94 protein-coding genes (1 of these 94 only partly in view) are annotated in these 91699 nt (G+C 71.3%); 64 read left to right on the top strand and 30 right to left on the bottom strand.

Going from position 1 to position 91699, the window contains the following annotated elements; all coding sequences use genetic code 11:
- The 3 genes from dmpG to AB0D74_RS36295 all read left to right on the top strand — a co-directional run.
- Positions 1–805, top strand: the 3' portion of a protein-coding gene (gene dmpG / locus AB0D74_RS36285; protein WP_362596409.1) for a 4-hydroxy-2-oxovalerate aldolase. 206 nt of this gene lie to the left of the window's left edge; the window shows 805 of its 1011 coding nt (coding positions 207–1011); its start codon lies beyond the left edge, outside the window; its stop codon occupies positions 803–805.
- A 257-nt stretch (positions 806–1062) separates the two neighbouring features.
- Positions 1063–1821 (top strand): IclR family transcriptional regulator, encoded by a 759-nt coding sequence (locus AB0D74_RS36290; protein WP_362596593.1) that lies wholly within the window; start codon positions 1063–1065, stop codon positions 1819–1821.
- Between the two features lie 50 nt (positions 1822–1871).
- Positions 1872–2189 carry a hypothetical protein gene (locus tag AB0D74_RS36295; RefSeq protein ID WP_362596411.1) on the top strand — a complete coding sequence of 106 codons (318 nt, stop codon included), beginning with the start codon at positions 1872–1874 and terminating at the stop codon, positions 2187–2189.
- Between the two features lie 43 nt (positions 2190–2232).
- Here the strand turns inward: AB0D74_RS36295 and AB0D74_RS36300 are convergent, their stop codons facing one another.
- The 3 genes from AB0D74_RS36300 to AB0D74_RS36310 form a co-directional block, all read right to left on the bottom strand.
- Positions 2233–2436, bottom strand: a complete 204-nt coding sequence (locus AB0D74_RS36300; protein ID WP_362596413.1) for a cold-shock protein — start codon at positions 2434–2436, stop codon at positions 2233–2235.
- Positions 2437–2598: 162 nt separating this feature from the next.
- On the bottom strand, positions 2599–3369 hold the full coding sequence (locus tag AB0D74_RS36305; protein WP_362596415.1) for a 3-oxoacyl-ACP reductase family protein: 771 nt from the start codon (positions 3367–3369) through the stop codon (positions 2599–2601).
- 3 nt (positions 3370–3372) lie between these two features.
- A complete protein-coding gene (locus AB0D74_RS36310; RefSeq protein ID WP_362596417.1) occupies positions 3373–4902 on the bottom strand; it encodes a long-chain fatty acid--CoA ligase in 1530 nt (509 codons plus the stop codon).
- Positions 4903–5129: 227 nt separating this feature from the next.
- Between AB0D74_RS36310 and AB0D74_RS36315 the strand changes: the two genes are divergently transcribed.
- From AB0D74_RS36315 to AB0D74_RS36325, 3 genes are all read left to right on the top strand, one after another.
- Complete coding sequence (locus AB0D74_RS36315) at positions 5130–5921, top strand: enoyl-CoA hydratase-related protein (protein WP_362596419.1); 792 nt, start codon at positions 5130–5132, stop codon at positions 5919–5921.
- 107 nt (positions 5922–6028) lie between these two features.
- Complete coding sequence (locus AB0D74_RS36320; RefSeq protein WP_362596421.1) at positions 6029–7084, top strand: 2,3-butanediol dehydrogenase; 1056 nt, start codon at positions 6029–6031, stop codon at positions 7082–7084.
- A complete protein-coding gene (locus AB0D74_RS36325; protein ID WP_362596423.1) occupies positions 7081–8244 on the top strand; it encodes an acyl-CoA dehydrogenase family protein in 1164 nt (387 codons plus the stop codon). Before AB0D74_RS36320 ends, AB0D74_RS36325 begins: the two co-directional genes overlap by 4 nt.
- Positions 8245–8290: 46 nt before the next feature.
- Here AB0D74_RS36325 and AB0D74_RS36330 read toward each other — a convergent pair whose 3' ends face one another.
- On the bottom strand, positions 8291–8998 hold the full coding sequence (locus AB0D74_RS36330; RefSeq protein WP_362596425.1) for a TetR/AcrR family transcriptional regulator: 708 nt from the start codon (positions 8996–8998) through the stop codon (positions 8291–8293).
- Positions 8999–9188: 190 nt separating this feature from the next.
- Between AB0D74_RS36330 and AB0D74_RS36335 the strand changes: the two genes are divergently transcribed.
- On the top strand, positions 9189–11174 hold the full coding sequence (locus AB0D74_RS36335) for a pyruvate dehydrogenase complex E1 component subunit beta (protein WP_362596427.1): 1986 nt from the start codon (positions 9189–9191) through the stop codon (positions 11172–11174).
- Between the two features lie 157 nt (positions 11175–11331).
- Here the strand turns inward: AB0D74_RS36335 and AB0D74_RS36340 are convergent, their stop codons facing one another.
- Entirely contained in the window at positions 11332–12378 is a 1047-nt protein-coding gene (locus tag AB0D74_RS36340) for a cyclase family protein (RefSeq protein ID WP_362596429.1), read from the bottom strand.
- 166 nt (positions 12379–12544) lie between these two features.
- Between AB0D74_RS36340 and AB0D74_RS36345 the strand changes: the two genes are divergently transcribed.
- Positions 12545–12943, top strand: coding sequence for a nuclear transport factor 2 family protein (locus tag AB0D74_RS36345; RefSeq protein ID WP_362596431.1), 399 nt, complete (start codon positions 12545–12547; stop codon positions 12941–12943).
- A gap of 64 nt (positions 12944–13007) precedes the next feature.
- Positions 13008–13400, top strand: coding sequence for a nuclear transport factor 2 family protein (locus tag AB0D74_RS36350; RefSeq protein ID WP_362596433.1), 393 nt, complete (start codon positions 13008–13010; stop codon positions 13398–13400).
- A gap of 71 nt (positions 13401–13471) precedes the next feature.
- On the opposite strand, the gene AB0D74_RS36355 is transcribed toward AB0D74_RS36350, so the two are convergent.
- The gene (locus AB0D74_RS36355; protein WP_362596435.1) at positions 13472–15127 is read right to left on the bottom strand and encodes an NAD(P)/FAD-dependent oxidoreductase; all 1656 of its coding nucleotides are present in this window, start codon (positions 15125–15127) and stop codon (positions 13472–13474) included.
- Between the two features lie 276 nt (positions 15128–15403).
- Between AB0D74_RS36355 and AB0D74_RS36360 the strand changes: the two genes are divergently transcribed.
- From AB0D74_RS36360 to AB0D74_RS36420, 13 genes are all read left to right on the top strand, one after another.
- Entirely contained in the window at positions 15404–15820 is a 417-nt protein-coding gene (locus AB0D74_RS36360; RefSeq protein ID WP_362596437.1) for a carboxymuconolactone decarboxylase family protein, read from the top strand.
- Between the two features lie 64 nt (positions 15821–15884).
- Positions 15885–16625 carry an SDR family NAD(P)-dependent oxidoreductase gene (locus AB0D74_RS36365; RefSeq protein ID WP_362596439.1) on the top strand — a complete coding sequence of 247 codons (741 nt, stop codon included), beginning with the start codon at positions 15885–15887 and terminating at the stop codon, positions 16623–16625.
- A 249-nt stretch (positions 16626–16874) separates the two neighbouring features.
- Positions 16875–18065: an FAD-dependent oxidoreductase gene (locus tag AB0D74_RS36370; protein WP_362596441.1), complete on the top strand. Its 1191-nt coding sequence runs from the start codon at positions 16875–16877 to the stop codon at positions 18063–18065.
- 18 nt (positions 18066–18083) lie between these two features.
- Positions 18084–18278, top strand: coding sequence for a ferredoxin (locus tag AB0D74_RS36375; protein WP_266423071.1), 195 nt, complete (start codon positions 18084–18086; stop codon positions 18276–18278).
- A 50-nt stretch (positions 18279–18328) separates the two neighbouring features.
- Positions 18329–19567 carry a cytochrome P450 gene (locus AB0D74_RS36380; protein WP_362596444.1) on the top strand — a complete coding sequence of 413 codons (1239 nt, stop codon included), beginning with the start codon at positions 18329–18331 and terminating at the stop codon, positions 19565–19567.
- Positions 19568–19671: 104 nt separating this feature from the next.
- Positions 19672–20616, top strand: coding sequence for an SDR family NAD(P)-dependent oxidoreductase (locus AB0D74_RS36385; protein ID WP_362596446.1), 945 nt, complete (start codon positions 19672–19674; stop codon positions 20614–20616).
- Between the two features lie 366 nt (positions 20617–20982).
- On the top strand, positions 20983–22446 hold the full coding sequence (locus tag AB0D74_RS36390) for an MFS transporter (RefSeq protein WP_362596448.1): 1464 nt from the start codon (positions 20983–20985) through the stop codon (positions 22444–22446).
- A gap of 173 nt (positions 22447–22619) precedes the next feature.
- A complete protein-coding gene (locus tag AB0D74_RS36395; RefSeq protein ID WP_362596450.1) occupies positions 22620–23027 on the top strand; it encodes a hypothetical protein in 408 nt (135 codons plus the stop codon).
- A gap of 87 nt (positions 23028–23114) precedes the next feature.
- Positions 23115–23939, top strand: coding sequence for an SDR family oxidoreductase (locus AB0D74_RS36400; RefSeq protein ID WP_362596452.1), 825 nt, complete (start codon positions 23115–23117; stop codon positions 23937–23939).
- 210 nt (positions 23940–24149) lie between these two features.
- On the top strand, positions 24150–25730 hold the full coding sequence (locus AB0D74_RS36405; RefSeq protein ID WP_362596454.1) for a methylmalonyl-CoA mutase family protein: 1581 nt from the start codon (positions 24150–24152) through the stop codon (positions 25728–25730).
- Positions 25730–26122: a cobalamin B12-binding domain-containing protein gene (locus AB0D74_RS36410; protein WP_355727732.1), complete on the top strand. Its 393-nt coding sequence runs from the start codon at positions 25730–25732 to the stop codon at positions 26120–26122. The genes AB0D74_RS36405 and AB0D74_RS36410 overlap by 1 nt, the downstream gene beginning before the upstream one ends.
- 74 nt (positions 26123–26196) lie before the next feature.
- The gene (locus tag AB0D74_RS36415; protein ID WP_362596457.1) at positions 26197–27153 is read left to right on the top strand and encodes a TIGR03564 family F420-dependent LLM class oxidoreductase; all 957 of its coding nucleotides are present in this window, start codon (positions 26197–26199) and stop codon (positions 27151–27153) included.
- Positions 27150–28205, top strand: a complete 1056-nt coding sequence (locus tag AB0D74_RS36420; RefSeq protein ID WP_362596459.1) for a CoA transferase — start codon at positions 27150–27152, stop codon at positions 28203–28205. Before AB0D74_RS36415 ends, AB0D74_RS36420 begins: the two co-directional genes overlap by 4 nt.
- Here the strand turns inward: AB0D74_RS36420 and AB0D74_RS36425 are convergent.
- Positions 28182–29183: a ferredoxin--NADP reductase gene (locus AB0D74_RS36425; RefSeq protein ID WP_362596461.1), complete on the bottom strand. Its 1002-nt coding sequence runs from the start codon at positions 29181–29183 to the stop codon at positions 28182–28184. The two genes, AB0D74_RS36420 and AB0D74_RS36425, sit on opposite strands and share 24 nt — an antisense overlap.
- A gap of 97 nt (positions 29184–29280) precedes the next feature.
- Between AB0D74_RS36425 and AB0D74_RS36430 the strand changes: the two genes are divergently transcribed.
- Genes AB0D74_RS36430 through AB0D74_RS36445 form a run of 4 tightly spaced genes read left to right on the top strand, consistent with a single transcriptional unit; the run spans position 29281 to position 33552 of the window.
- Positions 29281–30789 carry an AMP-binding protein gene (locus AB0D74_RS36430; protein WP_362596463.1) on the top strand — a complete coding sequence of 503 codons (1509 nt, stop codon included), beginning with the start codon at positions 29281–29283 and terminating at the stop codon, positions 30787–30789.
- A complete protein-coding gene (locus AB0D74_RS36435; RefSeq protein WP_362596465.1) occupies positions 30767–31690 on the top strand; it encodes an acyl-CoA dehydrogenase family protein in 924 nt (307 codons plus the stop codon). Before AB0D74_RS36430 ends, AB0D74_RS36435 begins: the two co-directional genes overlap by 23 nt.
- Positions 31677–32765, top strand: a complete 1089-nt coding sequence (locus tag AB0D74_RS36440) for an acyl-CoA dehydrogenase family protein (RefSeq protein ID WP_362596467.1) — start codon at positions 31677–31679, stop codon at positions 32763–32765. The genes AB0D74_RS36435 and AB0D74_RS36440 overlap by 14 nt, the downstream gene beginning before the upstream one ends.
- A gap of 1 nt (position 32766) precedes the next feature.
- Positions 32767–33552: an enoyl-CoA hydratase/isomerase family protein gene (locus AB0D74_RS36445; RefSeq protein WP_362596469.1), complete on the top strand. Its 786-nt coding sequence runs from the start codon at positions 32767–32769 to the stop codon at positions 33550–33552.
- 22 nt (positions 33553–33574) lie between these two features.
- Here AB0D74_RS36445 and AB0D74_RS36450 read toward each other — a convergent pair whose 3' ends face one another.
- Positions 33575–34342: an SDR family NAD(P)-dependent oxidoreductase gene (locus AB0D74_RS36450; RefSeq protein ID WP_362596471.1), complete on the bottom strand. Its 768-nt coding sequence runs from the start codon at positions 34340–34342 to the stop codon at positions 33575–33577.
- A 100-nt stretch (positions 34343–34442) separates the two neighbouring features.
- On the opposite strand from AB0D74_RS36450, the gene AB0D74_RS36455 reads away from it, so the two are divergent.
- Positions 34443–35597: a thiolase family protein gene (locus tag AB0D74_RS36455; RefSeq protein ID WP_362596473.1), complete on the top strand. Its 1155-nt coding sequence runs from the start codon at positions 34443–34445 to the stop codon at positions 35595–35597.
- Between the two features lie 33 nt (positions 35598–35630).
- Here AB0D74_RS36455 and AB0D74_RS36460 read toward each other — a convergent pair whose 3' ends face one another.
- From AB0D74_RS36460 to AB0D74_RS36470, 3 genes are all read right to left on the bottom strand, one after another.
- Entirely contained in the window at positions 35631–36662 is a 1032-nt protein-coding gene (locus AB0D74_RS36460) for a dihydrodipicolinate reductase (RefSeq protein ID WP_362596475.1), read from the bottom strand.
- Positions 36659–37489, bottom strand: coding sequence for an acyl-CoA thioesterase domain-containing protein (locus AB0D74_RS36465; RefSeq protein ID WP_362596477.1), 831 nt, complete (start codon positions 37487–37489; stop codon positions 36659–36661). Before AB0D74_RS36465 ends, AB0D74_RS36460 begins: the two co-directional genes overlap by 4 nt.
- Positions 37490–37555: 66 nt before the next feature.
- Entirely contained in the window at positions 37556–38227 is a 672-nt protein-coding gene (locus tag AB0D74_RS36470; protein WP_362596479.1) for a TetR/AcrR family transcriptional regulator, read from the bottom strand.
- 165 nt (positions 38228–38392) lie between these two features.
- On the opposite strand from AB0D74_RS36470, the gene AB0D74_RS36475 reads away from it, so the two are divergent.
- Genes AB0D74_RS36475 through AB0D74_RS36485 form a run of 3 tightly spaced genes read left to right on the top strand, consistent with a single transcriptional unit; the run spans position 38393 to position 41359 of the window.
- Positions 38393–39394, top strand: coding sequence for an acyl-CoA dehydrogenase family protein (locus AB0D74_RS36475; RefSeq protein ID WP_362596481.1), 1002 nt, complete (start codon positions 38393–38395; stop codon positions 39392–39394).
- A complete protein-coding gene (locus AB0D74_RS36480) occupies positions 39391–40566 on the top strand; it encodes an acyl-CoA dehydrogenase family protein (RefSeq protein ID WP_362596483.1) in 1176 nt (391 codons plus the stop codon). Before AB0D74_RS36475 ends, AB0D74_RS36480 begins: the two co-directional genes overlap by 4 nt.
- Before the next feature lie 10 nt (positions 40567–40576).
- On the top strand, positions 40577–41359 hold the full coding sequence (locus tag AB0D74_RS36485; RefSeq protein ID WP_362596485.1) for an enoyl-CoA hydratase: 783 nt from the start codon (positions 40577–40579) through the stop codon (positions 41357–41359).
- A gap of 14 nt (positions 41360–41373) precedes the next feature.
- On the opposite strand, the gene AB0D74_RS36490 is transcribed toward AB0D74_RS36485, so the two are convergent.
- Both AB0D74_RS36490 and AB0D74_RS36495 read right to left on the bottom strand, forming a co-directional pair.
- Positions 41374–42987, bottom strand: coding sequence for a GMC family oxidoreductase N-terminal domain-containing protein (locus AB0D74_RS36490; protein WP_362596487.1), 1614 nt, complete (start codon positions 42985–42987; stop codon positions 41374–41376).
- A 24-nt stretch (positions 42988–43011) separates the two neighbouring features.
- Positions 43012–44448 (bottom strand): aldehyde dehydrogenase, encoded by a 1437-nt coding sequence (locus AB0D74_RS36495; RefSeq protein ID WP_362596489.1) that lies wholly within the window; start codon positions 44446–44448, stop codon positions 43012–43014.
- Positions 44449–44540: 92 nt separating this feature from the next.
- On the opposite strand from AB0D74_RS36495, the gene AB0D74_RS36500 reads away from it, so the two are divergent.
- Positions 44541–45158 carry a TetR/AcrR family transcriptional regulator gene (locus AB0D74_RS36500; protein WP_362596491.1) on the top strand — a complete coding sequence of 206 codons (618 nt, stop codon included), beginning with the start codon at positions 44541–44543 and terminating at the stop codon, positions 45156–45158.
- Between the two features lie 42 nt (positions 45159–45200).
- On the opposite strand, the gene AB0D74_RS36505 is transcribed toward AB0D74_RS36500, so the two are convergent.
- Genes AB0D74_RS36505 through AB0D74_RS36515 form a run of 3 tightly spaced genes read right to left on the bottom strand, consistent with a single transcriptional unit; the run spans position 45201 to position 47563 of the window.
- Positions 45201–46187, bottom strand: coding sequence for a nitronate monooxygenase (locus AB0D74_RS36505; RefSeq protein WP_362596493.1), 987 nt, complete (start codon positions 46185–46187; stop codon positions 45201–45203).
- Positions 46188–46222: 35 nt separating this feature from the next.
- A complete protein-coding gene (locus AB0D74_RS36510) occupies positions 46223–46690 on the bottom strand; it encodes a VOC family protein (protein WP_362596495.1) in 468 nt (155 codons plus the stop codon).
- A gap of 27 nt (positions 46691–46717) precedes the next feature.
- Complete coding sequence (locus AB0D74_RS36515) at positions 46718–47563, bottom strand: helix-turn-helix transcriptional regulator (protein ID WP_362596497.1); 846 nt, start codon at positions 47561–47563, stop codon at positions 46718–46720.
- A 211-nt stretch (positions 47564–47774) separates the two neighbouring features.
- Here AB0D74_RS36515 and AB0D74_RS36520 point away from each other — a divergent pair, with 211 nt between their 5' ends.
- The 6 genes from AB0D74_RS36520 (at position 47775) to AB0D74_RS36545 (ending at position 52839) form a co-directional block, all read left to right on the top strand.
- Positions 47775–48119, top strand: coding sequence for an acetate--CoA ligase family protein (locus AB0D74_RS36520; protein WP_362596499.1), 345 nt, complete (start codon positions 47775–47777; stop codon positions 48117–48119).
- Positions 48120–48363: 244 nt separating this feature from the next.
- Positions 48364–48549, top strand: coding sequence for a hypothetical protein (locus AB0D74_RS36525; RefSeq protein ID WP_362596501.1), 186 nt, complete (start codon positions 48364–48366; stop codon positions 48547–48549).
- Complete coding sequence (locus tag AB0D74_RS36530) at positions 48546–49424, top strand: hypothetical protein (RefSeq protein WP_362596503.1); 879 nt, start codon at positions 48546–48548, stop codon at positions 49422–49424. Before AB0D74_RS36525 ends, AB0D74_RS36530 begins: the two co-directional genes overlap by 4 nt.
- An 85-nt stretch (positions 49425–49509) precedes the next feature.
- Positions 49510–50094, top strand: a complete 585-nt coding sequence (locus AB0D74_RS36535) for a sigma-70 family RNA polymerase sigma factor (RefSeq protein WP_362596505.1) — start codon at positions 49510–49512, stop codon at positions 50092–50094.
- Positions 50091–50843 (top strand): anti-sigma factor, encoded by a 753-nt coding sequence (locus AB0D74_RS36540; RefSeq protein ID WP_362596507.1) that lies wholly within the window; start codon positions 50091–50093, stop codon positions 50841–50843. The genes AB0D74_RS36535 and AB0D74_RS36540 overlap by 4 nt, the downstream gene beginning before the upstream one ends.
- A gap of 1342 nt (positions 50844–52185) precedes the next feature.
- Complete coding sequence (locus tag AB0D74_RS36545) at positions 52186–52839, top strand: fasciclin domain-containing protein (protein WP_362596509.1); 654 nt, start codon at positions 52186–52188, stop codon at positions 52837–52839.
- A 234-nt stretch (positions 52840–53073) separates the two neighbouring features.
- Here AB0D74_RS36545 and AB0D74_RS36550 read toward each other — a convergent pair whose 3' ends face one another.
- The 3 genes from AB0D74_RS36550 to AB0D74_RS36560 all read right to left on the bottom strand — a co-directional run bounded on the left by AB0D74_RS36550 (position 53074) and on the right by AB0D74_RS36560 (position 56987).
- Positions 53074–54369 carry a cyclopropane-fatty-acyl-phospholipid synthase family protein gene (locus AB0D74_RS36550; RefSeq protein WP_362596511.1) on the bottom strand — a complete coding sequence of 432 codons (1296 nt, stop codon included), beginning with the start codon at positions 54367–54369 and terminating at the stop codon, positions 53074–53076.
- A 409-nt stretch (positions 54370–54778) separates the two neighbouring features.
- On the bottom strand, positions 54779–56392 hold the full coding sequence (locus AB0D74_RS36555; RefSeq protein WP_362596513.1) for a cytochrome c biogenesis protein CcdA: 1614 nt from the start codon (positions 56390–56392) through the stop codon (positions 54779–54781).
- A gap of 286 nt (positions 56393–56678) precedes the next feature.
- Positions 56679–56987, bottom strand: coding sequence for an STAS domain-containing protein (locus AB0D74_RS36560; RefSeq protein WP_362596515.1), 309 nt, complete (start codon positions 56985–56987; stop codon positions 56679–56681).
- A gap of 123 nt (positions 56988–57110) precedes the next feature.
- Between AB0D74_RS36560 and AB0D74_RS36565 the strand changes: the two genes are divergently transcribed.
- A complete protein-coding gene (locus tag AB0D74_RS36565) occupies positions 57111–57488 on the top strand; it encodes a hypothetical protein (RefSeq protein ID WP_362596517.1) in 378 nt (125 codons plus the stop codon).
- A gap of 356 nt (positions 57489–57844) precedes the next feature.
- Here AB0D74_RS36565 and AB0D74_RS36570 read toward each other — a convergent pair whose 3' ends face one another.
- Complete coding sequence (locus AB0D74_RS36570; RefSeq protein ID WP_362596519.1) at positions 57845–58732, bottom strand: helix-turn-helix domain-containing protein; 888 nt, start codon at positions 58730–58732, stop codon at positions 57845–57847.
- Between the two features lie 77 nt (positions 58733–58809).
- Between AB0D74_RS36570 and AB0D74_RS36575 the strand changes: the two genes are divergently transcribed.
- The 4 genes from AB0D74_RS36575 to AB0D74_RS36590 all read left to right on the top strand — a co-directional run bounded on the left by AB0D74_RS36575 (position 58810) and on the right by AB0D74_RS36590 (position 62801).
- A complete protein-coding gene (locus AB0D74_RS36575; protein ID WP_362596521.1) occupies positions 58810–59670 on the top strand; it encodes an alpha/beta hydrolase in 861 nt (286 codons plus the stop codon).
- A gap of 14 nt (positions 59671–59684) precedes the next feature.
- Positions 59685–60950 (top strand): FAD-dependent monooxygenase, encoded by a 1266-nt coding sequence (locus tag AB0D74_RS36580; RefSeq protein ID WP_362596523.1) that lies wholly within the window; start codon positions 59685–59687, stop codon positions 60948–60950.
- Positions 60951–61407: 457 nt separating this feature from the next.
- Positions 61408–61974, top strand: a complete 567-nt coding sequence (locus tag AB0D74_RS36585; protein WP_362596525.1) for an HAD family hydrolase — start codon at positions 61408–61410, stop codon at positions 61972–61974.
- 119 nt (positions 61975–62093) lie between these two features.
- Complete coding sequence (locus tag AB0D74_RS36590; RefSeq protein WP_362596527.1) at positions 62094–62801, top strand: SDR family oxidoreductase; 708 nt, start codon at positions 62094–62096, stop codon at positions 62799–62801.
- A gap of 96 nt (positions 62802–62897) precedes the next feature.
- On the opposite strand, the gene AB0D74_RS36595 is transcribed toward AB0D74_RS36590, so the two are convergent.
- From AB0D74_RS36595 to AB0D74_RS36610, 4 genes are read right to left on the bottom strand one after another with little or no spacing between them, the layout of a single operon-like run.
- Entirely contained in the window at positions 62898–63665 is a 768-nt protein-coding gene (locus AB0D74_RS36595; RefSeq protein WP_362596529.1) for an acyl-CoA dehydrogenase family protein, read from the bottom strand.
- 2 nt (positions 63666–63667) lie between these two features.
- Positions 63668–64777 (bottom strand): acyl-CoA dehydrogenase family protein, encoded by a 1110-nt coding sequence (locus tag AB0D74_RS36600; RefSeq protein ID WP_362596531.1) that lies wholly within the window; start codon positions 64775–64777, stop codon positions 63668–63670.
- Positions 64774–65199, bottom strand: a complete 426-nt coding sequence (locus AB0D74_RS36605) for a nuclear transport factor 2 family protein (protein ID WP_362596533.1) — start codon at positions 65197–65199, stop codon at positions 64774–64776. Before AB0D74_RS36605 ends, AB0D74_RS36600 begins: the two co-directional genes overlap by 4 nt.
- On the bottom strand, positions 65189–65761 hold the full coding sequence (locus AB0D74_RS36610; RefSeq protein WP_362596535.1) for a carboxymuconolactone decarboxylase family protein: 573 nt from the start codon (positions 65759–65761) through the stop codon (positions 65189–65191). Before AB0D74_RS36610 ends, AB0D74_RS36605 begins: the two co-directional genes overlap by 11 nt.
- 276 nt (positions 65762–66037) lie before the next feature.
- On the opposite strand from AB0D74_RS36610, the gene AB0D74_RS36615 reads away from it, so the two are divergent.
- From AB0D74_RS36615 to AB0D74_RS36675, 13 genes are read left to right on the top strand one after another with little or no spacing between them, the layout of a single operon-like run.
- Positions 66038–67492 (top strand): aldehyde dehydrogenase family protein, encoded by a 1455-nt coding sequence (locus AB0D74_RS36615; RefSeq protein ID WP_362596537.1) that lies wholly within the window; start codon positions 66038–66040, stop codon positions 67490–67492.
- Between the two features lie 46 nt (positions 67493–67538).
- Entirely contained in the window at positions 67539–68927 is a 1389-nt protein-coding gene (locus tag AB0D74_RS36620; protein WP_362596539.1) for an ABC transporter substrate-binding protein, read from the top strand.
- Positions 68928–68939: 12 nt separating this feature from the next.
- Positions 68940–71051, top strand: coding sequence for an ABC transporter permease (locus AB0D74_RS36625; protein ID WP_362596541.1), 2112 nt, complete (start codon positions 68940–68942; stop codon positions 71049–71051).
- Positions 71032–71742 (top strand): ABC transporter ATP-binding protein, encoded by a 711-nt coding sequence (locus AB0D74_RS36630; RefSeq protein ID WP_362596543.1) that lies wholly within the window; start codon positions 71032–71034, stop codon positions 71740–71742. Before AB0D74_RS36625 ends, AB0D74_RS36630 begins: the two co-directional genes overlap by 20 nt.
- A complete protein-coding gene (locus tag AB0D74_RS36635; RefSeq protein ID WP_362596545.1) occupies positions 71739–72446 on the top strand; it encodes an ABC transporter ATP-binding protein in 708 nt (235 codons plus the stop codon). Before AB0D74_RS36630 ends, AB0D74_RS36635 begins: the two co-directional genes overlap by 4 nt.
- Positions 72443–72838 (top strand): hypothetical protein, encoded by a 396-nt coding sequence (locus AB0D74_RS36640; protein WP_362596547.1) that lies wholly within the window; start codon positions 72443–72445, stop codon positions 72836–72838. Before AB0D74_RS36635 ends, AB0D74_RS36640 begins: the two co-directional genes overlap by 4 nt.
- Positions 72804–73121, top strand: a complete 318-nt coding sequence (locus AB0D74_RS36645) for a hypothetical protein (RefSeq protein WP_362596549.1) — start codon at positions 72804–72806, stop codon at positions 73119–73121. Before AB0D74_RS36640 ends, AB0D74_RS36645 begins: the two co-directional genes overlap by 35 nt.
- Before the next feature lie 37 nt (positions 73122–73158).
- Positions 73159–74457 carry an amidohydrolase family protein gene (locus AB0D74_RS36650; RefSeq protein ID WP_362596551.1) on the top strand — a complete coding sequence of 433 codons (1299 nt, stop codon included), beginning with the start codon at positions 73159–73161 and terminating at the stop codon, positions 74455–74457.
- A gap of 17 nt (positions 74458–74474) precedes the next feature.
- The gene (locus AB0D74_RS36655; RefSeq protein WP_362596553.1) at positions 74475–75224 is read left to right on the top strand and encodes an SDR family NAD(P)-dependent oxidoreductase; all 750 of its coding nucleotides are present in this window, start codon (positions 74475–74477) and stop codon (positions 75222–75224) included.
- Positions 75224–76414 (top strand): CaiB/BaiF CoA-transferase family protein, encoded by a 1191-nt coding sequence (locus AB0D74_RS36660; RefSeq protein ID WP_362596555.1) that lies wholly within the window; start codon positions 75224–75226, stop codon positions 76412–76414. The genes AB0D74_RS36655 and AB0D74_RS36660 overlap by 1 nt, the downstream gene beginning before the upstream one ends.
- Positions 76411–77235, top strand: a complete 825-nt coding sequence (locus AB0D74_RS36665) for an enoyl-CoA hydratase (RefSeq protein ID WP_362596557.1) — start codon at positions 76411–76413, stop codon at positions 77233–77235. Before AB0D74_RS36660 ends, AB0D74_RS36665 begins: the two co-directional genes overlap by 4 nt.
- Positions 77220–78353, top strand: coding sequence for a thiolase family protein (locus AB0D74_RS36670; protein WP_362596559.1), 1134 nt, complete (start codon positions 77220–77222; stop codon positions 78351–78353). Before AB0D74_RS36665 ends, AB0D74_RS36670 begins: the two co-directional genes overlap by 16 nt.
- Before the next feature lie 13 nt (positions 78354–78366).
- On the top strand, positions 78367–79515 hold the full coding sequence (locus AB0D74_RS36675) for an acyl-CoA dehydrogenase family protein (protein ID WP_362596561.1): 1149 nt from the start codon (positions 78367–78369) through the stop codon (positions 79513–79515).
- A 79-nt stretch (positions 79516–79594) separates the two neighbouring features.
- Here the strand turns inward: AB0D74_RS36675 and AB0D74_RS36680 are convergent, their stop codons facing one another.
- On the bottom strand, positions 79595–80623 hold the full coding sequence (locus AB0D74_RS36680; protein WP_362596563.1) for a phosphotransferase family protein: 1029 nt from the start codon (positions 80621–80623) through the stop codon (positions 79595–79597).
- Entirely contained in the window at positions 80620–81921 is a 1302-nt protein-coding gene (locus AB0D74_RS36685) for an acyl-CoA dehydrogenase family protein (protein ID WP_362596565.1), read from the bottom strand. The genes AB0D74_RS36680 and AB0D74_RS36685 overlap by 4 nt, the downstream gene beginning before the upstream one ends.
- A gap of 169 nt (positions 81922–82090) precedes the next feature.
- Here AB0D74_RS36685 and AB0D74_RS36690 point away from each other — a divergent pair, with 169 nt between their 5' ends.
- From AB0D74_RS36690 to AB0D74_RS36700, 3 genes are read left to right on the top strand one after another with little or no spacing between them, the layout of a single operon-like run.
- The gene (locus AB0D74_RS36690) at positions 82091–82711 is read left to right on the top strand and encodes a TetR/AcrR family transcriptional regulator (RefSeq protein WP_362596567.1); all 621 of its coding nucleotides are present in this window, start codon (positions 82091–82093) and stop codon (positions 82709–82711) included.
- On the top strand, positions 82708–83166 hold the full coding sequence (locus AB0D74_RS36695; RefSeq protein ID WP_362596569.1) for a VOC family protein: 459 nt from the start codon (positions 82708–82710) through the stop codon (positions 83164–83166). Before AB0D74_RS36690 ends, AB0D74_RS36695 begins: the two co-directional genes overlap by 4 nt.
- On the top strand, positions 83163–84014 hold the full coding sequence (locus tag AB0D74_RS36700) for an SDR family oxidoreductase (protein ID WP_362596571.1): 852 nt from the start codon (positions 83163–83165) through the stop codon (positions 84012–84014). Before AB0D74_RS36695 ends, AB0D74_RS36700 begins: the two co-directional genes overlap by 4 nt.
- Before the next feature lie 60 nt (positions 84015–84074).
- On the opposite strand, the gene AB0D74_RS36705 is transcribed toward AB0D74_RS36700, so the two are convergent.
- Positions 84075–84695, bottom strand: a complete 621-nt coding sequence (locus AB0D74_RS36705; RefSeq protein WP_362596573.1) for a TetR family transcriptional regulator — start codon at positions 84693–84695, stop codon at positions 84075–84077.
- A gap of 143 nt (positions 84696–84838) precedes the next feature.
- Between AB0D74_RS36705 and AB0D74_RS36710 the strand changes: the two genes are divergently transcribed.
- On the top strand, positions 84839–85300 hold the full coding sequence (locus AB0D74_RS36710; RefSeq protein ID WP_362596575.1) for a cupin domain-containing protein: 462 nt from the start codon (positions 84839–84841) through the stop codon (positions 85298–85300).
- Complete coding sequence (locus AB0D74_RS36715) at positions 85297–85641, top strand: hypothetical protein (protein WP_362596577.1); 345 nt, start codon at positions 85297–85299, stop codon at positions 85639–85641. The genes AB0D74_RS36710 and AB0D74_RS36715 overlap by 4 nt, the downstream gene beginning before the upstream one ends.
- A 14-nt stretch (positions 85642–85655) precedes the next feature.
- On the opposite strand, the gene AB0D74_RS36720 is transcribed toward AB0D74_RS36715, so the two are convergent.
- From AB0D74_RS36720 to AB0D74_RS36730, 3 genes are read right to left on the bottom strand one after another with little or no spacing between them, the layout of a single operon-like run.
- Positions 85656–85970 (bottom strand): DUF1330 domain-containing protein, encoded by a 315-nt coding sequence (locus tag AB0D74_RS36720; protein ID WP_362596579.1) that lies wholly within the window; start codon positions 85968–85970, stop codon positions 85656–85658.
- A 14-nt stretch (positions 85971–85984) separates the two neighbouring features.
- Positions 85985–86173: a ferredoxin gene (locus AB0D74_RS36725; RefSeq protein ID WP_362596581.1), complete on the bottom strand. Its 189-nt coding sequence runs from the start codon at positions 86171–86173 to the stop codon at positions 85985–85987.
- Positions 86170–87447 (bottom strand): cytochrome P450, encoded by a 1278-nt coding sequence (locus tag AB0D74_RS36730; protein ID WP_362596583.1) that lies wholly within the window; start codon positions 87445–87447, stop codon positions 86170–86172. Before AB0D74_RS36730 ends, AB0D74_RS36725 begins: the two co-directional genes overlap by 4 nt.
- 71 nt (positions 87448–87518) lie before the next feature.
- On the opposite strand from AB0D74_RS36730, the gene AB0D74_RS36735 reads away from it, so the two are divergent.
- The 4 genes from AB0D74_RS36735 to AB0D74_RS36750 all read left to right on the top strand — a co-directional run bounded on the left by AB0D74_RS36735 (position 87519) and on the right by AB0D74_RS36750 (position 91554).
- The gene (locus AB0D74_RS36735) at positions 87519–88469 is read left to right on the top strand and encodes an NAD(P)-dependent oxidoreductase (RefSeq protein ID WP_362596585.1); all 951 of its coding nucleotides are present in this window, start codon (positions 87519–87521) and stop codon (positions 88467–88469) included.
- 154 nt (positions 88470–88623) lie between these two features.
- The gene (locus tag AB0D74_RS36740; RefSeq protein ID WP_362596587.1) at positions 88624–89910 is read left to right on the top strand and encodes an aromatic ring-hydroxylating dioxygenase subunit alpha; all 1287 of its coding nucleotides are present in this window, start codon (positions 88624–88626) and stop codon (positions 89908–89910) included.
- A gap of 17 nt (positions 89911–89927) precedes the next feature.
- Positions 89928–90257, top strand: coding sequence for a hypothetical protein (locus AB0D74_RS36745; RefSeq protein WP_362596589.1), 330 nt, complete (start codon positions 89928–89930; stop codon positions 90255–90257).
- 37 nt (positions 90258–90294) lie between these two features.
- Positions 90295–91554, top strand: coding sequence for an amidohydrolase family protein (locus tag AB0D74_RS36750; protein ID WP_362596591.1), 1260 nt, complete (start codon positions 90295–90297; stop codon positions 91552–91554).
- Positions 91555–91699 lie beyond the last annotated feature (145 nt).

Here is a 91699-nt window from a genome sequence, read left to right on the forward strand (position 1 = left end):
CGAGGCGGCGGCCGACGCCGTCGAGAACGCCGTCCTGACCTCCCTCCTGCTGCCCGGCATCGGCACCGTCGCCGAACTCAAGCGCGCCTACGCCCTGGGAGTCCGCTCGGTGCGCATCGCCACCCACTGCACGGAGGCGGACGTCGCGGCCCAGCACATCGCCACCGCACGGGAGTTGGGCATGGACGTCGCGGGCTTCCTGATGATGGCCCACATGGCGCCCCCGCACGTCCTCGCCGAGCAGGCCCGGCTGATGGAGTCCTACGGCGCGCACTGCGTCTACGTCACCGACTCCGGCGGCCGGCTCACCATGGACGGCGTCCGCGACCGGATCCGCGCCTACCGGGACGTGCTCGACCCGCAGACGCAGATCGGCATCCACGCCCACGAGAACCTCTCCCTCTCGGTCGCCAACTCCGTGGTGGCGGTGGAGGAGGGCGTCACCCGGGTCGACGCGTCCCTGGCCGGACAGGGTGCCGGCGCCGGCAACTGCCCGATCGAGCCGTTCGTCGCCGTCGCCAACCTGTACGGCTGGAAGCACGGCTGCGACCTGCACGCCCTCCAGGACGCCGCCGAGGACCTGGTACGACCGCTGCAGGACCGTCCGGTGCGCGTCGACCGGGAGACCCTCACCCTCGGCTACGCCGGTGCCTACTCCAGCTTCCTGCGGCACGCCGAGGCCGCCGCCGAACGGTACGGCCTCGACGCCCGCACCATCCTGGAGGAGGTCGGCAGGCGCGGGCTGGTCGGCGGCCAGGAGGACATGATCGTGGACATCGCGCTGGACCTCACCCGGCACGGCTGACGTCCGACGGCACACGACCGCTCTCCGGGAACGCCTTCCCGGAGAGCGGTACGTTTTTCCCCGGGCAGTAAAATAGACCAATCGCTCCAATGAATCGGTGCACGACTCTTTCTCCGTGGCCGAGGGCATTGATAACTTGACGTCGGCGCCGAACTAGAATTGATTTCAGTTTGAGCAGAGAGGCACCGACGATGACGTCTGCCCTTCGCCTGAGCTCGCGTTCCGCCGAGGCCGACGGTCCCGCGCTGCCTCCGTCGATGATGGAGCGGGTCACGCTGATCATGGACCTCTTCGAACGTCCCCAGACCCATCTGACGCTCGAAGCGGTCTCCCGCCGGACCCAGCTGCCCCGGTCGACCACGCACCGGATCCTCGACCAGCTGGTCCGGCTGGACTGGCTGCGTCACACGGTGGCCGGCTACACCCTCGGGACGCGCGCGCTCGGCCTGGGAGGCCGCGAGATCGGCCACAGCGCGCTGCGTGCCGCCGCCGCGCCGCACCTGCTGGACCTGGCGGTCAGGACCAGGATGGTCGTCCACCTGGCCGTGCTCGACGGACCGGAGATCTACTACCTGGACAAGGTGGGGGGCCGGGCGGCGGTGGACATCCCCTCGAAGGTCGGCGGCCGGGCGGTCGCGCACTGCACCGGACTCGGCAAGGCCATGCTCGCCTGGCTGACCCCGGAGGAGATCGACGCGCGCTGCGCGCCGGTCATGGAGCGCCGCACCGCGCACAGCATCGGCCGCCTCGACCAGCTGCACCGCGAACTCGGCCTGGTACGGCGCCGCAACGGACTGGCGATCGACCGGGGCGAGTGCTTCCCCGACCTCGGGTGCGTCGGCCTCGCGCTGCGCGGCCCCGAGGGTCCGGTCGGGGCGATATCGGTGGTCGGGGACGGCCGCTCCCCGCTGGAACTCGTGGCCCCGCTGGTGGTCGACGCGGTCCGGGCGGTGTCCGACGAACTCTTCGAGACGGCACACGGGGCGGAAGCCGGGGTTGACCTCAAGTCCGGTTGAGTTTCTACGCTGGGCCGTGCCGATGCCGACCCGCCGGAGAGGAAACGACCATGAGGACGCTGGTACTCGGAAGGACGCCCGCCAGGGTGACGGCGGTGCTCGCCACACTGCACGCGGACGGCTTCGACGCGGAGGGGGTGAGCACCGACGAGGAGGCCCTGAAGCTCCTGGCGACCGAGGAGTTCGGCGTGCTGATCATCGGCGGCGGTGTGGGACCCGGCTCCCGCGCGGCGATCAAGGAGTTCGCTGCGGAACACCGGGTACGACACGTGATCGACGGCGCGCTCTCCGAGCCGTTCGACGTCTACGTGCGCCGGGAGTTCGAGCCGCGGATCCGCAGGGCCGCCGCCGGGACGGACGTCCTCTGACCACCGGGATCACCGGCGCCCGGCGGACCTGCGGAGTCACGGACTAGAGCGACCTGACCTGCTGTGCCTGCGGGCCCTTGGTGCCCTGCCCGATCTCGAACTCGACGCGCTGCCCCTCGTCCAGGCTCCGGTAGCCGTTGCCCTGGACCTCCGAGTAGTGCACGAACACGTCAGGGCCGCCGCCGTCCTGCTCGATGAACCCGAACCCCTTTTCCGCGTTGAACCACTTGACGCTGCCCTGAGCCATGCCTGTTTCCCTTGTCTCATCGCCACGACCCGAATCGTCGCGGACCGCGACGATTCATCCCCTCGTGCCGGGACGGGAAACCTCTGTGGGCCAGAACCACCCGGATGGCGGGAACCCCCGACGGCCGGAGCGTGTGTGCCGGCCGTCGGCCGGGCGGCCGGTTCACCAGGCCGTCCAGCCCCCGTCCACGGTGAGGGTGGTGCCGGTGACGAAGCGGGCGGCGTCCGAGGCGAGGAACACCGCGGCGCCGCCCAGTTCCGTGGCCTCGCCGACCCGGCCCAGCGGGGTCCCGCGGACGATCCGCTCGCCCCAGCGGCTGTCCAGCAGCCCGGAGCTGAGGTCGGTGTGGAAGTAGCCGGGGGCCAGGGTGTTGACCCGTACCCCGCGATCGGCCCACTCCACGGCCAGCGCCCGGGTCAGGGCCTCGACCCCGCCCTTGCTCGCGGCGTAGGCGGCGATGCGCTCGAAGCCGGTGGTGGCGTGCACGGACGAGACGTTGACGATCGATCCGGAGCGCTGCTCCAGCATCACCTTGCCGGCCTCGCGGCAGCAGTAGAAGGTGCCGGCCAGGTTCACGTCGACGACCTGCCGCCAGTCCTGGTCGGTGACCCGCTCGCTGCGGGTGAAGTGCGGGCTGATCCCGGCGCAGTTGACCAGCACGTCAAGCCGGCCCGTCCGTTCGGTGATGCGCTCGACCGTCTCGCGCACGGCGGCGGAGTCGGCGACCGATCCGGGCAGCGCCAGCACCTTGCCGCCGTGGCCGGTGAGTTCGGACTCCAGGGTGTCGAGATCGGAGGCGGTGCGCGCGGTCACGGCGACGGTGGCGCCGGCCTGGGAGAGGGCGACGGCGATGGCCCGGCCCAGCCCCTTCCCGGCGCCCGTGACCCACGCGGTCCTGCCGTCCAGGCGCAGTTCGGTGGTGACGTCGGCCATGGCTCAGCCCTCCGCGGGGACGTCGCGCAGGGTCCGCTTGAGGACCTTGCCCGAGGGGGTACGGGGCAGTTCGGCGACGAAGTCGAAGCGGGCCGGGACCTTGAACCTGGCCAGCCGGGCCCGGCAGAACTCCCGGAGCTCCTCGGCCCCTGCCTTCGCGTCCGGCCGCAGCACCACGAACGCGCGCGGGACCTCGCCCCAGCGGGGATGCGTCAGGCCGACCACGGCCGCCTCCAGGACCGCCGGGTGCTCGTACAGCACCCGTTCCACCTCGGGCGTGGCGATGTTCTCGCCGCCGGAGACGATCATGTCCTTCTTGCGGTCGTCGATGTAGAGGAAGCCGTCCTCGTCGAGGTGGCCGATGTCCCCGGTGTGGAACCAGCCGTTGCGCAGGGCGGCGGCGGTGGCCTGCTCGTCCCGCCAGTAACCGGCGAACACCTTCGGGCCGCGCAGGGTGATCTCGCCGAGTTCGCCGGCCGGCGCCTCCCTGCCCTCGTCGTCGACGATCCTGACCCGGGTGTGCGGCACCGGGCGGCCCACCGAGCCCAGTTTCGACAGGGCGTGCTCGCGGTCGAGGAAGGTGTCGCCGGAGACCGTCTCGGTCAGCCCGTAGGCGTCGGCGTACCAGGCGTTGGGGAACGCGGTCATGATCCGGCGCAGCACCGGCTCGGGGGTCTTCTCGCCGCCGCCCAGGACGAAGCGGACCGAGGCGGTGTCGTAGCCGTCGCGGCCGGGGACCTCCAGGACGGCGTTGACCATGGCGGGCGCCAGCCACAGGTTGGTGACGCGGTGCCTCGGGATCGCCTCCAGGACCCCCACCGGGTCGAACCTGCGCTGGAGCACCACGGCGCCGCCCGCGTAGAGGGTCGCGAGGCCGGGCATGTCGAGACCGCCCACGTGGTAGAGCGGGCCGCACACCAGGGTGGTGTCGGCCGCGGTGAGCCCGAAGTGCACGATGTGCGCGAGGTTCTTGGCCTGGAGGTTCCCGTAGGTGATGCGCACGCCCTTGGGCCGTGAGGTGGTGCCGGAGGTGTACATCAGGCGTTGCAGGTCCTCGGTGCCGACGTCCACCGGATCCACCAAGGCGCCCCGGTGGCCGTCGAGCAGCGCCTCGTACCCCTGCCACGACCCCTCGGGCGTGCCGCCGACCAGGATCCGGTGCTCCAGGTCCGTCAGACAGCCGGCACTGCGCTCCATCGCCGGCACGAACTCCGGCTCGGCGATGACGGCCCTGGCCTGGGCGTGGCCCAGGATGTACTGCCACTCCTCCTCGGAGAGCCGGTAGTTGAGCGGCAGGAACACGGCGCCGATCCGGCTCGCCGCGTAGACCAGTTCCAGGAACTCCGGCCGGTTGTAGAGGAGCAGGGCGACGACGTCGCCGCGCCCGATCCCCAGTTCGGTCAGCCCGGCGGCCAACTGGTTGACCCGCTCATGCAGCTGACGAACCGTCAGTGCCTGATCCTCCTGTGCGACCGCCACGGCGTCGGGCCGCTGGGTCAGGTGGTAGTCGAGGATGCTCGCGAAATTGTGCACGGCTCACTCTCACTGTGTGGTGTTCGACGACGACCTCGGCCGCCCCGGCTCAAGGGCAACCCGGATCCCGACCGGTCGGTTGCCCGCACCGAAGATTTAGTGTACCCCTTGGTCTATAAAACTTGTTTCCGCACTTTACGACGGCATGAAGGCCTCGACAAGCGCTCTCGCGCCTGCCGCCGCCGAAGCCGCCGGAATGTGCCGGAGAAGCCGACGAGGAGGTGCCCGTGCCACGCATCCGCTTCGACCTCGACGGGCCGGTCGTCACGGTCCGCCTGGACAACCCGCCGATGAACGCCTTCGACTCCGCCCAGCGGGCGGAGCTCTCCGCCTGCGTCCGCGAACTCGCCGACACCCCCGGTGTGCGGGCCGTGGTGCTCTACGGCGGAGAACGGCTGTTCGCGGCCGGCGCGGACGTGAAGGCACTGGCCGCGATGGGCCCCGAGGAGGTGCGGGGCTGGAACCGCGCCCTGCAGCGGACCTTCGACGAGGTCGCACGCCTGCCGATGCCGGTCGTCGCCGCCCTCACCGGCTACGCCCTGGGCGGCGGCCTGGAGCTGGCCCTCGCCGCCGACTACCGGGTGGCGGCCGACGACGCGCTCCTCGGCCAGCCCGAGGTCCAGCTCGGCATCATGCCGGGCTCCGGCGGCACCCAGCGCCTCACCCGCCTCGTCGGCCCGTCCCGCGCGAAGAACCTGCTGATGACCGGCCGCCGGGTGGGCGCCGACGAGGCCCTGCGCCTCGGCCTCGTCGACGAGGTCGTCCCGCCCGCACGCGTCCTCGACACCGCCCTCGCCTACGCCCGCCGCCTCGCCGAGGGCCCGGCCGCGGCCCTGGAAGCGATCAAGGAAGCGGTCGACCACGGCGCCGACACAGGCCTGACCACCGGCCTCGCCCTCGAACGCGCCTTGTTCACCGGCGTCTTCGGCACCACGGACGCCGACACCGGCATCCAGTCCTTCCTGGAACACGGCCCGGGGCGGGCCCGCTTCGGAGAAACGGCACAGGAGCGCCCCTGAAGGGGCGCGGGGCTGAATCGAATTGCGGCTCCGCCGCGGGGCGCGACCAGCCCCCCACGGCGCCGCAGCCGAACCACAACGCACGACGACACGAAAGGGGCGCCCCCATGAAGGCACTGCGCTGGCACGGCGCACAGGACCTCCGCCTCGAAGAGGTCCCCGACCCTCCCGAGCCCGCCCCGCACGAGGCGGTCGTGGAGGTCTCCTGGTGCGGGGTCTGCGGCACCGACCTGCACGAGTTCCTCGAGGGCCCGCACATGATCCGCACCGGCCCGCACCCGCTCACCGGCGCCGAGCCGCCCCTCGCCCTCGGCCACGAACTGAGCGGCACCGTCGTCGCCCTCGGCACCGCCGTCCCCGGCATCGCGGTCGGCGACCGTGTCACCGCCGACCCGGTCTGGCGCTGCGGCGTCTGCTTCTGGTGCGCGCGCGGCGAGTACCACATCTGCCCCAGCAGCGGCTCCGTCGGCCTGGCCTCGCCCGGCGGTTTCGCCGACCGCGTCACCGTGCCGATCGCCGGCCTGACCCGGCTGCCCGACAACGTCACCGACGAGATGGCGGCGGTCGCCGAACCGCTGGCCGTCGGCCTGCACGCGGTGACCCGCGCCGGGATACGGCCCGGCGACAACGTCCTGGTCGTCGGCGGCGGACCCATCGGCGTCGCCGTCGTCCTCGCGGCCCGGATCGCCGGCGCGGCCGGCCTCTACGTGAGCGAGCCCCTCAAGGAGCGCCGGGAGATGCTGCTCGGCCTCGGCGTCACCGAGGCCTTCGACCCGGCGGAGACCGACGTGCGCCGCGAGGTGTTCCTGCGCACCGGCCGGATCGGCCCGGACGCCGTCATCGACGCGACCGGCATACCCCGGCTCGCCGCCCAGGCCGTCGCCACCGTACGGCGCGGCGGCCGGGTCGTGCTCGCCGGAGTCGGCCACGGCAGCGTCGAGTTCGACATGGGGCAGCTCGTCTTCTACGAGCGTTCCGTGCTCGGCACGCTCGGCTACAACTTCGACATTCCCCGCGTGATCGACCTGATGAGCACCGGGCGCCTGGACGCCTCGGCGCTGGTCACCGGACGTTTCCCGCTCTCCGCGGGAGCCGGGGTCTTCGCGGACCTGGCCGCCGACCGGGCCCGCCACCTCAAGGTTCTGCTGACCCCGAAGGGATGACCGACATGGATTTCGACCTGCCCGAGGAGACTCTCGCCCTCAAGGAGATGGTCCGTGAGTTCGCGGCGAAAGAGATCACCCCGCACGCGGCCCAGTGGTCGGAGAACGAGGAGTTCCCGACCCAGGTCTTCACCAAGCTCGGTGAACTCGGCCTGATGGGCATGCTGGTGCCCGAGGAGTACGGCGGTGCCGGCTCCGACATGGTCACCTATGTGGCGGTGATGGAGGAACTCGGCGCCGCCGACCAGTCGGTGGCCTCCTCCTGGAACGCCCACTCGACCATCGCCACGCTGCCGCTGCTCGCCTACGGCACCGAGGAGCAGAAGCACCGCTGGCTGGCCCCGCTGGCGGCCGGCGAGGCCATCGGCGCCTTCGGCCTGACCGAGCCGGAGGCCGGCTCCGACGCGGCCGGCATCGCCACCACCGCCCGCCGGGCGGACGGAGGCTGGGTGATCAACGGCACCAAGATGTTCATCACCAACGCCGGGACCGACATCAGCCAGGGCGTCACCATCCTCGCCGTGACCGGCCGCGGCGACGAGGGCCGCAAGCGGTACGCGACGTTCTACGTCCCGACCGGCACCCCCGGCTACACCGTCGGCCACAAGCTGAAGAAGCTCGGCTGGCACGCCATGGACACCCGGGAACTGGTCTTCGACGGGTGCTTCGTGCCCGACGACCACCTGATCGGCGAGGAGGGCGGCGGCCTGCGCCAGTTCCTCTCCGTCCTCGACAAGGGCCGGATCAGCGTCGCCGCGCTCGGCCTGTCCCTGGCGAAGGCGGCGCTCGGCCTCGCGGTCAAGCACGCCACCGAGCGGCACCAGTTCGGCCGTCCGCTGTCGGACTTCCAGGCCGTCGGGCACAAGATCGCCGACATGGGCACCGAGGTGGAGGCCGCACGCTGCCTGGTCTACCGGGCCGCCTGGCTCGCCGACCAGGGGCGCCCGCACAGCACCGCGTCCGCCATGGCCAAGCTCTACGCCTCCGAGGTCGCCAACCGGGCCGCGTCGCAGGCCGTCCAGATCCACGGCGGGTACGGCTATGTCCGGGAGTCGGAGATCTCCCGCTTCTACGCCGACGCCAAGATCCTGGAGATCGGCGAGGGCACCAACGAGATCCAGCGCAATGTCATCGCCAGGGCGCTGGTCGCCGAGGCGTGAGCGGGTTCCCGCGGTGTGCGTAGGTACACCGCGGGACCGTCGTCCGTCAGCCGGCGGCGGGCACCTGCTCCCACTCGGCCTCCGGGTCGAGCGGAAGGCCGGGCCGCTCGCGCTTGAACGCCTCGGCCTGCTCCTCGACCCGCGGCAGGGCGTGGTCCGGCGCGCCGAACCCGCGGAACAGGGTCGCGCAGTACTCCCGGGACAGGAACGGCGCGTCCCACTGCCCCTCCGGCCGCACCCATTGGTAGGTGTGGTTGTGCAGGTTCAGGAACTGCAGGGTGGCCAGGCGCGGCGAGGTCTTCCGGAAGACGCCCTGTTCCATCGCCTCCGAGAGCAGCCCGGAGATCAGCTCCTCGAAGTCGGAGCGCTGCCCGAGCAGGGTCTTGAGCTCGTCGCCGCTGAGAGAGCGGTAGTCGTGCTCGTAGACCCAGATGTGGTCGAGCCGCCGGAAGATGATCGTCAGCAGCGACTCCGACAGGAGCCTGAGCCGCAGCAGGGGCTCCTCGTCGAGGTCCGCGATCTGGCGGGCGCGGGCGAGCAGCGGCCCCATCACCCGGGACTGGATCTCGACCAGCAGGTTCTCCTTGGAGCCGATGTAGTAGTACAGCGCTCCCTTGGCGAGCCCGACCGCGCGACCCAGGTCGTTGATGGAGGTCGCCGCGTACCCCTGCTGTGCGAACAGCGAGGCCGCGATGTCGATGATCTTCTGGCGTCTGACCTCGAAACCCGGTCCATGGCCCGGCGGACGTGGCATGGATTCCTCTCCCCGCGTGATGTGACGACGTGTCGATTGAAACAGGCTCCCGGGCCCGCGTCGAACAGCCTTCGGCACATCCGGGGGAAGCGGACTCCAGGGTGTCGTTCCAGTTTGCTAGACCAAACGGTACATTAAAACACGGAATACAGACGGCCCGGCCGTCTGTGTGAGCATTGCGAGGACGCGCATGACGCAGGTACCGCAGCACACCGGCTCCGCTCCGGCGGACGACCTCCTGGAAATGTACCGCCGTATGCGGCGCATCCGGCGCTTCGAGGAACGGGCGTCCGAACTGTACAAGGCGACGGAGATACCCGGCTTCCTGCATCTGTCCATCGGGCAGGAGGCCAGCGCCGTCGGCGCCTGCTGGCCGCTCACCGAGCGCGACGGCATCACCTCCACCCACCGCGGCCACGGCCACGTCCTCGCCAAGGGCCTGGACGCCGCCCCGATGATGGCCGAGCTGATGGGCAAGGACGCCGGCACCAACCGGGGCCGCGGCGGCTCGATGCACATCGCCGACCCCGGCCTCGGCATCTACGGCGCCAACGGCATCGTCGCCGCCGGACTGCCGATCGCCGGAGGCGTCGCCACGGCCGCCAAGCTGCGCGGCCGGGGCGACGTGGTGGTGGCGTTCTTCGGCGACGGCGCGGTCGCCCAGGGCATGTTCCACGAGGCCGTCAACCTGGCCGCGGTATGGGACCTGCCGGTCGTCTTCCTCTGCGAGAACAACCACTACTCCGAGTTCTCGCCCGCCGCCGAACAGCACCGCGCCACCCTCGCCGCCCGCGCCGCCGGCTACGGCATCGGCTACGAGCACGTCGACGGCAACGACGTGCTCGCGGTGAAGACGCTCATGACGGACGTGGTGGGGCGCCTGCGCGCGGGCGGCGGACCCGTCCTGGTGGAGGCCGAGACCTACCGCTGGCACGGCCACTACGAGGGCGACCCGGAACGCTACCGCCCGGCCGAGGAGGTCGCGGCGGCCAAGGAGCGCGACCCCCTGGTCATCGCGCGCCGGCACCTGGCGGCGGCCGGGGTGGCGACGGCCCTCGTGGACGCCGTCGACGAGGAGATCGGCAAGGAGATCGAGGCGGCCGTGGAGTGGGCCCGCGGCCTGCCCGAGCCGGCCGCCGAGACGCTGTACGACTTCGTCTCCGCCCCGCGTCCCGCCGTACCGGAGCCCGCCCCCGCCCAGGGGGAGATCTTCCGCACGATGGACGCCGTACGCCTCGCCCTGGAGCACGAACTCACCGCCGACCCGGACGTGTTCGTCGCCGGCATCGACGTCGGCGCGGGCGGCAACGTCTTCGGGCTCACCCGGGGCCTGGCGCAGGCCTTCCCGGGCCGGGTCCGGGACACCCCGATCAGCGAGAGCGCGATCATCGGCGCGGCGGTGGGGGCGGCCATGGCCGGGATGAAGCCGGTCGTCGAGATCATGTACATGGACTTCATCGGCGTCTGCCTGGACATGCTCCTCAACCAGGCCGCCAAGCTGCGCTTCATGACCGGCGGCCGGGCGAGCATGCCCCTGGTCGTGCGCACCCAGTTCGGCGCGGGCCGCTCCTCCGGCAGCCAGCACTCCCAGTCCCTGGAGGCGCTGCTCGCGCACATCCCGGGCCTGACCGTGGTGATGCCGTCCAACCCGGCCGACACCTACGGACTGCTGCGGGCCGCCATCCAGGACCCCAACCCGGTGGTCTTCGTGGAGAACCGCCTCCAGTACGGCCTCAAGGGGCCCCGCCCGCCGGCCGACCACCTCGTCCCGCTGGGCCGGGCCAAGGTCGTCAGGGAGGGCACCGACGTCACCCTGGTCTCCTGGTCGCGGATGGTCCAGGACTCCCTGGCCGCAGCCGAACTGCTCGCCGCCGAGGGCGTGAGCGTCGAGGTGGTCGACCTGCGCACGATCGCCCCGCTGGACCGCGAGACCGTCCTCGCTTCCCTCGCCAAGACCAACCGGCTGGTCATCGCCCACGAGGCGGTACGGGACTTCGGCGTCGGCGCGGAACTGTCGGCCCTCGCCGTCGACGAGGGCTTCTGGCACCTGGACGCGCCCGTCACCCGGGTCGCCCCGCCGCCGATGCCGGCCCCCTACACCCCCGCGCTGGAACGGCTCTGGCTGCCCTCGCGCGACACCATCGCCGACACGCTGCGGCGGATCGCGGCGGTGTGACCCACGGGCCGCCCGACGCATGACGAAGGGGTGCCCCCGGGATCCGGTCCCGGGGGCACCCCTTCGTCATGGTGTGTGCTTCGTGGTGTCCGCCGCCGGCCCGACTTCGTCGGCAGGACAAGGGAGGGGCCGGCGGCGGTCCGGCCGTGACCGTGGATCAGACGGTCGCGACCGGGGTCAGCGGACTGCCCTGGGTGCCGGGCAGGTTCAGCGGGGGAGCGGTGAGCAGGAAGCGGCTGCGGTTGTGCTCGCGCAGCCACGCCGCCAGGTCGTGCAGGTACCACAGCTCGCCGAGCGGGACGCCCAGCTTGAACAGGCACAGGTGGTGGATCGGGAGCAGGGTGTGCCGGCCCTGGGCCTGGGTGACGCCCACGCCCTCGACCGCGTAGTTGTCGGAGATCAGCGCCGACATCTGCGAGTCGGCGATCCACTTGAGGATGTCCGGGTCGTCCGCGTCGAGGTACGCGGCGGTCTGGTGGATCGCCACCGGGTCCGGGTTCTTCTCCCAGGCGAGGATCTGGGTGGCGAAACCGGTGTGCAGCAGGACCATGTCGCCGGGCTCCACGGTCACGTTGTCCGCGGCCATGATCTCCTGGAGCTGCTTGTAGCTGACGGCCTGGTAGCCGGTGCCCAGGTGGTGCGCGATGTCGATGAGGACGCCGCGGCCCTGGACGCCGTGCTCCGCCATCTTCTCCAGGCCGAGGTGACGGGCGAAGCTGACGCTCCCGCTGCCGTCGCCCTTGGCGTCCTCCTGCGGCCCCACCAGGTCGGTGCCGGGGCGGAAGCCGTTGTAGTAGACCGGCTCGGCCTCGCCGTCGCCGTCGGCGTCGAACTCGGCGCCCTGGTGCGCGAGGGAGTCCCACTGGGTCGAGTACTGCAGCCAGAGGGTCACCACGTCGTCGGACCACACGTCGATCAGGGAGGGATCGATCTGGTCGCGCGCGACGACGTTGTAGAAGACGTCCTGGTTGTGCGCGAGGTCCTCGGTGGGCTTCAGGATCGGCGGGTAACGCCGCTGGTTGAGCGAGGTCCCGCCCGGGTAGTCCAGCGGCAGGCTCAGGCTGAAGGTGACCCCGTGCTCCACCTCGCGCACGCCCTGGAGCACCTTCTCCGCGGTGAGCAGGTTGATGCGCCCGAGTTCGTCGTCCTCGCCGAAATCGCCCCACGTCGATCCCGCCGGCCGCTGCTTCCAACGCTTCGTCACGATAAAAACGCCTCCTTAGACGACGGTCCCCGTCGACGGTCGTGGCCGCATGCTATTTCTAATGTACCGAGTGGTCAACTAGTGCGACGGCTTGGAATTTGGGCTTCATATTGCCTGCGTGGATCAATAGACTGACTGGTCGAAACGACTAGCACTTGGAGCTGCAATGAGCGAATCCACACCGGCGTGGGTCGCGGCCGGGGTCCGTGCCGTGATCGGCGCGCACACCCAGGCCCAGGACACCGGCCGCACCGACGACATCGTCGCGCTGTACGCGCCCGACGGGATCCTGGAGCTGCCGGGCATGGACCCGGTGCAGGGGCACGACGCCCTGCGCGAGGCCTTCAAGGGCTGGGCTCCCACGCAGCCGCAGCTGCACCTCGTGGGCAACACCGTCGTCACCGCCTCCGGGCCCGACGAGGCGACCGCGGCCAGCGACGTGGTCTTCCACCTGCGGGGCGAGTCGGGCTGGGCGCCGCAGGTCGTCGGCCACTACGAGGACACCCTGCGGCACGTCGACGGCACCTGGCTGATCCAGCGGCGCGTGACCGTCTTCCAGGCGTAGTCCGCCCCCGTCCGCCCCTCGTCCGCTCCATCCCCTTCCGCGACTGCTGAGAGAAAGAAGACACATGACCATCTCCGCCGAAGAAGCCCTGGCGGGCGTGCAGTCCGTCATCGCGGCCTACGCGCACGCCATCGACGCGGGCGACGCCGGCAGCGTCGCCGACCTGTTCACGGAGGACGGCGTCTCCGAGATCGCCGGCCAGGGCACCTTCGAGGGCCGCGCGGCGATCCGCGAGGCCTACGGCGCCTTCAAGCCGCAGGCCCCGCAGCTGCACCTCGTCGGGAACACCGTCCTCACGTCGCCGCCCGGCGAGGAGGTGACGGCCACCAGCAACCTGGTGTTCTACGCACGCGGCGAGCAGGGCTGGGCCGTCCAGCTCGTCGGGGACTACGAGGACACGGTGGCCCTCGTGGACGGGGCGTGGCAGTTCCGCAAGCGGGTCACGTCCTTCAGGTAACCGGCACGGCCGAGCGCCCGTGCCGCCGATCCCGCCCCGTGACGGGACCGGCGGCACGGGCGCCGCTGTGTTCAGCCCTGCTTCTCCGCCTTGGCGAACGAGAACGCGGGGAGGTCGTTCTCCACGGACTCGTTGATCAGCTCCTGGAGCTTCCACCGGCCGGTCGGGTTGAGCAGCTGCTTGATCGCCTTGCCGGGGATGTTCGCCCCGTAGAAGTAGCTGCTCTTGAGGAAGGAGGACTGGCCCTCGCTGTCGTTGACCAGGTTCGTCCACTCCTCCTCCGCGGCGGCGGTGACCGCGACGACGTCGTGACCGTGGTTGCGGGCGTGCGCGAGCACGTCCATCACGTAGTCGACCTGGTCGCCGGAGTAGCGCGGGTTGTTGCCGAGCGCGCCGTGCGGTCCGCCCGGGAAGAAGAAGTTCGGGAAGCCGGCGGTCGCGACGCCCAGGTACGTCGACGGGCCGTCCGCCCAGTAGTCCTTCAGTGCGAGCCCGTCGCGGCCCTGCACGCCCAGCCGGTTCAGGGCGCCGGTGCCGAAGTCGTAGCCGGTGGCCCAGATGATGATGTCGACCTCGTGCACGCCCTCCGCGGTCTCGATGCCGGTCTCCGTGATCCGGATGATCGGCGTCTCGTTGATGTCGACGAGGTGGACGTTCGGCTTGTTGTACGCCTCGTAGTAGCCGGTGCCGAACGGGGGCCGCCGGCCGCCGTAGCCGTGCCCCTTCGGGATCAGCTTCTCCGCCGTCGCCGGGTCCGTGACGATGGAGCGGATCTTGGCGGCGATGAAGTCGCAGAACTCCTCGTTGACCGTGGGGTTGGTGGTCATGTCGTAGTAGTGCTCGGAGAGCTTGGTGAAGCCGGGACTGTTCCACTTCTGCTCGTAGAACTCCTGCCGCTGCTCCGGGGTGTCCTCCAGGCCCGAGCGCATCGTGATCTGGTGCAGGAAGCCGCTCACCGAGGTGTTCAGCGTGTCGCGGATGGACTCGAAGTTCGCCTTGAGGTCCGACTGCTCCTCGGCCGTGATCGGCCGGTTGTTCAGCGGCGTGAGCCAGTCGGCGACCTTCTGGTACACCGTGACGGAGGCCACCTCGTCGGCGATCGCCGGGACGATCTGGACCCCGCTGGAGCCGGTGCCGATCTGGGCCACCCGCTTGCCGGCGAAGTCCACCGGCTCCTTCGGCCACCGGCCGGTGTGGTGCTGCTCGCCGCGGAAGTCCGCACGGCCGGGGATCTCCGGGATGAACGGCACCGAGAGGATGCCGGTCGCCGCGACCACGAACCGCGCCCGGCGCTCCGTGCCGTCGTCCGTCCGCACCGTCCAGGTGCCCGTCGGCTCGTCCCAGACGGCCGAGGTCACCTTGGTGCCGAAGGAGATGTGGCGGCGCAGGTCGAACCGGTCGACCACGTGGTTGAAGTACCGCTCGATCTCCGGCTGGCCGGCGAAGTGCTCCGACCACTCCCACTCCTCCCACAGCTCCTTGGAGAAGAGGTAGCCGTAGGTGTAGCTCTCGGAGTCGAAGCGGGCCTGGGGGTAGCGGTTCCAGTACCAGGTGCCGCCCACCCCGGTGCCGGCCTCGATCAGCTGCGCCGAGAAGCCGGCCTCGCGGGCCCGGTAGAGCTGGTAGATGCCGGTGACACCGGCGCCGATCACCAGCACGTCGACCACGCCCTGCTCCGGTGCCTGGGCGCCGGTCGCTGCCTCCGGCACCTTCGTCGATTCGCTCATCTGCCCTCCAACGTGACAGGGGCCGCTGCTCCCGCGTGCGCCTTGAATGATGTTTCGACCAGTCGGTCGAATATTCAGGCCGAGCGTAGGGGAGGGGATGGGCCCGATCAATGGTCCGGGGGTGCGGGTTTTGGGCTTCCCTCGGAGATCTCGCCGCACGGCGGGCTCGGTCCGCGGTGCGGACGGCCGGATCGGCGCGATGGATTGATTGTACCGACCGTTTGAATTAACTTTCGCTCAGGCGAACCGCACAATGTCGTGGCAGAGGAGTCGCACATGACGACCGAGGACGTCCCGGAACCCATCACCGCGGGGTCCGGGACCACCGCCGATCTGCGAGCCGACGGCTGGAAGGCCATGCGCGCGGCCCTGCCCGGGGTCTTCCCGGAGGGGGAGGTCGACCTCCGCGACGGCCGTCTCGGGGAGGAGCTGGTCGACATCGGCCTGACCAGCGTCTGGGGTGCGATCTGGGCCCGCGAGGGACTCGCGCCCCGGGACCGCAGCCTGGTCACGCTCGGCCTCCTGATCGCGCTGGGCGCCGAGACCGAGCTGAAGACGCACGTCCGGGTCGCGCTGACCAACGGACTGACCAAGGACGAGATCGCCGAGGTCATCTACCACTCCGCCGGATACGCGGGCTTCCCCCGCGCGGTGGGGGCCCGTACCGCGGCGCGCGAGGCGCTGGGCGAGTGACGGGGGCCGTAAGGCACCACCCGTCCCCGGCACACCGCACGCACCACGCAAACAAGGAGCACGCATGACACTGCAGGGAAAGGTCGCGGTCGTCACCGGCGGCGCCCGCGGAATCGGACGGGCGATCGCGGTCGTCCTCGCCTCGCGCGGCGCGGCGGTCGCCGTCTGGGACCTGAACGCCGAAGGCGCGGAGAAGACCGTGGCCGAGATCCAGGAGGCGGGCGGTACCGCGATCGCCGTGGCCGGCGACGCCGCCGACGCCGCGGCCGTCGCCGCCGCGGCGGCCCGGACCCGCGAGGAACTGGGCGCCGTCACGATCCTCGTCAACAACGCGGGCACCACCGCCTACGTCCCCTTCACCGGCATCAGCGAGGCCGCCTGGGACCGGATGATCGGCATCAACCTCAAGGGGCCGTTCCTGGTCACCAAGGAACTGGTGCCGGACATGCTGGCGGCCGGCTGGGGGCGGATCGTCAACATCTCGTCCTCGTCCGCGCAGACCGGCGCCCCCGCCATGGCCCACTACGCGGCCTCCAAGGGCGGCGTGATCGGCCTCACCCGGGCCCTCGCGATCGAGTACGCCGACAAGGGCATCACCGTCAACCACGTCCCGCCGGGCTTCATCGACACCCCGCTGGTGCGCGAGGGGCCGGTCGACGTCGAGGCGGCTGCGGCGACCATGCCCATGAAGCGGGCCGGGCAGCCCGAGGACATCGCCTACGCGGTGGCCTACCTCGCCTCCGAGGAGGCCGGTTACGTGACCGGCCAGAGCCTCAGCGCCAACGGCGGGCGCTACCTCGTCTGAGCCCCGCAACCGTACGACCGGCACCTTCGCGGTGTTCGTCGGGCCTCGCGGGACGGGTTCCGCCCTTCGTGCGAGGCGCCGGCCGGCGTCCGGGCCGCGTCCATATCCGGACCTTTATGCGGACCGAATTGATTCTTCCGACCGGTCGGTCTATTTTTCAGAGACGGACACCGCACCACAGACCCAAACGGAGCCACGCATGACGATCGACGACATCACCAGGGGGAACACGGCCGGCGAGGTGCTCGCATGACGGCCCCCGGCCGCGTGCTGGTGGTGGGGGCCTCCGCGTCCGGACTGACCACCGCGGAGGCGCTGCGGCGCAAGGGGTACACCGGCGCCCTCACGGTGCTCGGCGACGAGCCGCACACGCCGTACGACCGCCCCCCGCTGTCCAAGCAGGTACTCGCCGGAGAGTGGGAACCCGAACGGGCGGCGCTGCGCACCGAGGACGTCCTGTCCGCGCTGGACGCCGAGTTCCTGCTCGGCGACCCGGCCGTCGCACTGGACCCGGCGACCCGCACCGTGCGCACGGAGTCCGGCCGCGAGCTGTCCGCCGACGCCGTGGTGATCGCCACCGGCGTACGCGCACGGCGGCTGCCCGGCCAGGACGCGCTCGCCGGGGTGCACGTGCTGCGCACCCTCGACGACGCCCTGGCCCTGCGCAAGGACCTGCTCGCGGGCCGGCGCCTCGTGGTCGTCGGCGAAGGCGTCCTCGGCTCCGAGATCGCGGCCACCGCGTGCAAGCTCGGCCTGGACGTCACCCTGACCGGCCCCCTCGACGCGCCCATGGCGCTCCAGGTGGGCCCGCTGGTCTCCGGCGTCCTCGCCGACCTGCACACCGAGCGCGGCGTCCGGCTGCGCCTGGGCAACGGCGTCACCGGGCTCACCGACGACGGCGCGGGCCGGGTGGCGGGCGTCCGGCTCGGCAGCGGCGAGACGCTGCCGGCCGACGTGGTGGTCGTCGCGATCGGCGCCGTCCCGGCCACGGACTGGCTCGCCGACAGCGGGCTGCGGCTGGACAACGGCGTGCTCTGCGACACCCGCTGCCGGGCCGCGGACGGCGTCTACGCCGTCGGCGACGTGGCCCGCTGGCACCACGAGCGGCTCGGCCGCCAGGTCCGCCTGGAGAACCGCACGAACGCCACCGAACAGGCCATGGCGGTGGCCGCGGCGATCCTCGGCGACGACCGGCCGTACGCGCCGGTCCCGTACTTCTGGACGGACCAGTTCGACGCCAAGCTCCAGGTGCACGGCTTCCTGCCGCCCGAGGCCGAAGTGGACGTCGTTGAGGGCGATCTGATGGCCCGTCGCTTCGTCGCCCGCTACCGGCTGGACGGCGTCGTCACCGGCGTCCTCGGCTGGAACATGCCCAAGCAGGCCCGGATGCGCCGACAGGAGATCGTCGACGCCTTCCGTACCCCCACCCCCACCCCCTGAACGAGCTGGAGAGATCCCATGAAGGTTGTCGTCGACGAGGAGAAGTGCGTCGCGGCCGGACAGTGCGTGGCCGCCGCCATGGACGTGTTCGACCAGCGCGAGGACGACGGCATCGTCGTCGTGCTCAACGAGAACCCGCCCGCGGAACTGGCCGACGAGGTCCGCAACGCGGCTGCGGTCTGCCCGGCGCTCGCCATCCGCATCGAGGAATAGCCCCGCCCGGGCTCGCTCCTTCCCCCCACCCCATCACCGTAGGAGAACTCATGGCCGAGGCAGAGGTCCGAACCGCCCCCGACGAGCAGGTCTACCACTACCAGGACGACCGGGACGCGAAGTGCCCCTTCGCCCCGCCGCCCGGGCTGCGCGCCCTGAACGAGACGGGCCCGGTGAGCCGGGGCCGGATCTGGGACGGCAGCACTCCCTGGCTCGTCACGGGCCACGCCGCACAGCGCGCCATCCTGTCCGACCCCCGGGTCAGCTCGGACGACAAGCAGGCCGGCTTCCCCTACCCGAACCGGGCCATGGCGGAGACCGCGCACCTGCACCCGCTCACCATCTTCAACGCGGACGGCGCCGACCACACCCGGATCCGCCGCATGATGACCCGGCCCTTCACCCGCCCCCGGATGGAGGCGCTGCGCCCGGAGATCCAGCGGATCACCGACGACCTCATCGACAAGATGCTGGCCGGCCCCAAGCCCGTGGACCTGGTGCACGCGCTGTCGCTCCCGCTGCCCTCGCTGATGATCTGCGCGCTGCTCGGAGTGCCGTACGACGACCACGAGTTCTTCCACGAGCATGCGTCCTTCGCCACCCGCAGCGACAAGACCACCGAGGAGCAGAACCAGGCCAACGAGGCGCTCGGCGGCTACCTGGCGGCGCTGCTCCAGACGAAGATGGAGAAGCCGGGCGAGGACGTGCTCTCGGACTTCGCCGCGCGCATCAAGGACGGCGACCTCACCCTCCCCGAGGCCACCCTGCTCGCCATGATCCTGCTGATCGCCGGTCACGAGACCAGCGCGACCATGATCACGGTGGGCACGGCGCTGCTCATGGACAACCCCGAACAGCTGGCCAGGCTGCGCCAGATCGAGGACACCAAGGACGCGGCGCCCGCCGTCGAGGAGATCCTGCGCTATCTGACCGTCGCCCAGTTCGGCCAGCGCCGGATCGCCGCCGAGGACTTCGAGTTCGAGGGCGCCGAGATCAGCGCCGGGGACGGCATAGTCGTCCCGCTGCCTGCGGGCAACTGGGACCCGCAGGCGTTCCCCGACCCGGAGAAGCTCGATCTCACCCGGGACTCGCGCCACCACCACGCCTTCGGCTGGGGCATCCACCAGTGCCTCGGCCAGCAGCTCGCCCGGATCGAACTCCAGGTCGTCTACGGCACGTTGTACCGGCGCATCCCGACCCTGCGCCTCGCCGTCGACCGGGACGACCTCGTCTTCCGGCCGTCCGACGCGCTCGCCTTCGGCATCAGCGAGCTGCCGGTCACCTGGTAGCCGGAGCGGCTTCAAGGCCTCGCACCAACCGCCGGTTCCGGCCCGCCCGGACGGGACCGGCGTTCCGTATCCCGCACCCAACCGCCGCACAACAGGAGTCAGGCATGAGCAAGTTGAGCTTCGAAGGACGCGTCGCCGTGGTCACCGGCGCGGGTCGTGGCATCGGCCGGGCCCATGCCCGTCTCCTGGCGGCGCGCGGGGCGAAGGTCGTCGTCAACGACCTGGGCGGCTCCATGGAGGGCGACGGCTCGGACGCCGGTCCCGCGCAGAAGGTCGTGGACGAGATCGCCGCGGCGGGCGGCGAGGCCGTCGCGGACACCCACGACGTCTCCACGCCGGCCGGCGGCCAGGCCATCGTGGACACCGCGATCGAGCACTTCGGCCGCATCGACATCCTGGTCAACAACGCCGGGATCATCCGGTACGCGGGCTTGCCCGACATCGACGCGGAGAACCTTGAGCGCCACCTCGCCGTGCACCTCGTCGGCTCGTTCAACACGATGCGCGCCGCCTGGCCGCACTTCGTGGACCAGCGCTACGGCCGGGTCGTCCTGACCACCTCCAGCGGCATGTTCGGCATGGACAACAACCTGTCGTACGCCGCCGCCAAGGCCGGCACCGTCGGCATGGCCCGCAGCGCGAAGCTGGCGGGGGAGCCGCACAACATCAAGGTCAACCTGATCGCGCCGGCCGCCATGACCCGGATGGGCGGCGGCCCCGAGGAGGAGCCCGCCGAGGCCGCCCCGGGCATGCCGTACATGCCGTCCGACGCCGTCGCGCCCATGGTCGCCTACCTCGCGCACGAGAGCTGCCCGGTCAACGGCGAGATCTACACCGCCGGGGCGGGCCGCTTCGCGCGCGTTTTCCTCGCCTCCACGGAGGGCTATGCCCACGAGGGCGGCCCGGCCTCGATCGAGGACGTGGCCGCGAACTGGGAGGCCATCAACGACGAGAAGGGGTACTACGTCCCCACCGACCTGATGGCCTGGACCGGGTCCTTCCTCAAGCACCAGCTCGGACAGCTCGGGACGGGGGCCGCGTCGTCCTGACCCGTACGGCCAGGATCTGACGCCCTGTTCTCTCTGTCTTCCTGTCTTCCTGTCTTCCCTGTGTTCTTTCGATGCCGCGCGAATTGTTCCATTCGCGCGGCATTTTTCTGTTGGTGGGGAAGTGGCCGTGCTCGTCGGAAATTATCCTGTCCGAAGGATTGATTGTACCGACCGTTAGGTCTACGTTACGTGCGAAGCCGGGCCCGCTCCGCATCCCGGTCTTCGTACGGGCCGACGAGCTACGTCGGCGTTCCGGATCGGCCGGCTCATCCCTGTGCCCGACCGATCTCCCCTCCGGCAAGGCGCTTCAGGCCGTGTCTGTCCGCGGCGGCTTCCCGCGCCCCCGACCGTCCACGGAAGGCCCCCATGTCCCAGACGCAGACCGTTCCGCCACAGGCGGACGACAGATCCCGCTCCACCACACGCAACGTGCTCGTCGTCGTCGCGCTGTTGTGGACGGTCCAGCTCGTGTCGCTCGTCGCCGCGCTGTCCGGCATCGCCCAGGCCGACGTCGCGATCCACTTCCAGACCACCCAGATCGCCTGGTTCACCCTGATGACCCTGCTGACCGGCACCTTCTTCCTGCCGTTCATGGTCAAGGGCGCCGCCCTGTTCGGAAAGAAGCGCGTCCTGCTCGTCGCCACCGGGCTCGGGTTCGCCGGCGACCTGCTCGCCGCCGTCGCCACCGACTACCGCACCCTGCTCATCGGGCGCGGTCTCGCCGGTGTCTACGCGGCCACGATGCCCATCGGGTACGCCATCACCCGCGACATCTTCCCGCGCCGCTGGGTCGGCATCGCCAGCGGCATCCTCGCCGGCGGCGTCGGCCTGGTCGCCTTCGGCGGACCGTTCCTGGCCGGCTGGCTGCTCGACGACTACGGCTTCCGCGGCGTGCTGTGGTTCATGGCCGTCAGCACCGCGGTGAGCTTCGCGATGGTCGCCCTCTTCGTCCCGGAGAGCCCGGTCCGGCAGAGCGCGGGCCGCATGGACTGGACCGGCGGACTCCTCCTCGGCGCCGGGGTCACCGGACTCGTGTACGCGGTGGGCGAGGGGGCCGACTGGGGCTGGGGCAGCGGGAAGTTCATCGGCTTCGTCGCGGGCGCGGTGGTCGTGCTGATCGCCTTCCTGCTCGTCGAGCGCCGGGTGGCCGAGCCGCTGTTCCCGCCGGCCATGACCCGGCGCCGGCCCGTGTGGACCGTGCTGCTGGCCACGTCCGTGGCGGCGGGCTCGCTCAGCGCCGTCGGCGTGGTCATCCAGCTGCTCGTGCTGATGCCGAACATCCCGCACGTCTCCGAGGGCCTCGGCTGGTCCGGTACCCACAACGCCATCGTCACCAGCCCGATCAGCGCGATGATCATCGTCGGGGCCGTGGGCACCGGCTGGATCGCCCGCCGTGTGGACGCCCGGATCCTGCTGGCCATCGGCTCGGTGTGCACGGTCATCGGCTACGGCATCGGCACCCACCTGCACCACAGCGGCCCCCAGATCGTGGCCTGGGGCGTGCTCGCGGGCCTCGGCACCGGCATGGTCGTCGCCGTCGTCCCCATCATGATCATCGAGGTGGTCTCGCCCGCCGAACAGGCCCTCGCCAACGGCGCCCAGACCCTCGCCCAGGGCGTCGCCCAGATCATCGTCTCCCAGCTGGCCTTCGTGGTCATGGCCCAGCACGGGGTGGTCCTCAAGGGCACGCAGTTCTACCTCGACCAGGGCTTCACCAACGGTCTCTGGCTCGTCGTCGGATGCTGTGCCCTCGGGACGGTGCTGGTCGCGCTCGTACCGCGGAGCAGGCGGCTCGGCGAGGCCGAGACCCCGGTCCCGCAGACGGTCTGACGTACGCACCCACGGGGTGGAGCGGGCTACACCCGGGATCCGGGAGCCCGCTCCATCGTCGCGTCGGGCGGGGGACGGGATCGTGGTCGGCAGAGTTCGAGAGCACCTGGCTCTCGTGCCGAGGAATTCCGCCGGTGGCCGCGAGCGCGCCGCCGTCAGAAGGGACCGACCCCATGGCCGTCGACCGACGCCGCCGTTTCACCGTCCTCGCCACCACCGCAGCCGCCGTCGCCCTGACCGCCGCCCTCGCCACCGGATGCGACCCCGACGACTCGCTGGACTGCCTCACCAACGCCGACTCGATCGCGGACAGCATCACCGCCATCAACAAGGCCGGCGCCGGCGCGATCCAGGACCCGACGCGGACCGAGGAGTCCATCACCGTCATCGAGAAGAACCTGGACAAGATCAACGACAAGACGGACGACAACGCCGACCACGGCAAGGTCGACAAGGCGGTCGACGACCTCAACAAGGCGATCAAGGACTACAACAAGGCGATCCTGAACGGCGACACCCATCCCGACTCCAGCAGGATCGACGCCGCGGCCGACCGGCTCAAGAGCGTGTGCACCTCCTGACGCGGTCTCCGGGCCCCGCCGGAGCCCGGAAGCCGCCACCCGAGAGACACTCGTCCTGTGACGAGTGTCTCTAGTGAGGAGTGGCGCATGACCACGGTAGGTATTGCCACCGGTGCCGGTCGCGGGACGGGGCAGGCATGCGCGAGCCGCCTGGCCGACATGGTGGACGTGCTGTTGCTCGTCGACCGTGACGAGGCCGCCGTGGCCGCGTTCGCGAAGGACCTGTCGGGCCACGGCGGGCGGGCCGTCGCCGAACCGTTCGCGGGCGACACCGCCGACCGCGACGACATGGCCCGGCTGGCCGCGCGGGCCGGGGAACTCGGCACGCTCCGGGCCGTCGCGCACGCCGAGGGCGTCACTCCCGAGGAGGCCGACTGGCGGGGCATGCTCCAGGCCGACTTCGTCGCGACCGCGCTGGTCGCCGAGGCGCTGCGTCCGCTGGCCGGTGCCGGAACGGCGTTCGTGTACCTGGCCTCCGTGTCCCCGCTGATCGCCCACGTCGACCCCGACCCGGCGGTCGCGGCGGTCCTCGACGACCCGTTGCAGGAGGACTTCCTCGACCGGGTCCGCGAGGCGGTGGGCCCGGCCGTCGAGGATCCCGCCTGGGCGTACCCGTGGGCCACCTACGGCGTGCACCGCTTCGTCCGCGCCGAGGCGGTGCGGCTCGGACCGGTGGGCGCCCGGGTGTGCTCGGTGTCGCCCGGCGCGATCGACACCCCGCAGACGCGGTTCGAGATGGCGCGGCACGCGTCGGTTCGGGAGCTCGTCGAGAGTACGCCGCTGGGGCGTGTCGGCCGGTGCGAGGAGGTCGCGGCCGTCGCCGCGTTCCTGCTGTCGGACGAGGCGAGCTTCGTGACGGGCGTGGATGTCGCCGTGGACGGGGGGTTGTGCGCGGCGGTGGGGGAGGAGTGAGGCCGTGCGCTCCGCGGGGGGCGTCGGGGGGCGTGGGAGGGTGCGCGGTTGCGGGCGCGTGGGGGCTGGTCGCGCCCACGCGGCGGAGCCGCACATGTCTCCGCCCCGCGCCCCTTTCGGGGCGCTTCAGCACCGCCACTTGCAGAGGGTAGGGTAATTCTCGCTCGCGGTATTGGCATTCTCTTTTTGTGCAAGTAGCGTATCCGGGCGATGGATGACTTCGTGCAGACCTCGTCCGGCATCCCGCTGAAGCCGGTCTACGGACCGGCGGACCGGGGTGCCGAGCCGCCCGTGCCGGGTGCGTTCCCGTTCACGCGCGGCAACTACGCGTCCGGGTACCGGGGGCGGCTGTGGACGCTGAGGCAGTACTCGGGGTTCGGCACCGCCGAGGAGTCGAACCGGCGTTACCACTACCTGCTGGAACAGGGCGGGACGGGCCTCTCCGTGGCGCTCGACCTGCCCACCCAGTGCGGTTACGACTCCGACGACCCGGAGGTGAGCGAGGAGGTCGGCCGGGTCGGGGTCGCCGTCGACACGCTGGCCGACGCCGAGGTGCTGTTCGAGGGCATCCCGCTGGACCGGATCAGCACCAGCTTCACCATCAACGGCACGGCGGCGATCCTGCTCGCGTTCTACGTGGCCGCCGCCGAGCGCCGGGGAGTCCCCCGGGCGAAGCTCACCGGCACCATCCAGAACGACATTCTCAAGGAGTACGCCTCCCGCGGCACCTGGATCTGGCCGCCCGAGCCGTCGCTCAGGCTGATCGCCGACACCATCGAGTTCTGCGCCGCCGAGGTGCCGAGGTTCAACGCGATCTCCGTGGCCGGGGCGCACTTCCGGGACGCGGGCGCCAACGCCGTGCAGGAGATGGCGTTCACGCTCGCGGACGGGGTGACGTACTGCGACACCGTGCTGGAGCGCGGGCGGATGACGATCGACCAGTTCGCCCCGCAAGTCTCCTTCTTCTTCTACACGCACGGCGATTTCTTCGAGGAGATCGCCAAGTACCGTGCCGGACGCAGGCGTTGGGCGACCATCGTGCGGGAGCGGTACGGCGCCGCGTCCGACAAGGCGGCCATGTTCCGCTTCGGCTGCGTGGCCGGCGGCGCCTCGCTGTACGCCCCGCAGGCCCGCAACAACACGGTCCGGGTCGCCTACGAGGCGCTCGCGTCCGTCCTCGGCGGGGTCCAGTCGATGTTCACCGCCGCCTGGGACGAGCCGTTCGCCCTGCCCAGCGAGGAGTCGGCGACCCTCGCCCTGCGCACCCAGCAGATCCTCGCCCACGAGACCGGCGTCGCCCGGGTCGCCGACCCGCTCGGCGGCTCCTACTTCGTCGAGGCCCTCACCGACGCCACCGAGGAGCGGATCGTCGAGATCATGGCCGATCTGGAGGCGCACGGCGGCATGGTCCGGGCCATCGAGGACGGCTATCTGCAAGGGCTCATCGCCGACGAGGCCTACCGGATCCACCAGGAGGTCGAGGCCGGCACCCGCCCGGTCGTCGGCGTCAACCGGTACGTCGACGCGGACGAACCCGCCCCGGAGATCGCCACCTACGAACTCGACGCGCGGGGCCGCGAGACCCAGCTCAAACGCCTCGCCCGCGTCCGGGCCGAACGCGACCCGGCCGACGTCCGAGCCCGGCTGGCCGCCCTCTCCCGGGCTGCCGAGGGCACCGACAACCTGATGGGCCCCCTGATCGACTGCGCCAACGCCTACTGCACGGTCGGCGAGATGGTCACGGCGCTGAAGAACGTGTGGGGCGAGTTCCGGCAACCGGTGGTGTTCTGATGGGGATCCGCGTGCTCATCGCCAAGCCCGGCCTGGACGGCCACGACCGGGGCGCCAAGATCGTGGCGCGGGCCCTGCGCGACGCGGGCTTCGAGGTCGTCTTCACCGGCATCCGGCAGCGCGTCGACGACATCGTGGCCACCGCCGTCCAGGAGGACGTGGCGATGGTCGGCCTCAGCATGCTCTCCGGCGCGCATCTGGCGCTGACGGCGAAGACGGTCGAGGCCCTGCGGGCCGCGGACGCCGGGGACATCGCGGTCGTCGTCGGCGGCACGATCCCGCCCGCGGACGTGCCGCGGCTCAAGGCCGCGGGCGCGGCGGGGGTGTTCCCCACCGGCACCCCGCTGGACGTCGTGGTCGCCGAGGTGCGCGCCCTCACGGCGTCCCCCTGAATCCCCTCTGAATCCCCTGACTTTCCCCGGCTCCTCGCAGGAGCGGGGCCCGCACCCGGACAACTGGAGGGAACGTGCGGATCGGTGTCATGATCGGGCCCGAGCGGGGCGACTCCACCCGCAAGGTGGCGCGGATGCTCACGGACGTGGAGTGGGCCGAGTCGGCGGACCTGGACACCGCCTGGATCCCGCAGATCCCCACGGACTTCGACGCGTTGACCGCCGTCGCGCTGATGGGCGCGCGCACCTCGCGGATCGAGCTGGGCACGGCCGTCGTACCGCTCCAGGCCCAGCACCCCGTTGCGCTCGCCCGCCAGGCCCTGTCCACGCAGGCGGCCACCGGCGGACGGCTCGCGCTGGGCGTGGGCCCCTCGCACCACTGGATCGTCCAGGACATGCTCGGCCTGCCCTACGAGCGCCCGGCCGGGCTCACCCGCGACTACCTCGACATCCTGGACGCGGCCCGCCGCGGCCCCGGCCCCATCGACGTCGAGAACGCCACCTACACCGTGCACAACCCGCTCGACCTCGGCCCCGTGGCACCCCTGCCGGTCCTGCTCGCTGCCCTCGGCCCGGTCATGCTGGCCCTCGCGGGCGAGCGGGCCGACGGGACCGTGCTGTGGATGGCCGACGAGCGGGCCGTCGCCGAACACGTCGTCCCCCGCATCACCAAGGCCACCGAGGCCGCCGGACGTCCGGCGCCGAGGGTCGTCGCGGGCATCCCGGTCTGCCTGTGCCGCCCCTCCGAGGTCGACGCGGCGCGGGAACGCGCGAACCGGATTCTCGGCGAGGCGGAGATCTCGCCCAACTACCAGCGACTGCTGGAGTACGGCGACGCCAAGGACGTCGGCGACCTGTGCACGGCCGGCGACGAGGCGGCCGTCGCCGCCCGGTTCCGGCGGTTCGCGGACGCGGGCGTCACCGACCTGTCCGTACGCCTGCTGCCCCTCGGCGACGGCCGCGAGGAACTGGTCGCCTCCAAACGCCGTACCCGGGAGATGATCGCCGGTCTCGCGGCGGAGTTCCGGTGAACCCCGGACCGCTGGCCGGGCTGCGGATCCTGGAGGTCGGCCACATCCTCGCGGGTCCCTTCGCCACCATGCTGCTCGCCGACCTCGGCGCCGAGGTCACCAAGATCGAGCCGCCCGGCGGCGACCTCTCCCGGCAGGTCGGCGACGCCTACTTCGCCAGCATCAACCGCAACAAGCGCAGCATCCGCCTCGACCTCACGACCGGGCAAGGGCAGGCCAGGCTCGGCGAGTTGGCCGCCGACGCGGACGCACTGCTGGTGAACCTCAAGCCGTCGGTGATCCGGCGCCTGGGTCTCACCTACGACGCTCTGCGCCGCTTCAACGAACGGATCGTCTGCGTGGCCGTGACCGGCTACGGGCTGGACGCGGGCGACGATCCGGCCTTCGACTACGTCATCCAGGCCGCGACCGGCGTCGCCGCGCTCACGGGGGACCCCGACGGTCCGCCGACCCTGCCCGGCTACTCCTCCGCCGACAACTCGGCCGCCCTGACCGCCGCGTTGGGGCTGCTCGCGCAGATCGTGTCCGGGCGCGGCGGCCAAGTGGAGGTCGCCCTGCGGGACGTGATGCTCGCCCAGCTCAACTACCGCGCCGCCGCCTACCTCAACGACGGCGTCGAACCCCGCCGCATGCCCCACGGTGCCCACTCCTACTACGTACCGGCCCAGCTCTTCCCCACGGGCGACGGGTACCTGGCGCTGTTCGTCACGCACGACGGCTTCTGGCGGGCCTTCGCCGCCGAGGCCGGGATCGACGGCTTCCCGACGATGGCCGAGCGGGCCGCCCGCCGCGACGAGGTCCTCGCCGCCGTCACCCGGGCCCTGGCCGCCGACACGGCCAAGGGCTGGGAGGCGCGCCTGCGCCCGCTCGGCGTCCCGGCGGCAGCCGTGCGCACCCTGCCCGAGGCATTGGACGCCACCCCGGAGATGATCGTGCGGGCGGGCGGCTTCCGGCTGGTCGGCAGCCCGGTCCGGGTCGCCGGATACCAGCCCGAGTTCCGGCCGCCGCCCCGCCTCGGCGAACACGGCTCACTCGTAGTGGACGGTGACTGACCCCTCGTCCGGCACGCCCTGACAGGTGAGCACGTATCCCTCGGCGACCTCCTCCTCGGTGAGGACGTCGTTCACCCGCATCGTCACGCTGCCCTCCGTCACCCTGGCCATGCAGGTGGCGCAGTTGCCCGCCTCGCAGGAGAACGGCGGGGTGAGACCGGCCCGGCGGGCGCTCTGCAGGAGGGTCTCGTTCGGGTGCTTGGGCACCGAGACGCGGGCGCCGCCCAGCAGGACGGTGACGGTCCCGGTGTCCTCCGGCGCCTTGGTGCCGTTGACCGCGGGTACGGCCGCACCGCCGCCGAAACGCTCGCTGAAGACCCGCCCCGGACCGGGCAGCGCCGCCTCCACCAGCTCCATGAAGGGCTCCGGCCCGCACACGTACGCGTCCGCGTCGGTGTCCGCCCCGACGAACTCCCGTATGCCGTCAGGGTCCAGGAACCCACGCTCGGCATCGAGGTGCCGTACGACCGTCAGCCTCCCCGGGTACCGGGCGGACAGCTCCTCCAGCACCGAGCGGAAGATCGCCGCGTCCCGGTCGCGGTCGGCGCAGAGCAGCCGGACGCTCCGCCCGGTGCCGGCGAGGGTGCTCTTGGCCAGGGAGAGGATCGGGGTGACACCGCTGCCGCCGCTGAAGCCGAGAAGCGGTGTCCCGGCCGGGCGCAGGCAGAACTTGCCGCGGGGCTCGGTCAGTTCGAGCTCGTCGCCCTCACTGACGCGGTCGAGGAGCCAGTTGGAGACCCTGCCTCCCGGGACGCGCTTGACCGTCGTCGTCAGCTCGGCGTCGGACTCCGGAGCGCTCGACATCGAGTACGAACGCAGCAGGTCCCGCCCGTCGACCCGGACCCGGAACACGCAGAACTGCCCGGCCAGATAGGTGAACGGGCCGTCGTGCGGGTCCAGCACGAAGGTCCGGGCGTCGGCGGTCTCCTGGACGATCTTGACGACGGTCGCACGCCGGAACAGGGCCGGGCTCGCCATGGACGCCCTCCTCAAGCTCTGGTATCAAGGTTCTGTCCCAATGAGAATACTATTCTCACCTGATGAAGGGGACCCTCTCAACGGGCGGGAGCGAGAGATGACCGAACGGGCCGCGCTGGTCTTCGAGGACCGGGAGTACAGCCGAGCCGAGCTGACCGCGCTCGCGGACGGGCTGGCCGGGACACTGGCCCGGCGGGGGCTGCGGGCGGGGGAGCGGGTGGCGCTGATGTCGTCCAACCGGCCCGAGTTCGTGATCGCCGTACAGGCCGTCTGGCGGCTGGGCGCGGCGGTGGTCCTGCTCAGCCCGGCCTGGAAGCGGGGCGAGGTGGAGCACGCCCTGGCCGTCACCGAACCGGACCAAGCCGTAGGCGACCACCCGGTGCTCGACGGCCTGATGCCTATGCTGCACCTGGACGAGCCGATCGTGCCGGGACGGGCGGACGAGGTGCCCGTCGACCAGGACGCCGACGCGGTGCTGGTGTTCAGCTCGGGCACCACCGGGATGCCCAAGGCCGTCCGTCACACCCACGGCTCGCTGGCCGCCGCCGTCCGCCACTGGCGGGACGCCCTCGGCCTGACCGCCCGCGACCGCTTGCAGATCGCCACCCCGCCCTCGCACATCCTGGGCCTGCTCAACATCGTCACGGCCCTCGAAACCGGCGCCCGGCTGCGGCTGCACCGCCGCTTCGACCTGGACCGGCTGCTGCACCACATCGAACTGGACCGCATCACCGTGGAGATGGCCGTCGCCCCGATCGCGCTCGCCCTCGCCTCCCACCCGAAACTGGAGTCATACGACCTGTCCTCGCTGCGGTACATCATGTGGGGCGCCACGCCGGTGACCCCGAGCATCGCCGAGACGGTGACCCGGCGGACGGGCGTCGCCTGGGTGCCCGCCTACGGGGCGAGCGAGCTGCCCGTCATCGCCTGCAACCCGCTCGACGGAGCCCGGCTGGACACGCCCGGGCGTCCCGTCCCCGGGGTGCGCCTGCGGGTCGTCTCGCTGGACACCGGGGAGCCGGTCGGCCCGGGCGAGACCGGGGAGGTCGAGGTGCGCTCCGCGTCCCTGATGGCCGGCTACCTGCCGGCCGAGGCCACGGCCGACGCCCTGCACGACGGCTGGTACCGCACCGGTGACGTCGGCAGCGTCGACGCGGACGGCTGGGTGTACCTCACCGACCGCTCGAAGGAGATGATCAAGGTGCGGGCCTTCCAGGTGGCCCCAGCCGAGGTCGAGGCCGTCCTGCACGGTCATCCGGCGGTCGCCGACTGTGCGGTGTTCGGCGTCCCCGACGGCGCCGACGGGGAGGCGGTCGTGGCGGCGGTACGGCGGGCCGCGCCCGTCGAGGCAGCCGAACTCGTCGACCTGGTCGGCAGCCGGCTGGCCTCCTACAAACGGCCGCGCCGCGTGGAGTTCGTGACCGAGATCCCGCGCCTGCCCTCGGGGAAGGTGCTGCGGCGAGTGCTCAAGGAGCAGGTTCTCAAGGAGCAGGCATTCAAGGAGCAGGCATTCAAGGAACGGCTGGTCAAGGAAGAGCTTCCCAAGGAAGAGCTTCCCAAGGCAGGGCATCTCAAGGAGCGCGATGGACGTACGGCTGACAGCTGAGCAACGCCAACTCCGGGACGCGGCAGCTCGCCTGGCTGATGACCTGGGCCCCGGCTCGGTCCTCGCACTGGACGACGCCGACCGGGTCGCCCGGCTGGAGAAGGCGGTCGAGGCCACCGGCTGGCGGGCGTTGCGCTCGGACGGCGCCTCCGGTGTCGAAGTGGCCCTGGTGGTGGAGGAGTTCGGGCGCGGACTGGTCGACGTACCGTTCCTCGGGCCGGTGCTCGCCGACGGCCTGGCCCCCGAGCTCTCCTCGGCGACCGTGGCCGTGGCCGTGCCCGGCTCGGCGACCGGTTCCGTGACCGGACGGGCCTGGGACACGCGTGGCATGCGGCACGCCCTGGCCCTCGTGGGCAACGGGGTGCTGTCCGCCGACATCGGCCCCCTAGCCGCCGGCGCCGACCTGACCCGCCGCACCGCCGAACTGCGCGGGGCTCCCGAGGAGATCGGCACGGTCACCGCCGAAGCGGCCCACCGCTGGCGGGCGTTGGCCCTGGTCGCCACCTCCGCCGACCTCGTCGGCGCGGCCCGCGGCGCGCACACCCTCGCCTGCGACTACGCCAGGATCCGCGAACAGTACGGCCGGACGATCGGCTCCTACCAGGCCGTCGCCCATCTCCTCGCCGAAGGACTGGCCCTGATCGAGGGCTCGGTCAGCGTCCTGCGGCACGCGGCCTGGGCCGTCGACGAACTGCCGCCCGCCGAGGCCCTCAGGGCCGCCCGGATCGCCAAGCTCTACTGCGCCCGCGCCGCCCGCACCGTCTGCGAGACCGCCGTCCAGGTGCACGGCGGCATCGGCAACACCTGGGAGTGTCTCGCCCATGTCCATCTGCGCCGGGCGCTGACGTCCGCCGACCTGTTCCCCGTGCGCCTGGAGGAGATCGACCGTGGACTTTCGTGACGCTCCCGAGGAGGCCGCCTTCCGCGACCGCCTGCGCACCTGGCTGGCCGAGCACGCCGGCGCCTTCCCCACCTCCGGCGACGCGTACTGGGCCCGCCAGGGCGACTGGCACCGCGCCCTGCACGCGGCCGGATTCTTCGGCCTCTCCTGGCCCGAGCGGTACGGTGGCCACGACCTCCCGCCGGTCTACGACGTCATCCTCGACGAGGAGTTGGTCCGCGCCGGCGCCCCGGCCCGACCCAGCCTCGGCTACCTCGTCCAGGGCCTCGGCCGGCACGGCAGCGAGGAACTGCGCCGCCGCTTCCTGCCCGGCATGATCGACGGCACCGAGCGCTGGTGCCAGGGCTTCAGCGAACCCGGCGCCGGCTCCGACCTCGCCTCCCTCACCACCCGCGCCACCCGAGACGGCGACACCTATGTGGTGAACGGCCACAAGATCTGGACCAGTTACTCCGACGTCGCCGACTGGTGCCTGCTCCTCGCCCGCACCGACCCGGACGCACCCCGCCACCGGGGCATCTCCGCGTTCGTCGTCGCCATGGACCAACCCGGCGTGGAACAGCGCCCGTTGAAGATGATGAGCGGGGTGACCAAGGAGTTCGGGCAGGTCCTGTTCGACGGCGCGACCGTGCCCGCGGACCAGATGGTCGGCGCGCCGGGGGAGGGCTGGGCGCTGGCCATGACCGTCGTCGGACACGAGCGCGAACCCTCCACCCTCGGTTTCTCGGCCCGTTACGGGAAGATCGTCGGCGACCTCGTGGCCCGCACCCCTGGCCCCCCGCCGCCCGAGCTCGCCTGGGCGGTCGTGGAGACGGAGATGCTGCGCCTGCATGTGCGCCGCAGGCTCTCCGAGCAGCTCGACGGCGTCTCCCACGGCCCCGAGGGCTCCCTGGACAAGCTCCTCATGACCTGGACCGAACAGACGGTGGGCCACGCGGCCCTGGCCGTCGGCGGCACCGACGACCCGGAACTTCTGCACACCTACCTCTACAGCCGCGCGCAGAGCGTCATGGGCGGCACCTCGCAGATCCAGAAGAACATCATCGCCTCGCGGATCCTCGGACTGGGAGCCTGACATGACGGACGGTCAGCACATGTACGACATGCCTGCGGAGATCGAGGTCCGCGCGGACGGGCCGTTGCGGATCATCACCCTCAACCGGCCCGACGCGCTCAACGCCGTCAACGACCCGCTGCACACCGGCCTCGCCCGGCTCTGGCCCCGGCTCGCCGACGACCGGGACGCGCGGGCCGCCGTACTCACCGGGGCGGGAACGGCGTTCTCGGCGGGCGGTGACTTCGGCTACCTCGACGAGATCCGACAGGATCCCGACCTGCGGGCCAGGACCATCGCCCACGGCCGGGACCTGGTGCTGGGGATGGTCCGCTGCCGGGTCCCCGTCGTCGCCGCGGTCAACGGCCCCGCCGTGGGCCTCGGTTGCAGCCTGGTCGCGCTCAGCGACATCGTCTACATGGCCGAGTCCGCCTACCTCGCCGACCCGCACGTCCAGGTCGGCCTGGTCGCGGCCGACGGCGGCCCGCTCACCTGGCCCCTGCACACCAGCCTGCTGCTCGCCAAGGAGTACGCGCTCACCGGCGCCCGTATCCCGGCCGAGAAGGCCGTCGCCCTCGGCCTGGCCAACCACGTCGTGGCCGATCCGCTCGCCGAGGCGACCGCCTGCGCCAAGCGGATCGCGGGACTGCCCCGGCAGGCGGCGGAGAGCACCAAACGCATCCTCAACCTGCACCTGGAACGCGCGGTCCTGGCCACCCTCGACTACGCCACGACCGCCGAGGAACAGTCCTTCCAGACCGACGACTTCAGGGACACCCTCGCCCGCCTCACGAACCGGGAGAAGTGAGGCGGGCGCCCCAGGGCAGGGTTCACTTCGGCGGGAAGCGCAGCGCCCCGTCCAGGCGGATCACCTCGCCGTTGAGATAGTCGTTCTCGCAGATGTGCTGGACGAGGGCCGCGTACTCGGGGGAGCGGCCCATCCGCCGGGGGTGCGGGACCTGCGGCCCCCAGTACTCCTCCAGCTGGTCGCCGGCCTTGCCGTAGGCGGGCGTCAGGAACGTGCCCGGCGCGACCGTGACCACCCGGATGCCGAGCGGGGACAGGTCGCGGGCGGCCACCAGGGTCATGGCCGCGACCCCGCCCTTGGCCGCCGCGTACGGCAGCTGCCCGATCTGGCCCTCGTAGGCCGCGATCGACGCGGTGTTGACGACGACCCCCCGGCCGCCGTCCTCGTCCACGGGTTCCTGCCGGGCCATCGCGGCGGCGGCCAGCCGCAGGACGTTGAAGACGCCGGTCAGGTAGATGTCGACGGTCCGCCGGAACCCGGCGAGGTCGAGGGGCTCGCCGTCCCTGCCGACCAGCCGGCCGCCGCTCGCCGGACCGCCGTGCACGTCCACCGAGATCCGCAGCGGGCCCAGCGACTCCGCCTCCCCGAGCGCCGCAAGGACGTGGCTCTCGTCGGTGGCGTCCGTGCGCACGTACCGGACCCCCAGCTCCTCCTCCAGGGCCTTGCCCTTCTCGTCGGCGAGGTCGGCGACGACCACGGACGCTCCCGCCGCGTGCAGCCGGCGGACGGTCGCCTCGCCCAGACCTCCGGCCCCGCCCACCACGACCGCTGACGCCCCTTGAACCCGCATCGCGACTCCCCTCCCAGGGATACATGGTTCTAGTATGAGGAGAGTAGCATTCTCGCAGTGTGCTGAGATCCCTGTCCGGCCCGCCGAGTTGGAGACCTCCATGCCCGAGGCAGTCATCGTGTCCGCCCTGCGCACCCCCGTCGGCACCGCCCGCAAGGGGACCCTGCGCGACACCACCGCCTTCGAACTGGCCCACCACATCGTCGGGGCCGCCGCGGCCGGGCTCGACCCGGACGGCGTCGACGACGTCATCCTCGGCGAGGGCCTCTACGGCGGCGGCGTCCTCGCCCGGCACGCCGCCCTGACCACCGGGCTCACCGGGATCCCGGGGGTGGCCGTCAACCGGCACTGCGCCGCCGGTCTGGCCGCCGTCGCCGACGCCGCCGCGAGCATCCGCGCCGGGATGGACGAACTGGTGATCGCGGGAGGCGTCAACTCCGCCTCCACGGCCCCGAAGTCGGCCTTCCGTGTCGACGGAGCCTGGGTCGAGCCCTGGATGCCGCCCACCCACCCCGACCGCCCGGACGCCCCCAACAGCGACATGTCGATCACCATCGGCTGGAACGTCGCCCAGCGGGCCGGCGTCAGCCGCGAGGAGATGGACGCCTGGGCGCTGCGCTCGCACCGCAACGCCGTACGCGCCATCGACGAGGGCCGGTTCGACGCCGAGACCGTCCCCGTCGACACGCCGCACGGCCGCTTCTCGGTCGACGAACACCCGCGCCGTGACACCTCGTTGGAGAAGCTCGCCGCCCTCAAGCCGCTGCACCCGGAGATCGACGGCTTCAGCATCACCGCGGGCAACGCCTGCGGGGGCAACGACGGGGCCGCGGCCCTGGTCGTCGCGAGCGAGGCGACGGCAACCGCGCAGGGCCTGACCGCGCTGGCGACCGTACGGTCCTGGGCGTCGGTGGGCGTGGACCCCGCGGAGACCGGGCTCTCACCCGTCAAGGTCATCCCGAAGGCGCTCGCCCGCGCCGGACTCACCACCGCGGACGTCGACCTCTACGAGATCAACGAGGCCTTCGCCTCGGTGACCGTGGCCGCCGTCCGCCTCCTCGGCCTCGACCCCGACCGGGTCAACGTCAACGGCAGCGGCTGCTCCCTCGGCCACCCCGTCGCCGCCACCGGCGCCCGCATGCTCGTCACGCTCGTGCACGAACTGCGCCGCCGGGGCGGCGGGATCGGCGTCGCGTCGATGTGCGCCGGGGGCGGGATGGGGTCGGCGATGGTGGTGGAGGTACCGGCGCCCTGACGCCGGCCATGGGGGCCGCGCGGCTCCGGCGGGTTACGCCGGAGCCGCCGTGATCTGCGGCAGATCGAGCGTCGTACGGATCCCCGGTGCCGCCTCGCACACCACCGGCACGGCGTTGACCGCACGGTTGGCCGTGTACGCCGGTGACACCTCGGCCATCCGGTCGAGCGGCACCGGCAACCGGATGCCGACCTCCAGCGGGGCGTCGCCCTCGACCGAGAGATGCCAGCCCGTGTCCCCCAGGTCCCAGGCCGGATCGAGGTCCCTGGTGCAGTACCAGGTGGCCCGGAAACGCAGCAGTGGACGGCCTGCCCGCACCCCGGTCACCACGAGCCGCTGGGCCGCGACCGTACCGGCGGCCAACTCGCCCGCGGCGATGCGGACCGGGCGGCGCGCGGTCGCCAACTCGCCCGATGCCTCAAGGGAGTCGAGAGGCATCCCCAGCGCGTCCGCGACCAGCCGCAGCGACGGACCGAAGCTGGTACGGGCCCCGGACAGCCGCCGCTCGTCGAACTCCGCCGGTGCCACGCCGAAGCCCATCACCCCGAACAGCAGCTCGGGGGAGGGGCGTCGGGACAGGTCGGCGTACTCGTCGATGGTCAGGCTGTCGAGGCGCCGCGCCAGGGACGTCAGCACGAGCGGCACCGCCTCGGTGATGAACCCGGGGCTGCTGCCCGTGCTGTGGATCGAGCTGCCACCCCGTGCGCACGCCTCCTCGACCCGGGCGCGTACGTCGGGATCCATGCTCCCCGGATGGTGGAACTCGCCCCGCGTGGTCACCACGTTGGCCCCCGAGGCCAGCAGCCGGCACACCTCGTCGACATCGCAGGTGAGTGGCGCGTAGAGCACGCAGTCGGCGCCCAGGGACAGGATGTTCCCGACGTCGCGGGTCGCGGTGACCCCGGTCGGTCCTGTCCCGCACAACTCGCCCGCGTCGCGGCCCGCCTTGGCCGGGGTGTGGACGTACACGCCGGCCAGCGTGAGGCCGGGGTGCCCGATGATCCCGCGCAGAGAGCGGGCGCCGATCGTGCCGGTGGCCCACTGGACGACCCGGTACGGCCTCATGCCGGCTCCCCGGTGAAGCGCAGCAGGGCCTCCTGGGCGTAGGACGCGACGAGGGAGCCGTCCTCGGTGAGGACGTCGCCCCGGCCGAAGCAGCGGCCGTGCGCGAGGACCGGGCTGTGCTGGCGCAGCAGCAGCCAGCCGTCGGCGCCGAACGGGCGGTGGAACCAGACCGTGTGCGAGGTGACGGCGGAGGCGAACGCCGTGCCGGAGTCGTGCTGGGTGATACCGGCCAGGGGGCGCAGGGCGGTGCCGATGAGGGTCAGGTCGGTGGCGTAGGCGGTGAGCGCCGGGGCCAGTTCCGCCGCCCCGTCGGCCGGGAGGCGCATCCACACGTCGTACTCGGGCGGTTCGGCGACCGGGGTGTCCAGGTCGGTGGCGGCCCGCGTCTCCCAGGGGATCGGGTGGAGATCCGTGCGGTGTTCGGGGCCGGGCGGTGCGGGCACGGCCGGGACCGTCTGCCGGGCCGGGCCGTCCTCCGGGATGTGCAGGGACACCGAAGCGGTGGCCACCACGCCCTTCGCCTGCCGGGCGACGATGGTCAGTGCGGCGAAGGAACCGCCGTCGTGGTGGCGCTCCACCTCGTAGCGGACGGGCTCCTCCGGCCGGCCCGCCCGCGCGAACAGGGCGTGCAGGGACTTGACGCCCTTGCCCGGGCAGCTCAGTTGAGCCGCCCGGACGAACTGGGCCAGCAACTGCCCGCCGAACAGGCGGTGGTAGCCGAGTCGTTGGTTGCCCGCCTCGTAGACGGGGCCGGTCTTCTCGTCGTGCCCCCGGAGGTCGAGGCAGTGCAGAAGGTCGTCCCAGAGTTCACTCACGGCAAGTGGCATGCCCGTGAGGGTAGTCCCACTATCCAGATATGAGAACGGCGCTCTCGCCTGGCGCTCTCGCCTGGCTCAGTCGCTGGTGATCCCGTTGGCGCAGTAGTCCCAGATCTCGTCCGCGGTCAGCGGGTGGGCCGCGTCCTGGCCGCTCGACTGGGCGTTGAACATGACGGTCTGCATGGTCAGCGCCGCCACCCGCTTGGGCTTGAAGCCCTCGCGGAGCAGGTGCGCGTCCTCCAGCTCCTGCATCAGGTCGGTGAACAGCGTCAGCAGGGGCGCGTTCGCCACCCGCATCTCGGCCGGGTGTGAGACCAGCAGGCGCAGCGCGAAGTCGCTGAACAGCGGACGCTGCCGGCCGGTCAGGTCGGGGCGCGAGCTCTCGAACAGCTCCTGGACGACCACCCTGAGCCGGTCCAGCGGGGCGGACTGCTCCGCCGCGATCGCCCGCAACTGGTCGGCGGACTTGCTCATCGCGTCCTCGAACAGGGCGAGCAGCAGCTCGTGCTTGCCGTCGAAGTGCTGGTAGAAGCTGCGCAGCGACTGCTTGGACCGGTCGACGACCTCCTGCACGGTGAAGTCGGTCGTGCCCTTCTCCGCCATGATCGCCTGGGCCGCGTCGAGGAACCGCTCCACCCTCTGCTCCGCCCGGCGTTTCGCCGCCTGGGTGGAACGCTCGACCGCGCGCTGCTTCCAGGCCGGTTCCTCGGTCGGTGTGCTCACGGGCTGCTCCGCCTTCTGTGCCATGAGGAGAACATTACTGCAGCCCACCGACAAGCATCTGTATCCAGTCTGGACACCGTCGGAGATCTGGAGGAGACTTCGAATTCCACCTGAGGAGAATCGCATTCTCGCCGATCGTCGTCGATCCTCGTCGATTCTCACCGATTCTCGCCGCGGGAGGCCGTCGGGATGCTGTTCGAGTTCGACGCCGAGCAACGGCTGTGGCAGGACACCGTGCACAAGGCCGTCCTCAAGGAGTGCCCGCCCGCCCTGGTGCGGGCCGTCGTGGACGACGGCGCCGACCCGGCCCCGCTGTGGCGCGCGTACGCGGACCTCGGCTGGACCGAGCTGACCGACCCGGCCGACGCGGTCGAACTGGCGATCGTCCTGGAGGAGCTGGGCCGGGCCACCGACCCCACCCCCTACCTGGCGACGCTCACCCGATTCGCCCCGCTCGCCCCCGGGTTCGGCGACCCCGGCCAGTCCGGCACGGCCGTCTACGAAGGCGTCACCGCGCGGCCCACCGACGGCGGCTGGGTCCTCGACGGCACCGCCCGCCACGTACTGGACGGCGACCGGGCCGACCACTTCGCCGTGGTCACCGACGCGGGCGTCTTCGTCGTACCGGCCGGCGCGGCGAGCGCCGTACGCACCCCGGTCCTCGACCCCGTCCTGCACCTCGCCGACGTCACCTTCGAGCGGGTCGGGGTGGGCGGAAGCGACCGTGGCGGGGCGGATCCGGACAGCGCCCGGGACATCGCGCTCACCGGCATGGCCCTGACCATGGTCGGCGCCTGCCGCCGCGCCCTGGACCTGGTGCTCGACCATGTGCGCGGCCGACGGCAGTTCGACGCGCCCATCGGTTCCTTCCAGGCCGTCCAGCACAAGGCGGCCGACATGCACGTGGCCGTCGAACGGGCCCGCGCCCTCGCCTACTTCGCCGCCCTCACCATTGCCGAGGACGACCCGCGCCGCCGCCTGGCCGCCTCGATGGCCAAGGCGTCGGCGGGGGAGTGCCAGGCCCTGGTGTTCCGCAACGCCGTGCAGCTCTTCGGCGCGATGGGACACACCTGGGAGAACGACCTGCAGTTCGCGGTCAAACGGGCCAAGGCGGGCGAGCTGATGCTGGGCGGGGCCGCCGAACACCGGGCGTTCATCGCCGAGCACTCGATCGCCGGGGAGGTCGTATGAGACTGTCCTTCGACGCCGAAGTGGAGGCCTTCCGGGCCGAGTTCGTGGCCTTCCTGGAGGCGAACCTGCCGGCCGAGGCCGAGGCCGCCGAACGCTCCCGCTCCACCGCGCACCTGCCCGAGTGGGCCAGGCGCTGGCAGCGCCTCCAGTTCGACGAGGGCTGGCTGCTGCCCGGCAACCCGCCCGAGTTCGGCGGTCGCAACGCCACCGTCGTCCAGCAGTACGTCCACCGCGAGGAGCTGTCCCGGCGCCGGATCTGCCACAGCTTCAACCCGCAGGGCGTCGGCATCATCGCCGCCTCCCTGCTCACCTTCGGGACCGAGGAGCAGAAGCGGCGCTGGGCCGTGCCCATCCTGCGCGCCGAGTTCACCGCCGCGCTCGGCATGAGCGAGCCCGGCGCCGGATCCGACCTCGCCTCCCTGCGCACCCGCGCCGACCTCGACGGCGACCACTTCACCGTCAACGGCCAGAAGGTCTGGACGTCCGGCGCCCACGACGCCGACGTACTCCTTGCCTTCGTCCGCACCGACCCGGACGCCCCCAAGCACAAGGGCATCAGCGTCCTGCTGATCCCCACCGACACCCCCGGCGTGACCCGCCGCCCCTTCGCCTCCTACACCAGCCCCGACGACCGGGACTTCAACGAGGTCTACTTCGACGACGTCCGGGTCCCCGCCGAGAACCTCGTCGGCCCCCTCAACCAGGGCTGGCGGGTCGCGAACGGCTCCCTCGGGCACGAGCGCACCCTGATGTGGCTCGGTGAGGCGGAGCGACTGGAGGCCGTCGTACGGGACTTCCGGCCCACCGACGCCCTACAGCGGGACTGGTACGCCACCCTGGTCATGGACCTCCAGGCGCTACGACTGCTCGGCTCGGCCGCGCTCGCCCGCGCCGCCCGGGGCGAGCAGGACGTGCCCGCGCTGTCCGTGCTGAAGGTGTTCGGCTCCGAGGCCGCCCAGCACGCCCTGGAGCACGTCCTGGAGGCGTCAGGACCGGACGGCCTTGACCACCCGGCACGGACCGCGCCCTACTTCCACATGAGCTTCGACGACGACTCCGCCAGCTGGTTCAACCGCTTCGCCCGCAGCTTCGGCGGCACCATCGCCGGCGGTACGTCCGAGATCCAGCGCACGATCATCGCCGAGCGCGTGCTCGGTCTGCCCCGACGCTGAGGAGACGTCCGTGCACATCCTGTACGAGGTGAAGGACTCCATCGCCACCCTCACCCTCAACCGGCCCGAGGTCGCCAACGCCCAGAACGCCGCGCTCCTCGACGAACTCGACGCGGCCTGGACCCGGGCCGCCGAGGACCCGGACGTGAAGGTGGTCGTGGTGCGCGCCGAGGGGAAGCACTTCTCCGCCGGGCACGACCTCAAGGACCGCTGGCCCGGCCCCGACGAGATCACCCTGGAGTGGATCTACCGCGCCGAGAACCGCCGCTACCTGGAGTACACCCTGCGCTGGCGGAACGTCCCCAAGCCGTCGATCGCCGCCGTGCAGGGCCGCTGCATCGCCGGCGGGCTGATGCTGTGCTGGCCCTGCGACCTGATCGTGGCCGCCGAGGACGCCCTCTTCTCCGACCCGGTCGTCACCATGGGCATCGGTGGCGTCGAATACCACGGCCACACCTGGGAGTTGGGCCCCCGCAAGGCCAAGGAGATCCTGTTCACCGGCCGCCCGCTGACCGCCGAGGAGGCGGAGCGGGTCGGCATGGTCAACCGGGTCGTCCCGCGCGCGGAGTTGGACACGGCCACCCGGGAACTCGCCGAGCGGATCGCCGCGATGCCCGCCTTCGGCCTGCGCCAGGCCAAACGCGCCGTCAACCAGACCCTGGACGTCCAGGGCTTCTACGCCGCGATCCAGTCCGTCTTCGACATCCACCAGACCGGCCACGGCAACGCGCTGAGCGTCAGCGGCTATCCGATCCTGGCGAAGCTGGACGAGATGAAGGAGAAGCTGCGGTAGCCGTGCCGACGAGTTCAGAAAGGCCGATCGGCGATCATCTCGGCCGCCTTTTCGGCGATCATGATCGTGGGCGCGTTGGTGTTGCCGCTGGTGAGGGTCGGCATGACCGAGGCGTCCACGACACGGAGTCCCTCGACTCCGTGGACCTCCAGCTCCGGACCGACTACGGAGTCGGGTCCGGTTCCCATGGCGCAGGTGCCCACGGGGTGGTACGCCGTGGCACTCCAGCTGCGGACGTGCTCTTCGAGAGCCGCGTCGCTCAGGTCGTCGAGACGGTCCAGGTCGTCACCGGCCGGGAGGTACGACCGCGCCAGGTGTTCGGCGAACGGTGCGCAGTGGGCGATGCCCAGGACCGCCCTGAGTCCGGCGACCATGACCGACGTGTCCGCGGGCACGTCGAAGTACCGGGGATCGATCAGCGGCGGGGCCTGCGGATCCGCCGACGCGAGACGGACGGTGCCGCGGGCCCGCGGGTGCAGGGGCACGCAGTTCACCGTGAACACCGGCCGGTCGGTTCCTTCCTCACCGCTGAGGATGAGTGCCGTGGCCCCTCCCATCAGCTGGACGTCAGGACCGTCCTGGCCGTCCGTGACGTCGAGGAACGCGCCGACCTCGCCGTAGTTGGAGGCGAACGGGCCGTCGCCGTGGGCCCGCCACCGTTCCAGGTTGTCCGGGGTGAGCAGGTCCCGGACGAGGTCGGTGGAGTTCCGGGTCTCCCACACCACGGGAGTCATCAAGTGGTCCTGGAGGTTGCGCCCGACCCCGGGCAGGGGGACCCGTACGTCTATCCCCACCTCGTGCAGCTCGGCGGGATCGCCGATGCCCGAAAGGAGTAGCAACTGGGGCGAGTTGACGGATCCGCCGCTGAGCAGAACCTCCCTGTCGGCGTGGGCCGTCCGCTCCTGTCCGTCGTGGAGATAGGTGATGCCGGTCGCGTGTGGTCCGTCGAGCGTGATCCTTGTTGCCAGGGCACCGGTGCGTACCGTGAGGTTGGGCCGGCCGAGGGCCGGGCGCAGATAGGCGTCGGCGGTCGACCAGCGTCGCCCGTGATGGCAGGTCACCTGGTACAGGCCGGCGCCGGTGGGAGACGTACCCGCGAAGTCGTCGTTGCGGTCCAGTCCCCACGTCACGGCCGCGTCCAGCCAGGACTGTGAGAGTTCGTGGGTGTAGGCGCGGTCCTCGACGTGCAGGGGGCCGTCTGCACCGTGGTAGGGCTCGCCGAGGCGGCTGTTCGACTCGGACTTCTTGAAGTAGGGCAGGACGTCGTCGTAGCCCCAGCCCTTCGCTCCGTGCTCGTCACGCCAGCCGTCGTAGTCGCGCCGGTTGCCCCGGGCATAGATCATGACGTTGGTGGAGGACGAGCCGCCCAGTGTCCTGCCCCGGGGCCAGGAGAACGTGCGTTCCGGCCGGGTCTGCTCGACCGTCCGGTAGCTCCAGTCGCTCTGCGATCCGAAGAGCATGCCGAGCGCGGCCGGGATGTGGAGGAGCTCGTCGGTGTCGGGGCCGCCCGCTTCGAGGAGCAGCACGCGGACGCGGTCGTCGCGGCTCAGGCGGTCGGCGAGTACGCAACCGGCGCTGCCGGCGCCCACGACGACGTAGTCGAACCCTTCGATTCCGGTGGAATTCATGGTGGTTCCCGCACCCCGTGAGCATCAGGGGTGGTAGATCGACTGGAATTGCTGGTAGGCGTGCAGCCCCTCGGGACCCAGTTCGCTGCCGAGTCCGCTGGCCTTCCTGCCCCCGTAGGGAGAGGCGAGGTCGGGAAGATAGCCGTTGAGCCCGACGGTGCCGGTCCGCAGCCGCCGGGCCACCCGGGCTCCGTGGTCCAGGTCCGAGGTCCATACGGTGCCGGCGAGGCCGTACTCCGACGCGTTCGCCAGGCGCACGGCCTCGTCCTCGCCGTCGTAGGGCGTGACCGTGAGGACCGGGCCGAAGATCTCCTCCTGCGCGACGGTCGACGCGTTGTCGACATCGGCGAACACGGTGGGTTCGACGAACCAGCCCCGGTCGAGGCCGGGCGGCCGGCCGCCTCCGGTGGTGAGCCGGGCCCCTTCGTCGAGGCCGGTCTTGATGTAGCGCAGGACCCGTTCGCGCTGGCGTTCGCTGACGAGCGGGCCGATCTCCGTGCCGGGGTCGAGGGCGTCACCGACAACGGCGTCACGGGCCATCGCCGTACAGAACTCGACCACTTCACGATACCGGCTGCGGGGGGCCAGGATCCTGGTGCTCGCGTAACAGGTCTGACCGTTGTTGAGCAGAGTGGCCATGAAGAACTGCTGCGCGTTCGCGGCGAGATCGGCGTCGTCGAGGACGACGGCGGCGGACTTGCCGCCCAGTTCCAATGTCACCGGCCGCAGCAACTCGGCACATGCGGCGGCCACGTGGCGACCCGCTCTGGTGGATCCGGTGAACGACACCTTGTCGACGCCGGGATGGGAGACCAGACACGCGCCGGTGTCACGGCCGCCCGGAACGATGTTGATCACGCCGTCGGGGATGCCCGCTTCCTCGACCGCCTCCGCCAGCAGCACCGAGTCGAGGACCGTCTCCGGCGCCGGCTTGAGGACGACCGCGCACCCGGCCGCCAGCGCCGGGGCCAGCTTGAAGAAGGCGATGGTCTGCGGGAAGTTCCAGGTCATGATGGCGGCCACGACGCCTGAGGGTTCCCGGCGGACCAGCGTGGTGCCCCGGGGCAGTCCGGTGCGCAGTTCCTCGGGCGTCATGCTGTCGGCCAGACCCGCGTAGTAGCGCAGCAGGGCCGACGGCACCACACCCTCGAAGGACCGGGCGACAGTGATCGGCATGCCGTTCTGCACACTGACGGCCGCGGACGTCGCCTCCGCCCTGGCGTCGAGCGCGTCCGCGAGACGGATCATGGCCGTCGCGCGTTGCCCGGAGCCCCAGGAGGCCCAGCCGGCCGGTGCGTCGAACGCGGCCCGAGCGGCTGCGACCGCCCGGTCGATGTCGTCCTGGGAACCGTCCGGCACGGCACCGAGATGATCGCCCGTACTCGCGGACGCGACGTTGATGTGACGGTCGCCGGACGCCTGTACCCAGCGTCCGCCGATGAAGAGATGGTGGGGATCCATGGCGATATCCGTGGTGGTGGAAACGAATCTGAATAAAAGCGACATTACACCCATCTGGGGTAATCTGTCACCAGATGGAGAGGTGGCATCTCATGAGGACATACGGCGGAGCCACGGGGGAGGAGCGCGCCGCGCTCCGCCGTCGGCGCCTGATGGAAAGCGGCCTCGAACTCTTCGCCGGCCAGGGATACGCCCACACCTCCATGCGCGCGGTACTCCGCCACGCCGGGGTGAAGGACAGGTACTTCGCGGAGAGCTTCACGTCCCTCGACGATCTGATGGCTGCGCTCATGAGGGACATCTACGAGGAGCAGATCACCCGGTGCGCCGAGGCCATCGCCACGGACCAGCCACTGCGCGACCGGGCCCGGAACGTGATCGACGCCGTCGTCGGACTTTCTCTGGAGGACCCGAGAAAAGGGCGCGTCAAACTCGCGGAATCCCTGGGGGCCGGACCTCTCACGGCGCGCGAACGGCGTCTTGGCCTGCACCGCATGAGCGGTCTCGTGGACTCCCTCCTGAGGGAAGGGCTCCATGATTCCCGGATCGACCCCGCCACCCTGTCCGTGGCCGTCGTCGGCGCGGTCAGCGAAATGCTGCTGAGCTGGTTCAACGGAGAGCTGGCGATCTCACGGGAGGAACTGGTGGACCAGGGCCTCTACCTTTTCGAGGCCGTCACCGCACATGCCTCGGCAACGGCAGGGGAATGACAGGGCAGCCAGCGGTACTCCACCGCCGAGCGGGGTCGCCCGTCAGCTCAGCAGCGATCGGGGTCGTGCGGCCAGGATCGCCTCGGCCTCGTCACCGATCGTCCGGACCACCTCCGCGGCGGGACGGACGGCATCGACGAAGACGGCCGACTGCCCGTAGAGAACCGCGCTCGTGTCGGGGTCGGGCGGACTCTCGACGGGACTGACGTCCTTCGGGGGCGCGAACTCCTCTCTCCGTTCCCGCAGTGTCGCCTCACGCTCCGACCACTCGTCGGTGAACCGGTTGCGGCGGACTCGTTCACCGATGCCCGCCGGCCACGGCAGCCCCGACACGATGTCGTACGCCCGCGTCCAAACGGTGTCACCGCCGTCGCTCTCGACGATCAGGCGCTTGTGGGCCTCGTGCACTTCGATCGCCTCGGGCGTGGCGAGGAACGCCGTGCCCAGCCAGGCGCCGTCCGCCCCGGCGGTGAGGACGGCCGCGAGTGTCCGGCCGTCGCCGATCCCTCCTGCGGCCAGCACCGGAACCTCGGGGTAGCGCCGCACGAGCCCGGCGAGGAACGGCAGGAGGCCCATCGTCCCGGTGTGGCCACCGGCCTCGGCGCCCTGCGCCACGAGGACGTCGGTACCCGCGGCGACGGCGGCCCGCGCGTCGTCGTAGTTCTGCACCTGGCACATCACCCGGGCGCCCGCGGCCTTGGCGCGGGCGAGCCACGGCTGGGGATCGGCGAACGACAGCGCAATGACCTCCGGCCGCGCTTCCAGGGCGGCCTCGAAAAGCGGTTCGGTGAAGGGAAGGAACGGCGTGATGAAACCGACGCCGAACGGGCGGTCGGTCGTGGCGCGGACGGTCGCGATCTCCGCGCGGATCCAGTCAGGTCCTTTCCAGGGGTGTGTACCCCCGAAGGAGCCGAGCCCGCCGGCCGCGGAGACAGCGGCGGCGAGTGTCCCGCCGCTGTGCAAGCCCATCGGGGCCGCCATCACCGGATAGGTGATACCGAACATTTCGGTGAATCTCGTATGCAGCATGAGTGGACGTTAGCGAACACAGAGCCGGGGAGCGCCTAGGCGCCGGCGCCGGGCAGCTTCTGGGAGAGTTCGATCATGTTGCCCCACGGGTCGCGGAAGAACGCCAGCCGACGGCTGATGTCCTCGATCTCGAAAGGTTCGCCGACCAGGTCCACACCACGGCGGGCGAGCTCTGCGCGGACTGTGTCGACATCGTCGACGTGGACGCAGATGTGCTGGTAGCCGCCGTGCTGGAGGCTGACTCCGAGGTCGTCGAGGACGTCGTTCGGGAAGGGCACCGGTCCGGCGAGGAGTTCCACGTGGAAGGTGTCGTCGTCGGGCGGGCAGAGGTACGCGAGCTTCAGCTCGCCGTAGGGCCACTCCTGGAGCACGCGGAAGTCCAGCTTCTCCGTGTACCAGGCCTTCGCCGCGTCGTAGTCGGGGACGCGGATACCCACATGGTGGCCGCCGAAGGACGCGAAGGGGCTCGACGGGTTCTTCGGAGGGTGGGGCGGCATGGGCATCGCGATCACTCCTGTTCTGCTGAACCGTCAGGGGCCGGCCGCCAGGCTCTGGGTGCCGAATACCGAGATCAGCGCCAGTTTCTCGGCGTCCTCGGTGCCGGGCTCGGCCGAGTACACGAGGATGTGCAGGTCGTGATCCTCCACCCGGAGCTGGTCGCAGTCCAGGGTGAGCAGCCCCACCTGCGGATGCTCGATCGTCTTGCGCGAGGCCTTGAGCCGGCCGACGACCCCCGCGTCCCACAGCTCGGCGAACCGCTCGCTGCCGGAACGCAACTCGGCGATCAGCCGCCGCAGTTGACGGTCCCCGGGATAGCGGGCCGCCGTGGCCCGCAGCTCGGCGACCATGCCGGTCTCGAAGGCGCGCCGCTCCTGCGGGGTGTGCCGCACCCGGGTCGGCCAGCCCAGGAAGTTCCGCCAGGCGCCGTTGCGCTGGAAGCCGCGCAGCTGGGACGGGTCACCCATCAGCGCCCCGTACATCGGGTTGGCCACCAGCAGCGTCATGGCCGCGTCGGAGACCGCCACCGGAGTGCCGGACAGCCGGTCGAGGAGCCGCTGCACGCTGGGCGTGATGTACCCGGGCACCATCTCAGGCCCCGGCGGCACCAGCCCCGCCACCCCGAAGAGGTAGGTCCGCTCGTCGGCGGAGAGCCGCAGCGCCCGGGCCAGTGCCTCGACGACCTGCACGGACGGATTGGCCGCCCGGCCCTGTTCGAGACGCGTCACGTAGTCGACTGAGATCCCGGCCAGCAGCGCCAGCTCCTCGCGCCGCAGCCCGGCCGCACGCCGCTGCCCGCCGGCCGGCAGCCCCGCCGCGTCCGGGGCGACGCGGTCCCGCCAGCGCCGCAGCGCCTGCCCGAGTTCTGTCGCCGTCATGCCCCCAGTCAACACCGCCGGCCGTCGCCGTGCCTGGTACCGGCAGTCATAGGCTGGCGGGTCCGCCACACCACCTTTACCCTGGTCAGCGAGTTAAATTGCTCTGTGCGCGCTTACTGGGTCGAATCGGGGTCGAATTGGGTGGGTAGGTCGTTCCACGGACCTTCTCACCCTTACGCCGCGGTGGTTAGCCTTAAGCTGTTTCTGAGTTTTGCACACGAAGGCGACCACGAGGCGCCTGCTGGCCGAGCACGGTGTCCCCTCGGCGCTGTCGTACCTCGTCGAGGACCCGGACCAGGCGGTGAAGATCGCCGACAAGCTGGGCTACCCCGTCGTCGTCAAACCGAGGGGGCACGCCGGAAGCGCCGGCGTCCTGCGGGCCGACAGCGACGAAGACGTCCGCGCCGCCGTCGGCCGGGCCCTGACGGACAGCGTGCTCGGCCTCGAAGGCTGGGCCGTGCCCGGCGTCCTGGTCGAGGAGTACATACCCGGCCCGAAATCAGCGTCGAGGCCGTCGTCCTCGACAACCCCGAACACGTCCGGATCGCCGCGGTGACCCGCAAGTCCCCGGGCCCCGAACCGCAGTTCCAGGAAGTAGCGCACAGCGTCGACGCGGCCGACCCGCTCCTCACCGACCCGGTCCTCGCCTTCGTCGTCACCGCCGCCGTACGCGCCCTGGGCGCCACCCGGGCCGTCCTGCACATCGAACTCCGGCTCAGCCCCGACGGACCCCGCATCATCGAGGTCAACGGCCGCCGCGCCGGCGAACCCTGCGCGAACAGGTCTGGCTGGAACGGTTCGTGTGGACGCGCGCCACCGGCACCCACGTGTCCGCACCGCCCCACGCCGGCATCGACGACCGCATCGCGCACTGGATCGTCACCGGCCCCACCGCCGAAGCCTGCACCCGCCGCCGCGCCCTGGTCACCGACCACGTCTCGGTACACATCTCCCGCCCCGCCCACACCACGACCTGCACCACGTGACGACCGCCTCCGCCGTCCCGGGCAGGCCCCTGCCCGCACCGTCGGCACCCGCTCCGGTCATCGCCCCTCAGGCCGGCTCCCGGCACGCCCACGCCCTCCACGACCGCCATCTGACCGCCATCGCGGTCAACCCGCTCACCGCCGCAACACCGCCCTCCCACCGCGGCGTTGCAGCGGGCGATGGCTACGCCTCCGTCCTCACCCACGACGGTGACCTGCACCGTACGCTCACCACGTTGCGAGCGGCCGGAGCGGGGACGGTCCTGGCGGCAAGCCCGGCCGGCGTCGAACTCGCCGAACGGATCGCCTGGCACCTCCACCTCCCCGGCACCGGCGCCCCCGCCTCGACCAGCCTGCGCACCGACCTCGGCGCCCAGGCCAAGGCCCTGGCCCGAACGGGAATCGTGACCCCCTACGCCCTGCGCACGGCCCGCCTCGCCGAAGCCCTCTCCTGGGCAGGCTGCGTCCCCTCCCGGGCGTTCCGGCTCATGCCCGCCGCCTTCGGCACGGGCGCCGAAGTGGCCCACTGCCACAGCCACGGCCAGATCGCCCGTGCCTGGCCACGGATCCAGCACGCCGCCGTCCACCACACCGGTACGACAACCCTCGTCCTCCAGGAACTGGTACACGGCCACGAGTACCTGGTCGACTCCGTCACCCACCCCGGCCCCGGCGGCCCCACCCACACCGTCACCAGCATCTGGACATACCACCCGGCCGCGCCCGGCCGACCGCACCGGCACAAACTGCCTGAGGACGATGTCCTCGGTCGGCGGGGCGATGAAGGGCGCCGCGCGGTGGCTCCCTCTCAATCCGTGCGGACGGGCTTGCGGCGTGTTCCGGATGTCGCAGCCCTCTTCCACCTTCATGGGTGACAAAACCGGCGATGTTCTCGGACCAATCCCTCCGGGGTTCAGGATCGGATTACGTCCGGAGATATCCCGTTCACGAAGGATCCTTGTGAAAGAAGCCATCAGTATCGGTCCAAGTCCGTCGGCGAAGCCAGATCTGCAGGAGTTGATGGGCCAGGTCGCTCTGGGCGATGAAGAGGCGTTCGCTGCGGTCTACGACGCCGTGGCGGGGCCGGTGCTGGGAGTCGCCCGTGCCGTGCTGCGCGATCACGCGCATTCGGAGGAGGTCACCCAGGAGGTGCTGGTGGAGGTGTGGCGGACGGCGCCCCGCTACCGCTCCGACCGCGGCACGGCCATCAACTGGATCCTCACCCTGGCACACCGCCGGGCCATCGACCGGGTGCGTTCGGTGGACGCGGCGGCGGTCCGGGACCACAAGGCGGCGCTCATGGACCGGATCCCCGAGTACGACGAGGTGGCCGAGCACGTCGAGGCCCGCCTGGAGCGGGAACAGGTACTGCGCTGTCTGCGCACCCTGACCGAGCTCCAGCGGCAGGCCGTCACCCTCGCCTACTACCGGGGGCTGACCTACCGCGAGGTCGCCGAGGCGCTCGCGCTTCCGCTCGGAACCGTCAAGACCCGGTTGAGGGACGGCCTCATCCGACTCCGCGACTGCCTGGGAGTGACAGCGTGATCACCGACGACCTGCACCGGCTCACCGGTGCCTACGCCCTGCACGCGCTGTCCGAGGAGGAGCGCGAGATGTTCGTGCGGCATCTCGCGGACTGCCAGGCATGCGCCGAGGAGACCGCCGAGCTGTCCGCCACTGCGGTCCGGTTGGGGCTCGCTGTGTCCGTGCAGCCCGATCCGGAGATGCGCGGGCGGGTGCTGCACCGCATCACCGCGGTCCGCCAGGAGACGCCGGGCGAGAGGCCGGTGCCGCGTGCCGGCCGCGGGGCGGTGCGGGCACGCCTGCTGTCGCGGTGGGCGCTGGCCGCTTGTCTGGCTGCTGCCGGCGCGCTCGGCGGGGCCGCTGTGTGGCAGCACCGGCGGGCGGAGAGCGCGCGCGCCCAAGCGCATCGGGTCGAACAGAGAACGGAACAGGTCAGTGCTGTGCTTGCCGCGCCTGATGCCCGGGCACGGGCCGTGACGCTGTCTGGGACTGCCACCGGCACCGTGGTTGTCTCGCACCAGCGGGATCAAGCGGTCTTCGTGGTTTCTGGGATGGCCCAGGCGCCGGCCGGGAAGGTCTACCAGCTCTGGTTCGACGATGGTGGGACGATGCGGTCTGCCGGGCTGATGGACTCTGGCGGCGGCGCCCAGGCGGTCCTGCTGGACGGCACCGTCGATGGTGCGTCGGGCATGGGGATCACTGTCGAACCTTCCGGCGGTTCGAAACAGCCCACGTCCGCGCCGATTGCTATGACGCGGTTTCCGGCCTGAGCGGACCCGGCTCTCCGGTCCGGCGGGGCCGAGTCCGCAGTCGTGCGACGTTCGACCTGTCGGCCCGGACCGTGTGGCCCGGTGGCTGCGCCGGTCGCCCTGCCGGTCGGAGGAAGTCTTGGAATTCACGCGGCCCCGGTGACCGCGCGGACGGTGAGGCCGAGACCGGCGGCGACGACCAGCAGGGCTGTTGCGGTGGGGCCGACGCAGGACGGCAGGCGTACGGCGCGGTGGTGGCGGGGCAAGGGGCGGGTGGCGCGCTTCGAGTTGTCCTCACTGGTGAATGAGGAGCAGAGCGGTGAGGGCCGGAGGGGGCTGGGGAGGAAGCCATCGGGGCTTGGCGGATTGCCGGTCGGCACCGCAACGGACGAAGTCGCAGTGACCAGAACGGCAGAAAGGCAACGGGGACTGCCGGCCCGGAGGCACCACCACGCAGTATTGCGCGAGCGGAAGAAAGGCATGCCTGTAGCCGGACCGGTGACGGATTTGTTCCATGGTCCGAGCTGAATTGGATTCCTCGACAGCCAATTCGCGGACGGGTGCAGGGTTTTCCGGGCCGTCATTTGGTGGAGAGTCCGGTTGCGACACGATGCTGCCAACTGGGTCAAACGGTGAAAGTCCCTGCGCGGAAACCGAGATGGTCTGCTTGCGAAGGTGCTGCGGGTGGCGGCGCCGAAGCCGCCACCCGCGCGGACCCCTCGCTCCTGCCGCTCCCGACACGGTGACAGGTCACCTGGTCGCGGCGGGGGGATCGTCCGGTCCGCGCCGCCCCGTTAGCGACTGCGGACCGGAGACGTGGACTTCGTCCAGTCCCACTGCCGTGGACACACGGCTCGTGCCCGCGGTCGGGAGCCGCTGCCGCAGGACCTCACTCGTCACTCCGGAAGGTCAGGCATGGCGGCCTGACCGGAAGGCTGTGCTTCACCCGATCGCATGGCGGATGGTCCTCAGCCCGGCTTGGCGGGCAAGTGTCCGCAGTCAGGTGGTGCCTCGCGGCGGGTCGGCCCGCACGTGTCGCCCGGATCACCTTCATGGGTCTGAAGCGGACGGGTGCGGAACCAGGATTTTCCGCCGGGCCTCAATACCGGCCGCCCTTTCATCCGTAGCCGGTCGCGCCGTGGATTGGTCCGGAAAAAAGATTCATCCGATCGGGCAAACGGCCAATCCGCCGGGCCGCCGGGACCGGATTCCCCACGTGACCGACGAAGAGAAAGAACCGCGAACCATCGGGAAGTCACCCGTCGTTCAGCGGTTCACTCCAGTCGGCCGACAGACCTCGAACATCCATTCATCATTCCCGTCCACAGATGCCACGTATCGCAACAGCCACAGGAGATACACCATGACTACTCGTATTCGTCGTACCGCAGTCGTCCTCGCTGCCGCGGCAGTCCTTCCGCTGGCGTTGAGCGCCTGTTCAAGCGGCAGCGACTCCGAGAAGTCCGACGCCTCCACCAAGGCGTCCGCCTCCGCGGCGGCGTCCGACGACAGCATGCCCGGCGCCGGTGCCACGACCTCCGACCAGCCCTTCGGCACGGCCTGCTCCGGTGTGCCGAAGACCGGTGCCGGCTCCTTCGACGGCATGGCCAAGGACCCGGTGGCCACCGCCGCCTCCAACAACCCGGCCCTGTCCACGCTGGTGGCCGCGGTGAAGCAGGCCGGGCTCGTCGACACCCTCAACAACGCCCAGGGCATCACCGTGTTCGCGCCGACCAACGACGCCTTCGCGAAGATCCCGAAGGCCACGCTCGACAAGGTCCTGGCCGACAAGGCGCAGTTGACGAAGATCCTCACCTATCACGTGGTGGGTCAGCAGCTCACGCCCAAGGACCTGGAAAAGGGCTCCTTCGACACGCTGGAGAAGTCGAAGCTGACGACGTCCGGCTCCGGCGCGTCCTACACCGTCAACGACTCCGCGAAGGTCGTCTGCGGCAACGTCAAGACCGCCAACGCCAACGTCTACATCATCGACACCGTCCTGATGCCCACCAGCTGACGGACCACCAGCAGGACTGGGCACCCCGACCTCGTGGTGCCCGGCCGCAGGCCTTCTGTGACGGGGAGATGGGTGAGGGGCGGGGCACAAGCTCCGCCCCTCACCGCTGCGCCGACACGAGGCTTCACGACGCCGAGGGCTCGGCCGTCGCCCGGGAGGCACGCATCCCGTCGCTGAGGCCGCACCGCCCGGGGAAACAGCGGGCCCGGGCGAAGCGACTCGCGAGCGGTCCGCTCACGCGTACCAGTCGTGCGGCGTCGCAGCGATTCCCGCGCTCCCTCCAGGGGCCGGCCGTACGCTCAGGATCTGGTCGACTCCCATCCGCCGCTCCTCGAACGCCAGGGCCCCGCCGACCAGATACAGCCGCCACACTCGTGCCGCCTCCTCCCCGACGAGCCGCACGCACTCGTCCCACCGGTCTTCAAGGGTGCGGTGCCAGGCCGTGATCGTACGGACGTAGTGCTCGCGCAGCGACTCCACCGAGCGCACCTCCAGACCGGCCTCCTCCAGCAGGGTGACGGTCTCGCCGAGCGGACGCATGTGCATGTCGGGCGCGATGTACGCCTCGATGAACGTGCCGCCGCCGGGCGCCTTCGCGCCGCGGGACATCTGCTGCACCAGCACGCGCCCGCGCGGGCGGACGAAGCGGTGCAGGGCGGCGGTGAACGCCGGATACTCCGCGTCCCCGACGTGTTCGCCCATCTCGATCGTGGAGACGGCGTCGTAGCCGCCGCCCGAGATGTCGCGGTAGTCCTGGCACACCACCTCGACCAGGTTCTCCAGACCGCGCTCGGCGACCTGCTCGCGGACGTGGGCCGCCTGCTCCCTGGACAGGGTGACGGCGGTGACCTGCGCCTTGTGCCGTTCCGCCGCGTACAGGGTGAGCGAACCCCAGCCGCACCCGATGTCCAGCAGCCGTGCGCCGGGCCGCAGGGCGAGCTTGCGGCAGATCAGCTCCAGCTTGGCGCGCTGGGCGTCGGCCGGGGTGAAGTCCGCCTCGTCGCTGGTCCAGTACCCACACGAGTAGGCCATGGTCTCGTCGAGGAGGAGGCGGTAGAAGTCGTTGCTGAGGTCGTAGTGATGGCTGATGGCCGCCCGGTCCCGGCTCCTGCTGTGCAGGCCGCCGCGCAGTCGCGCCTGCGACGCGGGAGCGGGTGGACGCGGCCCGGCCGCGCCCAGGAGCACCGCAGCCCCGGTGGCACGGGCCAGCTCGGCGATGCCGAGCCGGGGCGCGTGCAGCCGGCGTTCGCGGACTGCGGCCCACATGGTGCGCAGCCCTTGTGCCAGGTCCCCTACGACGTCGATCTCACCGGTGACATACGCCTGGGCCAGGCCCAGTTCGCCAGGCTGCCACAGCAGGCGCCGCAGTGCGCGCCGGGAGCGGAGCACGACGACGGGTCCTTCGGCCGGGCCCGCCTCGCTCCCGTCCCAGGCGCGCAGCCGCAGCGGGAGGGGACCGCCGAGCGCGGTCTCGGCGAGCGAGGCGAGCCGGTGGGCGACACCGGGCCGGGTGGTCTGGGTGGTACTCATCGCGCGGGGTTCTCCTTGGTGAACGAGTACTGCTGCATGCCGAGGTGTTCACAACTCCGTCCGGGTGCGCAGCGGGCGAGAGGGAAGGCCGCACACGATCGGCCCCTCACGGCGAGGTTCGACCGCATGCCGTCGCCACGGCCGCCCAGCTGTCCGCGAACACCATGTCGCGCGTAATCCGAAGCCGCCGCGGCGACGGATTGGGCAGAGCCGACGGCAGGGCCGTAACCCCGGTGCCGAAGCGCGCGGGGGCCTCACGTATCCGGCCGGCCGGGCTGCTCCGCGGCTGTCTTCCAACCACGTGAGGGGCCCCGGGCTGGCCCACTGCAGGCAAGGACTGTTCACGGGCCGCCGACCGCCCCAGGCACGAAGACGTCTTGGAACGGCCGACGGCCGAACCGGACGGGGGTCATCCGAAGGTGAAGGAGTACGCCTGGATACCGGGTGTGACACGGAGTTCAAGACGCGTGGTGCGGGCCGACTTCTCGTCGACCAGGCGGTACAGGGTGGGTGTCCCGGAAACCGGGACCGTCTTCACCGTCTTACCGTCGACCAGGACGGTCACTGTGCCCGTGCCTCCGAGGACGAGGTTGACGTTCTTCGCCCGGTAGGTGAAGGCGAGGCGGGCGTTGTCACCTGCGGTGAAGTACTGGTAGCCGGCCGTCCATGTCCCCTCCAGGGAGAGGCTATTGACCGGGATGTCGGCGGCGAAGCGGTACGTCGTTGCCTTGTCGGACTGGAGCGGGTCGCCGACGTAGCCGCTGATGCGCTGGTTGCTCAGATAGGTCTCCGGGGTGCGGTCCTTGGTGAGCTGATCGTCCTTCTGCCCCGTCTTGGGCGGCAGTTGGATGTTCGGGTTCGCCTGCTTGAGGAGCGTGCGGATCAGGTCCTCGGTCTGCGCGTACTGGCCTTCGCCGAACTTGAAGTAGCGCACGGTGCCGTGGGCGTCGATCAGGTACTTGGCGGGCCAGAACCGGTTGCGGTAGTTGTCCCAGGTCGTCAGCTTGTTGTCGAGGGCCACCGGGTAGGCGACGCCGAGCTTGCGTGCCTGGCTCGCTACGTTGGAGGCGTTCTTCTCGAACGCGAACTCCGGGGAATGCACCCCGATGATCTCCAGCCCGGAACTCTTGTACGTGCGGTTCCACGCCTCGATGTACGGCAGGCTCCGCTGGCAGTTGATGCACGAATAGGTCCAGAAATCGATCAGGACGACCTTGCCGCGCTCCTGCTTCAGATCGATGGGCTGCCCGCCGGGCGTATTCAGCCACTTCGCGATCCCGGCGATCGGCGGCGCCTGCCCGCAGGAGCGCAGTTCATCCACGCCGTCCTCGCAGCGCGAGAGTTCCTTGTTGGAACTGTCGTACAGACCCGACAGCTTCTGCCGGGCCACGTCACTGTCCTCGATCTTCTGCTGCGCCGCCGACGTGTAGTCCGGCAGCGCCCGCTGGATCACGTCGGTGACATTGAAGGCCAGGGCGAGCGCGAGCGCCATCATCAGACAGCCCGCCACGATCCGAAGCTTCCTGGCCCGCTTGCGGAACGCACCGATCCGCTCGGCCACCCGGCGCCCCGCCAGCGCGAACACCAGCAGCGGCAGCGCCGTACCCACCGCGAACGACACCGTCAACGCCACAATGCCCAGGCTCAGTTCACCCCGCGCACCCGCCACCGTGATCGCCGCCAGCACCGGGCCCGCGCACGGGACGTAGAGCAGGCCCAGACCAAGACCCAGGACGAACGCGCTGCCCTCCTTGTTGACCTGCCGTTGCGGGATCCGCGCGAACGGCTTCTCCAGCAGCCGCTCCACCGGCGGGAACACCAGCCCCAGACCGATCATGACCAGCAGCGCCAGACCGACGTAGCGCAGGATGTCGTCCGGCAGACCGAGCGCGGAGATGATCGTCACCCCGAGCAGAGTGAAGAAGCTGAAACTCAGCACCAGGCCCACGACCACGGCATACGGCCGCCGATTACGCACCGGCACCGCAGGCGGCGAATCGGCGACCAGGACATCACCCGCCACCGCCGTAGCTCCGTCACCCTTTCGCGCATCCATACGCGCCCCCGCGTCACCGGGAGGGCCCGCCCCCGCCGGACCTCCTGGTCCTCCCGCCAGGAACACCACCGGAAGCACCGGCAGGATGCACGGCGACACGGCCGTGATCAGTCCTCCCAGCAGCCCGATCAGAACCAAAGTGACCATGCGATTCAGCCTCCGGAAAAGGCGCCGGCCCACCCGGCGCGCTCACTCCTGATCCGAGACTGCTCGCCCGCACGGATTGGTCCAGGACGTACCTGGCCCTGCGGATTCACAAGTGCAGCCGTGCGAGAGCCGTGGAGACGCAACGCTCCACCGGGGCTTGTACGCCGTCTTTGGAGGGCGTGCTCGCGAGGGTGGTGTGGCAGTCGATGACGGAGTCGAGGCCGACGAGTTTGATGACGGACGCGACGGCGTCGGCGGCGCCGGCCGGGCGCAGCCATCCGCCCACGGCGTTGAGGGCGTGGTAGCAGTTGATGAAGGTGTTGATGCCGGAAGAGTCCAGGAACGTCACGCCTCGCATGTCCAGGACGATGCTGGGCCCCGTGTGTGTCGGCAGCAGCGGCCAACGGCCGCCCACGTGCCGCCAGTGCTTCGGGGCCGGCAGGGCGGCGCTTCTTCGGTGAAGCCCGTACCCGGGTGGGTGGGCTCCTCCATCGTCGGAGTGGTGGGGATTACGGGGGTTGAAGGGGCGGGGGACGGGGTGCCGTTCACGCAGGTAGCGGCGGTGTTCGACGACCGGACCCGGGACGCGTGCGTGGTGGTGCCCGGGATCATGGGCAGCGTCCTGGAGGACGTGGTGACGGGCCGCCCGCTGTGGGGCGTTGACCTGGCGATGCTCACCAACTCGCTGACCGGCCGGGGCCTGCTCGGCATCCTGCGCGCGGACGAGCGGGCGCGGGCCGCCGACGCGGAGACGGCCCGGCGGGCGCCGCTGAACCGCATCCGTGCCACCGCGTTGCTGGCCAAGCCGTGGTGGTTGCCCGTCTTCGAAGGCCTCGACCCCTACAGCGACGTCCACAAGGCGCTGACGGGCGTGGTCCTGGCGCCGGAAGCGGTGGCGCCGTTTCCCTACGACTGACGTCTGGCCGTCGCCTACAACGGCGCGCTGCCGGCCCGCGCGGCGCGAACCCACCTGGAGCGGTGGCGGGAGCGGGTCCGCACAAGCGCTGCATGATGCCTTGGGACTCCAACGGGCACGGGTAACAGCCCTTTCCCTGAGAGCCGAGGATCTGACGACCGATCGGCTCTCCGGTCAGCAGCTCACCTTCGACCGGCAGACGGAAAGTGCCCGGCGCCTTGAACCGGTCCTCGATCGTATTGCCGCAAGATGGCCTGGCTCTGTGGGGCCGGCAACCCTCGTGCGCCCTTGACCGCTGAGCGCCGCCGGACCCGCCTCCGCAGGTGACCGCGGCGATGTTCACGGCGGTAGCCGTCTCACCTCCGGCGGGCCACAGAGCCAGAGATCCATGGAGACGTGAGGCTTGATGGTGTTCCGCGGCTGGGCCATGCGATGTCGTCAACGGCGAGAAACGGCTCGCCTGCCATGGTCGCGGGGGTTGCCCCGGTGAACGCCATGACGTCCCGATGCAGGTGGGACTGGTCGGCGTAGCCGGCGTCGGCCGCGACTCGGGCCGCGCCTTCACCCGCGACCAGGCGGTGGACGGCATGGTCGAAGCGGACCAGCTTCACGGCGCGCTTGGGCGGCAGGCCGAGCTGCGATCGGAACCGGGACCACAGGCGCTTACGGCTCCATCCGACCTCGGTTGCGAGCCCGTCGACCCGGGCCAGGCCACGGCTGTCGACGATGCGGTGCCAGGCCCAGGCCACCTCCGGGTCTACCGGCGGACCCGCTTCATACCGACGGGCGAGCAGCGCGTCCGTCAACGCGAAGCGACCCTGCCACGACGGGACATCGCCGAGTTGCTCGCGGATCCGGGACGCCTCCCGGCCCCATAGGTCGCTCAGGGGCACGACGGCGTCGTCGAGGTCGGCGGGGGAGGCGCCCAGAACCGCGCGTGCGATCACCGGGGACAGGCGCACCTGCACGCACTCGACGTTCTTTCCCTGCGCCCGGACCGCGCCGCCGGTCCCAAGCCCGGGCCCCGCGACGAGGCTTCCCCGCTGCTGACGCCCAGCGGCACAGTCAAGGACGGGCGAGCCGGCGCCGAACTCCAGGAGTAGCGTCACGGCTGGGTGCGGGACCATCCGGAGCGCGTCCAGGTCACGGACGCGGAACCCGGCCATGGTGAGACCGGCCACCCTGCTGGGCCGCTGCGGGCATGCGACGTCCCACACAGCTGCACCGTGCATGAAAGTCCGCACCGTCCCATGCTAGTCGAGTCGGCTGAGGGGAACATTTATCCAATCCGCCGACGGGGACCGGCAGCGACAGTGGGCTCATGACTGTTTCTGACGGCGGACCGTACGTGAACGGCGACGCCGAGGCCACCGAGAGTTCGACCCTGTCGCTGGACGACGGTGACATCCACGTGTGTCAGGACGGCCCCCGCGACGCCCCCGTACTCCTGCTCATCCACGGGTCCGCATCCTCGACCCGCTCGTGGGACCCGCTGGTTCCGCTGCTGACCGGATCTCACCGCGTCATGCGGATCGACCTGCTCGGGCACGGCCGGTCGGCCAAACCGGCCGACCGCAGCTATGCGCCCCCGGACCAGGCACGTCGGGTCGGCGTGACACTGGACCGGCTCGGCGTCGAGCACGCCGTGGTCGTAGGCCATTCCAGCGGCGGCGTGGTCGCCACCGCCCTCGCCGAACAGCGACCCGACCTGGTGACCGCGCTCGTGCTCATCAACACCGGCCCCAGCCTGGACGCCTTCATCGCACCGCAGTCCGTCCCCATCGGGCTTTCGCAGTGGCCACCGACCGACGAGCAGATCCGCGGGTTCGCGAGCACCGGTTTCAGCCGCGCGGGCTACCAGATCCCACCGGAGCTCCTGGACGACGTGCGCCGCATGACCCACCACACGCTCACCACAACGATGCAGACCACCCGCGACTACCTGGAGCAGCGCGCGCTCCCGGACCGGCTGACGGCCCTCGGCAAGCCGCTACTGGTGATCTTCGGCGAGGACGACCGCAGGTGGCGATCCTCATCCGCCGCCGACTACCACGCTGTTCCAGGCACGAAAGTCCAGTTGCTGCCCGGTCTCGGACACTCACCCATACTCGAGGATCCCCCACGGACCGCCACCCCCCTGCTGGCCTTCACCACGGTCCACGCCGTACGGGTGACTGAATGACAAGGAGGGGTGCCATGCGGATTCTCGTCTCGGGCGCCAGCGTCGCCGGTCCGGTGCTGGCGTACTGGCTCACCAGGCACGGCTTCCATGTCACCGTCGTCGAGCGCGCGCCGACTCCGCGCAAGACCGGCGGCCACGCCGTCGACCTGTTCCGGCCCGCGGTGAACATCTCGGAGAAGATGGGCGTGTTTGCGCGCATCGAGGAGCGGGCCACCGGCACCAACCGGATGACCGTCCACCAGGAGGGCGCACGACGTTCCGTCCGGGTGGACCTCTCCAAGATCTTCAGCGCCACCTCCGACCGGCATCTTGAGATCATGCGCGACGACCTGAGCGAGATCTACCACGACGCCGCGCGCGACGACGTCGAGTACGTCTTCGACGACTCGATCACCGCGATCTCGCCCGACGGCGAGGTGCGGTTCGAGAACGCCGCACCGCGCCGCTTCGACCTCGTCGTCGGCGCCGACGGGCTGCACTCCAACGTGCGCCGCCTCACCTTCGGCGACGAGTCCCGCTTCAGCGCCTTCACCGGGGCGTACCTCGGGGTACTGACCCTGCCGAACGTCACCGCGCTCGACGGCGAGCTCCTCATCCACGTCGGCGTCGGCCGAACCGCCGGCATGTACGGCGCGCGGCACCTCGGCGACGCGCGGGTGTTGTTCCTGTTCCGGAGCGAGCGCGAGCTCGACTACCACCACCACGACGTGCCCCGGCAGAAGGAACTGCTGCGCGGTGCGTTCGACGGCATGCACCCCGACGTGGACCGCTGGCTGGACGAGCTCGACCGCACCCCGGCGTTCTACTTCGACTCGATCACCCAGCTCCGCATGGACACCTGGTCGCGGGGGAGGGTGACGCTCGTCGGCGACGCGGGCTACTGCCCCGGCCCGGCCGTCGGCGGCAGCACCAGCCTGGCCGTCGTCGGCGCGTACGTCCTCGCAGGAGAGTTGGCGCGGGCGGCCGGTGACCACCAGCGCGCCTTCCCCGCCTACGAACGCGCGATGGCAGAGCACGTGCGCGGCAGCCACGAGGCCGCGCTCAGCGCGGCGAAGACCCTGATCCCCACCTCACGCCTCGGCGTTCTGGGACTGGCCCAGGGCGCCCGCCTGATCTCCGCCCTGCCCGCGCGGCCCAGCCGCGCCCTCCTCCGCCTCACCACCAAGAGCGCACGCCTCCACAACTCCATGACCATCGACGACTACCCGCCGTCGCCCACTGCATCACGAGGCCGGGTCGGCCTCGCGGGCGACCCCGGAGGCGGGCTGGGGGTGGAGTGAGGAGTGCTCGCCGCCCTGCTGCCGACCCGGCTCGCGAAACTCAGTGGCTGCTGCGCAGGCCCGCGTCCCAAAGATCGCTGCACAGAGCCGAGGGTCGGTGAAGGTACGGCTCCAGCCTGCGTCGGGCACGCGATGGGACACAGGCCCCACACACCCGCCACGCCAACTTGCCTGGCCGCCAGCCGGGTTAGGCAAGGAGCAGGGTTGCTTGGACGTGTGGCAGAGCCCTGATCAGGGACGAGGTAGGAAAGAAGGGATCCCGAGGTCGGCAGAGCGGCCCGGTTGCTCAGACCTCAGAGCCTGCTTCCGTTTCTCGCGCAGGAACTGCTTTGTGAGGTCGATGCCTTCGATCTCACCCAGCTGGCTTCGACACTTTTCGATGGCCCCGGACGACAGCGTGACTTGGCCCCACCTCGGCGAGCGGGCGAGGCTGGATCCGGCGGGTTGTGGGAGTTGGGTGTCTGTGCAGCGGTTGGCACTGTTTGATTTGGATGACACCCTGGTCGACCGGCAACTCGCATTTTCTGCGTGGGCCTCGGAGTTCGCTGACGAGCACGACCTCGGAGACACGGCGCCGCGTTGGCTGATCGCCGCGGACAGGCTGGGAGCCGGGCCCCGGGATCAGTTCTTTCGCGACGTGCGGGAACACTTCGCACTGACGCAGGCGGCTGAGGAGCTGTGGGCTGCCTTCCGCGTCCGGATGCCGGATCTTGTCCGGTGTGACCCGCAGGTGCTTGAAGGTGTGTCGCAGTTGCGGGCGTCGGGCTGGCGGGTGGGCATCGTCAGCAACGGCATGGCCGACAACCAGCTCATGAAGATCGAGCGGACCGGGCTGGGCGAGCGGGTTGACGCCTGCTGTGTCTCCGGCGACGTCGGCATCCGCAAACCGGATGTCCGGATCTTCCGACTGGCCGCTGAACGGTGTGGTCGGGACCTGGCCGACGGCGGATGGATGATCGGCGACAATCCCGACCACGACATCGCGGGCGGCCGGGCGACTGGATTGCGGACTAACCCGAGCTAGCAGGTCACAGCCGATTCGGCCTCAGTAAGCCCAGGTCAGGGAGGTGCGTCGGTGGTACCGGCAGTCCCAGGAAGAAGGATCTGCTGGCTGACCCGGCGGCCGGGGCGCAGGGTGGAGACATGACGACAACACTGATCACCGGAGCCAACAAGGGCATCGGCTACGAGACCGCCCGCCAGCTCATCGCCGCAGGTCACACCGTGTACGTGGGAGCCCGGGACGCCGAGCGCGGACGCCGGGCCGCGGAGGAGCTGGGCGCCCGGTTCGTCCTGCTCGACGTCACCGACGACGCCTCCGTCGAGGCCGCGGCCAAGACCGTCGCGGCCGACGGCGGACTCGACGTCCTGATCAACAACGCCGGGATCGAGAGCAGGACCCCGGACAACAGCGTGCCCACGGCCGAGACCGTCACCGCCGACCAGATGCGCACCACCTTCGAGACCAACGTCTTCGGTGTGGTCCGCGTCCTGCACGCCTTCCTGCCCCTGCTCCAGCACTCGGCCGCGCCGGTCGTGGTCAACGTCAGCAGCGGTCTGGCCTCGCTGACGGCCCTGTCCGACCCCGACCACCCCGCGCACTTCTACCCCGGCATCGCCTACCCGACGTCCAAGACGGCCGTCAACATGCTCACTGTGCAGTTCGCGAAGGCGTTCCCGGCCCTGCGGATCAACTCCGTCGAGCCCGGCTTCACCAAGACGGACCTGAACGGCAACACGGGTACCCAGACCGTCGAGCAGGGCGCCGAGGTCATCGTGCGGATGGCGCAGATCGGCCCGGACGGCCCGACCGGCGGCTACTTCGACGTCAACGGACGACTGCCCTGGTGAACCGCGACCGACGGGGCGGCCGATGCGGTGACGTGCGTCCGGCCGGGGCGCCTGCTTCGGTGAACCGCGACCGGCCCGGGCCGACGCCCCGGTGAGTCACAGCTGGACCAGCCGGGGCGCGGTGCCGCGCGAGCGCACCAGCGCCCCGGCCTCACGCGTCAACTCCCGGGCGCTGCCCAGGAGTCCGTCCAGGACGACGGCCCGGCGGACGTGCCGGTGGAGCGGGTGCTCGGCGGTGAACCCGATCCCGCCCAGCACCTGCTGGCAGTGCCGGGCCGCGGTCAGCGCCGCCTGCCCGGCCGCAGCCTTGGCCAGCAGCGCGCCCAGGTCGTCCTCGGCCGCCGCGAGGACGGCCTCGGCGCCCTCCAGCGCCACCAGGGTCTCCGCGAGCCGGTGCCGTACCGCCTGGAACGCGGCGAGCGGGCGGCCGAACTGGACCCGGTCCAAGGCGTGCCCCCGGGTGAGCGCCAGCATGGCGTGGCCGGTGCCGAGCAGCCACCAGCCGACCGCCCGCCGACCGACGGCGAGCGGGACGGGATCGCCGGTGGGCGCTGTGACCGGCCGCAGGGGGAGTTCCTCGTCCAGTCCGGCGTCTGCCGTACCGGCTCCGTACTCCCACACCACCCACCGGCCGCCTGCGTACGGCAGCGTCGCCGAGCCCACCACGTCCGTGAGCGCCGAGGCATGCGCCCCCGTCTCGCCCAGCAGCCGGAACACCGTCGCGACGGCCGGACCCGGGAACTCGGCCAGCAGCTCGCGCCAGCCCAGCCCGGCCAGCGCCGTGTCCAGGGCGGGGCCTGGGGCGGTGGTCGTCATCGTCTTGCGGAGCGTCTGCGTCAGCAGCTCCAGCTCGGCGGGGTCCACGGTCACTCCCTCCCCAGGTCGAGCAGCCGGCGAGCGATGATGTTGCGCTGGATCTCGGCGGTGCCGCCGTACAGGGTGGCCGCCTTCGCGTAGAGGTACTCCGACCGCCAGGGCGAGTCGGTCAGTTCCAGGACCCCGGGCAGCAAGTCCCGTACCGTCTCGAAAAGTTGCTGCTCGGCGGTGGCCAGCAGCACCTTGTCGACCGAGGTCTCCGGGCCGAGCCGGGCGCCCGCGGCGAGCCGCTGCTGGGTGGCGTGGGAGCGGCAGCGGACGGTGTGCAGGCCCAGGTAGGCGGCGCCCAGGGCCGAGTCGTCCGCGTCGTCCGTCGCGTCGGTCTCGGCCAGGAGGCGGTCGAGGCGGGTGTAGAGGTGGGCGACCCGGTGCCAGAAGCAGGTGGAACGCTCGTGCGGGAGCAGGTCCATCGCGAGCCGCCAGCCGTCGCCGGGGCGGCCCAGCATCCGGTCGGCGGGCACGACGACCTCGTCGAAGAAGACCTCGGCGAACTCGTCGACGCCGTGCATCGTGCGCAACGGCCGCACGGTGATGCCGGGGGTGTTCATGTCGACGAAGAACGCGGTGATGCCGTCGTGGCCGGGGGCCGTGCGGGTGAGCAGGACGCACCGTGCCGCGTACTGGGCGAGGCTCGTCCACACCTTCTGCCCGCTGATCACCCAGACGTCGTCCCGGGGCACGGCCCGGGTGGTCAGCGAGGCCAGGTCGCTGCCCGAGCCCGGCTCGGAGAAGCCCTGGCACCACTGCTCCCGGCCGCTCAGCAGCAACGGAACCATGTCCGCGGCCAGTTCGGGGCGGGCGTAGGAGACGAGGGTGGGGGTGAGGACCTCGACCATCGAGTAGATACCGGGCTCGGCGAGGCCGCGGGTGGCGACCTCCTCGCCCAGCACCGCCCGCAGGACCGCCGGTCCGCCGAGGCCGCCGACCTCCTCCGGCCAGCCGTACCGCATCCAGCCCGCGTCGAACAGGGCCCGGCGGACCCGCGCCAGCTGGGCGACCTGCGCGTCCAGGGAGTGGTCGGGGCCGGGCGTGAGGTCGTGCTCGTCCAGCCAGGCGCGCAGGGCGGTGCGGAACTCCGCCGCCGTGGTGAACGCGCTCATACCGCCGGGCGCCCGAACGCGTGCGGGCGCCCCGAGTCGTGGGCGCCGCTGCGCCGGATGAAGGTCATGGCCCGGGTGCGCAGCCGCCAGCCGTCGGCGGTGCGGACATAGGTGTCGTTGTAGTAGCCGATGCGCATCTCGTGCGTGGTCTGCTCGACGAAGCAGAGCGGCTGGGTGCCGGTCGCCGTGTCTCCCGACAGCGCGACGGCGGGCGTGCCGGTGAGGAACAGCCCCTTGGGAGCCGCCGCGACGAGCGCGGGGAACTCCGCGAGGGGGTAGGTGTCGCCGAACGCGCTGTAGGTGCCGTCGGGGGTGAAGACCGCGAGCAGCCCGTCCAGGTCGCCCCGGGTGATGGTCACCGCGTAGCGGGCGAGGAGCTGCTGGATCTCGACGAGGTCGGCGGTGGTCTCGTCAGTGGTCACGGGCCCGCCTCCTTTCCGCACGCTCGCGCGCGTCGTGTTCGGGCCGGATGCCGAAGGTGTTGAAGGCCGTCGCCATGAGGGCGTACGTCCCGACGGTGAACACCAGGTCCATCAGCTGGCGTTCGTCGAGGTGCTCCGCGAGCGCGGCCCAGGTGCCGTCGGACATGTCCGAGCCGTCCTCCAGTTCGTCGACGGCCCGGAGCACCGTGCTCTCCAGCGGATCGTCCGCCTTGCCCTGGCCCGCGGCCTCGATCTCGGCCTCGGTGAGACCGCACTGCTGGGCGGCGAGGACGTGGTGGGCCCACTCGTACGCGCAGTCCCGGCGCCGCGCGACCCGCAGGACGACCAGCTCGCGCAGCCGCTCCGGGAGGGTGGAGCCGACCAGGAGGTACGTGCTGTACGGGAGGAAGGCCGCGGTCAGGTCGGGGTGCCGGACGAGCGTGGACATCGCGTTGCCGGCCGCCTCGGCGTTCCGCATGCGCCGGGGGAGCAGGGCGGCGAGCACCTCACGGGTCCGGTCGTCCCACTGGTCGTCCGGCAGCGGAGGCAGACGAGGCGGCATGCGGGCTCCCTCGGCAGAGTCTTCCGAGAATGGGATTCTCGGATGCGAGTTTCAGATTTTCACCCGCGCCACGGCGGCGTCAACCGTCGGGCGCGGCTCTTCGGGCCCGGCGGTCGCCGCTCCTCCGCGCTGACCGGGCATGATTCCTCCCGGTCCCGTGTGATTGCCCAATTCTCCTGTGCGGATGGTTGCTTCTCATCTAACGAGAAGCTACTTTCCACCGCAGGCAGGGCCAAGGCAGGCAGGACCTGTGACACCCAGAAGAGATGGGGAGCCGTGAGTCTTTTCCATGAGGACCGGCTGTTGATCGACGGACGGCTGGTGCGCGCGGAGCGCACGTTCGAGACCGTCGATCCGTCCACCGGGAAGGTGCTGGGGACGGCATCCGACGCGGACACCGGTCATGTCGAGGCGGCGGTGACGGCCGCCCGCCGCGCGTTCGACACCACCGACTGGATGCGCGACCGCGAGCTGCGGCTGCGCTGCCTGCGCAGCCTGTACGACGCGTTGCACACGCACCGTGAGGAACTGCGCGACCTGACCATCGCCGAGGTGGGCGCACCCCGCGCCCTCACCCACGGACCCCAGCTCGACGAACCGATCGAGATGGTCAAGTACTACGCGGATCTCCTCGAACACCACCCCTTCCGCGAGGAGTTGCCCGTCCTGGAGAGCCGGGGGCGTCGGCACCGCCGCTGGATCGAGAAGGAGGCCGCCGGAGTCGTCGCGGCCATCCTGCCGTACAACTTCCCCAACCAGCTGGCCCTCGCCAAGCTCGCCCCCGCGCTCGCCGCGGGCTGCACGGTCGTCCTCAAAGGCGCACCGGACACCCCGTGGACGACCCTGGCGCTCGGCCGGATCATCGCCGAGGAGACCGGCATCCCGCCGGGTGTCGTCAACGTCCTGACCTCGTCGGGACCCGAGACCGGCGCACTGCTCACCACCCACCCCGGCATCGACATGATCACCTTCACCGGGTCGACCCCGGTCGGCAAGGCGATCATGGCCGCCGCCTCCGCCACCCTGAAGCGGGTCTTCCTGGAGCTCGGCGGCAAGTCCGCGATGATCCTGCTCGACGACGCCGACCTCGCCAACGCGGCCATGTTCGCCGCCTTCACCATCTGCTCGCACTCCGGCCAGGGCTGCGCCCTCACCTCACGCCTGCTGGTCCCGCGTGAGCGGCACGACGAGATCGTCGGCCTGGTCGCCGCCATGCTCGGCAAGGTCAGGTACGGCGACCCGGCCGACCCCAAGACCCACATGGGCCCCCTGATCAGCGAGAAGCAGCGGGCCAAGGTGCACGGCATGGTCGAGCGGGCCGTCGCCGCCGGCGCCCGCCTGGTGACCGGCGGCCGTCCCGTCGACGGGGAGGGCTTCTTCTACGAGCCCACCCTGCTCGCGGGCGTCGACCCGGCCGCCGAGATCGCCCAGGAGGAGGTCTTCGGACCGGTGCTCGCCGTTATCGCCTACGACGACGAGGACGACGCCGTCCGGATCGCCAACGACTCGGTGTACGGGCTGTCCGGCGCGGTGCTCGGCGCCGACGCCGAGCGGGCGACCGCCGTGGCCCGCCGGATCCGCAGCGGCACTTTCAGTATCAACGGCGGCAACTACTTCGCCGCCGACGCCCCGTTCGGCGGGTTCAAGCAGTCCGGCATCGGCCGGGAGATGGGCGTCGCGGGCCTCGAGGAGTTCCTCGAGCTCAAGACCTTCGCCGTGCCGGCCGACTGACCGGCGGCACGCAGCAGCCCGGGGAACACCACCGAGGAGGAACCCCGTGAGAGTCCAGGCAATCCCCGTCGCCCTCGCGGCGGCAGCGCTGTTCGCCGTCGCCGGATGCGGCGGCCACGACAGCGCCGGCACGTCGGGCGACGGCGACGCCACCCCCACCAAGGCCGCCCAGCAGGCCGCGGGCGGCGACTTCGGCGACCTGAAGAACGTCTGCGGACCCGGCGACGCCAAGAGCGCGCCCACCCAGGGCGTCACCGCCGACACCATCAAGCTCGGCGTCTTCTCCGACGTCGGCTTCACCAAGAACTCCGAATTCGTGGACGCCGCGGAGGTGTTCACCTCCTGGTGCAACGCGGCCGGCGGCATCGACGGCCGCAAGCTCGTCGCCACCACCCGCGACTCCAAGCTGATGGAGGTCCGCCAGCGGATGCTGGAGGCCTGCCAGTCGGACTTCGCGCTCGTCGGCGGCGGCGCGGCGCTGGACGCCCTCGGCGTGCAGGACCGGCTCAAGTGCCTGCTGCCCGACTTCCCCGCCCAGGTCAGCCAGATCCAGAACCAGGGCTCCGACCTCCAGCTCAACGAGACGGGCGGCGCGTCCTACGACCGCTACCCCGGCTACTACCAGTGGCTGCTCAAGACCGCCTACCCCAAGTCGGCGGGCGCCGTCGGCACCATCGCGGGCGACGCCGCGGTCAGCAAGGTCATCGACGCCCGCGCCCAGGAGAGCCTCAAGGCCTCCGGCGCGAAGATCACCTACCACGACCTGTACCCGGCCGCCGGGGTCTCCGACTGGACGCCCTACGCCCAGGCCATCAAGAGCAAGGGCGTCAAGGGCCTGGTGTTCCTCGGGGACTTCGCGAGCCTCGCCAAGCTGGAGCAGATCCTCACCGGTATGGACTACAAGCTCGACTGGATCGACGCCAACAACAACGCCTACGGCGCGCCCTTCATCCAACTCGCCGGCAAGTCCCTGGACTACCAGAACAACTTCGCCGACCTCAGTGGCGTCTATCCGCTGGAGAAGGCCGCCGACAACCCCGCGACCGGGCAACTCGTCTCCCTCTACAAGAAGTACGCGCCGAACGCGCAGCCCACCATGCCCGGCGTCCGCGGCTTCGCGGCCTGGCTGCTGTTCGCCAAGGCGGCTTCCTCCTGCGGCGACCAGCTGACGCGCACCTGTGTCTACAACGCGGCCCGCAAGGAGAGCGCGTGGACCGGCGGCGGACTGCTGGCTCCCGTCGACCTGTCCCAGGCCGACGCCCCGCTGGAGTGCTTCAACGTCGAGAAGGCCACGTCCAAGGGCTGGCAGCCCGCGGACTTCGCGCCGAACACCGGGGCCTACCGCTGCGACGCGCCCACCTACAAGTTCAAGGGCGCCTACGGCAAGCCCCTCACCCTCGCCGACGTCGGCAAGAGCATGAGCGATGTGAAGTAGAGGCTGAAGCAGATGGAGCAGTTCCTCACCTTCGGGATCGTCGGCCTGAGCACCGCGGCGATCTATGCGGTGATCGGCAGCGGCCTGGTGCTCACCTACGTCACCACCGGCGTGTTCAACTTCGCGCACGGGGCGGCGGGCATGCTGGCGGCGTTCTGCTACTGGCAGTTCACCGTCGGCTGGGGCTGGCCCGTGCCGGTGGCCCTGGTGGCGGTGCTCCTGGTGCTGGCGCCCGGGTTCGGCCTCGCCGTCGAACGGGTCCTGATGCGGCCCGTGCAACGGCTCGGCGAGGCCGAACGCCTGGTGATGACGGTGGCGCTGCTCAGCGGCGCCATCGCCGCCGCCCGCTGGATCTGGGACCCCAACGTCCCCCGCCCGCTGACGGTGTTCTTCGCCGACGAGAAGCCCCTGCACCTCGGCCCGGCCACCCTCACCTGGCACCAGGCGCTCACCATGGCCGTAGCGGTGGCGGTCGCCGTCGCCCTGTGGTTCCTGCTGACCCGCACGCGCACCGGCGCCGAGATGCGGGCCACCGTCGACGACCGCGCCCTCGTCCGGCTCACCGGCGCCGACCCGGTCAGGGCCGGCCGCGTCGCCTGGATCCTCGGCACCCAACTGGCCGCGATCGGCGGCATCCTGATCGCCCCGACCGTCGCTCTGGACGCCTCCCAGCTCTCCCTCCTGATCGTCAGCGCCTACACCGCCGCCGTCTTCGGCCGGCTGCGCAGCCTGCCGCTCACCTTCGCCGGCGCGGTCGTCGTCGGCTGCATGGAGAGCTACCTCACCGGCTACCTCCCGCAGAACCCGTACCTGCCCGGCCTGCGGCTGGCCGCCCCCGCGCTACTCCTCTTCCTCGCCCTGCTCCTCTTCCGCCATCCCCGACTGCGCCACCGCGACCGTCGGCTGGTCCAGGTCCCGGCGCCCGGCCTGCGCGGCACCGCCGTCTTCGCCGCCGCCACCGTCGCGTTCGCGGTGGTCCTGGCCACGGTGCTGGACGAGGCCGACCTCGTCACCTACGGACCGATCTTCTCGCTCGGCGTCGTCGCCCTGTCCTACGTCCCGCTCGCCGGGTACGCCGGGCAGATCTCCCTGTGCCAGCTGAGCATGGCCGGCATCGGCGCCGTCGTCTGGGGACACCTCGGCGCGCACGGCGAACTGTGGGCGCTGGCCGCCGCGATCGCCGTCGCCGGGGCCGCCGGGGCGCTGATCGCGGTGCCCGCGCTGCGGTTCTCCGGCGTGTACCTGGCGCTGGGAACGGCGGCGTTCGCGGTGATCCTCGACCGGTGGATCTTCACCTTGCCCGCCTTCCACCTCCTCGGTCTGCGCATCTCGCTCTTCGACCAGGGCTCGGTGGACATGAGCGGGCCCGACCTGTTCGGATGGCATCTCGACTCCGCCGCCGACCTGACCGTCCTCGCCGCCGTCTGCCTCGGCCTCGCCTCCCTCGCGGTCGCGTGGCTGCGCCGCGGCGGCTTCGGACGGCGCCTGATCGCCCTGCGGGACAGCGAGGCGGCGTACGCGACCCTCGGCGGCAACCTGCTGCTGACCAAGGTCGCCGTGTTCGCCCTGTCGTCGGGCATCGCCGGACTCGGCGGCGCCCTCTACGGCATGCAGCAACGCGCCATCACCGCCGAGCAGTTCAACCTCGTCGCCGGACTGCCGATCTTCCTCGTCGCCGTCATCGGCGGCCTCGGCGCGGTCGGCACCGGCCTGTTCACCGGCACCGCCTACCTCGGCCCCAACATCCTGACCGGCATGGCCTCCTGGACGCAGAACATCGTCGCCCTGCTGCCCGCCCTGGCGGGAATGGGGCTCGGGCACAGCCCCGAGGGGATCGTGGCCAGGTTCCGTCGCCAGTGGGGGCCCCTCGGCCGGGACCCGGCCGCCCTGCCCGTCCTGCTCGGCGCCCTGGCCCTGGGCTGGGTGCTGCGGCTGACCGGCGCGATCGACGGCTGGACGTTCCTGACCGGTTCGCTGGTCGTGGGGTTCGCGCTGCGCGCCTGGGCCGCCGCCCGCAGGCAGCCGGAGACCGGGCAGGACGTCCCGGTCGAGTGGTGGGGCGTACGCCGCGCCTGGCGTCCCGAGGACGGGGAGGTGCTGGTCCGTGCCACTGCTGGACGTTAGCGGCGTCACCGTCGCCTTCGGCGGCAACCGCGCCCTGGACGGGGTCGCCATGAGCGCCGACCGCGGCCGGATCACCGGCCTGATCGGGCCCAACGGGGCCGGAAAGAGCACCCTGTTCGACGTCGTCTCCGGACTGCGCCGGCCCTCGGCGGGCCGGGTCGCCCTCGACGGCCGGGACGTCACCCGCCTCGGCCCCGCCCGCCGCTGCCGGCACGGACTGGCCCGCACCTTCCAACGCCTCGAACTCTTCGGCCGGTTGAGCGTCCGCGACAACCTCCTCGTCGCCGCGGAACTCGGCCCCGGACGACGGCGGGCGGCACCCCTGGCCGACGAACTGCTCGACCGGCTCGGCCTGACCGGCATCGCCGACACCCGCGCCGACAACCTCCCCACCGGCGTCGCCCGCCTGGTCGAGGTCGGCCGCGCCCTGGCCGTACGCCCCGCGCTGCTGCTCCTCGACGAGCCCGCCGCCGGGCAGGACGGCGAGGAGACCGACCGGTTCGCCGACCTGCTGCGCTCGATCGCCGCCGACGGCACCGCCGTCGTCCTGGTCGAGCACGACATGGGGCTGGTCATGGGCGTCTGCGACGAGGTGTACGTACTCGACCTCGGCAAGGTCATCGCCGTAGGACCGCCCGAGGTGATCCGCAACGACGAGACGGTGCTCGCGGCCTACCTGGGGGACGTGTGAACGCTCTGCTCGAACTGCGCGCCGTGCGCGCCGCCCACGAGGGCATCACCGTCCTGCACGGCGTCGACCTGAGCGTCGGCGCCGGGCAGGTCGTCGCGCTGCTCGGCCCGAACGGCGCCGGAAAGACCACCACGCTGCACGTCGCCGCCGGACTGCACCCGCCGCTCTCCGGGCAACTCCTGCTCGGCGGGCGGGAGATGACCGGCGCCGACCCCCGCGACCTGGCCCGGGCCGGGGTCTGCCTCATCCCCGAGGGACGCGGGGTCTTCCCCAGCCTCTCGGTCCGCGACAACCTCCTCATGATGACCTTCACCGGCCGCACCCGCGCGGAGATCGAGGAGATCGCCTACGCCCGCTTCCCCGCCCTCGGCAGACGGCCGGGCCAGGCGGCGGGGACGCTCTCCGGCGGCGAACAGCAGATGCTCGCCCTCGCCCGGGGCCTGGCCACCGACCCGGCCGTGCTGCTTCTCGACGAACTCTCCATGGGACTCGCCCCGCTGGTCGTCTCCCGGCTCTACGAACAGGTCGCCGAGATCGCCCGGCAGGGCGTCGCCGTCCTGGTCGTCGAGCAGTTCGCCGCCGCGGTCCTCGGCATCGCCGACCACGCCGCCGTCCTCGTACGTGGCCGCATCGAACGCCAGGGCCGCCCCGACGGCGGGCTGCGCGACGAACTGTCCGCCCTCTACCTCGGGAGCTCCGCATGACACCCACCGAGCCGCCCACCGACTCCCGTGCGGACCGCTTCGTCCGCGAGCTGGCCGACCTCCGGATCCCCGACCCGGCCGCAGCCCGCGCGGGTCTCTGGCTGCGCCTGGGCGCAGCCCTGATGGCCGTCGGCCTGGTCCTCGCGGTGTCGGCGTACTTCGTCTCGCACAACACCCAGAACCCGCTGGACCAGCGCGACGCCCTCGCCCTCGGCCTCGGCGGCATCGCCGGGACGGTCGTCGGCGCCGCGCTGTTCCTGCGCTACTCGCTCACCGGCTTCCTGCGGTTCTGGATGGCCCGCCAGTCCTACGACCTCGCCGTGCTCGCCGACCGCCTGTCCGAAAGGGACCCGCACCATGACCTCACCAGCACCGACGCTGCGCCCCGGTGACCAGCTCGCCAGCACGGTGTGCACCACCCGGGTCGTCGTGGTCCGCGCCCCGGCCGCCGGACAGCCCGCCCTGACCTGCGGCGGCGCCCCCATGGTCCCCGCATCCACCGCACCGCCCCCGCCCGCCGCCACCGGCGACCCCGTCACCCTCCTCGGCAAGCGCTACACCGACGCCGACGACACCCTCGAACTGCTCTGCACCAGCCCCGGCACCGGCGAACTCGCCTGCGCGGGCGTCCCCATGACCCTCAAGGCCGCCAAACCCCTCCCCGCCTCGGACTGACCCGCACCCACCGGCTTCACAGCGAAAGGGACCTCGCATGAACAAGGACGACCTGATCCTCATCAGCGTCGACGACCACGTCATCGAGCCGCCGGACATCTTCGTGAACCACCTCCCGAAGCGGTACCTGGACGACGCCCCCAAACTCGTCCACCGCGAGGACGGCAGCGACGTGTGGCAGTTCCGCGACAACACCGTCGGAAACGCCGCCCTCAACGCCGTCGCCGGACGTCCCAAGGAGGAGTACGGCCTCGACCCGCAGGGCATGGACGAGATCCGCCCCGGCTGCTACGACGTCCACGAACGCGTCAAGGACATGAACGCCGGCGGTGTCCTCGCCCAGATGAACTTCCCGTCCTTCCCCGGCTTCTCGGCCCGCATGTTCGCCACCGAGGACTCCGACTTCTCCCTCGCCCTCGTCCGCGCCTACAACGACTGGCACATCGACGAGTGGTGCGGCTCCTACCCCGGCCGCTTCATCCCGATGGCCCTGCCCGCCATCTGGGACGCCGAACTCTGCGCGGGCGAACTGCGCCGGGTCGCCGCCAAGGGCTGCCACTCGATGACCTTCCCCGAGAACCCGGCCGCCCTCGGCTACCCCAGCTTCCACGACCCCTACTGGAACCCGGTGTGGCAGGCCGCCTGTGACACGAACACCGTCCTGTCGGTGCACATCGGCTCCTCCGGGCGCCTCGCCATCCCGGCCGTCGACTCACCGCCCGACGTGATGATCACCCTCCAGCCGATCAACCTCGTCCAGGCCGCCGCCGACCTGCTCTGGTCGCGCACCCTCAAGGACTTCCCGGACCTGAAGATCGCGCTCTCCGAGGGCGGCACCGGCTGGATCCCCTACTTCCTGGAGCGGGTCGACCGCACCTTCGAGATGCACGCCGCGTGGACCCTCCAGGACTTCGGCGGCAAGCTGCCCTCCGAGGTCTTCCGCGAGCACTTCCTGACCTGCTTCATCACCGACAAGCTCGGCGTGAAGCTGCGGCACGACATCGGCATCGACAACATCTGCTGGGAGGGCGACTACCCGCACAGCGACTCCCTGTGGCCCGACGCCCCCGAGCAACTGCACGGCGTCCTCACCGAGTTCGCCGTCCCGGACGCGGACACCGTGAAGATCACCCACGAGAACGCCATGCGCTGGTACTCCTTCGACCCGTTCGCGCACATCCCCCGTGAACAGGCCACCGTCGGCGCCCTGCGCAGGGCCGCAGCGGGCCACGACGTCAGCATCCGGGCCCGCAGCCGCCAGCTGAAGGAACCCGTCGACAAGCTGGAGGCCTTCCGCGCCCGGGCCCGCGCGGCCGTAGCGGCGGCGAGCAAGTAGTGGCGAACGGCACCGACTTGTTCGACCTCACGGGACGCTCGGCGCTGGTCACCGGAGCCGCGGGCGGCATCGGCGCCGCCGTCGCCCACGCCCTTGCCCGGGCCGGCGCCGCCGTCCTCGTCACCGACGTCGATCCGACCGCCGTCGCGGCCGTCGCCGGGAAGATCACGGCGGCGGGCGGCACCGCCGACAGCGCTCCCCTCGACGTCCGCGACCGGACCGCCGCCGACAACGCCGTCTCCCGGGCCGCCGCACTCGCCGACGGCACCCTGCACATCCTCGTGAACAACGCCGGCGTCACCGCGCCGGCCATGTTCCCCGACCTCGACGAGGACACCTTCCGCCTACTGCTCGACATCCACGTCCTGGGCACCTTCACCTGCTCCCAGGCCGCCCTCCCGTACCTGCCCACCGACGGCACCGGACGCATCGTCAACGTCACCTCGTCCGCGGGCCTGACCGGCACCCTCGGCCAGGTCAACTACTCGGCCGCCAAAGCCGCGGTGATCGGCATGACCAAGTCCATGGCCAGGGAACTGGCGAGACGGCAGATCAAGGTCAACGCCCTGGCACCGCTGGCCGCCACCCCCATGACCGAGACCATCCGCACCCACGAGAAGTTCGCCGCCGGCATGCTCGCCCGCATCCCGCTCGGCCGCTGGGCCGAACCCGACGAGGTCGCCGGGGCCTTCGTCTTCCTCGCCTCGGACGCGGCCTCCTTCGTCACCGGCCAGGTCCTGCCGGTCGACGGCGGCCTGGTGATCTGATGACGCCGGAACCGCTCTCGACTCCGGGACCCCTCTCCGGCGTGACGGTGGTGGCCCTGGAACAGGCCGTCTCCGCACCCCTGTGCACCCGGGTCCTGAGCGACCTCGGCGCCCGGGTCATCAAGGTGGAGAACCCGGACGGCGGCGACTCGGCCCGGCACATCGACGACGTGGTCGGCGGCCTCGCCGCCCACTTCGTCTGGGCCAACCGGGGCAAGGAGTCCCTCGCCCTCGACCTCAAGTCCGAGGCCGGGACAGCAATCCTGCACCGCCTTCTCGACCGCGCCGACGTGCTGGTCTCCAACCTCGCCCCCGGCACGACGGCCAAACTGGGCCTGGCCCCCGACGACCTGGCGACCCGCCACCCCGACCTGATCGCGGTGGAGATCGACGGCTACGGACCCGGGGGCCCGCTCTCCCACAAACGCGCCTACGACCTGCTCGTCCAGGCCGAGTCCGGCGTCTGCGCCATCACCGGCCACCCCGGCGCCCCGGCCAAACCGGGCCCGCCCATCGCGGACGCCAGCACCGGCCTCTACACGGCCCTGTCGATCGTGGCGCTGCTGTACGCCGGTGAGCGCCGCGGCAAGCCGGGCGGAGCCGTCGCGGTGAGCATGTTCGACACCATGACCGAACTCATGGGCTATCCGCTCACCTACACCCGCCACGCGGGTCACTGGCAGCAGCCGCTCGGCATGAGCTCGCCCGCCGTCGCCCCGTACGGCGCCTACCGCACCGCCGACGGTCACACGGTCGTCCTCGGTACCACCAACGACCGCGAATGGCAGCGCCTGGCACGGGAGTTGCTGGAACGCCCCGACCTCGCGGCCGACGACTGCTTCCGCACCAACCCCGGCCGCGTCACCCACCGCGAGCTGCTCGACGCCGAGATCGGCGCCTGGTGCGGCCGTCACCGGCTGGCGTACATCCAGCAGCGCGCCGACGACGCGGGCATCGGCAACTCCCGCTACAACACCCCGGACGACGTACTCGCCCACCCCCACCTCGCAGCCCGCGACCGCTGGCGCCGCATCGACACCCCCGCCGGGCCCGTCCCGGCCCTGCTGCCACCCCCGGTCATCGCCGGCTACGACCCGCCGATGGGCGCCGTCCCCGCGCTCGGCGAGCACACCGAGCGGATCCTGGCCGAACTCGGCTGCCACGAACCGGAGTCGGAGAACGGCACATGACCGCGCCGCCCGCCCTCCTGACCAGTGACAGCGGCAGCGTACGGACCCTCACCCTGAACCGCCCGCACCGCAGGAACGCCGTCGACCGGGACCTGTGGGGACTGCTGCGCCAGGCGCTCACCGAGGCCTCCCACGACCCCGCCGTACGGGCCCTCGTCCTCACCGGCGCCGGCGGAGCCTTCTGCTCCGGCGCCGACCTCACCAGCGGCGCCGCCGACCCCCGGCACCCCCTGGACAAGGTGCGCGACCTCAACGAGGTCGCCCTGCTGCTGCACGAGTCGCCCGTCCCGACCGTCGCCAAGGTCGACGGTGCGGCGGTCGGCGCGGGGTGGAACCTGGCGCTGGGCTGCGACCTGGTGGTGGCCACGCCGGAGAGCCGGTTCTCCCAGATCTTCACCCGCCGCGGCCTCTCCCCGGACTGCGGCGGCTCCTGGCTGCTGCCCCGGCTCACCGGACTCCAGCAGGCCAAGCGACTCGCCCTGCTGGCCGAGACGATCGACGCCGAGGAGGCCCGATCGCTGAACCTCGTCACCTGGGTGGTGCCCGCCGACGAGATCGACGCGTACGTCGCCGGCCTCGCCGACCGGCTGGCGGCCGGGCCACCCGTCGCCCAGGCGCAGACCAAGGCGCTCCTCAACGAGGGCACCGGCCGCACCCTGCGCGAGGCGCTCGCCGCCGAGGCCCGCGCCCAGACGGCGAACTTCGCCTCGACCGACGTGACCGAGGCCTACGCAGCCTTCGCCGAGAAGCGAGAACCGCGTTTCACCGGCCGCTGGTTCCGCCAGCCCGCTACGGAGGACCCTTCATGCGCGAAGCAGTGATCGTCGAGGCCGTCCGCACCCCGGTCGGGAAACGCGACGGCGGCCTGTCGGGCGTGCACGCGGCCGACCTCTCCGCCGTCGTCCTGAACGCCCTCGCCGAACGCACCGGCCTCGACCCGGCACTCGTCGACGACGTCGTCTGGGGCTGCGTCTCCCAGGTCGGCGACCAGTCCAGCAACATCGGCCGCTACGCCGTCCTCGCCGCCGGCTGGCCCGAGACCGTCCCCGGCACCACCGTGAACCGGGCCTGCGGATCCAGCCAGCAGGCCCTCGACTTCGCCGTCCACGCCGTCATGTCCGGCCAGCAGGACGTCGTCGTGGCCGGCGGGGTCGAGGTCATGAGCCGGGTGCCGCTCGGCTCGGCGCGGGCCACCGGGACGCCGTACGGGCCCCAAGTCCTCGCCCGCTACCACGACTTCTCCTTCAACCAGGGACTCTCCGCCGAGAAGATCGCCCAGAAGTGGGGCTTCACCCGCACCCGCCTCGACGAGTTCGCGGCCCTGTCCCACGAACGCGCGGCCACCGCGCAGGACAGCGGCGCCTTCGAGGCACAGATCGTGGCGGTGGAGGGAGTGAAGGCCGACGAGGGTGTACGGCGCGGCACCACCGCCGAGAAGCTGGCGCGGCTCAGGCCCGCCTTCCTCGACGACGGCCTGATCCACGCGGGCAACGCCTCCCAGATCTCGGACGGCGCGGCGGCCCTCCTGGTCACCACCCCGGACAAGGCAGGGGAGTTGGGACTCACCCCTGTCGCCCGCTACCGCTCGGGCGCGGTGGTCGGCGCCGACCCGGTGCTCATGCTGACCGGCCCGATCCCGGCCACCGGGAAGGTGCTCGCGAAAGCCGGCGTCGGTCTCTCCGAGATCGGCGTCTTCGAGGTGAACGAGGCCTTCGCGCCCGTGCCGCTCGCCTGGCTCGCCGAGACCGGCGCCGATCCGGCCCTGCTCAACCCGCTGGGCGGCGCCATCGCACTCGGCCACCCGCTGGGCGCGTCCGGTGCCGTCCTGATGACCCGCATGATCCACCACATGCGCGACCACGGGATCCGCTACGGCCTGCAGACCATGTGCGAAGGCGGCGGCACCGCCAACGCCACACTCGTCGAACTCATCGACTGACCGGGGGTTTTCGGTGCGCCGACACATCTTCACCGCCGACCACGAGGAATTCCGCACACTGGTCCGGGAGTTCGTCGCCAAGGAGGTGGTCCCGAACTACACCTCCTGGGAGCAGGACGGCCGGCTGCCCCGCGAGCTCTTCGAACGGCTGGGCGCGTTGGGCCTCCTCGGCATCGCGATCCCCGAGGAGTACGGCGGGACGGGGATCGCCGACTACCGCTACAACGTCGTCCTCCAGGAGGAGGCGTCCCGGGCCCTGGTCACCCTGGGCACCGTACGCACCCAACTCGACGTCATCCTGCCCTACTTCCTCGCCTACGCCGACGCGGAACAGCGCCGGCGCTGGTTCCCCGGCCTCGTCGCCGGCCGGCTGCTCACCGCCATCGCGATGACCGAACCCGGCACCGGCTCCGACCTGGCGGGCATCCGCACCACCGCCGTACGCGACGGCGACACGTACGTCCTCAACGGTGCCAAGACCTTCATCACCGGCGGGCTCCTCGCCGACCTGGTGATCGTCGTCGCACGGACGTCGGCGGACCCCGCCGACCGGCGTGCGGGACTGACCCTGCTCGTGGTCGAGGACGGCATGCCCGGCTTCACCCGGGGACGGGTCCTGGACAAGCTGGGCATCAAGGTCCAGGACACCGTCGAGCTGGCCTTCGACGACGTACGGATCCCGGTCGCCAACCGGCTGGGGGAGGAGGGCGCGGCCTTCGGCTACCTGGGCCACAACCTCGCGCAGGAGCGCCTGACGGTGGCGGTCGGCTCGGTCGCGCAGGCACGGGCCGCCCTGGACACGACGATCGCCTACGTCAAGGAGCGCGAGGTCTTCGGCAGGCCGGTGGCGGCCTTCCAGAACACCAAGTTCGAACTCGCCGCCGTCGCCGCCGAGACCGAGGCCGCGCAGGCCATGCTGGACCGCGCGGTCCTCGACCTCGTCGCCGGAGACCTCTCCGGCGCGGACGCGGCCAAGGTGAAACTCTTCTGCACGGAGACGCAGGCCCGTGCGGTCGACCGCTGTCTGCAACTCTTCGGCGGCTACGGCTACATGACGGAGTATCCGATAGCACGGCTGTACGCCGACGCCCGCATCACCCGCATCTACGCCGGAACGAGCGAGGTCATGAAGGTGATCATCGCCAAGTCGCTGGGGCTGTGAGGGTGAGGGGTGATGGCGAGGGTGTGATCGTGAGAGCACCGCGGCCGACGACGGTACGGCCGCGGTGCTCGCCCGCGGTTCAGGCTCCGTAGGCGGTTGTCTCCGCGAGGTCCGCCGCGGACTTCATCAGCTCCAGCACCATCGGGCCGAAGGCCTGCAACTTCTCGTTGTCACCGGCCCGTTGGAAGCCCTGTTCCAGCACGATGGCGAGTTTCCACTGGGCGAGGACGTCGTAGTAGTCCATGTCGTCGACCTGACGGCCGGACACCCGCGCGTAGTGCTCGATCAGCTGCGCGCGCGAGGGCATGCCGAACAGGTCGACGTAGGACGCGGTGGCCGCCTCCGGGGCGCCGGTGTCCTCGGGCCAGCCGCGGAGCATCCAGGCGAGGTCGAGCTTGGGGTCGCCGATCGTGCCCATCTCCCAGTCGACGACCGCGGCGAGCCGGGCCGGGGCGCCGTGCCGGAACATGACGTTGGCGAACTGGTAGTCGCCGTGCATCAGGCCCGGGACGTAGTCGAGGGGCTTGTGGGCGCGCAGCCAGGCGGCGGCCGACTCGAAGCCGGGCAGCTCGCGGCCCTTGGCCCGCTCCAGGTAGCGGGTCCAGCGGTCGACCTGACGCTCGTGGAAGCCGTCCGGGCGACCCAGGTCGTGCAGGCCCTTCGCCTGCCAGTCCACCCGGCCCAGCAGGGCGGCGCCCTCGGCCAGTTGGTAGGCCAGCCCGGCCCGTGCGGCGAGATCGGTGCCGAACGGCTCCGGCCAGCCGCGTCCGCCGGTGGTGGACATCGGCGACCAGCCGTCGACGAACTCCATCAGGTAGAAGGTACGGCCGAGGACGGCGGTGTCCGTGCAGACGGCGATCGCCTCGGTGTGCGGGACGTCCGTGCCGTTCAGTGCCTCGGTGATCCGCCACTCCCGCAGGATGCCCTCGTCGCGGGCGGGCGGCGCGGTGGGCGGCGGGATGCGCAGGGCGCAGTGCAGTTCGCCGCGCCGGATCTCGTAGATCTCGTTCTGCGCGCCGCCCGAGACGAACCGGTGCTCGACGGCCTCGCCCTTGCCGGGCAGCCCGGACTCGTCCAGCCAGGGCGCAAGCCGCTCGACGTCGATCATCGGGCCTCCGCCCCGGGCTCCAGGAACTCCGCGTACTTGGCGCGGGCCGCGGCCAGCCGCGTGGGCAGGTAGCCGCTCGGCCAGAGGTCCTCGCTGGGCCGGTGGTCCCGCAGCACCTGCCGGGCGACCGTCACCTTGTGCACCTCCGTCGGCCCGTCCGCGATGCCCAGCACGCTCGCGCCCAGCAGCATCCGGAACAACGGCATGTCGCCGCTGACGCCCAGCGCGCCGTGCACCTGGATCGCGCGGTGTGCTATGTCATGCAGCACACCCGGCAGCAGCACCTTCACCATCGCGATGTCCTTGCGGACCTTGCGGTAGTCGTTGTACTTGTCGATCTTCCACGCGGTGTGCAGGACGGTCAGCCGGAACTGCTGGAGCTGCGACCACGAGTCGGCGACGTGCCCCTGCACGAACTGCTTGTCGGCGAGGACGGTGCCCTGGGTGTGCCGGCTCAGCGCCCGCTCGCACATCATGTCGAACGCCTTGCCCGCGAGCCCGATCGTCCGCATCGCGTGATGGATCCGCCCGCCGCCGAGCCGGGTCTGCGCGATCACGAACGCCTGACCCTCCCCGCCGAGCAGCGCGTCCGCCGGCACGCGTACGCCCTCGTAGTGCACCAGCGCGTGAGAACCCCGCTCTTCGGGCTCACCGGCGAGCGCGACATTCCGCTCGATGACGATGCCGGGTGTCTCCGCCGGGACCAGGAACATCGACATGCTCTTGTACGGGTCGCCGTCCGGGTCCGTCACGGCCATCACGATGAGGAAGGCGGCGGTCCTCGCGTTGGACGAGAAGTACTTCCAGCCGTCGATGACCCACTCGTCCCCGTCCCGCACCGCCCGGGTGGTGAACTCCTTGGGGTCGGCGCCCGCCTGGGGCTCCGTCATCGAGTAGCAGGAGAAGATCTCGCCGTCGAGCAGCGGGCGCAGATAGCGCTCCTTCTGCGCCTCGGTGCCGTAGTGGGCGAGGATCTCGGCGTTGCCCGTGTCCGGCGCCTGGCAGCCGAAGACGATCGGGGCCCAGGAGGAGCGGCCCAGTATCTCGTTGAGCAGGCACAGCTTGACCTGCCCGTGGCCCGCGCCGCCCAGGTCGGGGCCGAGATGGGTCGCCCAGAGCCCGTGCGCCCGCACCTCCTTCTTGAGGGGGTCGAGGACGCGGCGGAGGTTGTCGTCGGGTGGGGTGAACTGCAGGCCGTCCCAGAGGAGGTCGAGGGGTTCGACCTCCTCGCGCACGAACTGGTCCGCCCAGTCCAGCTGCGCCTGGTAGTCCGGCTCGGTCTCGAAGTCCCACGGCATTGTGTCTCCTTCCGGCGGGTGCCAGAATAACGTTCTCGTGAAGGAGAATACAATTCCCGCGACGCGGAACACGGTTTCTGACGCGCTGTCGGACCGGCCTCGGGACCGACCTCCGGACGACGCTGCGGACCGGCCGTCGGACGGTGCCGCGGACCGGCCGTCGGGCGGTGTGGCCGACCGGATCGCCCGGCGCGCTCTGGCCCGGCGCGCCGACCAGTACGGCGACGAGGTGCGGGCCTTCCTCGACGCGGCACGGGCGGTGATGCGCCGCTGCGGCACGAGCGCACGCCCGCGCGTCGCCGACATCGTGGCGGCAGCCGGACTGTCGAACGAGGCGTTCTACCGGCACTTCCGCTCGAAGGACGCCCTGGTCGCCGCGATCATGGAGGACGGCACCGAGCGCCTGTGCGGCTACATCGCCCACCAGATGGCGAAGGAGCCCACGCCGGAGGGCAAGGTGCGCCGCTGGGTCGAGGGCGTCCTGTCCCAGGCCAGGGACCCCGACACGGCGGCGACGACGCTCGCCGTGATGTGGAACGCGCAGAGCGTGGGGGAGGGGTTCCTGGCCGGCCCGCCCTCGGCCACCGGCCTCCTCGCCGACCTGCTCAGCGCGCCCTACGCCCGGCTGGGCAGCACCGCTCCCGACCTGGACGCGTCCCTCGCCGCCCATGCCACGGTCGGCCGCCTCGCCGACCACCTGTGGCGCCGGACGCCGCCCACGGACGGCGACGTCGACCATCTCACCCGGTTCTGCCTGCGCACGGTGACACCCCAGGGAGCGTACGAATGAAGGCGACCGATCAGTTCCACGTCGGGATCGTCGTGGACGACATCCCGGCGGCAGCCGCCGAGTTGACGGCGTTGTTCGGCTACCGGTGGTGCACGGAACTGGGTGCGTCCGCCCAGGTGAGCCTGCCCGACGGTGACACGGTGCTCGACCTGACGTCGACGTACTCCATGACCGTGCCCCGGCTGGAGCTGGTCCGCAGCGTCCCGGGCACCCTCTGGGAGCCGGCCGCCGACTCGGGAGTCCACCACCTCGGGTACTGGTCCGACGACGTGGCCGCCGACTCCGCCGAACTGGCCCGGCGCGGCTACGTGTCCGAGGCCGTCGGCCGCCGCCCGGACTCCACCCCGTACTGGGCGTTCCACCGGGGCCCCACCGGTCCGCGCATCGAACTCGTCACCCGCGCGCTGCAACCTGTCCTGGAGCAGTACTGGGCGACCGGCAGGAGGCCGTCATGACCGCCGCACCGGAGCCCGGACGGACGGCGACCGTGGGAATCGTGACCGGAGCCGGGCGCGGCATGGGCCTGGAGTGCGCCCGGCGCCTGGCCGGGACGGTGGACCGGCTGCTGCTGGTCGACCTCGACGAGAAGACGGTTTCCGCGGCTGCGGAGGAACTCTCCACGGCCGCGCGGACGACGGTCGTAGAACCGCACGCCCTGGACATCACCGACCGCGACGGCTTGGCCCGCCTCGCCGCCCGGGCCCGTGAGCTCGGCACCCTCCGTGCCGTCGCCCACGCCGCCGGCATCTCGCCGACCATGGCCGACTGGCGCCGCATCCTCACCGTGGACCTCGTCGGCACCGCACTGCTGGCCGAGGCCCTGCGCCCGCTCGCCACACGGGGGACGGCGCTGGTGTGCTTCGCCTCGATGGCCGCGCTGTTCGGCGACACCGAACCCCGGCCCGCGACCGAACAGGCCCTGGCGGACCCGCTGGACGAGGACTTCCTCGACCGCATCCGTGCCGCCGTCGGACCGGACATCGAGGACCCCGGCGTCGCCTACACCTGGGCCAAACGCGGAGTCCAGCGCTTCGTGCAGCGGGAAGCCGTCCGCATCGGGCCGGCCGGGGCACGTGTCTGCTCGGTCTCGCCCGGCGTCGTCGCCACCCCGCAGGGTCGGCAGGAGGCGGAGCACCACCCTTCCATGGCCGCGCTGGTACGGCAGTCGGCCCTCGGCCGCGAGGGCCGCCCCGAGGAACTGGCCGCCGTCGTCGCCTTCCTGCTGTCGGACGAGGCGTCCTTCCTCACCGGCGTCGACATCCTGGTCGACGGCGGGGTGCGGGCCGCGCTGACGGCACGCTAGCGGAGCCGGGGCTCGGGGCCTCGCCTTGTTTGTCGGCACACGCAGCCGGCCGCCGGTGGTTCAGCCGGCGGCGGGGCCCGCTGCGACGGCCGCAACCGCTGCCGCGGTCAGTTGCCGTGCCGTGGTCACGAGGCCGGCGACCGCGTCGTCAGGGGTCAGGTCGCAGAGGTCGATCAGAGCGAACAGCGACTCGGCGCTGATCACGAGGGCGAGACCGCGTACCAGTTGTTCCACGTCCGCGCGTCCCGCGGAGCCACAGCTCTCGATCCATGGGGCGAGAGCGTGCCGGATGAGTCCGAAGCGGTGGGCGGGACGGTCCTTTGCCGTCGGAGGCTTCGCGATGGTCGAGGCGACGACCACCCGGACGGCGCCCTGCCTGCGCAGCACCGCCCGCCCCAGGATCTCCGCGGCCTGGCCGATCCGTTCGACCGGGTCGTCGCTGCGCGTCGCCGATCGCAGGACCGCGACCAGATCCTCCGTGATCACGGCGGCGCGCAGGAGCGAGAGGAGGTCGGGGAAGTAGCGATAGGCGGTCGCCTCCGAGACCCGTGCCTCGGCCGCGACCTTCGGCATCGTGATCTCCGCCCCGGTGTCGGCGAGGTCGCGGGCCGCAGCCACGATCGCCGACCTGGTGCGTTCCATCTGACTGCTGAGCCCGTTCGGGCCTCTCCGCTCGGCCATGATCGTCCTTTCCTGCCGACCGAGAGCATACCGGCGAGGTGGCCACTATGAGAGCCAACTCTTTTTTTAAGAGTCCACTTGCATACGGGACGGGGCCGACCGTAGGGTCCTGGCATCGGCAACTCACCAGCCAGGGAGGCTTCATGACCAAGGTGTCGATCATCGGTCCGGGCGAGGGCGAGCTCATCGTCAGCGGTCCGTCGACGATCCGGATCCTCGAAGACGGCAGCAGCACCGAGCACCGGCTGGGAATGGGTGAGATCACCATCCCCCCGCACACCGCGGGCCCTCCGCAGCACCGCCACTCACAGCACGACGAAGGCTTCTACGTCCTGTCCGGCCGCGTGCGGTTCACCGTCGGGCAGGACGACTACGACGCCGGAGCCGGCACATGGGTCATGGTCCCGCCGGGCGCACCGCACACCTTCGCCAACGTGAGCGACGAAACGGCGGTCATGCTGAACACCTTCACCCCGGACCTGTACGTGCAGTACTTCCGCGACCTCAAGGCGATGGTCGAGTCAGGGCAGCCGTTGTCGCCCGACGCCGTCGCGGAGGTCTGGACGAAGTACGGCACCGAACCGTCCACCGACTACGCCTCGTGAACGCTCTGTTGGCGGCCAACGCCGTCGCCGCTGTCGCCGGCATCGCCTTCGCGCTGGTGGGAGGTGTGCGTCCGGCGGCGCTGAGCGGGAGCGGTACGCCGAGTGCCGGGGAACGCTTCTACGGCTGGATGTACGCGACCAGGGGAGTGCCGCTGGGGGTGGCGGCCCTCCTGGCGCCGATCGCGTGGTCGGGACCGGCCAGTTCGCTCGTGCTGTCCGCGGCTGCCGCGGCCCAGGTGGGCGACGCCGCCATCGGGGTCGGCACGCGGAAATGGACGATGATCGCGGGTGCCTCGCTCCTGACGGTCGTCCACACGGCAACGGCCGTCGCCACCGCGTGAGCGCGGGTCCGCGGTCAGCCGCCCGCCGCCGGCGGGGCCGCGAACCCCGCCACGATCACGGCGTTGGTCCGGGCCGCCGCCTGCCGCAGCGGCTTGGCCTTCTCGTAGGCGGCCGACTCGTACCACGCCCGGGCCGCCGCCACCGACTCGAACTCCAGGACGACGGTCTGGTCACCGTGCCACTCACCCTCCAGCACCTGGGGGCCCGAGTCGACGGCCAGCACGGCAGCCCCGCTCTCCGCGAGGGAGAGCCCGGCCGCCCTGCCGTAGGCGGCCATCGCGGCCGGGTCGTCGATGGCCTCGGTGAAGATGACGTAACCCTTGGGCATGGCGCTCCTCGTCGTCAGCTCACGGTGATGGCGTGCTCGGGGCACAGGGCGGCGGCCGAGCGGACCGCGTTCTCGTGTTCGGCGGGGACCTCGGGCGCGTCCACCACGGCGTAGCCGTCGTCGCCCAGGTCGAACACCTCCGGGCAGACGGAACAGCACACCCCGTGTCCGCGGCAGCGGTCGTCGTCGACGGAGACCTTCACCGGGCCGGGCTCCACTCCAGGTCGAGGTGGGTGAGGCCGCGGAGGATGAAGGTCGGCACGTACTGGTAGCGGCGGGCGTTCGCCGGTCCGTGCACCCGCTCGGCGATCCTGATGTCGGAGGTGCGCTCCAGCAGCCGCTCCAGGGTCACCCGGGCCTCGGCGCGGGCCAGGGGCGCGCCCGGACAGGTGTGGACGCCGCGGCCGAACGCGAGGTGCCGACGGACGTTCGGACGCCCGACGTCGAAGGTCTCCGGGTCCTCGAACTGGCGCGGGTCGCGGTTCGCGGCGCCGTTGAGCACCATCAGTGTGGTCCCGGCCGGGACCTCCACACCGCCCACCGTCGTCGCCACCCTGGACAGCCGGAAGTCGCCCTTCACCGGGCTCTCCGCGCGCAGCGCCTCCTCGACGAAGTTCGGGATGCGCTCCCGCTCGGTCCGCAACAGCCGTTGCAGCTCCGGGCGTTCGGCGAGCACCTTGAGCGCCGAGCCGAGCAGCCGCACGGTGGTCTCCTGGCCGGCGGCGAAGAGGTTGGCCGCGACCCGGACGACGTCCATGACCTCCGGGGTCGAGCCGTCCGGGAAGGTCGCGGTCGCCAGGCCCGTGAGCACGTCCTCGCGCGGCTCCCGGCGGCGCTCCTCGATGTACGTGCCGAAGCGGCCGTAGAGGAACTCCAGCGGCGAGTGGTGCAGTGTGTCGTCCCCCGTGCTGCCGACACCGCCGTCCTGCGGGCGGTGCTGGAGCCGGTCCATGAACTCCTGCCGGTCCTCCTCCGGCACGCCGAGCAGGTCGGCGATGACGAGGAGTGTGAACGGCCCGGCGAACCCGCCGATGAACTCGCCCTCGCCCGGAGCGAGAAACGCGTCCAGCAGCCCGTCGGCGAGGTGCCACATGGACGCCTCGTTCTCCTTGAGGCGCTTCGGGGTGATCAGCCGCATCAGCAGCGCGCGGTGGTCGGTGTGCACCGGCGGGTCCATGGTGGGCAGTTGGTCGCTCATCGGCAGCGCGTCCCGGTGCCGCTCGATCAGCCCGCTCACGTCGTCCCCCTCCAGCGGGACCGGGAAGCCGGGGAACGGACCGGTGACGGAGACGCAGGAGGAGAACGTGTCGGTGTCGTTGTAGACCTGCAGCGCCTCCTCGTACCCGGTCACCATCATCACGTCGTGATGGCTCTCCCGGTGGACGGGGCACTGCCCGCGCAGGGCGTCGAAGTAGGGATAGGGGTCCGCGACGAGCCTCTCGTCCCGGAAGAAGTCGATCGCCTCGAAGTCGTTCACGGTCTGTTCGGCTCCCTCTCGGCCGGCACCCTGACGATCGGGGACGGTAGCACAATTCTCCGTTTGCTGGAATGCTGAATCAAGTTCAGGAGAGTGGCATTCTCATTCGCTACGGGAGAGCTGTGGAAGAGACACGAGAGGTCAGGGGGAGAGACGGGGAACCGTGTGCCGGGAGCGTCGGATTCGTCGGCCTCGGCAACATGGGGAGTGTGCTCGCCGGGAACCTGGTGGGTGCCGGACATGCGGTCGTGACGCATGACGCGCTGGGTGCCGGGCGCTCGCCCGAGGGCGCCGTGCACGTCCCCGGGGTGGCCGAAGTCGCCCGCCGTGCAGGCGTGTTGGTGCTGAGTCTGCCCGACGGGGCCGCGTCCGAGCAGGTGGCCCACGAGATACTGGCGGCGCCCGGCCGGCGGGTCCGGTACGTCGTCGACACCTCCACCGTCGGCCCGGCCGCCGCCCGCTCCGTCGCCGGACTCCTGGCCGGGAGCGGCATCGGGTACGTCGACGCCCCCGTCTCGGGCGGGGTCGCCGGAGCCCGGGCCCGCACCCTCACCGTCATGTACGCCGGGGGCGACGAGGCGTGTTCCGCCGTCGAGGGCGTGCTGGCCGGACTGAGCGACCGCCGTCGCCGGGTCGGTGACCGTCCCGGCATGGCCCAGGCCCTCAAGCTCGCCAACAACTTCCTGTCCGCGACCACCCTGGCCGCCACCAGCGAGGCCGTCGCCTTCGGGCTCGCCGCCGGACTCGACATGGCCACGATGCTCGACGTGCTCAACGAGTCCAGCGGTCGCAGCGCGGCCACCGGCGACAAGTTCCCGGCCCACGTCCTCACCGGCCGCTACGCCGCCGGCTTCGCCAACTCCCTGATGGACAAGGACGTACGGCTGTATCTGCGGGCGGTGGCTGAGCAGGACGGCCCGGCGGCGATCGGTGAGGTGACCGGGGCCGTCTGGGAGCGGTTCGCCCGGGCCGAGCCGGGGGCCGACTTCACCCGGATCTTCCCCTTCGTGGAGGGATCCTGACGGACCGGCCGTGGCGGTCTCCCGCGGCCTTCCGCGCACTTCCTGACGATCGGCTGACTTGACGGCCGATCCGGAATGAGAATAGCATTCTCATTCGGAGAGACTGAGATTATCGTGAGTCCCCTCCGTACAAGCGACTGGAGGACCAGACCCCATGGCGCACTTCAAGAAGCCCGCGGCGGGCAGCTGGACCGCACACCTGAAGATCGGCACGGAGCCGGTGTCGTACGAGGACTCGATCACCCCCGCGCACTACGAGCTGGAGCGCGAGGCGATCTTCAAGCGCACCTGGCTGAACGTGGGGCGGGTCGAGCAACTCCCCAAGCGCGGCAGCTACTTCACCAAGGAGCTGGACGCGGCCGGCACCTCGGTCGTCGTGGTGCGCGGCATGGACGACGAGGTACGCGCCTTCCACAACGTGTGCCGGCACCGCGGCAACAAGCTCGTGTGGAACGACTTCCCCCGTGAGGAGACCAGCGGGGTCTGCCGCCAGTTCACCTGCAAGTACCACGCCTGGCGCTACGACCTCGAAGGCAAGCTGTCCTTCGTCCAGCAGGAGCAGGAGTTCTTCGACCTGGACAAGTCGCAGTACGGCCTCAAGGGCGTGCGGACGGAGGTCTGGGAGGGGTTCGTCTTCGTCAACCTCGACCCCGAGAACACCACTCCGCTACGGGAGTTCCTGGGCGAGTTCGCCAAGGGCATCGAGGGCTACCCGTTCCACAAGATGACCCAGGCGCACCGCTACCGCGCCGAGATCGGCGCCAACTGGAAGCTGTTCATCGACGCGTTCGCCGAGTTCTACCACGCGCCGATCCTGCACGCGGGCCAGTACGTGTCCGACGAGGCCCGCAAGATCCAGAAGTACGGGTACGAGGCACTGCACTACGACATCGACGGCCCGCACAGCATGGTCTCCTCCTGGGGCGGCATCGCCCCGCCGCACGACCGCAAGATGGTCAAGCCCATCGAAGGAGCCCTGCGCAGCGGCCTGTTCGGGCCCTGGGAGGCCCCGGACATCGGCCTGAGCACCGAGCAGCTGCCGCCGGCCGTCAACCCCACCCGGGACCCGCGCTGGGGCATGGACTCGTTCGTCTTCTTCCCCAACTTCATGCTGCTGATCTGGCGGCCGAACTGGGTGCTGACCTACCACTACTGGCCGACCGCCTACAACACCCACATCTTCGAGGCGACCTGCTACTTCGTCCCGCCCGAGAACGCCTTCCAGCGCCTGCAGCAGGAGCTGGCCGTCGTCTCCTTCAAGGAGTACGGCCTGCAGGACGGCAACACCCTGGAGGCGACCCAGACCATGCTCGAATCTCGCGCGGTGCGGGAGTTCCCCCTCAACGACCAGGAGGTTCTGCTCCGCCATCTGCACGGCACCGCCCGGCAGTACGTCCGTGAGTACCAGCAGCGCACCTCCGGCGCCCCGGCCGCGAGCTGACCCGAGGAGACCGAACCATGGCCACCGTCTTTCCCCCCGAGTTCGCCGCGCTGGAGCCCTTCGCCGACTGGGCCGTCCCCACCGAGAAGGCCCGTTACGCCAAGCGGATCGCCAGCACCATGGACGAACTGGACACCTTCTACAACGCGGCGTTCCCGCTCCTCGCGTCCGGCACGGAGTACCTGCAGAACGTCTCCATGGCGGACATCTCCGACGCGGACAAGCACCTGCTGTGGCTGTTCTGCGCCCTGGTGACCGTCGCCTTCTCGGTGGAGGCCTGGCGGCAGCCCAGGGTGCCCGACACGGGCCCGGCGAGCATCGACGCCGTCGTCGAACCGGCGGTGTGAGCGCCGTGCGAGCCCACCGCGCCGCGGGAGGCGCCTGATGCCCCGCCCACGCACCCCGCAGCCCCCGGTCCGGCTGCGCGCCGCCCGCATGCTCGACATCGACAAGGGCGAACTCGTCGAGCCGGGCGACCTGCTGATCGAGGGCGAACACATCACCGCCGTCGCCCCGACGGCCGTCCCGCCCGACACCGTCGAACTGGACCTGGGCGACGTCACCCTCCTGCCGGGCCTGATGGACATGGAGGTCAACCTGCTCCTGGGCGGGCCCGACCACCGCAGCCCCCTCAACCCCGTCCAGGACGATCCCGCCGTCCGCACCCTGCGCGCCGTCGCCAACGCCCGCCGCACCCTGCGGGCCGGCTTCACGACCGTACGGAACCTCGGTCTGTTCGTGCAGACCGGCGGCCTGCTGCTCGACGTGGCGCTGAAGAAGGCCATCGACCTGGGCTGGATCGAGGGGCCACGGGTGGTGCCGGCCGGGCACGCGATCACGCCGACCGGCGGGCACCTGGACCCGACCATGTTCCAGGCGCTCGCGCCGCACATCATGCCGCTGACGGTCGAGGAGGGGATCGCCAACGGCGTCGACGAGGTGCGCAAGGCGGTCCGCTACCAGATCAAGCACGGGGCGCGGGTCATCAAGGTGTGCGCCTCCAACGGTGTCATGTCACATACCGGCCCGGCCGGCGCCCAGCAGTACTCCGACGACGAACTGCGCGCCATCGCCGACGAGGCACACCGTGCCGGGCTCAAGGTGGCCGCGCACTGCATGGGCGACCGGGCGATCCGGGCCGCGCTGGACGCGGGCATCGACTGCGTCGAGCACGGCTTCCTGGCCGGGGACGAGACCCTCGACCTGATGGTGGAGCGCGGCACCTTCCTGGTCGCCACCACCTACATCGCCGACGGCATGGACGTCTCCAAGGCCGCGCCCGAACTCCAGGCCAAGGCCGCCGACGTCTTCCCCCGCGCCAAGGCGACGACCAGGCGGGCCATCGAACGCGGCGTCCGGGTCGCCTGCGGCACCGACGCCCCGGCGATCCCGCACGGCCGCAACGCCCGCGAACTCCTCGCCCTCGTCGACCGCGGCATGACCCCGCTGGCCGCCCTCCGGGCCGCGACGACCGTCGCCGCGGAACTGATCGACGCCGACGACCGGGGCCGCCTCGAACCCGGCCTGCTCGCCGACGTCGTCGCCGTCCCCGGCGACCCGCTGACCGACATCGGGGTGACCGAGGACGTGCGGTTCGTGATGAAGGGCGGACAGGTGTACCGGAACGAGACCGCCGACCACTGAGAGGCCGGGGGGACGGGGGACGGAAGGGCGGCGGCTCCGATCGGAGCCGCCGCCCGTACCGAAGGGGGTCGGGGGGGCGGGCAGCCGGGGGGGGCGCGGGGCCCAACGCGAACAGGGGGGGTAAGGCCGGGGCCGCCCCAGGGCC

It is taken from the genome of Streptomyces sp. NPDC048278 (assembly GCF_040652195.1).
Lineage (GTDB): Bacteria > Actinomycetota > Actinomycetes > Streptomycetales > Streptomycetaceae > Streptomyces.

Coding starts and splice junctions, on each gene's coding strand:
- AB0D74_RS36290 (WP_362596593.1), top strand. CDS start 1,063: ATGATGGAGCGGGTCACGCTGATCATGGACCTCTTCGAACGTCCCCAG.
- AB0D74_RS36295 (WP_362596411.1), top strand. CDS start 1,872: ATGAGGACGCTGGTACTCGGAAGGACGCCCGCCAGGGTGACGGCGGTG.
- AB0D74_RS36300 (WP_362596413.1), bottom strand. CDS start 2,436: ATGGCTCAGGGCAGCGTCAAGTGGTTCAACGCGGAAAAGGGGTTCGGG.
- AB0D74_RS36305 (WP_362596415.1), bottom strand. CDS start 3,369: ATGGCCGACGTCACCACCGAACTGCGCCTGGACGGCAGGACCGCGTGG.
- AB0D74_RS36320 (WP_362596421.1), top strand. CDS start 6,029: ATGAAGGCACTGCGCTGGCACGGCGCACAGGACCTCCGCCTCGAAGAG.
- AB0D74_RS36325 (WP_362596423.1), top strand. CDS start 7,081: ATGACCGACATGGATTTCGACCTGCCCGAGGAGACTCTCGCCCTCAAG.
- AB0D74_RS36330 (WP_362596425.1), bottom strand. CDS start 8,998: ATGCCACGTCCGCCGGGCCATGGACCGGGTTTCGAGGTCAGACGCCAG.
- AB0D74_RS36335 (WP_362596427.1), top strand. CDS start 9,189: ATGACGCAGGTACCGCAGCACACCGGCTCCGCTCCGGCGGACGACCTC.
- AB0D74_RS36345 (WP_362596431.1), top strand. CDS start 12,545: ATGAGCGAATCCACACCGGCGTGGGTCGCGGCCGGGGTCCGTGCCGTG.
- AB0D74_RS36350 (WP_362596433.1), top strand. CDS start 13,008: ATGACCATCTCCGCCGAAGAAGCCCTGGCGGGCGTGCAGTCCGTCATC.
- AB0D74_RS36355 (WP_362596435.1), bottom strand. CDS start 15,127: ATGAGCGAATCGACGAAGGTGCCGGAGGCAGCGACCGGCGCCCAGGCA.
- AB0D74_RS36360 (WP_362596437.1), top strand. CDS start 15,404: ATGACGACCGAGGACGTCCCGGAACCCATCACCGCGGGGTCCGGGACC.
- AB0D74_RS36365 (WP_362596439.1), top strand. CDS start 15,885: ATGACACTGCAGGGAAAGGTCGCGGTCGTCACCGGCGGCGCCCGCGGA.
- AB0D74_RS36370 (WP_362596441.1), top strand. CDS start 16,875: ATGACGGCCCCCGGCCGCGTGCTGGTGGTGGGGGCCTCCGCGTCCGGA.
- AB0D74_RS36375 (WP_266423071.1), top strand. CDS start 18,084: ATGAAGGTTGTCGTCGACGAGGAGAAGTGCGTCGCGGCCGGACAGTGC.
- AB0D74_RS36380 (WP_362596444.1), top strand. CDS start 18,329: ATGGCCGAGGCAGAGGTCCGAACCGCCCCCGACGAGCAGGTCTACCAC.
- AB0D74_RS36385 (WP_362596446.1), top strand. CDS start 19,672: ATGAGCAAGTTGAGCTTCGAAGGACGCGTCGCCGTGGTCACCGGCGCG.
- AB0D74_RS36390 (WP_362596448.1), top strand. CDS start 20,983: ATGTCCCAGACGCAGACCGTTCCGCCACAGGCGGACGACAGATCCCGC.
- AB0D74_RS36395 (WP_362596450.1), top strand. CDS start 22,620: ATGGCCGTCGACCGACGCCGCCGTTTCACCGTCCTCGCCACCACCGCA.
- AB0D74_RS36400 (WP_362596452.1), top strand. CDS start 23,115: ATGACCACGGTAGGTATTGCCACCGGTGCCGGTCGCGGGACGGGGCAG.
- AB0D74_RS36405 (WP_362596454.1), top strand. CDS start 24,150: ATGGATGACTTCGTGCAGACCTCGTCCGGCATCCCGCTGAAGCCGGTC.
- AB0D74_RS36410 (WP_355727732.1), top strand. CDS start 25,730: ATGGGGATCCGCGTGCTCATCGCCAAGCCCGGCCTGGACGGCCACGAC.
- AB0D74_RS36425 (WP_362596461.1), bottom strand. CDS start 29,183: ATGGCGAGCCCGGCCCTGTTCCGGCGTGCGACCGTCGTCAAGATCGTC.
- AB0D74_RS36430 (WP_362596463.1), top strand. CDS start 29,281: ATGACCGAACGGGCCGCGCTGGTCTTCGAGGACCGGGAGTACAGCCGA.
- AB0D74_RS36435 (WP_362596465.1), top strand. CDS start 30,767: ATGGACGTACGGCTGACAGCTGAGCAACGCCAACTCCGGGACGCGGCA.
- AB0D74_RS36445 (WP_362596469.1), top strand. CDS start 32,767: ATGACGGACGGTCAGCACATGTACGACATGCCTGCGGAGATCGAGGTC.
- AB0D74_RS36450 (WP_362596471.1), bottom strand. CDS start 34,342: ATGCGGGTTCAAGGGGCGTCAGCGGTCGTGGTGGGCGGGGCCGGAGGT.
- AB0D74_RS36455 (WP_362596473.1), top strand. CDS start 34,443: ATGCCCGAGGCAGTCATCGTGTCCGCCCTGCGCACCCCCGTCGGCACC.
- AB0D74_RS36460 (WP_362596475.1), bottom strand. CDS start 36,662: ATGAGGCCGTACCGGGTCGTCCAGTGGGCCACCGGCACGATCGGCGCC.
- AB0D74_RS36465 (WP_362596477.1), bottom strand. CDS start 37,489: ATGCCACTTGCCGTGAGTGAACTCTGGGACGACCTTCTGCACTGCCTC.
- AB0D74_RS36470 (WP_362596479.1), bottom strand. CDS start 38,227: ATGGCACAGAAGGCGGAGCAGCCCGTGAGCACACCGACCGAGGAACCG.
- AB0D74_RS36475 (WP_362596481.1), top strand. CDS start 38,393: ATGCTGTTCGAGTTCGACGCCGAGCAACGGCTGTGGCAGGACACCGTG.
- AB0D74_RS36480 (WP_362596483.1), top strand. CDS start 39,391: ATGAGACTGTCCTTCGACGCCGAAGTGGAGGCCTTCCGGGCCGAGTTC.
- AB0D74_RS36490 (WP_362596487.1), bottom strand. CDS start 42,987: ATGAATTCCACCGGAATCGAAGGGTTCGACTACGTCGTCGTGGGCGCC.
- AB0D74_RS36495 (WP_362596489.1), bottom strand. CDS start 44,448: ATGGATCCCCACCATCTCTTCATCGGCGGACGCTGGGTACAGGCGTCC.
- AB0D74_RS36500 (WP_362596491.1), top strand. CDS start 44,541: ATGAGGACATACGGCGGAGCCACGGGGGAGGAGCGCGCCGCGCTCCGC.
- AB0D74_RS36505 (WP_362596493.1), bottom strand. CDS start 46,187: ATGCTGCATACGAGATTCACCGAAATGTTCGGTATCACCTATCCGGTG.
- AB0D74_RS36510 (WP_362596495.1), bottom strand. CDS start 46,690: ATGCCCATGCCGCCCCACCCTCCGAAGAACCCGTCGAGCCCCTTCGCG.
- AB0D74_RS36515 (WP_362596497.1), bottom strand. CDS start 47,563: ATGACGGCGACAGAACTCGGGCAGGCGCTGCGGCGCTGGCGGGACCGC.
- AB0D74_RS36545 (WP_362596509.1), top strand. CDS start 52,186: ATGACTACTCGTATTCGTCGTACCGCAGTCGTCCTCGCTGCCGCGGCA.
- AB0D74_RS36550 (WP_362596511.1), bottom strand. CDS start 54,369: ATGAGTACCACCCAGACCACCCGGCCCGGTGTCGCCCACCGGCTCGCC.
- AB0D74_RS36575 (WP_362596521.1), top strand. CDS start 58,810: ATGACTGTTTCTGACGGCGGACCGTACGTGAACGGCGACGCCGAGGCC.
- AB0D74_RS36580 (WP_362596523.1), top strand. CDS start 59,685: ATGCGGATTCTCGTCTCGGGCGCCAGCGTCGCCGGTCCGGTGCTGGCG.
- AB0D74_RS36590 (WP_362596527.1), top strand. CDS start 62,094: ATGACGACAACACTGATCACCGGAGCCAACAAGGGCATCGGCTACGAG.
- AB0D74_RS36600 (WP_362596531.1), bottom strand. CDS start 64,777: ATGAGCGCGTTCACCACGGCGGCGGAGTTCCGCACCGCCCTGCGCGCC.
- AB0D74_RS36610 (WP_362596535.1), bottom strand. CDS start 65,761: ATGCCGCCTCGTCTGCCTCCGCTGCCGGACGACCAGTGGGACGACCGG.
- AB0D74_RS36625 (WP_362596541.1), top strand. CDS start 68,940: ATGGAGCAGTTCCTCACCTTCGGGATCGTCGGCCTGAGCACCGCGGCG.
- AB0D74_RS36640 (WP_362596547.1), top strand. CDS start 72,443: ATGACACCCACCGAGCCGCCCACCGACTCCCGTGCGGACCGCTTCGTC.
- AB0D74_RS36645 (WP_362596549.1), top strand. CDS start 72,804: ATGACCTCACCAGCACCGACGCTGCGCCCCGGTGACCAGCTCGCCAGC.
- AB0D74_RS36650 (WP_362596551.1), top strand. CDS start 73,159: ATGAACAAGGACGACCTGATCCTCATCAGCGTCGACGACCACGTCATC.
- AB0D74_RS36660 (WP_362596555.1), top strand. CDS start 75,224: ATGACGCCGGAACCGCTCTCGACTCCGGGACCCCTCTCCGGCGTGACG.
- AB0D74_RS36665 (WP_362596557.1), top strand. CDS start 76,411: ATGACCGCGCCGCCCGCCCTCCTGACCAGTGACAGCGGCAGCGTACGG.
- AB0D74_RS36670 (WP_362596559.1), top strand. CDS start 77,220: ATGCGCGAAGCAGTGATCGTCGAGGCCGTCCGCACCCCGGTCGGGAAA.
- AB0D74_RS36680 (WP_362596563.1), bottom strand. CDS start 80,623: ATGATCGACGTCGAGCGGCTTGCGCCCTGGCTGGACGAGTCCGGGCTG.
- AB0D74_RS36685 (WP_362596565.1), bottom strand. CDS start 81,921: ATGCCGTGGGACTTCGAGACCGAGCCGGACTACCAGGCGCAGCTGGAC.
- AB0D74_RS36695 (WP_362596569.1), top strand. CDS start 82,708: ATGAAGGCGACCGATCAGTTCCACGTCGGGATCGTCGTGGACGACATC.
- AB0D74_RS36700 (WP_362596571.1), top strand. CDS start 83,163: ATGACCGCCGCACCGGAGCCCGGACGGACGGCGACCGTGGGAATCGTG.
- AB0D74_RS36705 (WP_362596573.1), bottom strand. CDS start 84,695: ATGGCCGAGCGGAGAGGCCCGAACGGGCTCAGCAGTCAGATGGAACGC.
- AB0D74_RS36710 (WP_362596575.1), top strand. CDS start 84,839: ATGACCAAGGTGTCGATCATCGGTCCGGGCGAGGGCGAGCTCATCGTC.
- AB0D74_RS36720 (WP_362596579.1), bottom strand. CDS start 85,970: ATGCCCAAGGGTTACGTCATCTTCACCGAGGCCATCGACGACCCGGCC.
- AB0D74_RS36735 (WP_362596585.1), top strand. CDS start 87,519: ATGCTGAATCAAGTTCAGGAGAGTGGCATTCTCATTCGCTACGGGAGA.
- AB0D74_RS36740 (WP_362596587.1), top strand. CDS start 88,624: ATGGCGCACTTCAAGAAGCCCGCGGCGGGCAGCTGGACCGCACACCTG.
- AB0D74_RS36745 (WP_362596589.1), top strand. CDS start 89,928: ATGGCCACCGTCTTTCCCCCCGAGTTCGCCGCGCTGGAGCCCTTCGCC.
- AB0D74_RS36750 (WP_362596591.1), top strand. CDS start 90,295: ATGCCCCGCCCACGCACCCCGCAGCCCCCGGTCCGGCTGCGCGCCGCC.